Annotated in this window: 111 protein-coding genes, 2 tRNA genes, 1 pseudogene and 1 riboswitch (2 of these 115 cut by a window edge); of the genes and pseudogenes, 67 read left to right on the top strand and 47 right to left on the bottom strand. The window is 38.6% G+C overall.

Annotation, left to right across the window (positions count from 1 at the left end; genetic code table 11):
- Positions 1 to 269 carry the 5' portion of a GIY-YIG nuclease family protein gene (locus IV514_RS09805; protein ID WP_206484994.1) on the bottom strand. It extends 67 nt beyond the left edge of the window, so only the first 269 of its 336 coding nucleotides appear in the window; the start codon lies at positions 267 to 269; its stop codon lies beyond the left edge, outside the window.
- Positions 270 to 475: 206 nt separating this feature from the next.
- Entirely contained in the window at positions 476 to 1,318 is an 843-nt protein-coding gene (locus tag IV514_RS09800; RefSeq protein ID WP_206484992.1) for an HDOD domain-containing protein, read from the bottom strand.
- Between the two features lie 170 nt (positions 1,319 to 1,488).
- Between IV514_RS09800 and IV514_RS09795 the strand changes: the two genes are divergently transcribed.
- Genes IV514_RS09795 through IV514_RS09785 form a run of 3 tightly spaced genes read left to right on the top strand, consistent with a single transcriptional unit; the run spans position 1,489 to position 8,545 of the window.
- Positions 1,489 to 2,544 carry a YCF48-related protein gene (locus IV514_RS09795; protein ID WP_206484990.1) on the top strand — a complete coding sequence of 352 codons (1,056 nt, stop codon included), beginning with the start codon at positions 1,489 to 1,491 and terminating at the stop codon, positions 2,542 to 2,544.
- Between the two features lie 45 nt (positions 2,545 to 2,589).
- A complete protein-coding gene (locus tag IV514_RS17690) occupies positions 2,590 to 3,642 on the top strand; it encodes an HD domain-containing phosphohydrolase (protein WP_346776913.1) in 1,053 nt (350 codons plus the stop codon).
- A 58-nt stretch (positions 3,643 to 3,700) separates the two neighbouring features.
- Positions 3,701 to 8,545 (top strand): transporter substrate-binding domain-containing protein, encoded by a 4,845-nt coding sequence (locus IV514_RS09785; protein ID WP_206484988.1) that lies wholly within the window; start codon positions 3,701 to 3,703, stop codon positions 8,543 to 8,545.
- Positions 8,546 to 8,652: 107 nt separating this feature from the next.
- Here IV514_RS09785 and IV514_RS09780 read toward each other — a convergent pair whose 3' ends face one another.
- Positions 8,653 to 10,173, bottom strand: a complete 1,521-nt coding sequence (locus tag IV514_RS09780) for an aldehyde dehydrogenase family protein (RefSeq protein WP_206484986.1) — start codon at positions 10,171 to 10,173, stop codon at positions 8,653 to 8,655.
- Between the two features lie 182 nt (positions 10,174 to 10,355).
- Here IV514_RS09780 and IV514_RS09775 point away from each other — a divergent pair, with 182 nt between their 5' ends.
- Positions 10,356 to 11,288 carry an AraC family transcriptional regulator gene (locus IV514_RS09775; RefSeq protein WP_206484985.1) on the top strand — a complete coding sequence of 311 codons (933 nt, stop codon included), beginning with the start codon at positions 10,356 to 10,358 and terminating at the stop codon, positions 11,286 to 11,288.
- A gap of 85 nt (positions 11,289 to 11,373) precedes the next feature.
- Here IV514_RS09775 and speA read toward each other — a convergent pair whose 3' ends face one another.
- Together speA and speB are read right to left on the bottom strand one after the other, a co-directional pair.
- Positions 11,374 to 13,296: a biosynthetic arginine decarboxylase gene (gene speA, locus IV514_RS09770; RefSeq protein WP_206485307.1), complete on the bottom strand. Its 1,923-nt coding sequence runs from the start codon at positions 13,294 to 13,296 to the stop codon at positions 11,374 to 11,376.
- Between the two features lie 39 nt (positions 13,297 to 13,335).
- Positions 13,336 to 14,262: an agmatinase gene (speB, locus tag IV514_RS09765; RefSeq protein WP_206484983.1), complete on the bottom strand. Its 927-nt coding sequence runs from the start codon at positions 14,260 to 14,262 to the stop codon at positions 13,336 to 13,338.
- Positions 14,263 to 14,478: 216 nt separating this feature from the next.
- On the opposite strand from speB, the gene IV514_RS09760 reads away from it, so the two are divergent.
- From IV514_RS09760 to IV514_RS09745, 4 genes are all read left to right on the top strand, one after another.
- A complete protein-coding gene (locus IV514_RS09760; protein ID WP_346776912.1) occupies positions 14,479 to 15,465 on the top strand; it encodes an adenosylmethionine decarboxylase in 987 nt (328 codons plus the stop codon).
- Positions 15,455 to 16,312 carry a polyamine aminopropyltransferase gene (speE, locus tag IV514_RS09755; RefSeq protein WP_206484979.1) on the top strand — a complete coding sequence of 286 codons (858 nt, stop codon included), beginning with the start codon at positions 15,455 to 15,457 and terminating at the stop codon, positions 16,310 to 16,312. The genes IV514_RS09760 and speE overlap by 11 nt, the downstream gene beginning before the upstream one ends.
- Positions 16,313 to 16,463: 151 nt before the next feature.
- Complete coding sequence (locus tag IV514_RS09750; protein ID WP_206484977.1) at positions 16,464 to 16,922, top strand: hypothetical protein; 459 nt, start codon at positions 16,464 to 16,466, stop codon at positions 16,920 to 16,922.
- Positions 16,923 to 17,153: 231 nt separating this feature from the next.
- Entirely contained in the window at positions 17,154 to 17,888 is a 735-nt protein-coding gene (locus IV514_RS09745) for an EAL domain-containing protein (RefSeq protein WP_206484975.1), read from the top strand.
- 184 nt (positions 17,889 to 18,072) lie between these two features.
- On the opposite strand, the gene IV514_RS09740 is transcribed toward IV514_RS09745, so the two are convergent.
- Together IV514_RS09740 and IV514_RS09735 are read right to left on the bottom strand one after the other, a co-directional pair.
- Positions 18,073 to 18,411 (bottom strand): zinc ribbon domain-containing protein YjdM, encoded by a 339-nt coding sequence (locus IV514_RS09740; RefSeq protein WP_206484972.1) that lies wholly within the window; start codon positions 18,409 to 18,411, stop codon positions 18,073 to 18,075.
- 458 nt (positions 18,412 to 18,869) lie between these two features.
- Positions 18,870 to 19,754, bottom strand: coding sequence for a LysR family transcriptional regulator (locus IV514_RS09735; RefSeq protein WP_206484970.1), 885 nt, complete (start codon positions 19,752 to 19,754; stop codon positions 18,870 to 18,872).
- A 124-nt stretch (positions 19,755 to 19,878) separates the two neighbouring features.
- Here IV514_RS09735 and IV514_RS09730 point away from each other — a divergent pair, with 124 nt between their 5' ends.
- Positions 19,879 to 20,364, top strand: a complete 486-nt coding sequence (locus IV514_RS09730; RefSeq protein ID WP_206485306.1) for a VOC family protein — start codon at positions 19,879 to 19,881, stop codon at positions 20,362 to 20,364.
- Positions 20,365 to 20,591: 227 nt separating this feature from the next.
- On the opposite strand, the gene IV514_RS09725 is transcribed toward IV514_RS09730, so the two are convergent.
- Positions 20,592 to 20,668, bottom strand: a tRNA-Ile gene (locus IV514_RS09725).
- A gap of 248 nt (positions 20,669 to 20,916) precedes the next feature.
- On the bottom strand, positions 20,917 to 23,664 hold the full coding sequence (locus IV514_RS09720) for a choice-of-anchor B family protein (RefSeq protein ID WP_206484968.1): 2,748 nt from the start codon (positions 23,662 to 23,664) through the stop codon (positions 20,917 to 20,919).
- A 185-nt stretch (positions 23,665 to 23,849) separates the two neighbouring features.
- Between IV514_RS09720 and IV514_RS09715 the strand changes: the two genes are divergently transcribed.
- From IV514_RS09715 to IV514_RS09705, 3 genes are all read left to right on the top strand, one after another.
- Entirely contained in the window at positions 23,850 to 24,590 is a 741-nt protein-coding gene (locus IV514_RS09715; RefSeq protein ID WP_206484966.1) for an MbnP family copper-binding protein, read from the top strand.
- Positions 24,583 to 25,725 (top strand): MbnH family di-heme enzyme, encoded by a 1,143-nt coding sequence (locus tag IV514_RS09710; RefSeq protein WP_206484964.1) that lies wholly within the window; start codon positions 24,583 to 24,585, stop codon positions 25,723 to 25,725. Before IV514_RS09715 ends, IV514_RS09710 begins: the two co-directional genes overlap by 8 nt.
- A 278-nt stretch (positions 25,726 to 26,003) precedes the next feature.
- Positions 26,004 to 26,342 (top strand): DUF3718 domain-containing protein, encoded by a 339-nt coding sequence (locus tag IV514_RS09705; RefSeq protein ID WP_206484962.1) that lies wholly within the window; start codon positions 26,004 to 26,006, stop codon positions 26,340 to 26,342.
- 58 nt (positions 26,343 to 26,400) lie between these two features.
- Here the strand turns inward: IV514_RS09705 and rpoD are convergent.
- The 4 genes and pseudogenes from rpoD to rpsU all read right to left on the bottom strand — a co-directional run.
- Positions 26,401 to 28,260: pseudogene (gene rpoD / locus IV514_RS09700) on the bottom strand (RNA polymerase sigma factor RpoD); the annotation flags it as partial.
- A gap of 128 nt (positions 28,261 to 28,388) precedes the next feature.
- Positions 28,389 to 30,158 (bottom strand): DNA primase, encoded by a 1,770-nt coding sequence (gene dnaG / locus IV514_RS09695; RefSeq protein WP_206484958.1) that lies wholly within the window; start codon positions 30,156 to 30,158, stop codon positions 28,389 to 28,391.
- Positions 30,159 to 30,312: 154 nt separating this feature from the next.
- Complete coding sequence (locus IV514_RS09690; protein ID WP_206484956.1) at positions 30,313 to 30,759, bottom strand: GatB/YqeY domain-containing protein; 447 nt, start codon at positions 30,757 to 30,759, stop codon at positions 30,313 to 30,315.
- A gap of 39 nt (positions 30,760 to 30,798) precedes the next feature.
- Positions 30,799 to 31,014, bottom strand: a complete 216-nt coding sequence (gene rpsU, locus IV514_RS09685; RefSeq protein WP_206484954.1) for a 30S ribosomal protein S21 — start codon at positions 31,012 to 31,014, stop codon at positions 30,799 to 30,801.
- 214 nt (positions 31,015 to 31,228) lie between these two features.
- On the opposite strand from rpsU, the gene tsaD reads away from it, so the two are divergent.
- A complete protein-coding gene (gene tsaD / locus IV514_RS09680; protein WP_206484952.1) occupies positions 31,229 to 32,257 on the top strand; it encodes a tRNA (adenosine(37)-N6)-threonylcarbamoyltransferase complex transferase subunit TsaD in 1,029 nt (342 codons plus the stop codon).
- A gap of 4 nt (positions 32,258 to 32,261) precedes the next feature.
- Here tsaD and plsY read toward each other — a convergent pair whose 3' ends face one another.
- Positions 32,262 to 32,861, bottom strand: a complete 600-nt coding sequence (plsY, locus tag IV514_RS09675) for a glycerol-3-phosphate 1-O-acyltransferase PlsY (protein ID WP_206484944.1) — start codon at positions 32,859 to 32,861, stop codon at positions 32,262 to 32,264.
- A 139-nt stretch (positions 32,862 to 33,000) separates the two neighbouring features.
- On the opposite strand from plsY, the gene folB reads away from it, so the two are divergent.
- The 4 genes from folB (at position 33,001) to IV514_RS09655 (ending at position 36,034) form a co-directional block, all read left to right on the top strand.
- The gene (gene folB, locus IV514_RS09670; RefSeq protein WP_206484942.1) at positions 33,001 to 33,357 is read left to right on the top strand and encodes a dihydroneopterin aldolase; all 357 of its coding nucleotides are present in this window, start codon (positions 33,001 to 33,003) and stop codon (positions 33,355 to 33,357) included.
- Complete coding sequence (gene folK, locus IV514_RS09665) at positions 33,357 to 33,860, top strand: 2-amino-4-hydroxy-6-hydroxymethyldihydropteridine diphosphokinase (RefSeq protein ID WP_206484940.1); 504 nt, start codon at positions 33,357 to 33,359, stop codon at positions 33,858 to 33,860. The genes folB and folK overlap by 1 nt, the downstream gene beginning before the upstream one ends.
- 5 nt (positions 33,861 to 33,865) lie before the next feature.
- Positions 33,866 to 34,696, top strand: coding sequence for an undecaprenyl-diphosphate phosphatase (locus IV514_RS09660; RefSeq protein ID WP_206484938.1), 831 nt, complete (start codon positions 33,866 to 33,868; stop codon positions 34,694 to 34,696).
- Positions 34,697 to 34,852: 156 nt separating this feature from the next.
- A complete protein-coding gene (locus tag IV514_RS09655) occupies positions 34,853 to 36,034 on the top strand; it encodes an acyl-CoA dehydrogenase family protein (RefSeq protein ID WP_241242269.1) in 1,182 nt (393 codons plus the stop codon).
- Positions 36,035 to 36,061: 27 nt separating this feature from the next.
- Here IV514_RS09655 and IV514_RS09650 read toward each other — a convergent pair whose 3' ends face one another.
- Positions 36,062 to 37,474, bottom strand: coding sequence for a diguanylate cyclase (locus IV514_RS09650; protein WP_206484936.1), 1,413 nt, complete (start codon positions 37,472 to 37,474; stop codon positions 36,062 to 36,064).
- A 192-nt stretch (positions 37,475 to 37,666) separates the two neighbouring features.
- Here IV514_RS09650 and IV514_RS09645 point away from each other — a divergent pair, with 192 nt between their 5' ends.
- A complete protein-coding gene (locus tag IV514_RS09645) occupies positions 37,667 to 38,515 on the top strand; it encodes a tetratricopeptide repeat protein (RefSeq protein ID WP_346776911.1) in 849 nt (282 codons plus the stop codon).
- A gap of 99 nt (positions 38,516 to 38,614) precedes the next feature.
- On the opposite strand, the gene msrA is transcribed toward IV514_RS09645, so the two are convergent.
- Positions 38,615 to 39,154 carry a peptide-methionine (S)-S-oxide reductase MsrA gene (gene msrA, locus IV514_RS09640; RefSeq protein WP_206484931.1) on the bottom strand — a complete coding sequence of 180 codons (540 nt, stop codon included), beginning with the start codon at positions 39,152 to 39,154 and terminating at the stop codon, positions 38,615 to 38,617.
- 86 nt (positions 39,155 to 39,240) lie between these two features.
- Positions 39,241 to 40,353, bottom strand: coding sequence for a DUF3083 family protein (locus IV514_RS09635; protein WP_206484924.1), 1,113 nt, complete (start codon positions 40,351 to 40,353; stop codon positions 39,241 to 39,243).
- Between the two features lie 127 nt (positions 40,354 to 40,480).
- Here IV514_RS09635 and IV514_RS09630 point away from each other — a divergent pair, with 127 nt between their 5' ends.
- Complete coding sequence (locus IV514_RS09630; RefSeq protein WP_206484922.1) at positions 40,481 to 40,696, top strand: DUF3820 family protein; 216 nt, start codon at positions 40,481 to 40,483, stop codon at positions 40,694 to 40,696.
- Between the two features lie 329 nt (positions 40,697 to 41,025).
- The gene (gene rmf / locus IV514_RS09625; protein ID WP_206484920.1) at positions 41,026 to 41,199 is read left to right on the top strand and encodes a ribosome modulation factor; all 174 of its coding nucleotides are present in this window, start codon (positions 41,026 to 41,028) and stop codon (positions 41,197 to 41,199) included.
- Between the two features lie 79 nt (positions 41,200 to 41,278).
- On the opposite strand, the gene IV514_RS09620 is transcribed toward rmf, so the two are convergent.
- The 10 genes from IV514_RS09620 to moaA all read right to left on the bottom strand — a co-directional run bounded on the left by IV514_RS09620 (position 41,279) and on the right by moaA (position 47,933).
- Positions 41,279 to 42,025: a HesA/MoeB/ThiF family protein gene (locus IV514_RS09620; RefSeq protein ID WP_206484918.1), complete on the bottom strand. Its 747-nt coding sequence runs from the start codon at positions 42,023 to 42,025 to the stop codon at positions 41,279 to 41,281.
- Between the two features lie 11 nt (positions 42,026 to 42,036).
- The gene (gene modC, locus IV514_RS09615) at positions 42,037 to 43,101 is read right to left on the bottom strand and encodes a molybdenum ABC transporter ATP-binding protein (RefSeq protein WP_206484917.1); all 1,065 of its coding nucleotides are present in this window, start codon (positions 43,099 to 43,101) and stop codon (positions 42,037 to 42,039) included.
- Positions 43,101 to 43,802 carry a molybdate ABC transporter permease subunit gene (gene modB / locus IV514_RS09610; RefSeq protein WP_206484911.1) on the bottom strand — a complete coding sequence of 234 codons (702 nt, stop codon included), beginning with the start codon at positions 43,800 to 43,802 and terminating at the stop codon, positions 43,101 to 43,103. Before modB ends, modC begins: the two co-directional genes overlap by 1 nt.
- 4 nt (positions 43,803 to 43,806) lie before the next feature.
- Positions 43,807 to 44,607, bottom strand: coding sequence for a molybdate ABC transporter substrate-binding protein (gene modA, locus IV514_RS09605; RefSeq protein ID WP_206484899.1), 801 nt, complete (start codon positions 44,605 to 44,607; stop codon positions 43,807 to 43,809).
- Positions 44,608 to 44,610: 3 nt separating this feature from the next.
- Entirely contained in the window at positions 44,611 to 45,072 is a 462-nt protein-coding gene (gene moaE, locus IV514_RS09600) for a molybdopterin synthase catalytic subunit MoaE (RefSeq protein ID WP_206484898.1), read from the bottom strand.
- Position 45,073: 1 nt separating this feature from the next.
- Positions 45,074 to 45,322, bottom strand: coding sequence for a molybdopterin converting factor subunit 1 (gene moaD, locus IV514_RS09595; protein ID WP_206484896.1), 249 nt, complete (start codon positions 45,320 to 45,322; stop codon positions 45,074 to 45,076).
- Positions 45,323 to 45,332: 10 nt separating this feature from the next.
- Positions 45,333 to 45,830, bottom strand: a complete 498-nt coding sequence (moaC, locus tag IV514_RS09590) for a cyclic pyranopterin monophosphate synthase MoaC (RefSeq protein WP_206484894.1) — start codon at positions 45,828 to 45,830, stop codon at positions 45,333 to 45,335.
- Positions 45,830 to 46,375, bottom strand: coding sequence for a molybdenum cofactor biosynthesis protein B (gene moaB, locus IV514_RS09585; RefSeq protein ID WP_206484892.1), 546 nt, complete (start codon positions 46,373 to 46,375; stop codon positions 45,830 to 45,832). The genes moaC and moaB overlap by 1 nt, the downstream gene beginning before the upstream one ends.
- The gene (locus IV514_RS09580) at positions 46,368 to 46,958 is read right to left on the bottom strand and encodes a molybdenum cofactor guanylyltransferase (RefSeq protein ID WP_241242268.1); all 591 of its coding nucleotides are present in this window, start codon (positions 46,956 to 46,958) and stop codon (positions 46,368 to 46,370) included. The genes moaB and IV514_RS09580 overlap by 8 nt, the downstream gene beginning before the upstream one ends.
- A 6-nt stretch (positions 46,959 to 46,964) precedes the next feature.
- Positions 46,965 to 47,933: a GTP 3',8-cyclase MoaA gene (gene moaA / locus IV514_RS09575; RefSeq protein ID WP_206484888.1), complete on the bottom strand. Its 969-nt coding sequence runs from the start codon at positions 47,931 to 47,933 to the stop codon at positions 46,965 to 46,967.
- A riboswitch (molybdenum cofactor riboswitch) is annotated at positions 47,920 to 48,074 on the bottom strand. (Overlaps the previous gene by 14 nt.)
- A gap of 399 nt (positions 48,075 to 48,473) precedes the next feature.
- On the opposite strand from moaA, the gene moeA reads away from it, so the two are divergent.
- From moeA to IV514_RS09560, 3 genes are read left to right on the top strand one after another with little or no spacing between them, the layout of a single operon-like run.
- Positions 48,474 to 49,709, top strand: a complete 1,236-nt coding sequence (moeA, locus tag IV514_RS09570) for a molybdopterin molybdotransferase MoeA (protein WP_206484886.1) — start codon at positions 48,474 to 48,476, stop codon at positions 49,707 to 49,709.
- Positions 49,710 to 49,713: 4 nt separating this feature from the next.
- Entirely contained in the window at positions 49,714 to 50,442 is a 729-nt protein-coding gene (locus IV514_RS09565) for an alpha/beta hydrolase (protein ID WP_206484884.1), read from the top strand.
- 44 nt (positions 50,443 to 50,486) lie between these two features.
- Positions 50,487 to 50,759 (top strand): hypothetical protein, encoded by a 273-nt coding sequence (locus IV514_RS09560; RefSeq protein ID WP_206484883.1) that lies wholly within the window; start codon positions 50,487 to 50,489, stop codon positions 50,757 to 50,759.
- Between the two features lie 154 nt (positions 50,760 to 50,913).
- On the opposite strand, the gene IV514_RS09555 is transcribed toward IV514_RS09560, so the two are convergent.
- From IV514_RS09555 to tkt, 6 genes are all read right to left on the bottom strand, one after another.
- The gene (locus IV514_RS09555) at positions 50,914 to 51,687 is read right to left on the bottom strand and encodes a DUF481 domain-containing protein (RefSeq protein ID WP_206484881.1); all 774 of its coding nucleotides are present in this window, start codon (positions 51,685 to 51,687) and stop codon (positions 50,914 to 50,916) included.
- A complete protein-coding gene (locus tag IV514_RS09550) occupies positions 51,677 to 52,507 on the bottom strand; it encodes a mechanosensitive ion channel domain-containing protein (RefSeq protein WP_206484879.1) in 831 nt (276 codons plus the stop codon). The genes IV514_RS09555 and IV514_RS09550 overlap by 11 nt, the downstream gene beginning before the upstream one ends.
- A gap of 185 nt (positions 52,508 to 52,692) precedes the next feature.
- The gene (gene fba / locus IV514_RS09545; RefSeq protein WP_206484873.1) at positions 52,693 to 53,757 is read right to left on the bottom strand and encodes a class II fructose-bisphosphate aldolase; all 1,065 of its coding nucleotides are present in this window, start codon (positions 53,755 to 53,757) and stop codon (positions 52,693 to 52,695) included.
- A gap of 386 nt (positions 53,758 to 54,143) precedes the next feature.
- Positions 54,144 to 55,325, bottom strand: a complete 1,182-nt coding sequence (locus tag IV514_RS09540; protein WP_206484870.1) for a phosphoglycerate kinase — start codon at positions 55,323 to 55,325, stop codon at positions 54,144 to 54,146.
- A gap of 58 nt (positions 55,326 to 55,383) precedes the next feature.
- Complete coding sequence (epd, locus tag IV514_RS09535; RefSeq protein WP_206484868.1) at positions 55,384 to 56,397, bottom strand: erythrose-4-phosphate dehydrogenase; 1,014 nt, start codon at positions 56,395 to 56,397, stop codon at positions 55,384 to 55,386.
- Positions 56,398 to 56,459: 62 nt separating this feature from the next.
- On the bottom strand, positions 56,460 to 58,445 hold the full coding sequence (gene tkt, locus IV514_RS09530) for a transketolase (RefSeq protein WP_206484866.1): 1,986 nt from the start codon (positions 58,443 to 58,445) through the stop codon (positions 56,460 to 56,462).
- Positions 58,446 to 58,673: 228 nt separating this feature from the next.
- On the opposite strand from tkt, the gene IV514_RS17620 reads away from it, so the two are divergent.
- Both IV514_RS17620 and IV514_RS09525 read left to right on the top strand, forming a co-directional pair.
- On the top strand, positions 58,674 to 58,808 hold the full coding sequence (locus IV514_RS17620; RefSeq protein WP_277601498.1) for a hypothetical protein: 135 nt from the start codon (positions 58,674 to 58,676) through the stop codon (positions 58,806 to 58,808).
- Positions 58,809 to 59,017: 209 nt separating this feature from the next.
- On the top strand, positions 59,018 to 59,773 hold the full coding sequence (locus IV514_RS09525) for a hypothetical protein (RefSeq protein ID WP_206484864.1): 756 nt from the start codon (positions 59,018 to 59,020) through the stop codon (positions 59,771 to 59,773).
- 109 nt (positions 59,774 to 59,882) lie between these two features.
- Here IV514_RS09525 and IV514_RS09520 read toward each other — a convergent pair.
- Together IV514_RS09520 and IV514_RS09515 are read right to left on the bottom strand one after the other, a co-directional pair.
- Positions 59,883 to 59,958: transfer RNA gene (locus IV514_RS09520), tRNA-Arg, on the bottom strand.
- A gap of 56 nt (positions 59,959 to 60,014) precedes the next feature.
- A complete protein-coding gene (locus IV514_RS09515) occupies positions 60,015 to 61,178 on the bottom strand; it encodes a flagella assembly protein FlgT (protein ID WP_206484862.1) in 1,164 nt (387 codons plus the stop codon).
- 222 nt (positions 61,179 to 61,400) lie between these two features.
- Here IV514_RS09515 and IV514_RS09510 point away from each other — a divergent pair, with 222 nt between their 5' ends.
- Together IV514_RS09510 and IV514_RS09505 are read left to right on the top strand one after the other, a co-directional pair.
- Positions 61,401 to 62,045 (top strand): FlgO family outer membrane protein, encoded by a 645-nt coding sequence (locus IV514_RS09510; protein WP_206484860.1) that lies wholly within the window; start codon positions 61,401 to 61,403, stop codon positions 62,043 to 62,045.
- Between the two features lie 9 nt (positions 62,046 to 62,054).
- Positions 62,055 to 62,522, top strand: a complete 468-nt coding sequence (locus IV514_RS09505; RefSeq protein WP_241242267.1) for an LPP20 family lipoprotein — start codon at positions 62,055 to 62,057, stop codon at positions 62,520 to 62,522.
- 308 nt (positions 62,523 to 62,830) lie between these two features.
- Here IV514_RS09505 and flgN read toward each other — a convergent pair whose 3' ends face one another.
- The 3 genes from flgN to flgA all read right to left on the bottom strand — a co-directional run bounded on the left by flgN (position 62,831) and on the right by flgA (position 64,373).
- Positions 62,831 to 63,262 carry a flagellar export chaperone FlgN gene (gene flgN, locus IV514_RS09500; protein ID WP_206484858.1) on the bottom strand — a complete coding sequence of 144 codons (432 nt, stop codon included), beginning with the start codon at positions 63,260 to 63,262 and terminating at the stop codon, positions 62,831 to 62,833.
- Positions 63,263 to 63,290: 28 nt separating this feature from the next.
- Entirely contained in the window at positions 63,291 to 63,605 is a 315-nt protein-coding gene (gene flgM / locus IV514_RS09495) for a flagellar biosynthesis anti-sigma factor FlgM (RefSeq protein ID WP_241242266.1), read from the bottom strand.
- A 75-nt stretch (positions 63,606 to 63,680) separates the two neighbouring features.
- Positions 63,681 to 64,373, bottom strand: coding sequence for a flagellar basal body P-ring formation chaperone FlgA (gene flgA, locus IV514_RS09490; RefSeq protein ID WP_206484856.1), 693 nt, complete (start codon positions 64,371 to 64,373; stop codon positions 63,681 to 63,683).
- A 175-nt stretch (positions 64,374 to 64,548) separates the two neighbouring features.
- On the opposite strand from flgA, the gene IV514_RS09485 reads away from it, so the two are divergent.
- The 19 genes from IV514_RS09485 (at position 64,549) to IV514_RS09395 (ending at position 82,199) form a co-directional block, all read left to right on the top strand.
- A complete protein-coding gene (locus IV514_RS09485; RefSeq protein ID WP_206484854.1) occupies positions 64,549 to 65,481 on the top strand; it encodes a chemotaxis protein in 933 nt (310 codons plus the stop codon).
- A 34-nt stretch (positions 65,482 to 65,515) separates the two neighbouring features.
- On the top strand, positions 65,516 to 66,349 hold the full coding sequence (locus IV514_RS09480) for a protein-glutamate O-methyltransferase CheR (RefSeq protein WP_206484852.1): 834 nt from the start codon (positions 65,516 to 65,518) through the stop codon (positions 66,347 to 66,349).
- 63 nt (positions 66,350 to 66,412) lie between these two features.
- A complete protein-coding gene (flgB, locus tag IV514_RS09475; RefSeq protein ID WP_206484851.1) occupies positions 66,413 to 66,814 on the top strand; it encodes a flagellar basal body rod protein FlgB in 402 nt (133 codons plus the stop codon).
- Complete coding sequence (gene flgC, locus IV514_RS09470; RefSeq protein ID WP_206484849.1) at positions 66,814 to 67,233, top strand: flagellar basal body rod protein FlgC; 420 nt, start codon at positions 66,814 to 66,816, stop codon at positions 67,231 to 67,233. The genes flgB and flgC overlap by 1 nt, the downstream gene beginning before the upstream one ends.
- A gap of 15 nt (positions 67,234 to 67,248) precedes the next feature.
- Positions 67,249 to 67,938, top strand: a complete 690-nt coding sequence (locus tag IV514_RS09465; RefSeq protein WP_206484847.1) for a flagellar hook assembly protein FlgD — start codon at positions 67,249 to 67,251, stop codon at positions 67,936 to 67,938.
- A gap of 51 nt (positions 67,939 to 67,989) precedes the next feature.
- Positions 67,990 to 69,363: a flagellar hook protein FlgE gene (gene flgE, locus IV514_RS09460; protein WP_206484845.1), complete on the top strand. Its 1,374-nt coding sequence runs from the start codon at positions 67,990 to 67,992 to the stop codon at positions 69,361 to 69,363.
- Positions 69,364 to 69,790: 427 nt separating this feature from the next.
- Complete coding sequence (gene flgF, locus IV514_RS09455) at positions 69,791 to 70,531, top strand: flagellar basal-body rod protein FlgF (RefSeq protein WP_206484843.1); 741 nt, start codon at positions 69,791 to 69,793, stop codon at positions 70,529 to 70,531.
- A 20-nt stretch (positions 70,532 to 70,551) separates the two neighbouring features.
- The gene (flgG, locus tag IV514_RS09450) at positions 70,552 to 71,340 is read left to right on the top strand and encodes a flagellar basal-body rod protein FlgG (protein WP_206484842.1); all 789 of its coding nucleotides are present in this window, start codon (positions 70,552 to 70,554) and stop codon (positions 71,338 to 71,340) included.
- A 17-nt stretch (positions 71,341 to 71,357) separates the two neighbouring features.
- Complete coding sequence (gene flgH, locus IV514_RS09445; RefSeq protein ID WP_206484840.1) at positions 71,358 to 72,041, top strand: flagellar basal body L-ring protein FlgH; 684 nt, start codon at positions 71,358 to 71,360, stop codon at positions 72,039 to 72,041.
- A 25-nt stretch (positions 72,042 to 72,066) separates the two neighbouring features.
- Positions 72,067 to 73,182 carry a flagellar basal body P-ring protein FlgI gene (locus IV514_RS09440; protein WP_206484838.1) on the top strand — a complete coding sequence of 372 codons (1,116 nt, stop codon included), beginning with the start codon at positions 72,067 to 72,069 and terminating at the stop codon, positions 73,180 to 73,182.
- 8 nt (positions 73,183 to 73,190) lie between these two features.
- Positions 73,191 to 74,159: a flagellar assembly peptidoglycan hydrolase FlgJ gene (gene flgJ / locus IV514_RS09435; RefSeq protein WP_241242265.1), complete on the top strand. Its 969-nt coding sequence runs from the start codon at positions 73,191 to 73,193 to the stop codon at positions 74,157 to 74,159.
- 72 nt (positions 74,160 to 74,231) lie between these two features.
- The gene (flgK, locus tag IV514_RS09430; RefSeq protein WP_206484834.1) at positions 74,232 to 76,244 is read left to right on the top strand and encodes a flagellar hook-associated protein FlgK; all 2,013 of its coding nucleotides are present in this window, start codon (positions 74,232 to 74,234) and stop codon (positions 76,242 to 76,244) included.
- Positions 76,245 to 76,256: 12 nt separating this feature from the next.
- Positions 76,257 to 77,468: a flagellar hook-associated protein FlgL gene (flgL, locus tag IV514_RS09425; RefSeq protein WP_206484832.1), complete on the top strand. Its 1,212-nt coding sequence runs from the start codon at positions 76,257 to 76,259 to the stop codon at positions 77,466 to 77,468.
- Between the two features lie 116 nt (positions 77,469 to 77,584).
- Positions 77,585 to 78,400 (top strand): flagellin, encoded by an 816-nt coding sequence (locus IV514_RS09420; RefSeq protein WP_206484830.1) that lies wholly within the window; start codon positions 77,585 to 77,587, stop codon positions 78,398 to 78,400.
- Positions 78,401 to 78,652: 252 nt separating this feature from the next.
- Positions 78,653 to 79,465, top strand: a complete 813-nt coding sequence (locus IV514_RS09415) for a flagellin (protein ID WP_206484826.1) — start codon at positions 78,653 to 78,655, stop codon at positions 79,463 to 79,465.
- A gap of 87 nt (positions 79,466 to 79,552) precedes the next feature.
- A complete protein-coding gene (locus IV514_RS09410) occupies positions 79,553 to 80,008 on the top strand; it encodes a flagellar protein FlaG (protein WP_206484824.1) in 456 nt (151 codons plus the stop codon).
- Positions 80,009 to 80,032: 24 nt separating this feature from the next.
- A complete protein-coding gene (gene fliD, locus IV514_RS09405) occupies positions 80,033 to 81,391 on the top strand; it encodes a flagellar filament capping protein FliD (protein ID WP_206484823.1) in 1,359 nt (452 codons plus the stop codon).
- 36 nt (positions 81,392 to 81,427) lie between these two features.
- Positions 81,428 to 81,871, top strand: coding sequence for a flagellar export chaperone FliS (gene fliS, locus IV514_RS09400; protein ID WP_206484816.1), 444 nt, complete (start codon positions 81,428 to 81,430; stop codon positions 81,869 to 81,871).
- Positions 81,855 to 82,199 carry a hypothetical protein gene (locus IV514_RS09395; RefSeq protein WP_206484814.1) on the top strand — a complete coding sequence of 115 codons (345 nt, stop codon included), beginning with the start codon at positions 81,855 to 81,857 and terminating at the stop codon, positions 82,197 to 82,199. Before fliS ends, IV514_RS09395 begins: the two co-directional genes overlap by 17 nt.
- Before the next feature lie 44 nt (positions 82,200 to 82,243).
- On the opposite strand, the gene IV514_RS09390 is transcribed toward IV514_RS09395, so the two are convergent.
- From IV514_RS09390 to pseB, 5 genes are read right to left on the bottom strand one after another with little or no spacing between them, the layout of a single operon-like run.
- Positions 82,244 to 84,739, bottom strand: coding sequence for a 6-hydroxymethylpterin diphosphokinase MptE-like protein (locus IV514_RS09390; protein WP_206484813.1), 2,496 nt, complete (start codon positions 84,737 to 84,739; stop codon positions 82,244 to 82,246).
- A 45-nt stretch (positions 84,740 to 84,784) separates the two neighbouring features.
- Positions 84,785 to 85,054 carry a hypothetical protein gene (locus IV514_RS09385; RefSeq protein ID WP_206484811.1) on the bottom strand — a complete coding sequence of 90 codons (270 nt, stop codon included), beginning with the start codon at positions 85,052 to 85,054 and terminating at the stop codon, positions 84,785 to 84,787.
- Positions 85,042 to 86,304, bottom strand: a complete 1,263-nt coding sequence (locus IV514_RS09380; protein WP_206484809.1) for a 6-hydroxymethylpterin diphosphokinase MptE-like protein — start codon at positions 86,302 to 86,304, stop codon at positions 85,042 to 85,044. The genes IV514_RS09385 and IV514_RS09380 overlap by 13 nt, the downstream gene beginning before the upstream one ends.
- Positions 86,301 to 87,503 carry a UDP-4-amino-4,6-dideoxy-N-acetyl-beta-L-altrosamine transaminase gene (gene pseC / locus IV514_RS09375; RefSeq protein ID WP_206484807.1) on the bottom strand — a complete coding sequence of 401 codons (1,203 nt, stop codon included), beginning with the start codon at positions 87,501 to 87,503 and terminating at the stop codon, positions 86,301 to 86,303. The genes IV514_RS09380 and pseC overlap by 4 nt, the downstream gene beginning before the upstream one ends.
- Positions 87,503 to 88,501, bottom strand: coding sequence for a UDP-N-acetylglucosamine 4,6-dehydratase (inverting) (gene pseB, locus IV514_RS09370; protein ID WP_206484801.1), 999 nt, complete (start codon positions 88,499 to 88,501; stop codon positions 87,503 to 87,505). Before pseB ends, pseC begins: the two co-directional genes overlap by 1 nt.
- A gap of 285 nt (positions 88,502 to 88,786) precedes the next feature.
- On the opposite strand from pseB, the gene pseF reads away from it, so the two are divergent.
- Genes pseF through IV514_RS09290 form a run of 16 tightly spaced genes read left to right on the top strand, consistent with a single transcriptional unit; the run spans position 88,787 to position 103,855 of the window.
- Entirely contained in the window at positions 88,787 to 89,497 is a 711-nt protein-coding gene (gene pseF / locus IV514_RS09365) for a pseudaminic acid cytidylyltransferase (RefSeq protein ID WP_206484795.1), read from the top strand.
- Between the two features lie 33 nt (positions 89,498 to 89,530).
- Entirely contained in the window at positions 89,531 to 90,205 is a 675-nt protein-coding gene (locus IV514_RS09360) for a formyltransferase family protein (RefSeq protein WP_206484793.1), read from the top strand.
- Positions 90,205 to 91,275: a pseudaminic acid synthase gene (gene pseI / locus IV514_RS09355; RefSeq protein ID WP_206484791.1), complete on the top strand. Its 1,071-nt coding sequence runs from the start codon at positions 90,205 to 90,207 to the stop codon at positions 91,273 to 91,275. Before IV514_RS09360 ends, pseI begins: the two co-directional genes overlap by 1 nt.
- Positions 91,272 to 91,949 carry a PIG-L deacetylase family protein gene (locus tag IV514_RS09350; protein ID WP_206484786.1) on the top strand — a complete coding sequence of 226 codons (678 nt, stop codon included), beginning with the start codon at positions 91,272 to 91,274 and terminating at the stop codon, positions 91,947 to 91,949. The genes pseI and IV514_RS09350 overlap by 4 nt, the downstream gene beginning before the upstream one ends.
- A 3-nt stretch (positions 91,950 to 91,952) precedes the next feature.
- The gene (gene pseG, locus IV514_RS09345) at positions 91,953 to 92,978 is read left to right on the top strand and encodes a UDP-2,4-diacetamido-2,4,6-trideoxy-beta-L-altropyranose hydrolase (RefSeq protein ID WP_206484784.1); all 1,026 of its coding nucleotides are present in this window, start codon (positions 91,953 to 91,955) and stop codon (positions 92,976 to 92,978) included.
- 1 nt (position 92,979) lies between these two features.
- Positions 92,980 to 93,543 (top strand): GNAT family N-acetyltransferase, encoded by a 564-nt coding sequence (locus IV514_RS09340; RefSeq protein ID WP_206484778.1) that lies wholly within the window; start codon positions 92,980 to 92,982, stop codon positions 93,541 to 93,543.
- A 40-nt stretch (positions 93,544 to 93,583) separates the two neighbouring features.
- Positions 93,584 to 93,832 (top strand): acyl carrier protein, encoded by a 249-nt coding sequence (locus IV514_RS09335; RefSeq protein WP_206484776.1) that lies wholly within the window; start codon positions 93,584 to 93,586, stop codon positions 93,830 to 93,832.
- 20 nt (positions 93,833 to 93,852) lie between these two features.
- On the top strand, positions 93,853 to 94,581 hold the full coding sequence (locus IV514_RS09330; protein WP_206484770.1) for an SDR family oxidoreductase: 729 nt from the start codon (positions 93,853 to 93,855) through the stop codon (positions 94,579 to 94,581).
- Positions 94,582 to 96,027, top strand: coding sequence for an AMP-binding protein (locus IV514_RS09325; protein WP_206484768.1), 1,446 nt, complete (start codon positions 94,582 to 94,584; stop codon positions 96,025 to 96,027).
- Positions 96,027 to 97,097 (top strand): acyl-protein synthetase, encoded by a 1,071-nt coding sequence (locus tag IV514_RS09320; protein ID WP_206484766.1) that lies wholly within the window; start codon positions 96,027 to 96,029, stop codon positions 97,095 to 97,097. The genes IV514_RS09325 and IV514_RS09320 overlap by 1 nt, the downstream gene beginning before the upstream one ends.
- Positions 97,081 to 98,274, top strand: a complete 1,194-nt coding sequence (locus IV514_RS09315) for an acyl-CoA reductase (RefSeq protein WP_206484760.1) — start codon at positions 97,081 to 97,083, stop codon at positions 98,272 to 98,274. The genes IV514_RS09320 and IV514_RS09315 overlap by 17 nt, the downstream gene beginning before the upstream one ends.
- 27 nt (positions 98,275 to 98,301) lie before the next feature.
- Positions 98,302 to 99,465, top strand: a complete 1,164-nt coding sequence (locus IV514_RS09310) for a DegT/DnrJ/EryC1/StrS family aminotransferase (RefSeq protein ID WP_206484759.1) — start codon at positions 98,302 to 98,304, stop codon at positions 99,463 to 99,465.
- Positions 99,465 to 100,418: an NAD(P)-dependent oxidoreductase gene (locus IV514_RS09305; RefSeq protein WP_206484757.1), complete on the top strand. Its 954-nt coding sequence runs from the start codon at positions 99,465 to 99,467 to the stop codon at positions 100,416 to 100,418. Before IV514_RS09310 ends, IV514_RS09305 begins: the two co-directional genes overlap by 1 nt.
- 8 nt (positions 100,419 to 100,426) lie before the next feature.
- The gene (locus IV514_RS09300) at positions 100,427 to 101,377 is read left to right on the top strand and encodes a GDP-L-fucose synthase (protein ID WP_206484755.1); all 951 of its coding nucleotides are present in this window, start codon (positions 100,427 to 100,429) and stop codon (positions 101,375 to 101,377) included.
- Positions 101,370 to 102,503, top strand: a complete 1,134-nt coding sequence (locus tag IV514_RS09295; protein WP_206484753.1) for a radical SAM protein — start codon at positions 101,370 to 101,372, stop codon at positions 102,501 to 102,503. The genes IV514_RS09300 and IV514_RS09295 overlap by 8 nt, the downstream gene beginning before the upstream one ends.
- Positions 102,504 to 102,529: 26 nt before the next feature.
- Complete coding sequence (locus IV514_RS09290; RefSeq protein ID WP_206484751.1) at positions 102,530 to 103,855, top strand: glycosyltransferase; 1,326 nt, start codon at positions 102,530 to 102,532, stop codon at positions 103,853 to 103,855.
- On the opposite strand, the gene IV514_RS09285 is transcribed toward IV514_RS09290, so the two are convergent.
- From IV514_RS09285 to IV514_RS09275, 3 genes are read right to left on the bottom strand one after another with little or no spacing between them, the layout of a single operon-like run.
- Positions 103,850 to 104,767, bottom strand: coding sequence for a hypothetical protein (locus IV514_RS09285; RefSeq protein ID WP_206484749.1), 918 nt, complete (start codon positions 104,765 to 104,767; stop codon positions 103,850 to 103,852). The genes IV514_RS09290 and IV514_RS09285 overlap by 6 nt on opposite strands.
- Positions 104,768 to 104,788: 21 nt before the next feature.
- Positions 104,789 to 105,682 carry a hypothetical protein gene (locus IV514_RS09280; RefSeq protein ID WP_206484747.1) on the bottom strand — a complete coding sequence of 298 codons (894 nt, stop codon included), beginning with the start codon at positions 105,680 to 105,682 and terminating at the stop codon, positions 104,789 to 104,791.
- On the bottom strand, positions 105,669 to 107,327 hold the full coding sequence (locus tag IV514_RS09275; protein ID WP_206484745.1) for a sulfotransferase domain-containing protein: 1,659 nt from the start codon (positions 107,325 to 107,327) through the stop codon (positions 105,669 to 105,671). The genes IV514_RS09280 and IV514_RS09275 overlap by 14 nt, the downstream gene beginning before the upstream one ends.
- A gap of 541 nt (positions 107,328 to 107,868) precedes the next feature.
- Here IV514_RS09275 and IV514_RS09270 point away from each other — a divergent pair.
- The 5 genes from IV514_RS09270 (at position 107,869) to IV514_RS09250 (ending at position 114,705) form a co-directional block, all read left to right on the top strand.
- Positions 107,869 to 109,896, top strand: a complete 2,028-nt coding sequence (locus IV514_RS09270) for an alpha-ketoacid dehydrogenase subunit alpha/beta (protein ID WP_206484744.1) — start codon at positions 107,869 to 107,871, stop codon at positions 109,894 to 109,896.
- On the top strand, positions 109,896 to 111,383 hold the full coding sequence (locus IV514_RS09265) for a radical SAM protein (protein WP_206484742.1): 1,488 nt from the start codon (positions 109,896 to 109,898) through the stop codon (positions 111,381 to 111,383). Before IV514_RS09270 ends, IV514_RS09265 begins: the two co-directional genes overlap by 1 nt.
- Positions 111,383 to 112,111, top strand: a complete 729-nt coding sequence (locus tag IV514_RS09260; protein ID WP_206484739.1) for a sugar phosphate nucleotidyltransferase — start codon at positions 111,383 to 111,385, stop codon at positions 112,109 to 112,111. The genes IV514_RS09265 and IV514_RS09260 overlap by 1 nt, the downstream gene beginning before the upstream one ends.
- Positions 112,108 to 113,106, top strand: coding sequence for a hypothetical protein (locus tag IV514_RS09255; RefSeq protein ID WP_206484738.1), 999 nt, complete (start codon positions 112,108 to 112,110; stop codon positions 113,104 to 113,106). Before IV514_RS09260 ends, IV514_RS09255 begins: the two co-directional genes overlap by 4 nt.
- A 126-nt stretch (positions 113,107 to 113,232) precedes the next feature.
- Positions 113,233 to 114,705, top strand: a complete 1,473-nt coding sequence (locus IV514_RS09250; protein WP_206484737.1) for a sigma-54 dependent transcriptional regulator — start codon at positions 113,233 to 113,235, stop codon at positions 114,703 to 114,705.
- Positions 114,706 to 114,712: 7 nt separating this feature from the next.
- On the opposite strand, the gene IV514_RS09245 is transcribed toward IV514_RS09250, so the two are convergent.
- Positions 114,713 to 115,343: the 3' portion of a phosphoadenylyl-sulfate reductase gene (locus IV514_RS09245; RefSeq protein WP_241242264.1), read on the bottom strand. The gene runs 74 nt beyond the window's last position; 631 of the gene's 705 nt are visible here — the last part of the coding sequence; its start codon lies beyond the right edge, outside the window — the gene reads right to left on this strand; the stop codon is at positions 114,713 to 114,715.

The following is a 115,343-nucleotide window of genomic DNA, read 5'->3' as shown; positions in this document are numbered from 1 at the left end:
GCACTTTGTGGAGATAACTGGTAGAAGCCAGTGGTTTCTCGATAAGGAGCGACTGATTTCATCACTCGTTGTTCTATTTGATTGGCTTCAAGACATTTTATAGCTGAAAATACTAGGTATCTACCGGGTAAATTCAATTGCTGCGATAGCTCATCGGCAATTAACTCTGGCGATCGTTCACTACTACCAATTTTTATCGCTTCCTGAATAAAACTATGTTGCAAAATATAAATAAACTTTTCGTTGCTTGTTGATTTTGAGATATCCATTTCGCTCTTTATATCATTCCAAGTGTACCTATAAGGTAGTACATTTGTGCTATTTTGTTGGTGAATATTATGCTTTACTTAACGAAATGTCACCGAACTTCTTCATTAAGTGCTATGGCTGTTAGTATTAATCAAAATTGAAATTTTGCAATACGACTTTAGCGTAATATATAGGATATCTAATTGAAAAATTAGATGTTATCTTTCTATATTTGCTGTTCAGCGCAGTCTTCGAGCAAGTCCTGATATTTATCATCACTCAAATCCAATACTGCTAACACAGAATCACAAATGTAAGCCCAGTCTGGAGCATCACGAAAATGTTGATGGTTGTGGACAATGTTTTCCGCCATTTTAAGGATGGCGAAATAAAAGCGTTGTGCTTGATCGCGAGATGTTGTTAGGAGTTCTCTATCATGGTGACAAAGAATTAATTGACAAATGTCTCTGGGTAAACGCCATGACGAAGCGACATAATAACCTAAAGTGGCATGGTTAACTTGGTAAACGCTATCTTCAATTGAGGTTAAGGTTTCTGATGGGGTATTTAACGCATGTTCATAGGTGTCGGCATAATCTTGATACTTTGATGCCATCACTGGAATGCCACAATCGTGGAATAGCCCTAAGGTGAATAATCGATCTTTAGAAACAGATTGGGTTAAAGACTTTCCAATAATAACACTGGTATTAGCAATATTATTGGCGTTATTCCAAAAGTCTTCAAGGGTAATGCTGCAACTATTTTGATCAAAGCTTTTTCTGAGTAAGCAATTGGTGACCAACAATGTTATGCCTTCAATGCCGATATAACGAGCTGCTCTGTGGATGTCAGAAATCGAGCGAGCAAGACCATAAACTGGGGAATTAACGGTTTTTAGGATGGTTGCTGAGATCGCCACATCTTGCGAAATTGTTGTGGCAATAAGGTTAATATCAGGCTCAGGTGCTTGCATCAATTGTTGAAGCTCTATTAATAAACTTGGCTGTGGAGGTACAGAAAAACCACGGCCTATGTCTGCAATTATCTTTTCATCAACTTCTAACATTCGCTATTTAATAGGTTTATCAGCTCAACTTTAAGCAAATTACTATCGCTCAAAAGCAACAGGTTTACAATAATTTTAATACATTTTGGTATTTCTGCTTTAGGTTTTATTGTATGTTTAAAAAATTAAATGTTTCATTAGGTGGTTAAACTGTGTTGAAAGTGTCGTTGTTGCGAAAATCAAAAATCCTTGTTTTTAGTCTACTTAGCTTATGTATTTCGTTTATTGCTGTTGCGAAACAAACGGTATCCATCCCTCAATGGCAACACACATCAATAACTGGGGAGCCTTCGTTACGAGGCTCTGCAATGATAGCAGATTCGCTTTGGGTGACAGGAATAGATAATAGCGTATTTGTCAGTCAAGATGGAGGTCTTACTTGGTCTAATAAATCTGTTGTTCACAGTTTGATAACGGATTTTCGAGATATCGCATTATTTGACAGTCAAACGGCAATAGTGATGGGCGTGGGCAGTGGTCAACAATCGGTATTATTTAAAACACAAGATGGGGGCAACACTTGGCAATTGATTTATCAAAATACAGATAAGCAGGGCTTTTTTGATTCAATTGCCTTTTGGGATGAGGCGAAAGGTTTATTGTTAGGTGATCCGGTTGACGGTTACTACGTGGTAAAAAAAACACTCGATGGTGGTAAAACGTGGCGTCGTATTTCTCAAGACAATTTACCCGTAATTCTTGATAAAGAGGCAGCCTTTGCTGCCAGCGGCAATACTCTGATAGTAGGAAAAAATGGTAACGCTTGGATAACCACAGGAGGCTTTGCTGCCTCTGTATATGAAAGTGATGATTTTGGCGAAACGTGGCAGCGGATGTCAGTACCACTCTATCAACAGACACAAACTGCAGGAGGCTATGGTTTGGCACTCAATCATCATAGTCAGTTATTCGTTTTAGGGGGGGATTATCAACAGCGCCGCGCTAAATACCCTAACATGGCAACAAAAATTGCTGGCAAGTGGCAGAAAGTCAATAGTGGTGAACATGGCTTAAGAACCGCGATGGCATGCCAAGGGGCTATATGTATCGCAACAGGTAAAACTGGCAATGATATCTCGTTTGATCATGGCCTAACATGGCAAAAATTAAGCAACAATACTAAAGTAGAAGATAAAGGTTTTTATACTTTAGCTGCGGATGATGATAAATTTTTGTTTGCAGGGGCAAAAGGGCAAGTGGCAGTGTTAAATTTTAGTACTAAATGAGTCTTAAATGGGCAGGTTCGTTGTATAGTTTGTTAGGGAGTAGTAGTGAAAAGCGGAAGTGATATACATATTCTTATTGTTGATGATGTGTCAGAGAACATTCAAGTGGCAATGAATATATTAAAAGAAGAAAGTTATACCCTTTCATTTGCTTCTGATGGTGAAGAAGCGCTTAACCTTATTCAAAATAGCCACTATGATCTGGTGCTTCTCGATATCATGATGCCAAAAATGAACGGCTTTGATGTGTGCTGTGAATTAAAAAAAAATGCTGATACTAAAGATATTCCGGTCATTTTCCTCACCGCTAAAGCCGATGCCGATGCGATTGCTAAAGGCTTTGAAATAGGCGGAGTTGACTATATTGTTAAGCCATTTCATGCCAATGAGTTACTGTCACGAGTTAAAACGCATATTGAATTGTCTTTAACACGAATTGATCTCAAAAAATATGCCAGTGAAGTTGAAAATAAAGCACGATTACAGGCAGAGCGTTTAGCCCTAGAGATAGAAGAAAATCAGTGTGAAATGATTTATGTGTTAATGGAGGTAATGGAATCAACCTCTGATGAAACGGGGCAGCATATTAAACGGGTTGCAGAAACATGTAAATTACTTGCTCAACACGTACCTTCGCTGAGTGATGAAGAAGTCAATAGTGTCTTTTTAGCATCGCCCATGCATGATATAGGTAAAATTTACATCCCCAAAGAAATTTTACATAAACCTGGTCGCTTAACGGATGAAGAAATGACCATCATGAAAACCCATGCTCAAAAAGGTTATGAACTGTTCAAAAACTCCAAACGCCGTTTAACCACTGCCGCTTCAATTATTGCCCGTGAACACCATGAAAAATGGGATGGTTCAGGTTATCCAAGAGGGCTCAAAGGTGAAGAAATACATATTTTCGGTCGTATTGTTGCATTAGCTGATGTGTTTGATGCGTTGACCCATAAACGCCAATATAAAACTGCTTGGACGGTAGATGATGCGGTCAATTACATTAGAGAAAATAGCGGTACGCATTTTGATCCTAGTCTGGTAAAAATATTGGTTGATAATTTGCCGCAATTTTTGGCGATTATGAAGCAGTAATATGCTTATTTGCCGTGTTGTTTGTTGCTGGATAATAGTGTTTTGTGTTTGTAGTTGTTTGCAAGCGCAAGAATTCTCACAAGTTGAACTAACGGCTGCTGAGCAACAATGGTTGAAAGATACCCCTGATATTATTGTTGGCGGGAGCCCCGATTGGACCCCCTTTAATTTTACTGATGCACAAGGTGTGAATCAGGGTATCGCCATTGATTATTTACGTTTAGTCTCTCGTTACACTGGGCTAAATTATCGAGTGGTTATTGATACTTGGCAACATCACTTAACCAACATCAAACAGAAAAAAATAGATATTCTTGGTTCTGTATATAAAAACCCAGAACGAGAGCAATACCTCCATTTTTCGAAACCATATTTTGAAGCCCTTGATTACTTTTTTGTGCGTAAGGATCTTGATGTCCAAACATTTGATGATCTAAATGGTAAGCGACTGGCTCTCCCTAAAGGGTATGCCCATAGAAAAATTATTCGCGAGCATTTTCCTGAGATTGAAATTGTCGATGTAGCCACCTTTGGCGCGGCAATTGATGCTGTTCTGGAGCATCGAGCTGATTTGTTATTTGATACTTATGGAGCACTTATTTATACCCTTGAAATGGAGGGGATCACGACCATAGTACCATTTAAGTCGACACGTCATTTAGGTAAGAATCCTATTCATATCGTAACTCACAAAGATAATCTTATTTTAGCCAGTATTATTCAAAAAGGGCTTGATGCGATAACGCCAGAACAGCATCGTGCGATATACAGTCGTTGGTTTACCACACCAGATAATGAAGAAAACCTGCAAATTCAGTTAACGTCAAAAGAACAAGCGTGGTTAAACCAACATCCGAAGATTAATGTCGCGGGGAATATTAACTTACCTCCAATAGATTTTATTAATCAACAGGGCGATCACCAAGGGTTTGCGCATGATTTTTTAGTATTAATCGCGAAAAAAACAGGGTTGAAGTTACATTATAATGTGAGCAATTGGCATCTGGCATTAGAAAGTACCAAATTAGGTCAGAACCAGTTATTACCTGCGATATATCAAAATGAAGCACGTGATAAATACTTTATTTTTTCGAAAGAATATTTACGCTCTCTTGATTATTTTTTCTCTCGACAATCATTAGATATCTCACAAAACCCTCAGCTTGATGGATTAACCGTAGCAATTGTCGCCGATAATGCAGCGGAGGAGTTATTAAGAGCGCAATACCCCAAACTTCAGATTGTCATGGCGGATAGTTTGGATGATGTGATACAGATGCTGTTAGATAATCAAGTTGATTTGATTTTTGATTCATATACGGCGATTCAATATCAGGTTGATGTCGATGGTTTAGTTAATATTAAAGCGGTTAAGCCGATTGAAGGCAGCCACTCCTTTGCTTTTAAAATGGCAACCACTAAAGATAACCCAGAACTGATCTCTATTATCAACAAAGGTATTGATGCGATCACGCCAACACAAAAACGTACACTGTTAGAAAAATGGTCAATATCACCACAGATAATTGCAGAAAAAGAACAGCCAATAGCACCTCTTGTCTTAACTGAAGCACAAAAGCAGTGGATAGCGGCACACCCAGTTATTCGAGTTGCAGGTGATAATGCGTGGGCGCCCATTGAATTTAAAAATGAGCAGGGTGAGCATGATGGCGCCGGGCATGATTTACTCACGGCTATTAGCCAATTAACTGGCTTAACTTTCGAATATTCCACCAACGTATGGGAAAAGTCGTTGGCGCAAGTTGAACGTAAAGAACGAGATTTATTAATTGCTACGTTCAAAACACCTGCTCGCACGAAGCATTTATTGTTTTCGAAACCTTACCTTAATCTGTTGAATTATTTTTTTATTCGCAATGATATCAAAATTAACAATATAGGTGAGTTAAATGGTCTTCGTTTAGCAATAGTTCGAGATAGTGCAATGGCAGAAGAAATACGACAGTTGTTGCCTGGTTTGCGTTTGGTTTTTGTCGAATCTCCAGGGCAGGCAATAGATTTTATCGTAGAGAACAAAGCAGATGCGATGTATGACTCACATGCAGTAGTGAACTATTTACTTCGTCAGAAAGCCGTGACCAATATCACACCGTTTAAAACTCTACCTAATGCACCGACAAACTATCTACATATTGCTATGCGCGATGATTACCAACCTCTTAGGGAGATAATCAATCAAGTATTATTACATATTGAAGGGGAGCAGCTTAATAATATCCTTGATAAGTGGCTAATAAATCGCAGTTTGTCGAGCGATGTCAAAGTGAATTTGACAAAATCTGAACGTTCATGGTTGCTTAACCATGATTATTTTACCTTTGCTTCGGATCCAAATTGGATGCCGTACGAATCAATCGATGAGCAACAGCAGCACCGAGGGATGATAGCCGAGTACTTATCAATTATCGCTGCAACACTCAATATTGAGTTTAAGCGCATACCCACTAAAAACTGGCAAGAAAGTGCTGAGCTCATTACGCAAAATAACGTTAATATAGGGGCTGCTTCTTCGAATTATAGCGCTTTTGAGCAGTTATCATTTACCGACAGCTTTATCGAAAGTCCTTTTGTGTTGGTGATGCAAAATCAGCATAAATATATTGATGATATCAGTAAAGAATTAGACAAGCGTATTACCCTGATTGATGATTACTCCAGTACTTCAGCGTTAATTGAGCGCTTTCCTGATAAAAAGTTTCAGCTTGTGAACTCTGCCGAACAAGGTTTACAAGACTTAACATTAGGTAAGACTGATATTTTTGTTTGTTCATTAGCTCAGGTAAATTACCTGATTGCAGAACATGGTTATACTGGGCTCAGAATTGTCGGTAAAACCGATTATCAACTGGATATCAGCTTTGCTATTCAACCTGAATTTCAAGAATTAGTGCCGATATTTAATAAGGTACTTGCCAGTATCAGTACCATAGAAAAGCAACAGATCCTTGATAAATGGGGCAATCAAGAACCTGTGATCAAAACCGACTACCAACTGATTGCCTTCACCGTTGCAATAGCCATCTTGATTATTAGTATTATTGTGATCTGGAATCGTAAATTACAAACGGAAATTGAACTTAGGATAAAAACAGAGTTAGAGCTCAAGCAAAGTGAACGAAACTTATCTGTGGTCATAGATAATACGCCAGTGATTATTTATGTTGTTGATGCTCAGACAAATTTGCTGATCATGGCCAATGTTCATGCCATTGACGAATTAGCTATGCAAGAAGAACAAGTTGGCATGATCTCGGCTGAGCGCTTTTATCAAGGGGAAGTTGATAATGTTCATGATAAACAAGTCAAAATTAATACCCTTGACCAGCAAGTGATTGAGGGGCTGCTCTCGATTATTCCAATCAAGTATCATGGTAAAGCTGCTTTATTGCACCTTATTGTGAACTTAAATGATCGGGTTTCAATGGAAAGAGCGCTGGAGCAAGCCAAAAATAGTGCGGAAGCAGCTAATCGTGCTAAATCAGAATTTCTAGCGAATATGAGTCATGAAATTCGAACGCCAATGAATGCCATTATTGGCTTTACTGAATTGCTTTATGAACAAATAAAGGATGAAAAACTTAAATCTTTTGTTAAAACAATTAAATCTGCGGGCAATTCGTTACTGTTGTTAATAAACGACATTCTTGATTTATCTAAAATAGAAGCGGGTAAACTGACCATCTCCAAAGAAGTGTGTAACCCCCATATTATTTTTGAAGATATTAGTAACATATTTACCATGAACGTACGTAAGAAGGGGTTAGATTTTCTACTTGAGGTTGATGAAAAAATTCCTCAATCGTTACTACTTGATTCCACTCGTATCCGACAAATTTTATTTAATTTGGTCGGTAATGCAGTGAAATTCACCGATGAAGGCAGTATTACTTTACGCGCCACTGCAATCAACGAAAACATAATACATAGTACGGTTGATTTGCGAATTGATGTTGAAGATACCGGTATTGGTATTCCCGCCAATAAGGTGGAACATATTTTTGAAAGTTTCCAGCAACAAGAAGGTCAAAGTGTTCGAAAATATGGTGGCACAGGCCTTGGTTTAACAATAAGTCGGCGACTCACTGAACTGATGAATGGTCAATTGTCAGTGACTAGCACACAAGGAAAGGGTTCTTGTTTCTCTGTTTATCTTAGCTCAATCGATGTCACGTCAATTCAAAAGAATAGTGAAACACAAGTTGCAGAGCAATCAACGGCTAGTGCGGTGCGCTTTCATGATATTAAGGTGCTTGTTGTTGATGATATTGCTGATAACCGTCGGCTGTTAATAGAAATTTTTAACACGTTAAATATTCGCTCTGAAGAGGCGAGTAATGGTGAGCAAGCCGTGCAACTATCCAACGAGCAAGACTTTGATTTAATCGTAATGGATATAAGAATGCCAGTGATGGATGGCTATCAAGCGGCAACGATGATTAAACAATCACAGCCTAATTTACCGATTGTTGCACTGACAGCTTCTGTTATGCGTGATGACTATGAACGACAACGGCGTGAAAATTTTGCTGGTTATTTAAGAAAGCCAGTACTGAAAGAAGAATTAATTACTGAGCTCAAGAAGCATTTACCTTATGAGGAATATGAGGTTAGACAACCCATGTCTGAGGGAGCAAAGGTGTCGTTGGATGATGAGCTACAGAATATCCTTAGGCAAGAGTATCTCGAAACATGCAAAAAACTTAAACAAAGTAATAACTTAACAGAGATTGCACAGTTTGCCGATGAACTACAGGCTTTAGCTAACGTTAAGCAGTCTGATAGTTTATTAATGCTGGCGAAACAACTTAAACAAGCCACCGATGTGTTTGATATTGTCGAAATCAAAAACGCCTTAACGCAATTTATCCAACTGTGCGAATAAATTGAAAGTGTTTATTTTTTTTGAGCTAATTGTGTGTATTCAACAAAGAAAGGCAAATCCGTATGGATTTGCCTTTTATTACGGAGAGTTTAGACAATACTGCGAGTTTAGAAGAACCCGAGAGGGTTGATGTCATAACTCACTAACACGTTTTTCGTTTGTTGGTAGTGCTCTAGTGCCATTTTATGAGTTTCTCTGCCAACGCCAGATTTTTTATAACCACCAAAGGCGGCATGAGCAGGGTACATATGATAACAATTTGTCCATACGCGACCAGCTTCTATTTTTCGACCCATTCGATAAGCTAGGTTCATATCACGTGTCCATACGCCAGCTCCCAGACCGAACTCAGAACTATTGGCTAATGCCAGTGCTTCTTCTTCATCTTTGAACGTTGAAACAGAAATAACTGGGCCAAAGATTTCTTCCTGAAAGACCCGCATATCATTATTGCCTTTTAATAAGGTAGGTTGGATATAATAGCCATCTTTGTATTCATTATTTAGCGACTCAACTTCACCGCCTAATAATAGTTCAGCGCCTTCTTGTTGACCAATAGCGATATAGCTCATGATTTTATCAAATTGCTCTTGTGAGGCTTGTGCGCCTACCATGGTTTCAGTATCTAGAGGGTTTCCTCGTTTAATCGCTTTCGAGCGCTCGATCACTTTAGCGATAAATTCAGGGTATATTTTTTCATGCACGAATAACCTTGAAGGACAGGTGCATACTTCCCCTTGGTTGAAAAATGCTAATACTGTTCCTTCAATACATTTACTTAAGTACTCATCTTCTAAATCCATTACATCTTTAAAATAGATGTTGGGGGATTTACCGCCAAGCTCGACGGTAGAAGGAATGATATTTTCAGCCGCGCATTTCAAAATATGTGAACCAACAGGGGTAGAACCTGTGAAAGCAATTTTAGCGATACGCTTACTGGTAGCTAATGCTTGTCCTGCTTCTGCGCCATAACCATTAACAACGTTGAGTGTTCCTGGTGGCAATAAATCGCCGATAAGTTCGAGTAATAATAAAATAGAAGCTGGCGTTTGTTCTGCTGGCTTTAATACCACGCAATTACCTGCAGCAAGGGCAGGTGCTAACTTCCAAGCCGCCATAAGGATAGGAAAATTCCAAGGAATGATTTGACCAACGACGCCTAACGGTTCATGAAAATGATATGAAACGGTGTTTGCATCTATTTCGCCAACAGAGCCTTCTTGTGCTCGAAGACAACCAGCGAAATACCTAAAATGATCAACGGCTAATGGAATATCAGCTGCAAGGGTTTCGCGAATCGCTTTACCGTTATCCCAAGTTTCTGCAACGGCTAAATACTCTAAATTTTCTTCTATTTTGTCAGCAATTTTTAATAAAATATTAGAACGTTCTGTCACGGAGGTTGAACCCCATGCCGCTTTGGCTTTATGGGCTGCATCTAATGCTAAGTTAATATCTTGTCCATCAGAACGAGGTATTTGACAAAAAGGCTTGCCATTGACTGGGCTGATATTATCGAAATACTCACCATTGACTGGCGCGACCCATTGACCATCAATATAGTTTTGATATCGCTCTTTAAAAGTAACAATTGAACCAGTTTCCCCAGGTGTTGCATAAATCATAAGACTTTCCTCTAGTTGTATTTATTGTGTAGTCAACTAACCTTAATCAGGTATTGGGAAATGAGTTATTCTGATAGTCCAAAAAAGTTGACTCTCAGTTCTAAAAATTGATACTGATAATCAACTGGTTTTATTTTGAACAGAATAGAAGGGCAACAAACCCTAACCTTGGTAGACCTATTATGATCCACGGAAGTCTGAGAAAGAGCAGAGAAAACCCGAAAGTTTTGGTTGAAAACAAAATAAGTTTTGCTGGGCCTGATACTGAGTTAAGTATTTATGATACTTATGAACAGGCTGATCGTGTGGCGTTGATGTCTGATCAGTTACTGTTCTGTGGCATGGTAACCGGAAAAAAAGTGATGCATTGCGCATCTGATAAATATCAGGCGGCATTTTTCCCCCATGAATCTTTTATTATGGCGCCTAATCAGCCCGTAGAGATTGATTTTCCAGAAGCGAAATTTAATGAGCCAACCACTTGTTTAGCCATAGAGATCTCGAAAGAACGTATTCAGCAAATCGCCAATGGCTTAAATACCAGTTCACCACTTAGTGAGGTATATGGTGAATGGGATTATCAACATACACTTGTGCATACGCATCACAATAGTAATACACAAGCTTTGTTGTATCGGATAGTACAAATATTTGCTGAAAAACACCAAGACCGTAGCGTGATGATAGATCTTGCCGTTTCCGAGTTAATTGTTCGTTTACTACGTCACCAAACACGACATTTTTTACTTCATCACAGTCAAAGAGACCCTGAATACAATGGTTTAAACTCGGCGCTTTTTTATATTAATAATCACTTAAATGAGGCGTTAGATATAGAACAGTTATGTAAGTTGTCTTGCATGAGCAGAACGAAATTTTTTCACCAGTTTAAGAATCACTTAGGTTGTACCCCTATGGTATACCAGCAGCAGGCGCGATTAAAAAAAGCCGCTCAGTTAATTAAACAAGGCCAGCAAATAACGCAGGTTTGCTTCTCCTTAGGCTATAGTAATTCAAGTCATTTTAGTCGTATTTTTAAACAATATTTTGGCGTATGCCCGAGTGCTTATAAAAGTCGACATTGCACCCATCAAAACCAATCCCTACTTTCATAGCACGAATGTTTAATGGCATGTTGAGCTTGAACGATCGTGGCCTAATGAATTTAGCCACCTCATTAGCGGCTAATATCATTTCTATTTATTTTAAATAGGTGTATCCGTCTAAGCAATCTTCGTAAAAGTCTATCCATTGCACACCTTCTCTAGGCTTAATTTTTCCACGTTGGATCTGTTTATCTATTTCCTTTTTTACCATCTGAGCTAAGATTTCAGGTGTATATTGCATTGTCGATAACACTTTATCGACAGATGAACCTTTGACAACTTCTTCAATATAAAAATCTTTAGGATCATCGTCATAACTAACAATATGTACTTCGTTCAATCGTCCAAATAGGTTATGCATGTCGCCCATGACATCCTGATAAGCTCCTGTTAAAAACAGACCAATAAAGTAATCTTCACCTTCTTTTAACTGGTGCATAGGAATATGCTTAGCAATAGTGTCTTCACCAATAAATTTATCTATTTTGCCATCACTATCACAGGTAATATCAACCAAACTACATAACTTTGTTGGTTGTTCATTCAATCGAGAAATAGGCACTATCGGAAGTACTTGATCTATTGCCCATGAATCTGCCGCAGATTGAAACACAGAAAAATTAGCTAAGTATTGGGACGACATCATCTCAGGAATTTCTTTTAGCTCTTCTGGCACAAATTCTTGTCGTTGTGCCAATGCATCTACTTGAGACAAAATACGCCAATACAGGGTCTCAATTTTTGCCATTTCTTCTAATGACATAATACCTAGCTTAAATGCCTGTAATGCCTGCTCTTTTAACTGAGCGATATCATTATAGGTTTCTTGAAAATTACTTTGGTTTAAATCTGTTTCAATGGTGCGCATATTAGTCACAATAATATGCTCACCTGTTGTTTTTCGAGTATTATACTTAGCACCACTTGGATGAATTTCGCCAATTACTTTAGTCACTACACATGAATGATGGGCCGTCATTGCTCGACCACTCTCACTGACTAAATTGGGATGTGGAACTTCTTCTAGATCACAGCTTTGTTTAAAGCCATAGACAATGTCATTAATATATTCTTCTATTGAATAATTACAGGAAGAGTCATTGGTAGATTGTGAGCCATCATAATCTATTGCTAAGCCGCCACCCACATCAACATACTCTAATGGTACGCCTTGTTTAACAAGTCGAGCATAAATTAATGATGCTTCTTGAACGGCTTCTTTTATTGCTCGAATATCCGTTAATTGACTACCAATATGAAAATGTAAAAGCTTGATGGTATGGCGTAAACCTTCTTTTTCAAGCAGGGATACGGCATTGAGTATTTCGGTGATACTTAAGCCAAACTTTGCGCGCTCACCGCTTGAACTTTCCCATTTGCCTCGTCCTTTGGCCATCATTTTTACGCGCAGACCAATAATAGGCTCAATATTAAGCATTTTTGATAGTGTAATAAGTTTAGTTAGTTCACTAAACTTCTCGATTACGATCACCATTTTGCGCTTAATTTTTGTGCCTAACAATGCTAAGCGTAAATATTCTTCGTCTTTGTAACCATTTAAAATGGTTAAAGAGTTTTCATTAGTATTATAAGCCAATGCGGCGATTAACTCGGGTTTAGAGCCAGCCTCTAAGCCATAGTTAAAGCGAGCGCCCGCATCAATAATTTCCTCAATAACTTCTCGCATTTGGTTTACTTTAACCGGAAATACCCCTAAATAATGCCCTTCGTAATGCGCCTGTTCAATGGTATTTCTAAAGGTGCGATTTAGCTGCTCTACTTGCGAACGCAAAATATCGTGAAAGCGAATGACAGCAGGAAATTCAATGCCTTCACTTGCCATTTCATCAATGATTTCACGTAAATTAATCTTTAACTTTGGCTGATCATAACGAGGAGTTACCTCAATATTGCCATGTTCACCAACAGCAAAGTAACCATTTCCCCATCGTTTCACACGATATGTTTTTTCTGCTTCTTCAACAGACCAAACTACACTGTTACTGGCTTGTTCCATATCTTTAGAAAGGTTTTGATGTTCCAACGTTATTCCCCGTTAAGCTAAACACAATAATAATTCACGCACGACCTTAGTCGCAAACACATCGCTATTACCTGTACTGTCTATTTCTGGTGACAGTTCGACTACATCACATCCGACAAAGTTTTTATTTCGTAAACGTTTACATAAGCTCACAAACGAATGAAAATCTTCACCACCTGGTTCAGGTGTGCCAGTACCTGGGAAGTAGCTCGGATCAAAATAATCGAGATCTAACGTAAGATAAACAGGTCTATCTGCTGGAATGGCGTCAACGGCTGCCAAAAACTCATCACGACTCTGCTTAATTGTCTTATGGTCTTTCATCCAGTGGTATTCTTCTTTGGTTCCTGAGCGAATACCATACTGGATCAAGGTATTACTCTCGGTAAAATGATCATGAATACGGCGAATAATAGAAGCATGAGAATAGTGATAGCCTAAATAGCCATCACGTAAATCAGCATGGGCATCTAAATGGAGTACGACTAAATCAGGATATTCTTGTAAATAACGGACAATAGGCGCATATGAAATAGAATGTTCGCCGCCAAGTGTCAGTATTTTTACCTTGTTTTCAGCCAATGACACACCTTGTAAGAGCTGGTTAAACGTCTCACAAGCAAGGTTAAATTGCTGCTTTATGTATGCAGGCTCGCTATCCTTGTTAATACTTTTATCTATGGGGATGTTACCTAAGTCAACAAACGGATGATCTGCTAAATCCGCGTTTAAGTATGGCGAATACGACTCTATGTCTCCTGATACTGCACGTATTGCATTAGGGCCTGCTTTAGCACCTTTACGAAAACAGGCGGTACCATCAAATTCAAAACCAATAATATGGCTGCTATTTTTGTAAATAGCTGGAGTGGTTCGCGACCATTCATAAGCAGTAGGCGCAGGTGTTAAGTTGACATCAATATGTTTAAGTTTTGGCACACTCAATGACCTAAGATATTTTTCGCGCAATTATGCAAAATATTTAGCCAAAGTATAGTGTTTTTTTAACAATTTAACTGACAGATATGATTACTTCATTCACTCATTGCATTTTACATGAACAGGGCTTAACTTTAGCTAATCACTAAATGTGTTTAAGTGACAAAAATTCTATTGAAAAAGCAATTTTTATTTGTAAAATAGCGCACCTTTTTTGTGTCGCACTTTGAGGACAGGCGTTTGTTTTTTGAAGGTTCAGAAAAAAAAGCAGAAATACATATCGATGCTAGCCAACTAAACTTACTCACAGATATTAACTATGATTTCTGGTGTGAGCTAGTCAGCTGTTGTAATGCTCAAATTCTTTCATTTATTGAAAACCCATATTGCAAGGCGTTCTTGTTGTCTGAATCTAGCCTTTTTGTTTGGCAAGACAGGTTTTTAATCTTAACCTGTGGCCAAACACATTTGGTTAACTCGGTAAGCTTTTTTTTAAATAACTTTGATAATGCGCTAATTAAACAAGTGATTTATCAACGGAAAAACGAATATTTTTCTCAGGCACAACCAAGTTGTTTCGGCGATGATATAAAAATGCTCTCAAATATATTTTCAGGAAGAGCTTATCGCTTTGGTGAGTTAGATTCTCACCATAATTATATTTTCCATCAAGACAATGAGTATCAAGCCGACATTAATGACAAAACTTATGAGTTACTTGCCTATCAAATTAGCAAGCATGCCTCCGAGCACTTAACACAAGCTAATTTAACTAAAGAGCAAATACGAACATTTTTGTGCATTGATGAGTTATTACCAAACTTTATTATCGATGACTATGTATTTGATCCATATGGTTATTCGCTAAATGCCATTAAAGATGACCAATACTTGACCATTCATGTGACGCCGCAAGATAGTAGTAGTTATATTTCTTTTGAGTCAAACCTTAACCTGCTTGAGCTTGCGCCCAAAATTTTACAAATATTAAAACCAGTGTCTTTTGATTTACTTGCCTTTAACGAAGCGGCATTTGAAGATCAAATTAACACGGTTATCCCTGACCAATATGTTAGCAGTTCATTAGTTTGTAATACATTATCGAATGGTTACCTTGTTCATTTTGCTAACTTTATTCAACCTCAAACCTCATTTACCAAGCCTGTAATGCTTGATATTTCTGGAGAACACCATGCACTCTAATTTATGGATTGAAGAAAAATTTCAAGATTTTTTAGGCTTAAAGTTTAAAGTTGAAAAGGTACTTTTCTCTGGGAAAAGCGAGTTTCAAACAGTGGATGTTGTTGAGACTAAAGGCCATGGAAAAATGTTGCTCAATGATGGACTCGTCATGGTTACCGAGCGTGATGAATTTGCCTACCATGACATGATTTCTCATGTGCCATTATTTGTTCATCCTGCTCCCAAAAATGTACTGGTTATTGGCGGTGGAGATGGTGGCACAGCACGAGAAGTCATTCGCCATCAATCTGTTGAAAAATGTACTATGGTGGAAATTGACGGTATGGTCGTTGATGCCTGTAAAGCGCACATCCCACAAACCTCTTGTGCATTAAATGATTCGAGAATCAATTTAATCATTGGTGATGGAGTTAAGTTTGTTAAAGATACCAATGAAAAATTTGATGTCATTATTGTTGATAGTACCGATCCTATTGGACCAGCACAGCCTTTATTTGGTGAAGAGTTTTACCAAGATGTGTATAACTGCCTAGCTGATGATGGCATTGTTGTCTCTCAAGGCGAGTCTTCATGGTATGCCATGGATATCCAACAATCGCTATTAACGGTACTTAATGCCGTATTTCCACAGTGTTATCTGTATAGCTTTAGCAATCTTACCTATCCAGGAGGGTTGTGGAGCTTTACCTTTGCTTCTAAAAAATATCACCCGGTAAATGACTTTGAGCCTAAGCGTGTTGATCAAAGTGGCCTTAATTTCGATTATTATAATGCGCCACTGCATAGCGCGGCATTTGCTTTGCCTAGTTTTGTCCAGAAGGGGTTAAACGGCTTGATCAGCAACTAACAGGCGCCATTAAATGTCGAGCAAATCAATAAATCGCAATAAACTTGTCGGCAAGCAAATAAAATTAAAGACAAACCTCATGGTGTTATGTTCAACTTAACTTTTATAACTCGACAATGATTTTTTTGAAATTGACAAGCTAACAAGCATTATGAGTAAAAATACAAACATATTCTTATTATCGGTTGCTGCGTTATTTGCGATATTTGGTGTGATGAGCGCTTATCATGCGACGCCTTATGCCGAATTAACCAATATAGAAACAATTAACGGTACCATTCATAAGCTTCATTGCCCAAATAAAGGTGCAGCGGCTTTAAGCCTAAAAGAGTCTGATTTTACCTACAATTTAACCGTAAAATTTAAACGTGAATATTGTGAAGATGATCGCTCGCAAATTCTGTTAGGAAAAACGGTAGAAATTAACGCCTTAAAAATGAATGACGAATATTATCAAACCTACCAATTAACCGGTAATGGCCAGAATATTGTTAGCCCCGCTGATGTAGAAGCTGACCAAAGCAGTTCAACGTTTGGCTTATTTTTATTAGCATTCCTGCTAGTTGCTTTGGTCATTTATAAAAACAAAACAGCAAAGCCAAAACAGTAAACTGATTCATTTCTTCCAATGTATTACTACAACCAATAACTTTTTATTGGTTGTAGAAAAACTACTATTATTCATTGTAATAACCTTAACTATTGCTCATCTAAACAACGATTTGGTCAACTTGTAGGCAGTCGAATGCCTTCTTATTTACATGAGAATAATTCTCATTTACACTCTGGTTCCTCTATAAGCTGTTGGAACCAATAAATACACTTTGTATTTAATTTCTTCATGAAAAACAAACATCATTTATCTGCCTCTTGCCTTATTGATATTATTGAAAATCAACGGTTTGGTGTTGAGTATCAACCTATTATTTGTATTAACAACCAGGAAATATTTGCCTATGAAAGTTTAGCGAGATTTTATGACGTAGATAATCAAAAAATTCCACCGGATATCGTTTATTCCTCACTGCACGATAGCCCATTAAGTCTGTTTCAAGTGGAATACTTACAAAAAAAACTGCAACTGGCTTACGCATCAAAGCAAGCAGATCTATTTGTTAATTTGGATCAGGACTCTTACTTTTCTTCGGGAGAGCTTAAGGAAAAAAATCCTTTCTTAAAATTATTTAAAGACTTTAATCGCTCAAATATCATCGTTGAATTGATTGAGAACTCTGAGATTAACGATGCGATCATGAGCCTCTCCATGATCAATAATCTGGCAAAAAATAATATTCAAACCGCTATTGATGATGTTTGTAACCCTCAGTCGATGCTTTCTACCGCAGTTATTCAGCTGGTGAGCTATGTAAAATTAGACAAGCATGTATTAGCCAATCAGCACAATCGAAACTTCATGTTATTAGTAAAATCACTCGTAGATTATGCGCATACTGCGGGTAAAAAAATTATTTTAGAAGGGGTCGAAACCGAAGACGATCTCAGCTTTGCACAGCACATTAAAGTTGATTTTGTCCAAGGCTTTCATTACAAAAAATTGTTCAAACAAGTGAAGTAACTTTCAGGGTAGCCTCTGTTAAACTGAGCTACCCTGTAATTTATATTTGTAGAGCACTGACTATTGACTCGAGAGTGTGTTCAAGTGTATCAATCACAATTAATTGTCGCTTAAATAAATTTCAAGGCAAACCGATTTAACTGCTACCTACCGCTAAACCAAATCACGATGAGCTCAAGCGCACTTAAGCTTTTTTAACAAACTTAGCGGTAACCATCATCTCGCCTACACCATCAACTTTGCAGTCTAGCTGGTGATCTTTTTTATCTAGTACTCGCTTTATCGTGGCTTTAGTACCAATTTTGATCACCTGTGAGCTCGCTTTAATTTTTAAATCTTTAATAACGGTCACTTTGTCACCATCAGTGAGTACTGCACCATTAGCATCTTTTACTATAATGGCATCTTCATCTGGCTCGTTTGGATCCCACTCGTAACTACATTCAGGACACACCAACAATGCTTGATCTTGATAAACGTACTCTGATTCACATTGAGGACAAGGAGGGATTGATTCACTCATAATCATCTTCTTAACACATTAAAAATTGTCTGCACTTTATCAGGCAATAGTTAGGAATAAAATGGAGAATTTAAGCAGTTCGCTCATTTGAACAAGGGTGTGCTGATTTTTGCTAAGGGAGCGAATAAATAATGTGGTCTTGACCTGTTTTAGTGGGCAGCTCCTTATCACATTGAGGAGGCTACAGTGCCTAGATATACTCAACTTTAAGTATCTGATCGATTTCAAAATCAAAGGGGGCGAACTAAGCTTAAATAGCGATGTAATGTCAAAGGAAGTTGCTGAAGTATTCGATATTTATCCGCTAATGCTTTGCCGGTGGTGAAAAGAATACCGGGAAGAAAAATTTAACCACAATCCTCGCTATCAAAGCAAGAAGCAATTATCGAAAAAACTCTCTATTAATAAAGAGCTAAACTACCAGAGCAAACTTTTAACTCAGGGTAAAAGCATAGAGACTACCAAACATTTTCAATGACAGAATTAAACGTTTTGAAGCGTGCAGGCAATGAGCGATTTTTCTTTTTGACCAAATATAATGTTTCAACGACAGAGTGTTTTGGCGCAATTATCTTTAAATATTTTTTATTATGGAAACTGTCCACAGCACTTTTAGGTAGTACGGTGAAGCCAATGCCTTCGGCTATGGGTTGCAAAATCTGACTGATTTGATTGATAAAGCCTCTCACAGGAATGCTGTTGATATCAAGTTGTTGTAATTCTTGTTCATTGCTTTGTGAACAGTACAATGATAAATAATGCTCTACATCTGGGTGAGAAATTACCCCTAACTCCATTAACATCTCCTTTATTGATGCTTTGTTATCAATACTCAGAGGAGTGACTAAACACAATGGTTCTTGGCCAAGTTGCTTTACATCAAAAAAGCTTTCATTTGGGATGTCTGTGACTATGCCTTGATCAATACTTCCTTCTTTAACCTCAGCTAATATTTGGTAGTTTGGAGCAGCTTTAAGGCTGATAACGAGTTCAGGATGTATGGCTTGAAGTTTTAGTAGCTTAGGGTATAGCAATAAAGCAACAGAGCCAGAACAGGCAAATGTGCACTCTCCAGAGTAAGGATTATCAAAATTCATTTGCTCAATGAGCGCTTGTTCATCTAATACTAACTTTTTCACGTATTCATATACTAACTTGCCCTGTTCAGTGATCACGAAAGATTTCTTTTCTCGTTTTAGCAATGAGTGCCCACAAGCTTGTTCTAACTTATTAATATGCTGACTAACACCAGGTTGAGTCATAAATAGTTTTTCAGCAGTTTGTGTAAAATGGCCGGTATCAACCAAAGTAACGAACGTCTTAAGCCAGATTGGATTTAACACATTTTTACCATAACAAAGAATTATTAATATCATTATTAATGATAATTTAACTTAATGAAAATGTTTTTTTAAAATGTTGCCTTCAGATCAAGTAACGAATTAAGAATCATATTTGGAGAAAATGATGAAAATGAATCATGTAGGTATTATGGTCGGTGATATGAATAGAGCCGTTGAGTTTTATACGAATGTACTTGGCCTTAAAATCGTTATGAACAACACTAAAGTTGTTGAAGAGCGAGAGACAGCAATTGGTAGAATGTGTATAGCAGTTTTTGGTAAAGGTTTTGAAGGTTTTAATATTGCTCATCTGGTAACTACAGATGGTATTGGCGTTGAGCTTTTTGAAATGAAAAATAGAGATGAGCGTCATGATCTTAATTTTTCTCGATTAGGTATATTTCATTTTTGCCTACAAACAGATGATTTTGAAACTGTGATGAAAAATACAGAGAAGTTTGGTGGAAAAGTGAGAATGGATGTAATGCGTTATCATCCAGATGATGACAATAAACCAGCTAAAATGGTTTATCTAGAGGACCCATTTGGTAACCTGTTTGAGCTTTATTCTCATAGTTATGAAGAAACTTATTCTGTTGACTATGAGTAAAGACATAGCAAAGGGTAGAAAAACATACCTCCCCTTTGTTTTTTCATCAAATTGAAGTTTTACCTTTAAGTGTGGGCAATCAACACAAAATAGTCGCTTTATACAAGGCTGTTTATTCTTTACTGGAGATTTTTGGGCTAAGTTCTAGAAAAATGAATCGGCAAACAGGCCTATAAGTAGTTTATTAAATGATTTTTGAAGTCACTGACTAGGAAGATTAGTGAAAATGGTGGGCCCGCCCCGACTTGAACGGGGGACCTGCCGATTATGAGTCGGATGCTCTAACCAACTGAGCTACGGGCCCATTTTCACAAAACTTGTGATAACATTTACATTGACCTTCAAGATGCACATGTACTTGTGCTTTAGAGCAATATATTTGAAATGTTTATCCAAGGTGGATTTGTAAAACGGCGTGCAGTATAAGCATTTTTTATTTTATTGTCACTATACTCTAATTAAAAATTTACCCCTTTGATACTGTTAGCTTATTTGTTGAGCAGTTGAGAGAACTATCAACTGCTCATGGAAAGCATCAGCATATGAACTTTGTTACGGGTTCTTTCTTCTGGTGGCGAAAACAAGCGTTAAGAGTAAGCTTAGCCAAGCTAGGCCACCGCCACCAGAAGACTTACTGGTAGTGCTAGGCGTTGCTGTAGGGGCGACTAAGGTAACGGTTACTTCAGCCGTGCTAGCGGCACCTTTAAAATCTGTAGCGGTAAAGCTAAAAGTTAGGTTTTCTGCGCTATTCGGTGCGGTAAAGGTCGCTGATAAGGTATCGGCTTTGCTCAGCTCAACCGATGTTCCCGCGGTTTGTTGCCATAAATAGCTCATTGCATCATCTTCAGGGTCACTTGCTTGGGCGGTTAAGGTGACGAACTGGCCCGTATTAGCTTGAAAATTTTCGTTAATTGATACTGTGGGCGCAGTGTTTTGGTCATCATCAGCAATGGTAATGGTTAACTCACCATAAGTACCAATACGGGCATTATCAATCGGGGTTAACACTAAAGTGATGTCTTCATTATTCTCTTCTTGTTGGTCATCAATCAGGGTTACGGTGATATGTTTGGTATCATTTTCGCCATCTGCCCATGTTAATTGACCAGATAATGGCTGCACATCTTCGCCTAATGTCGCTTGTTCACTGATTAATTCATAGCTCAGTGATAGTTCGCCTTCTGTATTGCCAATACGGTTAACTTCTGCGATATATTGGCCACTATTTTCAGCGATTGACGTGGCTTGAGTGTTGAAGGTGGCAGCGCCGGAATCTGTTACGCCGTCAATATGAATGGTTGTGTAGCTGTATTGGCCTAGTGTGGCACCGTTTGTTGGGTTAAATAGGCGGACAAAGAATTTTTCTTTGAGCTCTGTGCCCGTAATATCTTCTTTGATTTCTATAGTGATAAGTTTCGCACTATTATCGTTTGCTGGCCAAATCAGGTTTGATGACTGTGCAATATAATCGCTTTCCGACTCGGCACTTCCTTGGATTATTTGATAATCTATTGAAACGCTATCCTCAAGATCAGTACCATTTCTGGTGACAGAAAGGGTAAGAATAGTACCTTGTGCGGTTGTTGTGTCTGCGCTCGAAAAGCTAAATTGCCCTTTGGCAGAAGACTTAGTGTTGTCTTTGAGGATATATAAACCACTGTTGATATCACTGATTAATATATGCCCCGATGGTAAAAATGGATAAACGCCCCAAGCTCCTGAGAATGAGGAGTTGTTACCCGCAGTAAAGGTATCAAAGTAACCTACTTCTACAGGTGAGAGCGGGTTGGTGATATCAAGTACTGTCAAACCTCGTTCATAGTTTGACATGTAATAACGATTACCACGAACAAAACCATTGTGATCGATTGCGTTGTATGCGCCAGTCCATGTTCCAGCCAGTGTAGGTTGTTGTAAGTTCGAGATATCAAATACTCTCAGGGTTGAGTTGATGCCTAGGTTACGCTCATCAAGTTCATCATGTACAAAAATGTATTGATTGTCTTCGCTCGACCAACCAGAGTGAACATATTGTGCATTGCTATATGTTCCTTTGCCCAATGAGCTGACTTGGGTGCGCTCGGTAATATCCCAAAGCAGCATTTCTGTTTCGTTAAAATCAATAAATACCGTACAAAACGATTGTGCATTAACGCAATCACTGTTTTTTCTTTCGTCGGTAATGGTCATTGATGCGCCATCATGACTATATGGGCGTCCACCATTACTATGAGAGCTAGAATAGTTATCTGTTATTAAGGTTAACTTGCTGGGATCGGAAAGATCGTAATTTAAATATTGGCCACTTTTACGGTTTGTACCAATTAAGTGTAATAGTGGTGTAGCTGATGAATTAGCAATGTTCAATGAGTAATCTACATTAGAAATATAAACATTATGGGCTTTATAAACCGAAGTGTTTTTCTCAACTTCACTGATAGAGTGCGGCAAGTTATTTAAATCAATGATAGTGACATTATCTGTGTAGTTAGCAGAAGAACCATCGAGAGTGACATAGGCATAGGCTTGCCATAAATTAAGTGTGCGATCAAAAAATTGATACACTTTAATGTCTCGCCAAGTAACCGATTTACCAGAAATTGCGCCAACTTCTACCGGAGCTGTCGGGTCGGTGACATCTACTACTGCAGTGCCTCGGTTCAAGCCAATAATGGCATATTCTTTACCTGTGTTTAAATCAACATGTCCCCAAACGTCATTACCAGCACTGGCATTAAGGGAAAAGTCGCTTAGCGGCATATGGGCGAGTAAATCAATATTCTGACAGGGATAATCGCCTGCTAAACCATCAACGCAGACAATATCTTGCTGTGCTTGAGACAGATGCTGATAGGCTAAAAGTTTATCTGATAACACTTTATTTTGGTTAAGTGACTTAGTATCTGTGATGACATTAAAGCCATTGTGCTCGAGTTTAGCTGCGTATTTTGGGGGAATACCCACTAATGTGGATACATTAATGTTAGGGCTTTGGTTCTGATAGTGGTCAAAGCGGTTAAACCCCCCTTTAATCGGCACGATATTACTTTGCAGGTAAAATAAATCTTCGATATGCTCAATTTTATATGTGCCGCTGGCAACCAGTACTTTGTCACCTTTATTGGCTTTTAATGCTGCGTAGCGAATGGTTTTACATGGTCTTAATACATTGGCGCAATGACCAATGTCTTGTCCTTGAGGAGCGACAAAACGCGCTTTATCATGTTCTGAGTGCCCAAATGCACAAAAAGCCGTTAGCAACAAGAATGTTGCGCTTAAATAACGGGCTAAACTGACCATAGCTGTTCCTTTTTATCTTGCAGCGGTTAATGATATGAGTCATTTTAATATACGTTAGCAATAACTAACGGCTTTTTGAATTTTCCCACTGTTGTAAATGTTATAGTAATGTAAAATAAACTGTGCAGTTAGCGCAATAAGTTGAATAATTTTAAATGTTTTTTCGCATATTTTTGATGATATTAATGCTGAGTTTATCGGCTTGCCAACCAATGAAAACTGGCGCTAAGCTTAGCGTTAATATGGTGTTTGATCAGCAAGTGTTAGATTGTAGTGCTTCTATTGCACTAAATGGAAAATCTTGGCAATTAGGGCAGGCGCAGTTTTACCTGGCCAATATTGAGATCCAAAATCAACAAGGCCAATGGCAGCAACTGCCATTGAAAGTAAACGCCAATCAAAACTCAACACTTGCGCTAGTTGGACAACACTGTGCTCAGCATAAGCAAGCGTATTGGCAGTTAGTGTTTGAGCAAGGAATTACTTTCAATAATTTCCAAGCAATACGATTTGCTCTCGGCGTGCCATTTTCGCTTAATCACCAAAACCCATTAACGCAAGAGACGCCTTTAAATGTGTCTTCAATGTTTTGGGTATGGCAAACAGGTCACAAGTTTGCTCGCATAGAGTTAGTCAGTGAGCAAGATAATTGGATATTTCATTTAGGGTCAACGGGGTGTCAATCGCCAAGTGTGATGAGAGCGCCAACCAATGGCTGTCGTTATCCTAATTTGTATACCTTTGAATTACCGATAAACAAAGATGATGATACGCTTACCTTTGATCTGGCTAAGCTGATCAACGGCGTTCAAATAACAGAGCAAACCAGTTGTCAGTCAGAACGACAAAACTTGGTCTGTCAGCAATTACTACAACATTTATCGACGGGTCGTGAATCGGGTATTTTTAGGATGAACCATGAGTAAGTTAGCTATCAAGAGCTTGATCATCTTGCTCAGTGCTGCTTGTTTGTCATGTTCGAAGCCGTCTGAACCAGTCAAGGCATATCAATGGCCATTATCGGCGGGTTTTCCTAAACCTCAAGTGCCGCAATATAATCCGATGACTGTAGAGAAAGTACGCTTAGGTCGTGCGCTGTTTTATGATAATAATTTATCGTTTAATCAGCAGCAGTCTTGTGCTACTTGCCATCAGCAGCAGTATGCGTTTGGAGAAAACATAGCGCAATCTGTTGGTAGTACGGGAGAGCAACATCGGCGTAATGCGCCTGCATTGGTCAATATTGCTTACAATAAAACCTTAACGTGGGCGCATGATGGTTTAACTGAACTAGAACGGCAAATATTATTGCCTATGTTTGGCGAATCGCCAGTAGAATTAGGTATTACAGGCCATGAAGAAAAAGTATTATCTCGTTTTACCACCGCAGAATATAGTCAACTTTTTGAACAGGCATTTCCGGGGGAAGCCATCAGTTTTGATCTGATTGTCAGGGCGTTGGCAAGTTTCGTTCGTAGTCTAATTTCATTAAATTCACCTTTTGATCAATATGCCTATGCTGGAGATGATAATGCCTTGTCAGCGTCAGCATTGCGGGGAATGAATTTATTTTTTTCCGAGAAGCTAGAGTGTCATCATTGTCATGGTGGTTTTAATTTTACTCAGTCAACCAGTCATGAAAAGCAGTTGCTCGATCGCCGTCCTTTTCATAATACTGGCTTATATTTTGTCGAGCAGTCAAATGGTTACCCTCTGAAAGACATAGGTTTGGCGGAAGTCTCTACATTAGCGCGAGATAATGGGCGATTTCGGGCACCAACGTTAAGAAATATTGAAAAGTCTGCGCCCTATATGCACGATGGTAGTATTGCCACTTTATCTGAAGTGTTAGACTTTTATTCGGCAGGAGGCCGAAATATTAGCCATGGACCTTATCAAGGGGATGGCCGTAACAATCCACTAAAATCGCCTTTCATGCGTGGCTTTACCATGACCGAGCAAGATAAAGAGGACTTATTGGCCTTTTTAGCTAGTCTAACTGATCAGCAGTTCCTCACCAGTCAAACATTTTCTGAGCCGAAAACTAAGCAATTGCAGTAAGTTACTGCATATGCAGTAACTTATTTGTTACCTATCGTGCGATAAATAACGAATTTGATTTTATTTGGTGAACGAATGTAAAAGTTTATGTGTTTATTAGATTGTGTTGGTGGTTTTTTAACCATGTTTTTATTTGTCTTTTTAATCACTTATATAAAATTCAAGCTAAAATTATTTAGACATTAACGCTTACATTTAGCGATATGAATCGTGCAACTTAATCTGTCTTTTGCGCCACTATTAGAGTGTAGTTTGTCAATTCACTAACGGAGAGTACCATGAAAACTATTAGCAAAATTATCCTAAGTGTTGTTTTAACCTCTGGTGTTGCATTATCGAGTCAAGCGGTAGAATTGAAAGCAGGGGACAATAGCCAATTAACTAAATTATGTATGACAGCTGTTACTGGTAATCGAGCAGCAACATTGAATGCCATTAAAGCCACAGGATATAGTCATAAATTTGTTATTGATAATGTTAAATGTAACGCCAACGATATGATCACTTTTGTAGATCAGTACGGCAAAAACTCTGAAGGCATGATCCGCGCATTAGAACGTCGCGGTACACATGTTTCAATTCGTGATATTGCCATGTTAGCGCGTAAATATCGCTGATCAGTGATCAGTAGCCATAAAAAAAGCTCCGTTAGGAGCTTTTTTTTGTGACTTATGATTATTCGCCGTCTAAGAAACTTTTGAGTTGCTCAGAGCGTGAAGGGTGGCGTAGTTTACGTAATGCTTTTGCTTCAATTTGACGAATTCGCTCACGGGTCACATCAAACTGTTTACCCACTTCTTCTAGCGTATGGTCGGTATTCATATCAATACCAAAGCGCATACGTAAAACCTTAGCTTCACGTGCGGTCAAGCCTGCTAATACTTCATGTGTAGCACCTTTAAGGTTTTCTGAAGTAGCAGAGTCAACTGGTAATTCACCGCTACCATCTTCAATAAAATCACCTAAGTGCGAATCTTCATCATCACCGATAGGAGTTTCCATTGAAATTGGCTCTTTGGCAATTTTGAGTACCTTACGGATTTTATCTTCTGGCATGATCATACGCTCAGCTAATTCTTCTGGCGTAGGTTCACGACCCATCTCTTGTAACATCTGACGAGAGATACGATTTAATTTGTTAATCGTTTCAATCATATGTACAGGAATACGTATGGTTCTTGCTTGGTCGGCAATTGAACGAGTGATCGCTTGTCTGATCCACCAAGTCGCATAAGTAGAGAACTTGTAACCACGACGGTATTCAAACTTATCAACGGCTTTCATCAAACCAATGTTACCTTCTTGGATAAGATCCAAGAATTGTAAGCCACGGTTGGTGTATTTTTTCGCAATTGAAATTACCAAACGTAAGTTTGCTTCAACCATTTCTTTTTTGGCACGGCGCGCTTTAGCTTCACCAATTGACATACGACGGTTGATGTCTTTTATGCCATGCACATTAAGGAAGGTTTCTTCCTCAAGTTGATTTAATTTATAAATACAACGTTCTACATCTGCTTCAATATCAGCCATTTTGGCAGAATGAGGCAAGCCCGCATTTTTTTGTTCATCAAACCATTCTTTTGATGTTTCGTTACCAGGGAAGATCTTGATAAAGGTGGTTTTTGGCATGCCAGCACCAACAACACAGTGCTTCATGATCAAACGTTCTTGGACGCGTAAACGATCCATCACACTACGCATGTTCTTCACTAATCGATCAAACACTTTAGGAACAATACGGAATTCTTTAAATACTTCCGCTAATTCATCAATTGCTGCTTGTGCATCTGCGTGACCACGGCCCTTACTTTCGATGATCTTATTGGCTTTTTCATATGCGTTACGTAGTAAGGTAAACTTTTCACGCGCTAACTCTGGATCAGGACCGGTATCTTCTTCTTCTTCGTTTTCTTCATCGTCAGAATCTGTACCATCATCATCTTCATCATCTAATTCGTCATCAGATAATTCCGAACCTATATGAGTAGCCGCAACGGGGATCTCTTCTTCTTCGGCATCTGGATCTAAAAAGCCAACGATAATGTCGCTTAAACGACCTTCTTCAGCTTCAAAGTTATCCCATTGCTCTAATAAATAGTTGATTGCAGGCGGATATTCGGAAACACTGCGTTGTACTTCTTTGATGCCTTCTTCAATACGTTTGGCGATAACGATCTCGCCCTTACGTGTTAATAGTTCAACTGTGCCCATTTCACGCATATACATACGTACAGGATCGGTTGTTCTACCTATTTCACTTTCTACAGTAGCAAGTGCTTGAGCAGCAGCTTCGGCAGCATCTTCATCGGTATTGGCTTCACTCATCATTAAAGTGTCGCTATCTGGTGCATTTTCAAACACCTGAATACCCATGTCGTTGATCATGCGAATAATGTCTTCAACTTGATCTGAATCGATTATATCCTGAGGAAGATGATCATTAACTTCGGCAAAAGTTAAGTAACCTTGCTCTTTACCTTTGGTTATTAACTCTTTAAGTCTAGATTGTGGGGCTTGATCCATTGACGAGTGTCCACCTTTTTGGCTATCAAATTACGAACAGTAAAGCCGGAAATTTTAGCAAATTGCTTGTAAAATTACCAGCGTTAAAGTTACGTCTGTTTAGTTTATTACTGTAAATTATAGCAAGTTCAGCAAAGTTAACTTTGTTTTTGTGCAGCTATTAATGTTTGCAACTCTTGCCGTTCTTCTTTGGCCATCTGACCAGTTCTTTGTTTGCCAAGCAACACTTCTATTCGTTGCTCAACAAAGTTATCTAATAACTTCTCTATACTGTCTAAAAATACATTCTCAGCAGCTTCTTCCGTTACATGATGTTGCCAGCACATCAGTTTTGTTAATTGCTGCTCTTCTGGCGTTCCTCTAAAGTACTCAATAAGTTGAGCACTGTTGACTTTTTCACTCTGCTTACATAATGCGATCAATTGATTCAGCAAGGTGACACCCGGCATATCAATTGATGTCAGTACGTTGGGATCTGGCAGCGCATGTACTATATGGGGATGCTCAAGCAATAATGCAATAGCTAATCTTACCGGTGTGACTTTCGGTTGTTTTTTTGCCACCTTTTGTACACTCGATTGCCGCACATTTTGACTAAGTTTTGCCAATTGCTTATCACTACCCGCACCAAAATTATGCGCGATTTTTGTCATAATGCCATCTTTGATTGCGCTTTCTGGTAGTTTCGCCAGTAATGGCTGAAAGGATTCTAGCAGTGCTGATTTGCCTTCTAACGAGCTCATATCAACTCGCTGTACGAGCTGCTCGAATAAAAACTCCGTTAACGGGCAGGCATTACTTAATATTTGCTCGAATGCGTGTTGGCCTTGGGTGCGCACAAGTGAGTCAGGATCTTCGCCATCGGGCAAAAAGACAAACTTTAATGAATAGCCATCTTGAATGAGTGGTAGGGCATTTTCCATTGCGCGCCATGCAGCATCTCGACCCGCTCTGTCGCCATCGTAACAGCATATCACTTCTTTAACGGTGCGAAATAAAGTTTGTAATTGTTCAGGTGTGGTGGCTGTGCCTAATGAGGCAACTGCGTAATCAACACCATGTTGAGCAAGTGCAACGACATCCATATAGCCTTCAACAATGACAATACGCTCCAGTTGTTTATTGGCCTGTTTAGCTTCATATAAACCATAGAGCTCTTGGCCTTTATGATAGATACGTGTTTCAGGCGAGTTGAGGTATTTCGGTGTGCCATCACCTAAGACTCGCCCACCAAAACCAATGACTCGCCCTCGTTTATCATGAATGGGGAACATGATTCGACCGCGAAAACGATCATAAGGTTTATTTTTATCCCCTTGAATTGCCATGCCCAAATCAATTAACTGTTGAATGGCTTGTGGGTTTTTTCCGAAGACATTCATCATGCCGTCCCATTGGTCACTGATATAACCTATACCGAACTTTTTGGCAATTTGGCCACTTAAACCTCGTCCTTTAAGGTAATCAACGGCAATAGCTTTATTACTTGCCGTTTTTAATTGTTGCTGGAAAAAACGACTAATGTCAGACATTAAGGCATAATCATCTTGTTTTTGTTGGTATGCCTGTTGTTGTTGCTTAATTTGCGCGGGGGACTGATTATTTTGCTCTCGAGGCACCTCCATATTGTAATGGGAGGCTAATTCTTCTATTGCATCGGGAAATTCTAAGCGATCAAATTCCATTAAAAATGAAATAGCATTTCCGTGTTCACCACAACCAAAGCAATGGTAAAATTGTTTATCTTGGCTGACAGTAAAAGAGGGGGATTTTTCGGTATGAAATGGGCAGCAGGCTTGGTAATTTTTCCCTGCTTTTTTTAATGGTACTCGCAGGTTGATCAATTCTACAATATCAGCTCGTGCTAATAAATCATCGATGAATTGTCGAGGGATCATGCCTGCCATTAATGTACAAAACCTATTCGTGTGATTAACAATTGATGCGCTAGTTTACCTCTGATATTGGTGACTAGACAATGAAAAAAACTGTTTATCTAAAGGTGAAAATTAAAAAGCCGCTTCAAAAAGAAGCGGCTTTTTTAAAAAATCTATTCGCTAATTAGTTATTAAGCGCAGCTCTCACTAGGCCACTGACTTTGCCTAAATCTGCCTTGCCTTGCATGGCCGGTTTTAATATGGCCATTACTTTTCCCATATCAGCCATTGAACTGGCTCCTGAGTCGGTAATTGCATTGTTAATTAATTGTTGAATTTCTTCTTCGCTGAGTGGCTGAGGTAGAAATTCTTCTAATACAGCAACTTCTGCTTGCTCTGTTGCAGCCATATCATCACGACCACCTTCTGAGAACATTTTGATGGACTCTTTACGCTGTTTAACCATTTTAGTTAATACAGCAATAATGTTTTCATCGTTCGCTTCGGTGTTGTGGTCAATTTCGGCTTGCTTGATAGCAGACAATGCCATGCGAATAACGCCAAGACGAGCTTTGTCTTTGGCACGCATGGCATTTTTCATTTCATCTTTGAGTTGGCTATGTAAGCTCATATTACTATTAGAAGTAAACTCAAATAACTAAGGTAATGCTTAGTACATGCGAACGCGGCGAGCGTTCTCACGAGAAAGTTTTTTCGCAGCACGTTTTACAGCCGCTGCTTTTTTACGCTTACGTTCCCATGTTGGCTTTTCATAACATTCGCGACGACGAACTTCTGAAAGGATACCTGCTTTTTCACATGAACGTTTAAAACGACGTAATGCTACGTCAAATGGTTCGTTTTCTCTTACTTTAATTACTGGCATTGTGCCTCTTACCTTAGTTATGTATCTATATAAATCGGCTTCAGACTTAACAAATTGTTTCGCCCTTCACCCGCTCTATCAAAAATGGGTGACGTATTCTAATGCTAAGCATGCCGTATTGTAAAGTTATAATTGAAATGAGCTGGAGAAAACTGTTGTTAATAGGTAGAATCGCCTCATTAAAGTTTATGTTAAGTGGATTTGGTAAAGCGTTATGCGGATTTTAGGTATTGAAACATCATGTGATGAAACAGGCATCGCTATTTACGATGAGTCGCAAGGTATTATGGCGCATCGTATTTATAGTCAAATTGCTGTGCATGCCGACTACGGTGGTGTGGTGCCTGAATTAGCTTCGCGTGATCATGTTCGTAAAACTCTGCCACTGATTAAAGAAGTGTTAAATGACGCTAACATGACTCCAAAAGACTTAGATGGTGTCGCATATACCGCAGGACCAGGCTTAGTAGGCGCATTATTGGTTGGTTGCTCAATTGGGCGAAGTTTAGCGTATGGCTGGAATATTCCAGCCGTGCCTGTTCATCATATGGAAGGGCACTTGCTTGCACCTATGTTAGAAGATGACGTGCCTGAATTTCCATTTGTGGCGCTACTGGTGTCAGGTGGTCACACTATGTTAGTGCGAGTCGATGGCATTGGGCATTATCAGTTATTAGGTGAATCTGTTGATGACGCAGCAGGTGAAGCCTTTGATAAAACAGCAAAGCTTCTAGGTTTAGATTATCCTGGTGGCCCTGTTTTAGCAAAAATGGCTGAGCAAGGGCAAAAAGGAAAGTATAAGTTTCCACGTCCGATGACCGATCGACCGGGGCTTGATTTTAGTTTTAGTGGTTTGAAAACGTTCGCGGCTAATTGCATCCGTAAAGAAACAGAACTTCAGGGAGTAATGAGTGAACAAACGCATGCGGATATTGCTTACGCGTTTCAAGAAGCGGTGGTGGATACCTTAGCGATTAAATGTCGTCGTGCATTACAGCAATGTGAATTAAAGCGTTTAGTGATAGCTGGTGGCGTCAGTGCCAACAGTGAATTACGAGCAAAATTAGCGCAAATCACTGAAAAACTTGGTGGTAAAGTTTACTATCCTCGTCCAGAGTTTTGTACCGATAATGGTGCGATGATCGCCTATGCTGGCATGCAGCGATTAAAAGCGAATGTCGATACTGATTTAACTTTTAAAGCGACACCTCGTTGGCCATTAGATACATTAGCCGCGCTTTAGCACATTAGTGTTTAAATGCTTTATCGTTGATTTTGGGTTCGGTGCCTTTTATTAAGCGAATAATGTTGTCTTTGTGACGAAATATTATCAGGCAAGAAAGCATCATGGCAGGGTAAGTATAAAGCGGCTTTAAAAGTAAAATATACAATGGTGCTAATAATACCGTTACGATTGCCGCTAAACTGGAATAGCGAGTTAATTTAGCTACACTAAGCCAAGTAAGTACTAACAAGCCTCCTAAATCAAGTCCGATAGGTAACAGTACGCCAAAGGCGGTTGCAACGGCTTTCCCACCTTTAAATTGAAAAAAAATGGGGAACATGTGGCCTAAGCAGGCTGCGATGGCAATAACCCCAAGAGCAAAAGGATCGACTTTAAGAAAATATGCCAGCCACACAGGAACGGTGCCTTTTAAGATATCAAAAAATAATACGCTAATTGCTGCCCCTTTTCCGCCAATGCGATAAACATTCGTAGCACCAGGGTTTTGAGAGCCTTGGGTGCGAGGGTCGGGTAATGCCAGCAATTTGCATACTAAGATTGCACTCGATATTGAGCCTATTAAATAGGCCATTGCTGTTAATACCAGTGTTAGTAATAACATTTCGAGCAAATATCCTTAGCAATTGGGTCATTGATTAGTAATTGTACCCTGTCCTAAACTAGTTTTTCTACTGTTAGGCAGGTAAACTCGCCATTTATTATGAATTTGTCATTAAAATCACACTGGCCAGAGAATAAAAATGGATAAAGTCTTTATAAAAGGGTTAAGCATTCAAACTACCATCGGCTTTTACGCGTGGGAAAAAGAAATTAAACAAACCTTAGTGATTGATTTAGCGATGGGATGGCATATCGCAGCTGCGGCTGAGCAGGACGAATTGGCCAAAACGTTAGATTACGCGAAAATTTCTGAAGAAATAGAGCAGTTTGCCAATGATAACCCAGTGGATTTGATTGAAACATTAGCGGAACGATTGGCGCACTACTTAATGCAGTCGTATCATATTCCTTGGCTGAAACTTGCCATTAACAAACCTAATGCTGTGCATAATGCGCAAACCGTAGGGGTAGAAATTGAGCGGGGGCAACAAGCATAATGGCGCAAGTATTTGTCTCAGTGGGTACCAATATAGATCGCCAAGCAAATTTATCTAAAGGGTTAAATGCGCTAGTCAAGCATTTTGGTCAGTTGAGGCTGTCATCGTTATTTGAAAGTGAGGCGGTTGGATTCGACGGTTCTCCTTTTTTTAATATGGTTGTTGGTTTTGACACTCAGTTATCTATTGAAGCGTTAAGTCAATTATTACGTGAGATTGAGTTTGCACACGGTCGTGAAATTGACGCGAAAAAATTTAGTCCTCGTACGCTTGATCTGGATATTCTACTGTTTGATGATTTGATTTGTCAGGCTCCAGTACAATTACCGAGAGAAGAAATTACCTACAACGCTTTTGTGCTTTGGCCGCTTGCAGAAGTAGCGCCTGATGTTATCCATCCCATTTTGAATCAATCATTTCGTCAGTTATGGCAAAGTTACGATAAATCACAACAACAACTCAGTAAAGTACCATTAGATTGGTCGTTTGAATTAGGATCATAGTCTTTATGTCAACATTGGAAATTTTCTTTTTAGCATTAATTCAGGGATTGACTGAGTTCTTACCTATTTCAAGTTCAGCGCATTTATTGCTTCCCTCACAAGTCTTCGGTTGGGTGGAACAAGGCTTAGCGTTTGATGTTGCCGTGCATGTAGGCTCATTATTAGCGGTATGTTTGTATTTTCGCCAAGAAATTGCCGATATGTTGATTGCTTGGTATGCCACCTTAACACCTAATAAAGAAGATGATGCTGCGCTTACCTATGAACAAAAGCTCAATGGCAAGCTGGCATGGTGGATACTATTTGCCACAATTCCTGCGGGTTTGTTTGGTTTATTTGGAAAAGATTTTATTGAAGCCTATTTGCGTACCGCTTTAGTCATGGCAGCCACCACTATATTATTTGGTGTTTTGCTTGGTTATGCCGATATTAAAGCTAAACAAAATGTGAGCTTAGAAAAGCTTGGCTTTAAAGGCGCAATGTATATTGGTTTAGCGCAAGCGGTTGCGTTGATCCCTGGCACTTCTCGTTCGGGTATTACCATGACCATGGGCTTAATGTTAGGACTGAGTAAAGAAAACGCCGCTCGCTTTTCATTCTTATTATCGATACCTGCTATTGCCATGGCGGGGAGTTACTTATGTGCGAAGTTGATCATCGATGCGCAGCCCGTTGATTGGTATGCGATGATTATGGGAATCGTACTTGCATTTGTCAGTGCTTATGCCTGTATCCATTACTTTTTAATTATTGTCGCTCGTATGGGCATGATGCCTTTTGTGATCTATCGATTAATCCTAGGGGCCGGTTTATTATGGTTTGTGTTGGGGTCATAAGATAAAAATTTAACTTATTGATTTTAATTAAAATAAACGCGCTATTAGCGCGTTTATTTGTTTTTTAAACGCATTAAATTTAAACGGTAAGTTGACGTAAACGTCAAATAATTAGTGTGTAACTTTCGATCTTTGTTTACACTATAGCGATTAGAGATGAGTCAATGTGAGGACAGTATGGATCTTTCGTTAACCGAAGAACAAATGATGATTCAAGATATGGCGAGAAAGTTTGCCGAAACAGAGCTTGCTCCCGTGGCAGCAGAGCTTGATGAAACTCAGGATCAAGCAATTTTCTTAGCTAATTTAGCCAAACTCACAGAGTTAGGTTTTATGGGGTTAAATGTGAAAGCTGAATACGGCGGTGTTGAAGCCGGTACTGTTGCGTTTAGCTTAGCGATCACAGAACTAGCTAAAGCATGCGCCTCAACAGCAGTGACGACATCAGTGACTAACATGGTAGCTGAGGTTATCCAAGCGGTAGGTAATGAAGAGCAAAAACAAAGCTACCTACCGAAAATTTGCAGTGGCGAATATAAAGCAGGGGCTTTTTGTTTAACGGAAAATACTGCAGGTTCCGATCCTGCCGGCATGAAAACAACGGCAACCAAAGACGGCGATCATTATATCCTTAATGGTAGCAAGTTATATATCACCAGTGGTACCTTTGCTGGGGTCTTTGTTGTATGGGCAGTTACTGATACGAGTGCCCCAAAAGGTAAAGGTATTTCATGCTTTATCGTCGAAGCGGGTACTTCAGGCATGACAATCGGTAAAACGGAAGACAAGATGGGGCAAAAAGCCTCACCGACCAATGAAATTCATTTTGAGAACTGTCGTATACCTGCTTCAGCGATGTTAGGGCAAGAAAATAGAGGCTTTGCTGTTGCAGTGGGCGAGTTAGCTGGTGGTCGTATTGGTATCGGTTCGTTAGCACTAGGTGTAGGACTTGCTGCGATGGATTATGCTAAAGCATACATGGTTGAACGGAAACAATTTGGTCAGCCGATTGCAGATTTCCAGGGGTTACAATGGAAACTGGCTGAGCGATACACTGAACTTGAAGCGGCACGATTATTATTGATGCAAGCGGCATATACCAAAGAACAAGGGCAACCTTTTGGTAAAGCAGCCTCTATGGCTAAACTATTTGCGGCAGAAAAAGCCAATGTTGCTTGTTATGATGCACTGCAGTTAATGGGGGGTGCGGGGTATATTAAAGAGTATCCATTAGAGCGTATGGCAAGAGATGTGCGAGTGACTTCGATTTATGAAGGCACGAGTGAGATCCAGAAAGTGATCATCGCCCGAGATTTACTTAGAGAAATTAATCACTAATCAATGAGCGTAATGGTTGATTGACTATCAGCCATTACTTTGCATTATAATTTTGTTTTTACCTTGGTTCTTGGCTGAATACATCGCGTTATCGGCAACAATAAACCAATCATCAGCAGAGCAATTTTCGGTCAATTCTGCAATGCCTATACTGCATGTTACGGCTTGAATTTGCTCAGTATTCATTGTCATTAATGAATCTTGAAAACGACGAGCTATTTGCTCTGCTTCTTGTGGTGTTGTGTTAGGACAAAGTAGTGAAAATTCTTCACCACCCCATCTGGCCACGATATCGGAATCACGAGCGCACTTTGTTAAGGTGCTCGCAAATTTTATCAGAATTTCATCTCCCGCTTTGTGGCCGAACTTGTCATTGATTCGTTTAAAATCATCAATGTCTATCATCAATAAACAGGATGAAGTGTCGTAACGTTGTTTAAGTTTGATCTGTTGTTCAATGACTTCTGCTAGGTGAGTGCGGTTGTACAAATTAGTCAGCGGATCTCTGATAGATAATTGGGCTAATTGATGATTCTTATCCGCTAATTCATTGTGTAATGCTTGTAGCTTTTGATGTTTATCTGCCAATTTTTTTGCTTGTTGGCGAAAATAGATAAAGCCGGCAAGTAATGCCAAGGTGACCAACAATAAGACAAAGCTTGTTTTGAGCACTATCGCGTAATTGGAACGTTTGACAAGATCAGCCATTTTCAATGAATTAAATATTTGGTTGTGCTCTGTTGTTGATATTTTATTGATTGCTTGATTAATTAACGGTAATAGATGCTGAGCATCTTTTGCTACTCCAACACGTAATTTGTCGGGAAACTCTGCGATGCCCGCTATTCTTAGCTGTGAAAGCGATAGTTGTTGAATAACTCTATTTGCGCTGTAAAAAGAGCCAACAAAATAATCCACTTCCTGATTAGCGACTTTGACTAATCCCTCTTGTTCATTGGTTACAGTGACTAAGTGCATGTTAGGAAAGGTTCGCGTTAAATAATCATGCATGCGATAACCCGCGACAACCGCTACTTTTTGATCGGTAATACTGGTCAGGTTACCAACCATAGCTTGATCATAATGGCTATATAAGGCATTGGGGGCGCGAAAATAAATATTACTAAATGTTAAAAACTTTTCCCGTTCAGCAGATGTATTTAATAAAGGTAATAACTGACAAGTACTGCTCTTAATACCATGTAAACTCTGTTCCCAAGTATGGGTGGTGATTAAGTTAAAGCGTAAAGGGGAATACTGTTCGATCAAATCGAGGTATAGTTTTGAAATGCCCTGATGTTGTTTGTTTTCGATTGACTCATACGGAGCCCAGTTTGGGTCGATGCAATAATCAACAGTAATAGTTTCGCTATTTTGAGCCCATATTTTTGAGGCAATGATTAAACAACAAAGTAAAACCAAGTATTTGAAGATCAGCATTTGCACCATAGTATTTTATAAATTTTATGTGGTATTTATTATCTAGGGATACTGCTAACTTCCTTTATATACTATATGCCTAAAATGCCTAGTTGAGTAGTGTTTGTTACTAGGAATATTGTTTTTATTGCTTGTTTTTGCCGATAAAGCCCCCAAATTAAAGACAAGAACCAGTGAACAGGAATACGTGTTGTGTCAGTAAATAGTGTCGAAATGACGTTGGAAAATTTTCAACAGCTTGCTTTAGAAGAATCAAAAAATAAATTAGTGTTGGTTTCTTTTTGGGCTGAGCAAATCCCAGAAAGTGTCGAATTAAAAGATAAGTTAACGGCAAAAGTAGCTGCTGCTGGTGAGTATGTCATTCATGCGACGGTTGATTGTCAAAGTCAGGCACAAATTGCTCAACAATTTGGTATTCAAGGTTTGCCTACGGCCATTTTGGTCAAAGATGGGCAACCTATTGATGGCTTGTCTGGACCGCAAACAGAGCAAGATATTGATGCCTTTTTGGCGAAACGCTTACCAAAACCAGAAGACACGTTATTGCAACAAGCTCGTGCATTGGTCAGTGAAAATGAGTTTAATCAGGCGTTTTCACTGATATCAGAAGCATATCAATTAGCCCCGGAACGTGCTGATATTAAATTAGTGTTGGCAGATGTTTATATTCATACAGGAAAGATTGCTGAAGCAGAACAATTATTAGCCACGATTAAAATGGTTGATCAAGACAGTGAATTTGAATCAGTGAAAGCGAAATTGGAGCTAGCAAGTGAAGCCGCTGATTCTCCTGAAATTCAGGCGTTAGAATCTCAGCTGGAGGCATCGCCCGATAACCAACAGTTAAAACAGCAATTGGCCACACAATATAGCCAAGTCAATCGCCATGAGGAAGCATTGAACCTGTTGTTTTCGCTGGTTCAACAGGATGGCAGTGATCAAAAAAGTAAAGAATTGTTGTTAGATATTTTAAAAGCGTTACCTGATGGTGATCCACTGGCGACAAAATTTCGCCGAAAACTCTATACCTTAATGTATTAATTGGCTCGCTTCAGAACCGCTAAAAAAAGCAGCCACTGATAGGCTGCTTTTTAGTTTGTTTTTTACATGAAGTGATGCCAGAGAAACTGGCTTAGAAAACTACTTTAATTTTTCAGCAAATTTCTGTTTGAATTTGGCTAGTTTGGGAGAAACCACGGCTTGGCAATATTGGTTTTCTGGGTTGTTTTTGAAATAGCCTTGATGATATTGCTCACCACTGTATAAGGTTTGCTGTTGGACTACTTCAGTAACGATTGCCTGCGGCCATGTGTTGTTCGCGCTCATTTCGGCAATAATTTGCTCGGCAGCTTCTTTCTGTGCTTGCGTGTGATAAAAAATGGCAGAGCGGTATTGACTGCCAATATCGTTACCTTGTCGGTTTAATTGAGTTGGATCATGTAGAGTAAAAAATATTTCCAAAATATCACGATAACTGATGATATTGCTATCAAACGTGAGTTGTACCACTTCGGCATGACCAGTATCGCCCTGGCACACTTGTTCATAGCTTGGATTGTCAGTCGTTCCTCCCATATAGCCTGACTCGGCTTTGATAATTCCTTGCAAACTATTGAAGGCGGCTTCAATACACCAGAAACAACCGCCTGCTAGGGTGGCTTGCTCAATATTGTCGGTCATTTTTCTACCTTAGAACTAAGAGGATAAAGCGGCATATTAATCAATCATAGGGCAAATAACCATAAATTATTGCATATAGATTCGTACTAAAAGTTATAGGCGATATGCTGGTGAAATCGGACGGTGATTTCTTCTTTTTCTGCTGGAATTTCTAACTCAGTCGACATTAAGCGCATTGCTTGTTCAATTTGGTTGAGAAAACGGCCAAAACCATGTTCATCGCTGTTATCTTTTGAAGCAACAAAGATTAATTGAACATTATCAACTAACTGATCTGCTTGCCATTTACTGACAATACCGCAAGGACTTAACGCTGGGTTATACCCCAGCATTTGTAATTCACCCATACATGAAAACAGCTCATGTAAACTATGACGGACAATGGGAACTAAACCATTAGCAATCAGGGCGCCGTTATTGAGGTTGAAACGCTTTGCAACTAGTGAAAAAGTATCTGTCAGGTAAGTATATAACGGGTTATATGGATCTTTTGAACTGGGATCTATTTCAATCAGTGATAATAAATGATGATCAATGTTTAGGTTGACCACCGCATAGGTGATCGCATGGTGATTTGCAGGCAGTGTTAACTGTTGGCTTTTATATCGTTGTGTAATTGCGCGTAACTTATGTGCGGTGACGCCCATGCAACCTTTATTTTTCGCAAATAAATCATAGGTTAGGTGTTGATGATCACGCACCCTAAAAGCCTCAGGTTGTAAAGCAAGTAACTCTTGGTAATTGCTCAGTAACTGCCGTACCTTCTTGTGAAAATTAGCGGCATTGATGCGCAATTCATCGCCTGTTGCTAAAAATAGTAGGGTAATTTTTTTCACTCTGATGTTGGCATCAAAAAAAGTATTTTGTAACTGATGTTTTTGCGGATCGTAATAGAATAAAATTTGCTGACCCGTTTGCCACTGATGCATTTCTTGGCTGTAGCGCACTCTCACCAGTTTATCATTGGCAACAAAAATACTGCTTTGTATCGAATAATCTTTACAGAGTGTGAATAATAATTGCGATAAACTTTGATAAAACTGGTAATACGCTTGCGGGCTATCGGCTGAAAAGTCAGGTGAAATTTTGTTGAGTAATGCATCAGTGATGGCAAATTCGGCCAGAATGTATTGGTTATCTCTGGCATTTGACGGTATGTAAGCTTTGTGAGCAGCGCTTCGTTTTCTAACAATCGACATATAAATTCTCTAGTTTGTTGATAAATTTTTTGGGAATTATAGGCACCAGTTATGACATTTTTATGTCATCATAGCTGTTGAGTATTTTCCCTATCTTTATTGGAACGCCAGAGGTAATAAATTCATCATGTTCTCTGATCAACAAGCCTTGGTTGCTGCCATCAATCAAACCATGCCGTTTGGTAAGTATGCTGGCCGTAAATTATTACAACTTCCTGAGCCTTATTTAGTGTGGTTTCACAGTAAAGGCTTTCCTGAGGGGAAATTGGGGCAGCAATTAGCGTTAGTGTATGAAATTAAACTTAATGGTTTAGAGCAAGTGATGCAGCCGTTATTGGAATGAGTTTGTTTTGAGCGAAATTTAAACAGTAAAGTTCAACACGCCCTAATGTTTTGAATGTTTTTTAAACAAATTTATTATATAAAGTTTTTGTTTAGTACAAAATGAGCTATTGCCATTCGCTAATAAATTGTTTTTTCGTTAAATATTTTATGTCAATTTTTTGCGACGAAAAAACAGCAATTTTTCACACATTCTTACTCTTTTGTTATGGTTTTTATACTTGATAAAGCACGATATTTGTTCTTAAATTAAGTGTCGATGGTTGTTTTATATCGGCCACCAAACATCTAATAAAACTATATTTATTAATTAGTTATGGAGACTCGTATATGAGAAGACAAAAAAGAGATCGTTTAGGTAGAGCGCATTCAAATGGTTATCAAGCAGGCCTTTCAGGCAGAAATAAAGAAAATTGTCCTTATCAAAATCATGATGCAAGATCTGAGTGGCTTGGCGGTTGGCGAGAAGCCGTAACAGATAGAAACTCCGGACTCTTCAAATAACAAATCATTATTTTCAATGTTGTACTAAGCCCTCCATTGTCAGAGGGCTTTTTAATGCCCGCTAGCCAGTTATTACTGACTATTTACCACAGACTCTGCACTGACTTTGTTTATTGAGTGAAAACTGTTGCCACTGATTATTAAAGCCATCATAGAGATTTAGCTGGTTATATTTTACGTCAATGTCAGTTAATAGTTTGATTGTTTGTAACGCTTGTAATCCTGCAATCATTGCTAAAACTGGGCCTAAAATACCTACGGTTTGGCAATTTTGTGCCGGTGCTTTTTCTGAGGCAGGAAATAAACAGTGGTAGCAAGCACTGTCTGGTTTTCTTGGGTCAACCACAAGTTGCTGACCGTCAAAACCGGTAGCAGCTCCCATAACGAAAGGTTTTTGCTGTTCAACACAAACTCGGTTAACTAAATAGCGGGTCGCGATATTGTCACTGCAATCAATGACCACATCCACTTGTGCAATATAATATTGGCATAACTCTTCATCCATCATCTCGTCGATGACTTCAATCTCAACATCGCTGTTATTTTGCTGAAGTTTTTCCGCTGCACATTCCGCTTTATTCTGTTGAATGTCTTGCTCGGTAAATAACACTTGTCGTTGTAGATTAGTGACATCAATTTGATCGCCATCGGCAATAATTAATTTGCCAACACCTGCGGCAGCCAGATACATACTGACGGGGTTTCCTAGCCCACCCATACCTACGATAAGTACACTGGCATTTCGTAATTTAACTTGTCCTTCCTCGCCGATTTTATCAAGCATGATTTGGCGGCTATAGCGAAGCTGTTCGTTACTGGTTAACACTATGTCCTCGATTAAGTGCGTACTGCACTAGCTTTAAATTGCATAAACACCCATTGTTTTGGAGCCAGTGCCAGTTTCTCTAATGAATAAGATGAAATGCTGGCGAAAAAATTTTGCCCATGACAAGCCAGTTGCACAAGCACTTGGTGCTGATTGGTCGTAATATCAATAATTTGTGCTTTAAGCTGATTCACAATTGAACTGTTGTTTGCCTCGGTTGTGGTTAAACTGATCTCGTTGGCAAAAATATAACAGCGCAGCTGTGTTGTCTGTTGCTTTACTCGCTCACTGAGTAAATAAATGTATTGATCACCTAACTGTAATTTAGTTAACCCGTGGGAGTCATCTTGAACACACACTGCTAATGATAAACTGGTTTGCTGCTGAATTTTACCGGTATGATTGAGCTGATGGATGATCTGATGAACATCTCCTAGGTGCGTGACTTTTCCTTGATTGAGTACTAATAGCTGATTTGCTAGCTGTTGAATTTCATCTAGATTATGACTGACATAGATCATTGGCAATGCCAGCTGTTGGTGAACGGTTTTCAGTAAATGAATAAGAGCTATTTTACTGGTTTGATCTAATGCACTCAGTGGCTCGTCAAGTAGCAATAGTTGTGGCTCAGCCAAAATTGCTCTTGCTAGTGCCACTCGTTGCTTTTCTCCAGCAGAGATTTCTTCCGGAGACTTAGTTAGCAAATGAGAGATTTGTGTTAGCTCAATAATATCGTCAAATTTGAGTTGTGAAGATTGGCATCGTTTTACTGCAAATTTCAAGTTGTCGATGACGTTAAGGTGCGGGAACAAGCGTGCATCCTGAAATACTAGTGAGACGTTACGTTTTTCGGGTTGGATAAAGGTGTTGCTTGTATTGTCCAACCAAGTACTGTTATTAAATAAAACCTGTCCTGCGCTGGTGCTATTTAATCCGGCAATCGTATTTAATAAGGTGGTTTTTCCTGAACCAGAGTGACCAAAAACCCCTAATATTCCTTGCAAATTCAATGACTGATTAATGGCAAAATCAAAACCCAAGTGTGAATTGGTGATATCGATAGTCAGTTGTGGCATCAGTTGACTCCGCTACTTTGACGGCTTTGATTGCGGCGTGGATGATTAATCAAATACACGAGTGATAATAAAATGGTAGACGCTATGATCAATCCAAGTGCGAGCATGTGGGCTTGTTGATAATTAAAGGCTTCAACATGATCAAATAGCGCAATCGACAACACCCTTGTTTCTTGGGGAATATTACCGCCAATCATTAACACTACACCAAATTCCCCTACCGTGTGAGCAAACCCTAAACTGGCTGCGGTAATAAAGCTTGCTTTAGTGATAGGTAACACCACATGAAAAAAACGATCAATGGGTCCTGCACCCAGAACGGCTGCCGCTTCAAGGTAGTTATTGGGTAATTGTTCAAACGCTTTTTGTAAAGGTTGTACGACAAAGGGTAATGAATACAACAGTGAGCCAATCACGATAGCTGAAAAACTAAAAGCCAGCTGGTAACCAAACACTTGTTGCCACCATTGTCCCAATAAGGAATTGGGCGCAAATGCAATCAATAAATAAAAGCCGAGTACGGTTGGCGGTAAGACTAGCGGCAGTGCAACCACGGCTTCAAGCAATACTTTCATCCGACTTTGCATTTTTGCTAAATACCAAGCCAATGGCGTGCCAAGTAATAAGAGTAACAGGGTAGTGATCCCTGCCATTTTTACTGTGGTTGCTAGCGCTTGCCAGTCGGATGAATAATCGATCATAGTGTTAATTTATCATCCGTCTTGTTGCTTGTTGAGTGGAGGAAACTGCTTGGTAGCCCTGCGCTTGCAATTGTGCTTGTGTGTGATCCGATAATAGAAAATCTCTTAACTTTTTTGCCTGAGCTTGCTGGCTTGAATGGGATAAAATGACTAATTGCTGGGTGATGGCTTGATAATGCGTTGTTGGGATCAGCATGCCAGTTAAATTATTTTGCTTTAGCTGACTGTGGGCGACGATGCCAATTGGCACAGCGCCCGTTCTTAGTTGTTGAAATGTCTGGTTAATATTAATGCCGGTCACTAGTTTGTTTGCTGGTATTGGCCAAAGCTTTAACGAGGTTAACGCTTGTTTCGCGGCTTTGCCATAAGGGGCTATTGTCGGGTTAGCAATGGCGAAGCGCTGCTCTTTTAGGGTTAGCTGTTGGATTACCTTCTCAATGCTTGGCGGTGCACTTGCGTCATGCCATTTAGCAGACCAAAAGGCTAATTCGCCAATCGTATAGGTGCTAACCTGTTTTGCATCGGCTAAACCCAGTTCGACTAGTTTATTTGGTCGAATACTATCGGCGGCTAAGAAAATATCAAATGGGGCACCATGGACAATTTGTTGAAATAAATTGCCAGTAGAGCCAGTAATGACTTGCGTATGAATGCCTGTGTTTTGATGAAATGTCGGCAATAAGGCTTTCAGCGGCTCAGCAAAATTTGCCGATACCGCGATACGTAATACCTTGTTATTTGGCGTTGCCAAGCTGGTAAAAGACAGCAGTAGTATTAATATAATAAAGGCGTGTCTTATATACATAAGTTATTGCCACTGTTTGGCTTTATCTTGATCGCTGCTACGGGCATCAAGCCATTTTTCACCATTATCACTCAGCTCTTTTTTCCAAAACGGCGCATTCACTTTTAAAAAGTCCATAATAAATTCATTGGCAGCAAATGCATCGTGGCGATGTGGGCTGGTGACCCCAACAAAGACAATCTGTTCCCCGACCGATAATTGCCCGACACGATGGATGACAGTGACTCGGTTGATCTGCCATTTGCTTTTGGCTTGTTCGATGATCTTGCTTAACGATTTTTCTGTCATTCCTGGGTAATGTTCAAGAAACAAGCCTTGAATATTTTCACCAAGATTACGGTTTCTCACCCGACCACAAAATGTCACTACGGCACCATCGCTATGATTGCTTTGTTCTAGTAGAGCGACTTCTTCTGCCTGCGAAAAGTCTTCAGTTTGTACCGAAATTTTAATGTCTGTCTGCATATTATCCACCCGTCACTGGTGGGAAAAATGCTACTTCATCACCTGACTTTACTGGGTGATTAGCGGGTACCATCTCATTATTAACTGCCGATAATAATGCGTTATTGTGTATGTGTGCTTGCCAATCGGGCTGTTGCATTATCAGGTGTTGTTTGACTTGCTCAACCGTTGATATGTTATCACTTTCAATTGATAGTTCACTGCAAGCTAACTTTTCTCGTAATGCGGCAAAGAAAACTACTTTAATCATCACATACTCCCTAGGCTTTTGCTTGCCATGAGCCAGATTTACCACCTTCTTTGGTTAATACTTTGATACCAAAGATTTCCATCGCTGGATCGGCTGCCTTACACATATCAAATAGCGTTAAACAAGCGACCGATACCGCTGTTAATGCTTCCATTTCAACGCCAGTTTGTCCTGTCAGCCGACATAAACTTGTCACTTTCACTTGGCTTAACTTTTCATCTATTACAAAGTTTACTTGTACTTTACTTAGCATCAACGGGTGGCAGAGTGGGATCAAATCGCTACATTTTTTTGCTGCTTGAATACCGGCAATTCTGGCAACGGCAAAAACATCCCCCTTTTTATTTTCGCCTTGGTTGATAAGAGCCAAGGTTTGTGGCGTCATTTTTATAAAACCTTGTGCCGTTGCGGTACGTGAAGTGAGGGATTTTTCTGTGACATCCACCATATTCGCTTCACCTTGCTGATTAACATGGCTTAACGCGACTTGTGTTTCATTGTTATTCATTAGCCGCGACTCTCACATGCTTGACTATTTGCCGTGCTTAAATGGGGTACAAAGTTACAAGGGCGATGGCTAGCATCTAATTGTTCTTTGATCAGCTTATCCCAAGCCGTGCGACATGCGTTAGTTGAACCGGGTACACATAGAATTACTGTTTGGTTAGCAATGCCGCCAAAGGCGCGAGATTGTATGGTTGAAGTGCCGATCTCATCTAATGATATGGCGCGAAAAATTTCGCCAAAGCCTTCAACATTTTTATCGAACAACGGCAATAACGCCTCTGGTGTATTATCACGTAAGGTAAATCCTGTTCCACCAGTACTGATAACTGCTTGAATATTTTCGTCGGCAATCCATTTTGAAACAATGGCCCTTAATTGATAAATATCATCTTTTACGATGGCTTTTTCCGCTAGCTGGTGACCCGCGCTAACCACACGTTCAGCTAGCAGTTGACCTGAAGTATCATTACTTTCATCGCGAGTATCTGAAACGGTAAGGACGGCAATATTTAACGGAATAAATGTGCTGGAACCATGACTAGACATGAGTACTCCTATGATTTGAAAATTGTTGTTGTGCTTGTTGCCACTGTTCGGGCGTATTGGTATTAAACAAGCATTGATTATTTTTGGGCGTTAATGCTTTACTAGGAAGTTGTTGCAGTAAGGTACGAATTGAAGGTCCTTTGGTTTGCTCTGCCGATTGTATTTTGGTAAATGTCCGTTCAAAGAACTGCTTCACAAAAGCGTTAACTGGTAAATAAAGTGGCAAATAGTGATTGTTAAAATAGCTTGGTTGCTGCGAAAGCTCACCAGCAAGCTTTAACTGTGTTAACGATTCAACATTCATCAGTGGTAAGTCAACTGGCAGTATTAATAATGCTTTCGGCTGATATTGTTGAATAATGGTATAAATGCCGCCCATCGGACCAAGCTGGTCAAAGGTATCGGCAATACCATGGGTTTTGCCACTGACGACAACCTGATCAACTTTGGTTTGTGCTAACAGATTTTGGCTAAATGCCAGCATGTTGGCTTGGTTATGTGGTAGTAGTGCTTTATCTTGCCCCATACGAGAAGAACGGCCACCCGCAAGCACAACCCCTAAACATTGTAATGGTTTTGTCATCAAATATTACCCACCTAGCATGGCTAAATTTTTTGTTGCACCCGTTAAATTTTCTTGCAGGAAATGAGTGGCTTTTTTATCTTGCATCATGGCAGCAATACGAGCTTTTAATGGCTCTACATCGTCATGTTGTAAATAGCTTTTTAAATCTAGCCCTTGCTCAGTAAACAAGCATAAATGTAATTTACCAAGAGCACTGATACGTAAGCGATTACAAGTGGAACAAAAGTCTTTGCTGTATGGCATGATCAGGCCAATTTTTCCCTGATAGTCAGGGTGATAAAATTCTTGAGCTGGGCCAGAAGCTCTTTCTTTGATGACAGGCAGCCAACCATCTAACATCAGGTTTTGTTTAATACGTGAGCCTTGTATATGTTGAGCATCAAAAAACTCTTGGTTATCGCCCGTTTGCATCAACTCAATAAAGCGCAACGTCACAGGTGTATCTTTAAGCCAATCTAAATAGCTTTGAATGTCATAGCCATTATATTCGCGCATTAACACAGTGTTCACTTTCACTTGAATACCGCTGGCTAATGCCATATCAACCCCTTTGAGAATATGTGTTAATTTATCGTGTCCGGTAATGGCGTGAAATTGACGCGGATCTAAGCTGTCAATACTGACATTGATAGCGTCAATCCCAGCATCGAGCCAATTATCAATATGCTCAGGTAATTTATAGCCGTTGGTGGTAATAGCGACTTTTTTAATATTAGGGGTTTGCTTACACCTTGCTATTATTTCAGGCAAGTCTTTACGCAAGGAAGGTTCACCGCCGGTGATGCGTATCTTTTCTGTGCCCATTTGCGCAAAGGCTTTCGTAATGCGAGTGATCTCTGGCAACGAAAGAAAGTTGCGATCATTGTCACATTGATAACCATCGGGCAGGCAATAGTTGCAACGAAAGTTGCACACATCAGTAATTGAAAGGCGTAAGTAATAAAACTTACGACCAAAGTTGTCTGTTAACATTCCACCTTTCCAAATGTCGGGAGGCAAATTTGTTTCCAAATTAACCCTGGCGATTAACGAATTTAATCACGGCTAATAACACATACTGATTTAACTTGGTTAAATTAGGTTAGCGCGAGAAGCTCGGCGAATTTATACCAAATTGACTAATGATTTAGTCAACTCAGAGCTATGTTTGCAGTGTGAGAACAAATAAAATTTGCACAGATGTAGTTATTCTACATCAAGTAAATTTTCTGCAGTTATCGCGCTGCTAACAAGCTCCCAAAGGGCGAGTTTAAAAGGCTTATATGCTGCGTTACTGATCTTACTAAGGGAATAACCATTAGCTGCAATCAAAACCTTTTAATTTTCGCTGAGTGAGCAAATCATTAATCAAATTGGTATTCGCTATTACTATAGCAAATATTGATAATAAAATAATAATATTATTACGAGTTTCTAAATTTGATATATATCAATTTATTACAAGACAGAGGATAGTTATCTGTATAGAGATCACAGATAATGGTGGTATTGAAAATTTGTTGGATATTAAAAATGGTTGATTGTTGTTCGGCTCCTGGATTATTACCTTTTGATCAGGCAATGGAAAAAATGTTATCGGCGATAAAGCCGATCAGTGAAACAGAAACCGTGCCATTAACACAGGCATTGGGTCGAGTGCTGTCGCAGGCGATCACTAGCCCAGTGAATGTGCCGCCTAATGATAATTCAGCGATGGACGGCTATGCCTTTAGCTACCAAAGTTTACAGCACAATCAGTCATTAACTATGGTGGGCCGTTCAATGGCTGGCCAGCCATTTCAAGGGCAATGTGAGCTAGGGCAATGTGTCAGGATCATGACAGGGGCTAAAATGCCTGAAGATTGTGACACCGTGGAAATGCAGGAAAATTGTCAAGTTGATGGTGATATCGTGCAATTTTTAGCACAACGAAAGCAAGCAGATAATGTGCGCAGCATGGGGGAAGACATTGCTAAAGGGCAAACCGTCTTTTCTGCCGGTAGAGTATTAACAAGTATTGATGTTGGTGTCTTAGCATCGCTTGGTATTGATACAGTCAAAGTGTATCGTCAATTAAAAGTGGCATTATTATCGACAGGGGACGAATTGAAACAGCCTGGTCAGCCATTGTCAGAGGGTGATATTTATGAAAGTAACAGTCATTTTTTGCAGGCAATGCTTGATAAACTGGGTGTTGAAGTGATTGATTTTGGCATTATTGAAGATGATGAACAGGCGATACAAAATGCTTTTATGCTTGCTGATAAACAAGCGGATGTGGTGATTTCCTCTGGTGGCGTGTCAGTCGGTGATGCGGATTATACTAAGAAAGTCTTGTGTGAATTAGGCGATATTAATTTTTGGAAAATAGCGATGAAACCAGGCAAACCGTTCGCTTTTGGTTCATTACCTAATTCATACTTTTTTGGTTTGCCAGGCAATCCGGTATCAGCGTTAGTGACTGCACATCAATTAGCGCTTCCAGCATTATTGAACATGCAACAAGTCGCTTATCAACAGCCAGTGTTGATCAAAGCTAAAACTGAATCCGCATTAAAAAAATCACCGGGCAGGATGGATTTTCAACGTGGTATTGCATATAACAATGCTCAAGGGGAATTGGTGGTGAAATCAACAGGGAGTCAGGGCTCAGGTATTTTAACTAGTATGGCCGCTGCGAATTGCTACATAGTGTTAGCACAAGAACAAGGACGTGTTGAGCAGGGAGAGTACGTTGATATTCAGTTTTTTGATAAGTACTTACAGTAGTTAGATGAAGCAACACCTTTACTTTCTTCCTGGCACCATGTGTGATCAACGGCTTTGGTCACCTTTGGTGTCTGAACTACAAAAACAGGATGATTTGCCATTCGATTATCACTTTCTAACTATAGCTGAGTTATCGACAATTGATAAGATAGTCAATGACATTAACCGTCAAATTCATCATCACAATATCATCTTAGTAGGGTTTTCCTTAGGTGGGTATTTAGCGAGTGCTGTTGCGGTAAAGTATCCACAGTTAGTTAAAAAGCTCATTGTGTTATCAAATCTTCCGTGCTCGTTACCAACAAAAGAGCAAGAAGAGCGAGCACGAACACTCGCTTGGGTTAAGCAAAGAGGTTACCGAGGGGTCCCTCGTCAACGTATTTTGCATCTATTGGATACAAGTGCTTATCAGCGTAAAGATATTATTGAGTTGATCACCGCAATGGATAAATCACTTGGTGAAAAGGTGTTAGTGCAACAGCTATCAGCTACTACTAAGCGAGAAAGCTTAATGTCACAATTACAAGCAGTCGCTTGCCCTAAATATTTTGCCGTGGGTGAGAATGATAACTTAGTCGATGTCACTAAATTGCAAGTGGCAATGAATGCTGATGAGCAGATGCATTTACAAGTCTTTACTCAAACTGGCCATATGTTGCCGCTAGAGCAAACAGAGGATTTGGCTGCTTGGTTAGTTACAGTTTGCCGTGATGATCATCTTGGCATGGCTTGAACACATGCAAATGATGTGTTTATTGAGTTGTTGAGAAGTTAAGCATGACGAGAAAACCTGATTGTAAAAGTGCAATGGGCGATTTAATTGCTCAAGTAAGAAATGATTTCCCCTTTAATGAACCGGATGCCAATATTTGCGGAATTTCGTGTGTCGGTTGCCCGAAAAAATTACTTGAGCTAGTCGATACTGAGCTCTGTGATTGGGAAGCTAAACTTGCCGCTAATGTGACGCCAAAACTGGGAGAAATTTCTCGCTTGGCAAAGCTGTGTAAAAATGTCAGGCGTGGTTTAGTGCGAAATGGGTTAGTGCAATAATATCGACAATAGCGGTGACTTGTTTAGCTTGAACCTTAGCATAAGATTTTGTTCAAGTTTTCATGTCATCATTTTTATCGAATGTAAATAAATAAAAAATGCCAGTCAGCTTTTCACTGACTGGCATTTTTCGTTAGCATATAAATGTATCTAATTAGAAGCTATAGACTAGGGTTAACGCTGTTTGTGTATCGGTGCGTTCAGTACCAGGCTCTACTTCGGTGTTATGATCGATGATAAAGGCGAATTTTAATGCCAAGGTTTCGATCAACTTCGTTGTGATAGAAGATTCAGCTTTATATTTGCTGTTTTCACCACTTTTAGGGGCGTATTTAGCCGTTAATGTTTGCTTGAAATGAACGTGTTCATTAATTTTTCTAAGGTATAACGCTTGTGCTTGAATAATAAACGAACTTTTCGTTTCACTTGGCACTGTCTCGGTGGCCTTAGTTACATCACGCTTATAACCCGGACCGATATCGGCAAATAAGGATGCTTTCTCATTTTTAAACCATTCACGACCCCAACCTGCCGAAATTGAACTTTGGTTTTCAAAACCACTAAAGCGGTTATCTTCATAAGATAGTGCGCCATAGACATAGTTCTTACCTTTTTCGCCTAAGGTGTAGTTAGTTTTTGATTCAAATGTCCACTTTTGATCGCTAGTGTCAAAGTGCTCTTTGCCATTTTCATCGATTTTTTCGGTTTTCTTTACCAATAAATCTAACGCGATACTACTGCGCCAAGCTTCTTGTTCATATTTAAAATCGAAGCCTGTTTTGATATCCGCACTTTTGGTATTACCTGTTTTATATAACATACCTAATTCTGCCGATGCAGTAATAGGGGATTGTTCAGCTTTGCTGTCTTCAGCTGCGCTGATAAACGGTAAACAACATAGGCTAGCGAGGAGTAGTTTATGATTCATTTGTATTCTCTTGATTAACATGTACAGATAATTGTGGATAAGGTATTTCAATACCCGCCTTGTCTAATTCGACTTTAATGGTTTCAAGTAAGTCGAAATGTACAGGCCAGTAGTTTTCGGTTTTCACCCAAGGACGAACAACTAAATTAACGGAATTGTCAGCTAACTCACTAACACCGATAGTGATGTCTTGATCTTTTAACACTAATTCATGGTTATTAACAACGCTTGTTAATACCTCTTTTGTTTTGGCTAAATCGGCGTCATAACTGACACCAATAATGAGATCAATGCGACGGGTTGGCTTTCTCGAATAGTTCGTAATAGTGCCGCTTGTGATTGCCCCGTTTGGAATGATGACTGTTTTATTATCACCCGTGCGTAATTGGGTCGAGAAAATATGGACTTCTTCAACAATACCGGCATTACCAGCAACTTCGACAAAATCACCTGATTTAAATGGCTTGAATGAAATTAATAGTATGCCTGAAGCAAAATTAGACAATGAGCCTTGCAAAGCGAGGCCAATGGCTAAACCTGCAGCACCAACAATAGCGACTAGCGATGAAGTGTTAAAACCTAAATGAGAGATTGCTACGATAAATACAACGAGCAATAACAAGCCATAAGCTAGGCTGCCCACGAAAGAAATGACGGTTTGATCAACGCCTTTATGCGAGAGTATTTTTTGGATACCTTTACTGAGCATTTTGGCGAGTAATTTACCGACAAATAGAATGACGATTGCGACAATAAATTTGATCAAAAACTCTTGAATTAATGCTTGGTTATCTTGAAACCATTGCGTTATTGCTTCCATGGTATTCTCCTTTTGTTATTTTGCACAGAATTATAAACAATTGATCTAGGCTAACCAATAATAAATTGAAATATGGTAAGAATTATTTGCAGAATAAGGTATATATTAAGTTTTTTCATGCCTTAATAGATAAAATGCCATCAATTGTTAGTTGATGGCATTGGTAATTAAAGGGAGAGAGCAGATTATTTAACTACAGCGTTTAACTCACCTTGGCTGTATTTTTCAAACATTTTTTCTAATGAAATAGGTTTGATTTTTTCTGCGTTACCTGCCGTGCCAAACGCTTCATAACGGGCAATGCAAATATCTGTCATTGCTTTAGTGGTTTCACTGAGGAATTTTCGTGGATCAAATTCACTCGGGTTATGGGCTAAAAAACGACGAGTTGCGCCAGTTGAGGCTAAACGTAAATCGGTGTCAATATTGACTTTTCTGACACCGTTTTTGATACCTTCTTGGATTTGCTCAACCGGTACCCCGTAAGTTTCAGGAATTTCACCACCGTATTCATTAATGATGGCTAACCACTCTTGCGGTACTGAAGATGAGCCGTGCATGACAAGGTGGGTATTGGGGATACGTTGATGAATTGCTTTGATACGGTCAATTGCTAGAATATCGCCTGTTGGTGGACGAGTAAATTTATATGCACCATGAGATGTACCACAGGCAATTGCTAAAGCATCGACTTGAGTTTTATTGACAAAGTCAGCCGCTTCTTCTGGATCAGTTAACATTTGCTCTAGGGTTAATTTTCCTTCAGCACCTATACCGTCTTCTTCACCGGCTTCACCTGTTTCTAAAGAGCCTAAACAGCCTAATTCGCCTTCTACTGAAACACCACAAGCATGAGCCATTTCAACAGTGCGACGAGTGACATCGACATTGTATTCATAACTTGAAGGGGTCTTACCATCTTCCATGAGTGAACCGTCCATCATCACAGAAGAAAAACCTAACTGTATTGAACGCTGGCATACACTTGGAGAGGTACCGTGATCTTGGTGCATAACCACAGGAATATGAGGAAACTCTTCAATTGCGGCAAGAATTAGGTGGCGTAAAAATGGTGCACCAGCATACTTTCTCGCACCTGCAGAGCCTTGTAAAATAACCGGGCTGTTAGTTTTGTCTGCGGCAATCATGATTGCTCTAACTTGCTCTAAGTTGTTCACGTTAAATGCTGGAATGCCGTATCCATTTTCTGCTGCATGATCTAACATTTGGCGCATTGAAACTAAAGCCATGAAATAACTCCTAAAAAATATCGCTTAAATGGGTTGTGCTAACAATTGATTTTTAACAGATAAGTTTCATAGTGAAAGTTAACTGCTTTCATTTCGTAATTGTATCAGAAAAAAATACTGCTGTGCACTGGTTAAAAAATGCCTGTTGACAGGTATTAGCTCTAAGGGAAGGTGAAATTTCGTTTTTGATTAACAATTACTAAAATATTAGTAGGAAATCGAAAGTTTCTGATGAAATTAAGACAATATTTATGTAATTTTACTACGAAAATATCAGTAAAGAATATGAAGAAATTTTTTGATATTGCGAGAGGCGATTTATTTTTGACGAGTTATTCAGCCTGCAACTTATTATTTGCAGGCTGAATGATCATAACGATTGTATCTTATCCTTGTTGCGCACGCTGTTCTAAGATTTCAACGGCTGGCAATTTTTTGCCTTCTAAAAACTCTAAGAAAGCACCACCGCCGGTAGAGATATAAGAGACTTTATCGGCAATATCGTATTTGTCGACAGCGGCTAATGTATCACCACCACCGGCAATGGAGAATGCGCTGCTATTAGCAATCGCGTGAGCAATAGTTTCTGTACCTTTGCCAAATTGGTCAAATTCAAAAACCCCCACAGGGCCATTCCAAACAATGGTGCCCGCTTTAGCAATAATATCAGCTAATACTTGTGCTGAATCTGGACCGATATCAAAAATCATATCTTGCGCGTCAACTTCACTGACTGCTTTTAAATTTGCAGGCGTTGATGCTGAAAATTCTGTGCCAGTCACTACGTCAGTTGGGACAGGAATTGAGCCATTATTAGCTATTGCTTGTGCAGTCAATCGCTTGGCTTCATCGATTAAATCCGCTTCATATAATGACTTACCCACATTGTGCCCTTGTGCGGCAATAAAGGTATTAGCGATACCGCCACCAACAACAAGCTGGTCAACGATACCAGCAAGTGATTCTAATACGGTCAGTTTTGTTGATACTTTTGAACCACCGACAATTGCCACCATTGGGCGAGCAGGATTATCTAATGCTTTACCAAGTGCTTCTAATTCACCGGCTAATAGAGGCCCTGCACAGGCGGTAGGAGCAAATTTGGCAACGCCATGGGTACTGGCCTGTGCGCGATGTGCCGTGCCAAATGCATCCATAACAAAGACATCGCATAGTGCTGCTAGTTTTTTTGCTAATGTATCATCGTTTTTCTTTTCACCGACATTAAAACGTACATTTTCAAAAATAACTAACTCGCCCGCATTTACCTCGATACCTTCTAAGTAATCTGAAGCTAATGTTACAGGAGCTGATAAAGCGTCTGAGAGGTAATCAACAACCGGTTGTAATGAAAACTCTGGGTTAAATTCACCTTCGGTTGGGCGACCTAAATGTGACATTACCATTACTTTTGCACCAGCATCTAACGCATGTTTTATGGTAGGTAACGCGGCTTTAAGTCGTGCGTCAGAAGTGACTTTTCCTTCACTGACGGGTACGTTTAAATCTTCACGGATAAGTACTCGCTGTCCGTTAAGGTCTAAGTCGGTCATTTTGATCACTGACATGGGTAATTCCTGTTATTTAATATTAAATGGTTAAAGTAAAAATCATCTGTCATTCGTTTTAAAGGTATTTTGCTATTACTTTGGAGGTATCAAGCATACGATTGGCAAAGCCCCATTCGTTATCACACCAAACAAGCATTTTAATCAAGCGTTTGTGACTCACCCGCGTTTGATTGCCGTCGACAATCGCTGAGTGCGGGTCATGGTTAAAATCAATCGAGACTAACGGTTCTTCGGTATACCCTAAAATGCCTTGTAGGCCGTTGTTTTGTGCGGCTTTGATTGCTTGATTAATTTCCGCAATACAAACATCACTTGATACGGTTAAGCTTAAATCCATCGCGGTGACATTCACTGTGGGTACACGAACTGCAATGGCTTCAAAACGCCCAGCAAATTTCGGCAGAATACGTTCAATACCTGCGGCTAATTTAGTATCAACAGGGATAATTGATTGGCTTGCTGCTCGGGTACGACGTAAATCAGGATGGTAGGCATCAATCACTTGCTGATCATGCATTGATGAATGAATAGTGGTGATTGTGCCGCTTTCCACTCCGAAAGCATCGTCAATGACTTTGATCACTGGAACAATACAATTGGTGGTACATGAGCCGTTACTGATCACGCGATCATCTGAGGTTAAGCTATCATCATTAATCCCAAAAATAATGGTGGTATCAACGTTTGGATCGGCAGGGTGTGAAAATAATACTTTTTTGGCCCCTTGGCTAATATATTGTTCACCTTCTTGCTTAGTGGCAAACTTACCTGTGCAATCCAGAACGATATCGACCTGTTCGTCATGCCAGTCAATCTGCTCAATATGTTGATGATGAGACAGCTTGATATCATCACCAGCAACATTGAGAATGTTATCGGTTAAATTTACCGCGAAGGCAAAGCGGCCATGATTACTGTCATATTTGAGTAAATGTGCGATACCAGCAGGTTCTGCAATTTCATTGATGGCAACAAGTTTGAAATCTTGACGATGGTTGTTTTCATAGAGCGCACGGGCAACATTTCGACCAATACGGCCAAACCCATTGATAGCGATATTTACAGACATAATGACTTATATTTCATGAATGGAAACGCCACGACAAGCTTGATGTTGTCGTGGCGATTTGATTAAGCTAAGTTGTTAACTGTGCTAACCACGTTATCAACGGTAAAGCCAAAGTGTTCCATTAGTACGCCACCTGGTGCTGATTCACCAAATGTTGTCATGCCGACAACGGCACCGTTGAAACCGACATATTTATACCAGAAATCGGTATGTGCAGCTTCAATAGCGACGCGCTTAGTTACGCTACTTGGTAGTACTGATTCCTTGTATTGTGCATCTTGCGCATCAAAAATATTGGTTGAAGGCATAGAGACAACACGCACGTGTGTACCAAGTGTATCGGCTGCAGCAAGTGCTAGTGCGACTTCTGAACCTGTAGCGATAAGGATCACTTCTGGTGTACCTTCACTGTCACGTAAAATATAACCACCTTTAGCGATATCAGTTACTTGCTGTTCCGTACGTGCTTGTGCTGGTAATCCTTGACGAGAAAATACCAAGGATGTTGGCGCATTTTGACGCTGTACAGCATTTTTCCATGCTACCGCAGATTCTGTGGCATCAGCCGGGCGCCAAGTAACCATGTTCGGGGTAGTACGTAAGTTTGTTAATTGTTCGATTGGTTGGTGTGTTGGACCATCTTCACCTTGGCCAATTGAATCATGGGTGTAAACAAAAATATTTTGAATGCCCATCAAGGCCGACATACGTACCGCATTACGGGCATATTCCATAAACATCATAAAGGTGGCACCGTAGTTAATAAAACCACCGTGTAATGAAATACCATTCATAATGCCTGACATACCAAACTCACGGACACCGTAGAAAATGTAGTTACCAGCAGCATCTGTTTCAATACCTTTCGAGCCTGACCATAATGTTAAGTTTGAGCCGGCTAAATCGGCAGAGCCACCTAATAATTCAGGTAAAATGTTACCAAAGGCTTCAATGGTATTTTGTGAAGCTTTACGTGAAGCGATATTTTCTGCTTTTGCTTGGCACTCTTGAATATATGCGTTGGCTTTTGCTTCAAAGTCTGCTGGTAAGTCACCTTTGATCACACGGCGTTCATATTCTGCTGCTAGTTCTGGGTGGGCGGCTTGATACGCAGCAAACTTCTCATGCCAAGAAGATTGTGACGTTTGCCCTTTTTCTTTTTGATCCCACTGAGCATAAATTTCATTAGGGATTTCAAAAGGTGCATGCGACCAATTTAAAAATTCACGTGCCGCGTTAATTTCATCGTCTCCTAACGGGGCACCGTGGCAATTATGGGTACCTTGTTTGTTAGGTGAGCCAAAACCTATTACTGTTTTACAGCAAATCATGGTTGGTTTATCAGTGACTGCTTGCGCTTCTTTGATAGCTTTTGCAACAGCATCGGCATCATGACCATCAACATCGGCAATAACATGCCACCCATATGAGGCAAAGCGTTTTGGTGTATCGTCAGTGAACCATCCCTCAACTTCACCATCGATAGAAATGCCATTGTCATCCCAAAAGGCGATTAATTTGCCTAAGCCTAAAGTGCCTGCTAATGAGCATGCTTCATGGGAAATACCTTCCATCAAACAACCATCACCTAAGAAACAATAGGTAAAATGGTTAACAATATCGTGACCTGGGCGGTTAAATTGTGCAGCTAAGGTTTTTTCAGCAATCGCCATACCCACAGCATTTGAGACACCTGCGCCTAGTGGGCCGGTTGTTGTTTCCACACCAGGGGTGTAACCATATTCTGGGTGACCTGGCGTTTTTGAGTGTAATTGTCGAAAGTTCTGTAGTTCCGACATCGGTAAATCATAACCAGTTAAATGCAATAACGAATAAATGAGCATTGAACCATGGCCGTTTGACAAAATGAAACGGTCGCGATCAACCCAGTTAGGATCACTTGGGTTATGTTTTAGAAAATCACGCCATAGGACTTCGGCGATATCTGCCATCCCCATGGGGGCACCTGGGTGACCTGATTTTGCTTTTTGAACAGCATCCATGCTTAATACACGGATTGCATTGGCGAGTTCTTGACGCGACGGCATAATTGCTCCAACTGTTTTAAAAATTGAGGGTGTAAAAAGTGACGCTATTTTCGCCTAGACAGGGGTATCTCTGCAAATGATATTATGCGATTTGTTATATTTTTTAAAAAAATAACAGTGCTGTAAGTAATTTTTCAGATAAATCATTGAAATATTGATGTTTATCGTATAAGTTTTGTAGCGTAGTAAAGTTTGACCATAATAATAATACCTAAGTAGGACATTAGAATGAATAAATCGTCTTCAAAAGGGATCAAACTGACAACCGTAATATTTGCCGTATTTGTATTAGCATTGTCAGCGATATTGAGTAACACCTCAGTAGCTGAGAACATGGAAGTAAAGACAGAACAAGCCAATTAATTTTAGTTGGCTATAAAAATTAACCTCGCATAAGCGAGGTTTTTTTATGGGAAAAAAGCTGATTGCTTGCTTCATGAGTATTGATTTACTAGCGTTAAATGGTAATAACGTTTTTCTCTACTATACTGGCTCTGTTGATAATCAATATTATTGAAGTCTTCTTTAGCCACTTGGCTTAAAGCTGTAATAGTATAATGGAAGGTACTATTATGAAAAAAATATCTATTTTAGTAGCAACGCTACTGTTCACTTTTTCAGTATTAGCAGAACAAACTAAATCATATACTCAATGGGATACATTTAGATTCACGATAAATAATACAGATGCTAAAAAACTCACCAACAATATGCGAGAGCATATTAAAAAATATCATGTCAAAGCTCCATTAAAAACCAAAATCTTTAATATTACTTATGGTCCCAGTGCTAACGAACTCCTGTGGGTGATGGGGCCTGTGACATTCTCAGAGTTAGATGCACGACCTGATAATAAAAAGCACGATCAAGATTGGGCTGATAACATTAACCCTTATATTAGCTCTTATCAGCAAAGTGAAATATGGCGTAATATTGAAGGCTTAGAGATCAATAATTTAGGTGAAAAAGCGCCTTCTCCAGAAAAATTTGTTTCTCGGTATTTAACGGTGAATAAAGATCAAGATCAGGAAGTTGTGAAGTACTTGCTAACTCAGGTTAAAGAGACACTTGATAAAATAGGCAAAGTCAAATATTGGGCGGTAATGGAAAACAAATTTATCCAAGGTAACACTAATGGACGCCATCTGATGGCGCTGTCTTCTTTTGAGTCTTGGACTGAGTTTGATGATGATTGGGAATTTAGTAAACATTTTGAAAAAATATACGGTAAAGGTAGTTTTAAAGCATTTCGTGCCAATTACGCTCGAGTATTTAAAAACCAGTGGCATGAAATTATTGCCGTGAATAAAGAAATGAGTGGCTTGTAATTAGCCATGTTTGTAGCCCAAAGGGCAGTAAAATTGGGCTACTGTTCAAGATGTTGACTATAGGTATGCTTGATTAGTTTTTAGGAGCAATAGAAACACAATGATAGTATGGCGTCCCCACCAGGACTCGAACCTGGAGCAGCGGCTTAGGAGGCCGCAGTTTTATCCAGTTAAACTATGAGGACAGCAGTTAAGGCGATAGATTTTATCAAATTTTTTAATGCTGTAAAGTTTCGTATTGTTAATACCTAACTGCGACATCATCTAACTGAATATTTCCTAAGGCATTGTTTTCAGTGGTCACTGCCAGAGCGTTGTAAGCAGAAACATCCGTGACTTTAACTGTGTAAGGGCTGACATTAAATCCTGCGTATAATTTACCGTCACTGCTAGTAAAGTTTTTCAAGTGTAATAATGAGAATTCATCACCAACTTTAACACCATGATTACTGCCAATGTTAATCCGTACCTGATTACTTGCCACTTGGATGATTTTGGCGCGAGTTGGTTGACACATCATGTTGTCGTCAATGTCGGTGACAATATCGGTTAACGTGTGCTTGATAGTTTGACCATATTCACTTTGCCAAAAGGCTTTGGAATATACGTCAACTTGGGCACGTTTGGTGAATGTCCAGGGCGCTTCGTTATAGTAGTTTTTGCTAAACACTAATTCTCCATTAGCGCCATTATAAATATATACCGCAAAATTAAAGTAACGGTTAAATTCATCTTCTTGCCAAAAAGACCAGCTATTGTTTTCGGTATCGGCAAATGAAATATCTTCTATTTCTGAAAACATCACATATTGACTATCGGTTAAATCAGCTAATGTCATTGCAATTCGTTTGATTTCTTCAACTTGTATGCTGTTGTTATAACGAGAAAAAGCGGAGTTGTTTTTTAATGCAAGCTTGGTCTCTAAATACATTCCTTGCTGGCGAATAGCATGAGATAGTTTTTTGACAAGGGTATTATCGAGTTGATATATCCCGCCGATGTTGGCTTGCTCTCTATTTTTGATATGACTTTTTGTGATCAACAGGGACTTTCGGTAATCGGCAGAAAAACATTGACGTTCTTGCGGCAAAATATTGGCACGAATGGTAACCGTAATACTATTGTCTTGATGTAATTCATCAATAAGCTCAAATGAACGGACTGTACCACTTGCACGAATGTTAATTTCATCCTGTGTTAATAAACCATTGATGACTTGTTGAACACTGGAGACAGATGCCCCCGCGACCAATAATGCTTTTTTTAAGGCATTTTCCACCGCTTTAGATTTAGCTGCTTTAGCATTATCTTTACTGATGTATGCCTGACCTTGTGCCTGATACCACTGCGCATGAGCAGATGACCAATACAGTAATGTTAATAAAGTTAAAGCGATAATACGCATAGTTAATCCTATAAAAAAACTTGGCATGTTCTAAGCTATAAGCATGAAGCATCTGATGCCGAGTTGTTTGATTGGTTCAGATACGCCAAGAGTATACAAATATTATTGATTGTTACTGTTTAATGTTAAGCATTTTTTATGCCTAAATCGAATGTTTGTAGAGTTGGCTTAAAATATGCTTGGTTTTTGCTATTAAATTTGGATGTAATTGAGGAGCACTCAATGAAAAAGTGGTTGCTATTAACATTACCCTTGTTGGTTTCATGTAGCATGATGTCTGATGGGGATGATTTCTACCGTGTTGTTCAACAAGAGCAAGGTGAAATAGATGCGTTTGAACTACCTAAACACGCAATCAATGATGTGGTAAAAGGGCTTGCATATCAAATGCTTGAAAGTAGTACTTTTGTCACCCCAAAAACACCGATAGCGGTTGCTTCGTTTGTTGACTTAAAAGATTTAGAGTCAACTAATTGGTTGGGTAATCAATTATCGGAAAGCTTTATCCATGAATTACAACGTCATGGTTTGATTATTGTCGATTTTAAAACCACAGGACATATTCGCGTTACCAAAGACGGTGATTATGTGTTCACTCGTGACTGGAAAGAATTACCAGAACGCCAGATTATTGACTATGTGGTAACTGGTACCATGATGAAACAAGACGGTGGTATTTTGGTCAACGCGCGTATGATAGGTATGCAATCACGTGTTGTAGTTGCTACGGCCCAATCATTTATTCCTAATTGGATCGTGGGTGAAGAGCTAAATCGTATGGAAAATGTCAGAATGAAAGACGGCATGATCATCAGAGAAGCTGAAATGCTTAGCGATGAAGCAAGGGCGGTTGAGATTCATCAATAGGGGGATGTTATGAAAAAAATGTTATTAGTAGCCTCTATGCTTGGAGTTTCATCACTTTTACTTGGCGGTTGTAGCACTATTTATGATAAACATGTGCAATGGCAACGCGTGAAACCAGATTCGTTTCCGGTGATCAAGGCGGTGGGTCAAGCACCCATTAGTTTACAAAAGTCTGACAATGAAACACAGCGTATGCTAATGGCGATTAAAGCTTCTAAATTGGCGGCTTATGCCGAATTAGCAGAGCAAGTGTATGGGCAGCAGATTAACGACTCAACTACGATGTCAAATCTATTGATAAATGATCAAGAGCTAACGACATCAGTCAATGGACTTATCCGTGGGGCTAAAGTGTTGAAAAGCTACCCTGTTGGTGACACTTATACAACCGAGTTACTGTTGGACTTTAAACAAGTGTATGACCTTTATCTCGCCTCTTCCAATCAGAGAGAAATTAAAAACGTTCAGTATTTTTAATTTTTTCAATCACAAAGTAGTTAAAAAACCGGCTTTATAGCCGGTTTTATGTATAGGAAATACGGTACAACGAAATTGCAGGAGCATAATTTCGTGTGTGTATAGGAAATACGGTATATCGAAATTGCAGGAGTATTTTCTCATCTTTATATGTTAGTAATAACATGCATTTCAGCTAAGCCGATTGCTTATATTAATTAACGCATTGCAATGAAGTTAAATGCTTTATTGATAAGTTGAGCTTTATTGATAAGTTGAGCTTGATTAGAAAATGTGAGCAATGGTTGAAGGTTTTCTAGTTTAACAGGTTAGGCCTTTATGCCTAAGCTACTTAACCCACCACTGGTTTTTCCTTTACTGTCATAGGTCATTGATGACTTATTATGATTTTGTAAAAGGGTTGTTTTCATGCGTTCAACGGCTAATTCAGAATGTTGGATAATTTGACCATTGACGAGATTTTTTTCTTTGCAACTAAGCAGCACTTTTTCAATTTCTGCCAGAATATCAGCATAGACCCCTTGTGCTTTATCTTGTTTAAATTGCACACTTTGTTCAAACTGTTGATCCAATGATTGAATATCAATCAAAAGTTGATTTTTCAGCTCTGAGATTTCAGTAAGCTTAGCTGGATCTTGCTGTTGGAGGATCGCCTTTTCACTATCAATAATAGATTCAAGCTGTTGTAATTGCTCAAGCTGTTTTTGAAGTTGTGGCAAATGGCCGGAATCTGTTGACACTAATTATTATCCTTAAACTTATTAATGCTTAGCCAAGTTTAAACTCAAAGTTAGCTATGCTTGCTGCTAATTTTTCAGGGTTTACTTTATATTCGCCAGACATAATAGCACTTTTCAGTTGTTCAACTTTCTTCTGGTTAACTGCCGAACCTTCATTGGCCTTTTTCTGAAGTTCACCAAGTTGCTTCGCTTGTGGTGTAATTGAAACCGAATCTTTACTTGCAACTTTTGATTGTTCAGCCGAGACAGAGTTTTGCGTCGCTTGTTGCTTCACCTGAGTTTGTTGTTCGACTTTTTGCTTAACTTGAGTGTTATTACTCAAGTTATTGATATTCATAGCCATAATGTGATCCTATTGGCAATTAGTACGACTTTTATGTCTTTGTATCGGCAAAAGTTTTCAATACTTTAACATTATTTATAAATTAATTGCTACCTGATTGATAGATTGCACTTGGGCGGTGATTGTTTTTCCAGAACGGGTATTTCTAACTTTTACTTGTTCACCAAATGTCGCATTTTTTAAAGCAACTCCAGATGTTTTTATGTGAAAATTATCAGATTGAGCAACAATGGTGACAACTTCACCTTTACATACAACGCAAATTACTTTTTTAGTAACGGCTCGACCAGGCATCAATGTTCGTTTACTTCGAGCACCTTTAATTTGGTCAATATCATTGAGGATTTCTCCACGAATACGGTAGAGGTTACGCCATTCAATAGCGAGATTTTGTTCGTTTAGAGTGCTGCCTTTAGCAATTTTTGTCTTCGCAACTAAAACGGGTATGGTTGTTTCAACTTGTACCGGTATAAACAATTGCCAGGGTGTTGAACTTTCACAGGAAATTTTCACATTTAGATTTCTACTGGAGTAGTTTTGGGGTATATTTGCACTTAAAGGAACTGAACATGGTTTAATATTGATTCTAGGGTCTATGGCTGCAGGAGTGACAACAATTTTACCATGACGTGGTTGTTCGGTATGTTCTTCCACATAAGTTTTCGCTAGCTTTGTAATGTATTCGGCATCATATGTCGTAGCTACACAGTCCAAAGTCGCTAACATGGTCAAAAGTGAAAAACTTATAAATATCTTTAATTTGCTCATAAATTTTGTAATCTAGTACTAGGGAAATTGAAATACTCGTCTATGCTTAATTTACAGAGCGAGAAAATAGATTAAATCCGTCAAAATACAGGCGAATCTAATCATATCAATGTACAATCAAGAATTGTGCCTAATAGTGCGGTATCCTGTTAGGGCATTCTACAACGAGGTTAATATGGCTGGAGTTTTAGATTCGGTAAATCAACGTACGCAGTTGGTGGGTCAAAATAGACTAGAGCTTTTAATGTTCAAGTTAGTTGGGTCACAAAGATTCGGCATTAACGTGTTTAAAGTACGAGAAGTAATGCCTTGTCCTCGTTTAACATTATTACCTAAACAAGATAAGTTTATTAAAGGGGTTGCTCATATTCGAGGGCAGACCATTTCAGTTATAGATCTAAGTAAAGCGACCGGTGGGCCAGAAATTAAGCCGGATGAGAATTCTTTTGTTATTATTGCTGAATATAATCGCAGTGTGCAAGGTTTCTTGGTCTCTGGGGTTGAGCGTATTGTGACCTTAAGCTGGCAAGATATTTTACCCCCACCAGAAGGCGCTGGGAAATCAAGTTATTTGACGGCAGTAACCGAAATAGATAACGAAATGGTATCTATCTTGGATGTTGAAAAAATTCTTAACGAAATTAGCCCGATATCTACAGAGCTGAGTGATGAGGTTAAAGATGAAACTGTCGGTCAAAGTCTTGGTGAGCGGGTGATCATGATTGCCGATGATTCAACTGTGGCGCGCAACCAAGTGAAACGAGCCCTTGAGCCACTCGGCCTGAAAATGGTGTTAGCGAAAAATGGCCAAGATGCGCTTAACCAGTTGAATGAAATGGTTCAAGGCTGTGATTCTATTGATGAAAAGGTCGCACTGTTGATATCAGATATTGAAATGCCAGAAATGGATGGTTATACCTTAACGGCAGAGATCAAAAGTAATGAGCAATTACGTAAAATGCCGGTCATTTTACACACGTCTTTAAGTGGTGTCTTTAATAATGCCATGGTTGAAAAAGTAGGCGCGGAAGATTTTATTCCAAAATTTCATCCTGATGAATTAGCGACTGCAGTGAAAAAATGGTTAAAAGTTGAAGAACTGTCTTGATTTGGTTAGTCAGTATTAAAGTGGAAAATATATAGTGCCAGCGCGTCAACTTGATGACAAAAGTTATCATTTATTCAGAGAGTTTCTAGAGCAGCAATGTGGAATAGTGCTAGGTGAAAGTAAACAATACCTAGTAAAAAGCCGCTTAGCGCCACTGATGGCAAAATTTAATGTAGAAACCCTAGGTGAGTTAGTAACTCGTACATTAAGCCCGATGGAAAGGCAGTTACGCTCGGCGGTTATTGATGCGATGACAACTAATGAAACATTATGGTTTCGTGATGAATATCCGTTCGAATTATTAAAAAAACGTTTGTTGCCTGAGTTCAAAGGTCAGCGTACACCAGTAAAGATATGGTCTGCCGCAAGCTCTTCTGGTCAGGAACCTTATTCTATTGGGATGTCCGCGATGGAATATCAGCAGTCGAATCCGGGCAGCTTACCTGGTAATGTTCAAATTATTGGCACTGATATTTCTCATACTATGTTAGAGCACTGTAAATATGCTCATTATGATACATTATCTTTATCTCGAGGCTTATCAGCTGAGCGAAAACGTTTGTTTTTTGAGCCAGGTGAAAATGGCATGTCAAAGATCAAAGAACCGGTCAAAAAGTTAGTGAGTTTTCGTCACTTAAACCTGTTAGGTAGCTATAGTTTAATGGGGCGTTTTGATATTGTATTTTGTCGTAACGTCTTGATTTACTTCTCTCCTGAGATAAAAAAACAAATATTGTCACAAATCTATGGGGTATTAAATCCCGGCGGTTACCTATTTCTAGGTGCCTCAGAGTCATTATCTGGACTCAACCAAAAATTCGAAATGATCCGTTGTAATCCCGGTATCGTTTATCAAAAAAACGTTTAGCACATCTTTTTATTATTGGCATAAAAATTGAATGGTTACTTCCATAGAATTGGAGGTAGCCTCATGGCCATTAGTTTCGATAAAGCATTCGGTATTCTCCCGCAAAGTTTACAGATACGCGCACAGAACGCAGAAGTGATCTCTGCAAATATCGCAAATGCAGACACGCCTGGGTATAAAGCGAAGGGCATGGATTTTAAGGCAGCGCTTGCCCAAGCGGCAAGTAAACAGCAAGCCGGCATGACCCGAACGCATGAAAAACACTTGGATGTGCGTACCGAAATGAACAATAGTGTTGATTTTCGCATTCCAAATCAACCAGATACAGGTGATGGTAATACAGTTGATGTACAAATGGAACGAAACTTGTATCTAGAAAACTCACTACACTATCAAGCAAGTATTCGGTTTCTTGACAGTAAAATTAAAGGGCTGAGAAAAGCTATCACTGGAGGTAAAGGATAATGAGCTTATTTAACGTTTTTGATATATCGGCGACGGGCATGAGTGCTCAGTCAGTACGATTAAATACAACGGCGAGTAACATTGCAAATGCTGACAGTGTAAGTAGCAGTGTTGATCAAACATATCGTGCTCGGCATCCAGTTTTTGCCGCAGAGATGCAAAAAGCTGCCGCTGGGCAAGAAGAGTCTGTTGGTGTCAAAGTGTTAGGTGTTGTGGAAAGCGAGGCACCATTGAATGTGGAATATGCGCCTCAGCATCCTATGGCAGATAGCAATGGCTATATTTATAAACCGAATGTCAATGTGATTGAAGAGATGACCAATATGATTTCGGCATCACGATCGTATCAAACTAACATTCAATTAGCCGAGTCAGCAAAAAACATGCTGAATAAAACCTTAATGTTAGGTCGTAGTTAGTAGCTAGGAGTGATTATGGAATCGGTAACTGGCGGAAGCCCATTAGAAAACATGCGTTGGCAGAAAGAAGATTACAAAAAAGCGGATGAAAATGACCGTGGTATGTTAACGCAAGAAGATTTTTTTGCGCTGCTAACAAAGGAATTATCACACCAAGACCCAACAAAACCTGTTGAGAATAATGAGATGATTTCTCAGATGACAGCTTTCTCTACTACAGATGGTGTCTCTGAACTTAATGAACAATTTAGTAGTTTTGCTGCGTCTATGTCGTCAAGCCAAGCGTTACAAGCATCTTCGTTAGTGGGGCGTAGTGTTCTCGTTGATGATAATGTTTTTGGTATGGCTAGCGGAGAAGAAGTCAAAGGTAAATTGATCACAGATGAAGCAGCATCAAACGTCAATATTTATGTAGAAAATACCGCAGGTGAGATTATTCAAACCGTGCCCGTTGGTAATGTGAAAGCCGGAGAATTTACCTTTACTTGGGATGGTCAAATGTCTGACGGTGAACCGGCACCAGAGGGGGCATATCGATTTAGAATTGCTGGCTTAGTTGGAGGACAAGCCTCTGAACTCCAGGCAATGACCTACCGGAAGGTGGATAGTGTCACGCTGGCAGGTGCTGGTGGCAATATTTTATTAAACCTAAATGGTGGCAGTTCAATGGCATTATCTGATGTGGTTGAAGTCTCAGAAGGGTGAGTTTGTTTTTAGGTTTAAAGTTATTACAGAATTTTTATATGAGGTGAAGTTATGTCATTTAATATCGCATTAAGCGGATTAAACGCCGCACAAAAAGACTTAGATGTTACATCTAATAATATTGCCAACGTGAATACTACTGGGTTTAAAGAGTCACGTGCAGAATTTGTTGATGTATATGCTGCATCATTACTCGCATCAGGCAAAACCAAAGTGGGTGATGGGGTATTAACGGCTGATGTTGCACAGCAATTTCAACAAGGCAGTATCCAATTTACTAATAATGCGCTTGATTTGGCGATTACAGGTAATGGTTTTTATGCGGTTGTTCCTGAAATTGACAGTTTAGAAACATCCTATACCCGAGCAGGTCAATTTAAGCTTAATGATAGCAACTTTGTGGTTAACTCGGCCGGAGAGCATTTATTAGGCTTCCCGGTCAATGCTGACGGTACTTCAGCGTCTGTCAGTTTATCAACAGCTGAACCTATTCGTATTCCAACTGCTTCCGGTGCACCACAAAAAACATCAGAAGTGGATATTCGTATGAACTTACCTGCCGGTGATTCGTATATTTCCAATGCACCGGGTAATTTTGATCCTGATGATCCGTTAACGTTTAACCACTCTACCTCTGTCACTATTTTTGATTCATTAGGTGATAGTCATGTGATGACCTATTACTTTGTCAAAGATAACCCAAGTACAAATCCAAATGAGTGGCTAGTTTTTGCTGGTGTCGATGGCAAACCGATTGATTTGGTCGATCCGGCTGGCGGTACTACGAACCCTGTTGGTGGTACTGTTTCTGGACCCTTATCTCCGACGGGGGTTATTGGAGGTCGGTTAATTTTTGATACATCTGGTGATTTTGTTTCGCAAGAGCCTACATTAGCCGAAGGAGGTCTAGTAACCCGTGACTTTACTAACCATTTACCTAATGGTGCCGATCCTGCACAAACGATACAAATCGATTTCAACTTAGATCCATTAGCACCTAATCCAAATGAACCTACTCAGTTTGCTTCAAACTTTGAAGTGACGTCACTGGAACAAGATGGATTAGCCGTTGGTCGATTAACAGGTATTGATATTGGTACTGATGGTTTGATTCGTGCAACCTATAGTAACGGTACGTCAGAGCCGCTTTCACGTATTGCTTTAGTTAACTTTGCGAATGAGCAAGGCTTAACGCAAATAGGTAATACTTCATGGAAGGAAAGCATTAGTTCAGGTGAGGCATTAGCGGGTGAAGCAGGTTCAGGAACCTATGGTACTATTAACTCTTCGGCGTTAGAGCAGTCGAACGTAAACCTAACTACTGAGCTGATTGATTTAATTTCTGCACAGCGAAATTTCCAGGCAAACTCTCGAGCATTAGAAGTTGATAATCAATTGAATCAAACAATATTACAAATTCGTTAATTGAGTTTCTTACTCCTCTCAAAGCCCTTCTAAGAAGGGCTTTTTTATGTACAGGATGTACGGTATATCGAAATTGCAGGAGCACAATTTCGTGTATGTACAGGATGTACGGTATGTCGAAATTGCAGGAGCATAATTTCGTGTATGTACAGGATGTACGGTATATCGAAATTGCAGGAGCATAATTTCGTGTATGTACAGGATGTACGGTATGTCGAAATTGCAGGAGCATAATTTCGTGTATGTACAGGATGTATGGTCAGTTTTTATGTTCCAGACAAAAATTAAGTACCTACATCCTTGTAGGTAATGTCGCGATCACATGGATGTGAGGAGCAACGATGTACAATCAACTTTCTCCTTATTTTACCTCTGGCACTGTAATTGCATTTATATTCGATAACATTCGATTAATTTTGGATTGATAATGGATAAGATGCTCTACATCGCCATGAGTGGCGCTAAACAGAACATGAAAGCGTTGTCGGTTAATGCGCATAATTTAGCGAACGCGAAAACCACGGGCTTTAAAGCTGATCTCGCACAAGCTCGTGCTATGCAAGCATTTGGTGAAGGGTTACCAACACGTGTTTTTGCTATGACTGAAAAGTCTAGCCAAAACTTTGACAGTGGGGCGTTATTGACCACTGGCCGTGATTTAGATATTGCCATTCAAGGTGAAGGTATGATGGCGGTACAAGCACGTGATGGCAGTGAAGGCTATACACGAGATGGTCATTTATCGCTCACTGAGGAAGGTTACTTGCAAACGACTAGTGGTGATTTAGTCATGGGTGATAACGGTCCAATAACGTTGCCATTACCAGTAAATAATATCCAGATCTCAGCTGATGGTACCATTATGGTTCAGCCAGCTGGCGCGCCAAGTACTGTTCAAGATGAAATCGCGCGGATCAAATTTGTTAACCCAGATACTCGAACATTGGAGCGAGGTAATGACGGTTTGTTTCGGGGAAAAATTGAACAACCTGAAGTGGATGTGAATGTCAGAATACGAAGCGGCATGCTTGAATCAAGCAATGTCAATCCTGTGGGGGAAATGACTGAAATGATCACACTACAACGTCAATTTGAAATGCAATTGAAACTTATGAAAACCGCTGAAGAAATTGATTCAGCCAGTGCATCGCTATTGCGTGCATTCTAAATGAATTATTGAGGTGATATATGAACCCAGCATTATGGATCAGTAAAACAGGCTTAGATGCGCAAACTAAAGATATTGCGGTTATTTCAAATAACTTAGCAAATGCGAGTACGGTGGGCTTTAAAAAGAGCCGAGCGGTGTTTGAAGACCTGTTATACCAGACGATCAATCAACCAGGAGGCCGTTCTGCCCAAGATACAGAAATGCCATCAGGCTTAACCTTAGGGGCAGGCACTAAAGTGGTTGCTACGCAAAAAATTCATTCGCAAGGCGATATGATAACAACGGATAATTCTCTTGATCTGATGATCCAAGGGGAAGGCTTTTTTCAAGTACAGATGCCGGATGGATCGCTATCTTATACCCGTAACGGTCAATTTACCATGGATGAAGAGGGGAATATGGTAACGCCAGGTGCAGGGTATTTAATGCAGCCTCAAATTACCATTCCACAAGATGCACTGAGCATCACTGTCTCACAAGATGGTGAAGTCTCTGTGACCTTACAAGGGCAACCTGAGCCTGCCGTTGTCGGTCAAATTAATACGGTAAACTTTGTCAATCCGACCGGTTTAGAGCCCGTTGGCCAGAACTTATTTGTTGAAACCGCAGTTAGTGGTGCGCCGCAAGAGGGTGTTCCCGGACTTGAAGGCTTTGGCATGCTAGTACAAGGGGCATTAGAAACGTCTAATGTTAATACGACTGAAGAATTAGTGAATCTAATCGAAAGTCAGCGTGTTTATGAAATGAACTCAAAAGTTATTTCAGCCGTTGATCAGATGCTTAGTTACATTAATCAACAGTTATAGTGGTTGAGGTACGTCATATGAAAACGCTGATCATTTTGTTATGTGCATGGATGACGTTAACAGGTTGTGCAAGTATTGAGCAGGCCAAAACATTGCCTGATGATCCTGAATTTGCACCAATTTTACCAGCTATGGAAGAAGAGCCGATAGTACCAACAGGTTCATTATTTAAGCCTAATTACGTTAATAATATCTACTCTGATTCGAAAGCACATCGGGTGGGAGATATCATTTCAGTGATTTTAAGTGAAAGTACCCAAGCCCAGAAAAATGCCAAAACGGAATTGAAAAAAGCAAATAGTGCCTTACTCGATCCTATTACTGGTTTAGCTGGCGCCCCAGTGACGTTTAAAAATGACGCTTTGCAATTTGGCTTGAATCAAGAATCTGATTTTAAAGGGGATTCAAAAACTAATCAGGGTAACAGCCTTAGCGGTAATATTTCTGTACATGTTTTGCGAGTATTACCTAATGGCAATTTGATGATCCGAGGTGAAAAATGGATGACGCTTAACAATGGGGATGAATACATTCGCTTAACTGGCATCATTCGTTCACAGGATATTAGTTCTAGTAATACCATTGTTTCATCAAAAGTTGCGAACGCACGTATTCAATATTCAGGCACAGGTGCTTTTGCTGAAGTACAAGAGCAAGGCTGGTTATCGAAATTCTTTAGTAGTACTTGGTGGCCATTATAACCTTGGCATGTTGTAGGAGATGACGATGAAATCATCAATTGTGAAAATTATCATATTAGCTTTGGTACTAATCAACCTACCAAGTTACGCCCAGCGAATTAAAGATTTGACTGATGTAGCTGGTGTGAGAGCAAACCAGTTAGTTGGATATGGCTTAGTGGTAGGTTTGCCTGGCACAGGTGAGCAAAGTCCGTTTACCGAGCAAAGTTTTAAGACCATGCTTAGCAATTTTGGTATCACCATGCCGACTAATTTGAAGCCGAAAATTAAAAATGTTGCCGCCGTTGCCGTGCATGCCGAATTACCCGCATTTGCTAAACCGGGGCAAACCATCGATATAACCGTTTCATCAATGGGAAGTGCGCAAAGTTTACGGGGTGGCACATTATTACAAACAATCTTAATGGGCATTGACGGTAATGCATATGCCGTTGCACAGGGCAGTGTGGTAGTGAGTGGTTTAGGAGCCGAGGGGCTTGATGGCTCTAAAATAATCGTTAATACGCCAACTGTCGGCCGTATTGCAAATGGTGCAATTGTTGAGCGAGAAGTAGATTCGCCTTTTAGCTCAGGCGATCATATTACCTTTAATTTGCGCAATGCTGATTTTAGCACTGCTAAAGCGTTAGAAAAAGCAATCAACAGTGAATTTGCTAACCCTAACGATCCAGCAACTTTTATTGCTCATGCGATTGATAATACGTCAGTACAAGTGACAGCACCTAGAGATCCCAGCCAGCGGGTGAGCTTTCTAGCGGTATTAGAGAACTTAGAGTTTGAACCTGATTCTCCAGCAGCCAAAGTGATTGTAAATTCTCGCACCGGCACCATAGTGATTGGCTCAGATGTGCGTTTATTACCAGCGGCTATTACTCATGGTGGTATTACGGTCACCATTAATGAAACACAAGAAGTTACGCAGCCTGATGCTTTTGCTGATGGAGAAACTGCGGTAACCACGCAATCTATTGTGAATGTTAATCAAGGTGATAACCGAATGTTTGTTTTCAACCCTGGTATCACGTTAGACACGTTAGTGCGGGCTATCAATAATGTCGGAGCTGGTCCTGGTGATGTGATGGCGATTCTAGAAGCATTAGAACAAGCTGGCGCTTTAAGAGGGGAACTGATCATCATTTAATGATCGGTATGAAGACGATGAACCGGATGAATGAAGCACAAAATTACCTTGATCTAAATGGCCTCAATAGTATTCGCCAACAGTCCAATGCCAGCGATAAAGGTGAGAAAAAAGCCGCATTAGAAACAGCAGCGAAGCAATTTGAAGCGATTTTTATGCAAATGCTGTTAAAAAGTATGCGTAGTGCGCAAGATGTGTTGGAGTCAGATAGTCCATTCAATTCGCAATCCACTAAATTTTATCGTGATATGCATGATCAGCAATTGGCGCTAGAACTATCGAATAACGGCTCGCTAGGTTTATCGGAACTGATTGTTCGTCAATTGGGTGGAGATAGTGAAAATTTTACCCCGAGTAGCCTTTTTAATCCTGATACTCATCTTAATACTGCTGTTAAAAGCTCTAACCAAAGTGCTGACTTAACCTTACCTGTGCGTCGTCAATTTCCTGACTATGTGAGTCAAAAAGATGAAGTTAAAGTTAATACTTCTTCACTTTCTGATACAGAGTTTAAACAGCCAAAAGACTTTGTTACGGCATTAACTGAACCGGCAAAGCTGGTGGAAAGCAAGTTAAATGTACCTTTTCAAGTAGTGATTGCACAAGCTGCATTAGAAACAGGCTGGGGGCAAAAAATCATTAAAACAGCCAATGGACAGAGTTCAAATAACTTGTTCAATATTAAGGCTGATAGTCGTTGGTCTGGTGATAAAACCCATAAAGAAACGTTAGAGTTTCAGCAAGGCGCTATGGTGAAGAAGAAAGAACCGTTTAGGGTCTATCAAAACTTAAGTGACAGCGTGAAGGATTACATTGAATTTCTTTCTTCAAGTGAGCGTTATCAAGGCGCATTATCAAAATCTCGTAATGTGGAACATTTCCTGCATGGTTTACAAAGTGCTGGATATGCGACAGATCCAAATTATGCCAAGAAGATCATGGCAACTCTGCAAAAAGTATCCAGTTTAGTGAAATAAATGGGCTAAACGGCCATGAAATAACACAACTCAGTGTTTTTCAATGTGACTTAATTTGTAGGAGTGTCAGTTATGTCGGTTAATTTATATCAAACTGGGGTGAGTGGTTTATTAGCCGCCCAGCAGCAGTTAGCGACGACTGGTCACAATATCGCTAATGTCAATACCGAAGGATATAACCGCCAGCGAGCTGAACAGAATGCAGCCATAGGTATTTACAGCGGTGGTGGTAATTTTATTGGCTCAGGGACTTATATTCAAGATATTACCCGTATCTATGATCAATTTTCTTATAAAGAGCAGCTGCTTAATCAAGGCAACTTAGGTTTTGCTGACAGTTTACATATCGATTTAAACCAATTGAATGAAGTGATGAGTTTTTCGGGGACATCGATAAATAATTCCATTGATAAATTTTATCAGACCATGAACAGTATTGCCGATAACCCAAGTGACTTAGGGCTACGCAGTATTGCATTATCTCAAGCAGAAATCTTAAGTAGTGATTTTCGTTCCTTAAACGAAAATATTGATCAAATGGAAAAATCTGCCAACGGTGAAATTCAGTTAATGGCTGATAAAATTACTAAGATTTCTTATGAGTTGGCCAAAATTAATGATCAGATACTACAAAATAATGATTTAACCATTCATGGACAACCGAATGACTTACTTGATCGTCGCGATCAATTAGTCTCTGAACTAGGTGAATACACCACAGTGAATACCATTGAAGATGCTAATGGGGTTATGACAGTCATGATTGGTAGTGGTTCAACGCTAGTAGCAGGTATTACCCCGCTATCCCTAACCATTGAAGCAGGCGATCCAGACCCGTTAAAAACTAAGCTTCAATTAAACAGCCCAAATGGCAAGGTGGCACTGAACTCGGCAACCATGGGAGGTGCGTTAGGTGCTAAGTTTGAGTTTAGAGATGAGCATTTACCCAAATTACGTAGCGAAATGAATCGTTTAGCTATGGCTATTTCACATACCTTAAATGAAGGCCAAGCGGATGGGTTAGATCTGAATAAACAACAAGGGTTGAATTTATTTACTGACATTAATACTCCCGCTTTAATGAAGGGAAGGATCGCTGAGTTTTCTAGTAATACAGGTACGCTTGAAGCAAGCATTAATGTTACCGACGTTGCTTTATTACCGACGGATGAGTTTCAAGTTGAGTGGGATGGTACGAATTATCTGATGACCAACTTAACCGATCAAACTAGCCAAACTTTAGTGCTCACACCACCTAATAGCTATGACACTGGGCTAGGTTTTTCTTTAGTGATAGATTCAGGCGCACCTGCTATTAGTGATAAGTTTATTGTTCGCCCGACTGAAAATAGTGCTGCTTTAATGCAGGTTACATTGAAACAAGGTGATGGTATTGCCGCCAGTACCTCGATAGAGTCAACCGCATCACAAAACAATGTCAGCTCAGGTGAATTAAATATCATTACTATGGATGACCCTGTTGCAGCGCGAAACTTTGTTAACGTGACCAATAGCGGTTTGATTATTGATGTTTATCAAAATGGTGCGAATTATGATTACCGAATTTATGATGCGGGAGTGACACCGCCTAATCCGCCTTCCACTGCTGGTGCGATCACCTCAGGTAGTTTTCCTCTTGGTAGCACGGCAGTTGTTGACTTACCTCCAGCGCCAGCAACCATGGCTTTTCAAATTGAATTAAGTGGTGATCCCGTTGGTCAAGGGCCTCTGGCGCCAGAAGTATTTGAAATTAATGATGCCTTTGGTATTGGTAACGGAGGTAATGCCGTCATGATGGCATTAACTCAAGAACAAGGTGTGTTGAATAACGGCAAAGAAACTTTTGGTCAAAATATTGGCAAGTCAACTGCACGTGTAGGCTCAAACGCAAAATCGGCCGAGTTAGTTGCAGATACCGCTCAAGCTTTATTTACGCAAGCATATAATCGCAACCAAGCAACTTCAGGCGTTAACTTAGATGAAGAAGCCGCTAATATGATGAAATTTCAGCAAGCTTACCAAGCATCTTCTCGTATAATTTCTGTTGCTAATACCATTTTTGACACTTTATTGGCAGCAGTGTAGTAGGAGTATGTGATGAGAGTTTCTACCGCACAGTTTTATTTTCAAAATAGCCAGCGATTGAGTGATAAACAATCGGGTGTCAATGATCAGATGAAATATATTTCAAGTGGTAAGCGAGTACTTACTGCTAAAGATGACGCTGTTTCCTATGGTACGCTGACGGGCTACAAAAATGAATTAACTAATTTAGAAAAGTATCAACGTAATATTGTTCAGGCTAAAAATCGGAATAATTTACAAGATACCTCTTTTGCTAATGCCGAAAGCTTAATGCAGGAGTTAAAGCAGTTATTTATTCAAGCAAACAATGGTTCATTAAGTGACGAAGATTTGAAATCTTTAGCGCAATTGGCAGGTAATAGCCAATCACAAATGCTCGATATTGCGAATACGAAAGATGAAACCGGTGGATACATCTTTGCTGGCTATCAAATAGAAAAACGTCCATTTAACCTTCAGCCTGATAATAGTGTCGTTTATGTTGGTGATAGTGGAAAAAGAGAAGTTCAAGTAGCTAAAAATGTTATGGTTGAAACTAATCAGCCAGGGGATGAAGCATTTGAAAAAGTTGAAAATGCTATTGGTGATTTTACGCCTAATTATGTCAACAATAACTCTGGAGTTACGGTACAACGTGCCGTAATTGCCGATCCAAGTAGTTATGACCCGATAACAAGTCCGGGTGATTATAAGTTTGTTTTTACCTCACCTACTGATTTAACCGTAGTCGATAACAATGGTGCTGGTGCTACTGTGTTTTCCACCACTAGTTACGTGCCAGGGCAGACAATTGCCTTTAATGGTATCGAAGTTCAACTAAGTGGCAATCCTTTGCCGGGGGATGAATTTGACATTACTCCAACGGAAGAAATTAGCCTTTTTGACACTATCAAAGCAGCTATTGATTGGATGAATGTTGGCGACAATCCAGCTGATCCTGTTCAGCATGGTGTTGATTACGGCGAAATTTTAACGCAACTCAATGAAGGACTTAACCATATAACCAGCAGACGTACCGATGCAGGTATAAGGCTTAAACTGATTGAAACACAAGAGAATAATCACGCAGATGCAGAACTTATTATGTCTGCTAACCGCTCTAATATTGAAGATCTCGACTTTGCTAAAGCCATTGCTACTTTTGAGCAATCCCAAGTAGCGCTTCAGGCAGCACAGCAAACATTTGTACAAATCAAGGGACTGTCTTTATTTAATTATATTTAAAAATAACTTTTGGCATAGGGTGTGCATTAGTTTAACTGACAAAATTTTGATAGTGGTTCTTAATTAGTGTTGTTATCAGCAAACGAACCACACCTAAAACTTAGGAGATGATAGCAATGGCTTTAGTCGTAAATAGTAATATCGCATCATTGAATGCGCAAAGAAACTTGAGTAAATCAACAAACGAATTACAAACTAACTACCAGCGTTTATCTTCAGGTAAACGTATTAACAGTGCAAAAGATGATGCAGCTGGTTTGCAAATATCGAGTCGTCTAACAGCACAAATCAATGGTTTGAACCAAGCGGCCCGTAATGCCAATGATGGTATTTCACTAGCACAAACTGCTGAAGGGGCATTAGATGAGTTTACCAATGCTCTACAGCGCATGCGTACACTTGCGGTACAAGCATCAAACGGTTCAAATACAACAGCAGATAGAGCTGCATTGGATGCAGAGTTTACTGAATTAGAAACAGAACTTACACGTATTTCAGCGGATACCGAGTTCGGTGGTAAGAAGCTACTTGATGGTAACTATACCGAAAGCTTCCAGATAGGGGCTAATGCTGGACAAACAATTAATATCACTATTAGTAAAGATTTAACTGCCGGTGGATTAAGTGTTAATGGTACATTAACAACATTCTCTGGTGCACAAACCATGATCACTAATATTGATTCGGCGTTAGGAGTTGTTAACGGAACACGAGCTGATTTAGGTGCGAAACAAAACCGTTTTGCTTCTATCATCCGTAGTAATGAGAATACCGCTGAGAATGTTTCAGCATCACGCTCTCGTATTGCCGATACTGATTTTGCAGCTGAATCTGCTGCATTAGCGAGAACAACGGTACTGCAACAAGCATCGAGCTCGATGTTGGCACAAGCTAATCAGCAACCTCAAATAGCATTGTCCTTGTTACAATAAGTCTTATTTTAAAGAGATTAAGCAAAAAACCTTCTTTTTAGAAGGTTTTTGTGTTTTTATTTTAATATTTAAACTTGTTATTATTCAGATGGTTAGCGTGGTAGTGGGTAAAAATCCAAATTTATTTGTTAAAATGTTTAAAGTTTTTTTTTCGGTGTCCGATAAAGGTTTCAAGAGGCGTTAATAAAGAATTGTTATTTAGCCTCGAAAACTAAATAACTAACAGGGCGAATTGGCCCGGAGGCTTTTATCATGGCATTAATCGTAAACAGTAACATCGCATCGTTAAATTCACAACGTCAATTGAATCGTTCAACAGAAGCTTTAGGTACTAGTTATCAAAGATTATCTTCAGGTAAACGTATCAATAGTGCAAAAGATGACGCAGCAGGTTTACAAATCTCTAGTCGTTTAACGGCACAAATTAACGGCTTAAACCAAGCATCTCGTAACGCCAATGACGCAATCTCTCTTGCACAAACAGCTGAAGGTGCATTAGATGAATACACAAACAGCTTACAACGTATGCGTACTCTAGCTGTACAAGCGTCGAATGGTTCAAACACCACTGCTGACAGAACTGCACTAGATGCTGAATATTCAGAGTTGGAATTAGAATTAACGCGTATTCAAACTGATACAGAATTTGGTGGTAAAAAATTGCTTGATGGTACTTACACAGAAGATTTCCAAATCGGTGCTAATGCGGGTCAAACAATCAATATTACTATCAGTAAAGACCTATCTGCTGGTGGTGTAAGTGTAGCTGGTGATTTAACTACTTTCTCTAACGCACAAACTGCGATTACTGCTGTTGATGCGGCACTAGCAACAATTAATGGTGTACGTGCCGACTTAGGTGCGAAGCAAAACCGTTTCGCTTCAATTATTCGTAGTAATGATAATACCGCGGAAAATGTATCGGCATCACGTTCACGTATTCAAGATACTGACTTTGCTGCTGAAACTGCTATGCTAGCAAGAACTTCCGTGTTACAACAAGCATCAAGTTCGATGTTAGCTCAAGCTAACCAACAACCGCAAATAGCGTTGTCATTATTATAATACTAAACTAAGGTTATAATAAGTTAAGGTAGATAATGGCACTCACTAAGGGTGCCATTTTGCATTTTTATTAAGTAGGAGTTCATTATGGTTAAGCCTATTGCAATAGATAGTCAATCACCTAACCATCTCTCTGAATTTGCACAACCCAAAACTCAAGTTGTAGTAGATGAAGAAAAGCGTGTATCGACTAATACCGCACCTATTTTTCCTTCTACTAATGAAGAGACAAAAGCTAAGCGTGAAAATGAAAATAGTTTAAATAAGGTTATTGATAAAAAAGCGGAAGAAAAAGTTGAAGAGCAAGAGTTAGAGGAAGCTTTTAATACTGTTTCTGAGTTTATGAGTTTATATAAGCGTAATGTAAACTTTTCATTAGATGAACACTCAGATAAGACAATTATTAAAGTGTTTGATTCTGACAGTAAGGAATTAATAAAGCAGTTTCCTTCTGAGGACTTGCTTGAAATGGCTAGAAAAATTCATGCAGTACGTCAAGATATTGACCAGAAAACTGGTATATTTCTTGACGAGAAAGTATAGTTAAATATTAAGTAGGAGGTTGTGATGAATATTACATCCGCAGGTATTGGTTCTGGATTAGATTTAGAAGGAATAATTGAAGCATATATTAATGCTGAAGCTATTCCGACAGAAATTCGTTTACAGGAAAAAGAAGATCGTCTTAGAACTGAAATTTCAGGTGTGGGTGCATTCAAATCAGCCCTTTCTACGTTTGAATCGGTATTAAAAAAGCTATCAGAAACCACTGATTTTAATAAACAAACTATAGATACCAGTACAGAAGATATCTCTGTTACCACGAATGGTTTTGCCAGTAATGGTTCATTTTCTATTGAAGTTGAACAACTAGCGCAAGGTTCTCGGGTTGAATCTGCGAAAACATTCACGGCTGCTTCTGATACCGTGGGGTCTGGCACTTTAACATTTGGTGTCGGAGCTGACAGCTTTGATATCACTGTTGATGCAGCAGATACTTTATCTGTTATTCGCGATAAAATTAATGAACATGCTGATAACTTTGGTGTGGTTGCCAATGTAATCTCAACAGACAGTGGAACGTTTTTAAGCTATAGCTCTGAAATTACTGGTGATACGAATGATCTATCTGTTACTTCAACCGGAACCTTAGACTCTATTTCCAATGCTGGTGCTACACAAGTTCAAGCGGCATCAAGTGCAATTATTTGGGTTGATGGCAATAAAATTACTAAAGATAGCAATGAATTTAAAAATGTCATCGAAGATGTCACCATTACTGCTAACAAAGTTAATATGGGAAGTCCTTCAACATTAACGATTGCTCAGGATGAAGAGAATGGTAAGAACTTAATCACGGAATTTGTTGATGGTTATAATGCGTTAGTCAATACTATGACAAGTTTGTCAAACCCTGAGAGTGGTGCACTAGCATTTGATCCAAATATTCGCCAGATGAAGCAGCAACTCAATAGTATTATTTCAGATACAGTCTCTGGCTTATCGGGGTCAATTGATTCATTGGATGACATTGGTATTACCGTTACGAAATCTGGCTTATTGGAAGTTTCTTCTTTTGGAATTGGTACGTTACCGAGCGGAGTTGAGAAACGAGATAGTGCCTTGGAAACTAAGTTGAATGAAATTGGCGAGCTTTTTGCATCTTCTGACGGTGTATCCATCCAGATGCGTGATCTTATTGCAAGTTACAATGATTCTGATGGTTCTTTGACGAAACGACAAACATTATTAAATCAAAACCTATCTGGTATAGATGATGAATATCAAGCATTAGAAGACAAATTGAGAAATTATGAAGATACGTTACGAAGAAAATTCACGTTTCTTGATTCTACCGTCGCACAATATAATGCAACCAGTGATTGGCTGACTTCGGCATTGGTATTACCGAAAAAGAAAGATTAATGATGTTTGAGATCTAATTCATTAGGAGATAGTCTCATGAGAAAGAATTTAAAAGCTTATAAAAGTGTCGATATTGAGAGTAACTTAGCTACAGCCGATCCTCATCAAGTTATATCTATGATGTACAATGGTTTGTTAGAAAGTATTGCGCAAGCAAAAGGTGCGATAGAACGTAAAGAGCTTGCTAACAAGTCTACCTTGCTCAGCAAAGCAATTAATATTTTACAAGCATTACAAAACTCTTTAGATTTTGATAGCCAGCCTGAAATCTCATCTAACTTTGATGGTTTGTATGGTTATTGTATTGATCGTATTAATGATGCAAGTGTGTCGTTAGATGTGAGTGCATTAAATGAAGTGGTTGAATTACTAGCACCGTTGAGGGATGCGTGGGTCCAAATTCCAGAAAATGAAAAACAACAAGGGTTAGATTTACTAAAGCAAAAAGAGCAGGCTCAGACTAATGCCGTCGGCGCCTGATTGTTTTATAGATGATTATTTTCAGCAGATATCGTCGTTATCTGCTGAGGCAATCCTTACTGCGAGTAGCGAGGACTATGAAAGTTCAGAACAGATACTTATCAAACGACTTTCCTTACTTAAAGAGTTGGCTAGTGTAGTCGCTAAACATAGTGATGATGACGCACTGTATCAACAATATCAGACATTTTTATCTCATTTACAAAAAGACGACGAAAAACAACTTGCTGTATTGCTAAAAGAACGTATCAGCGTCGCCGCTGAAAATGCTAATCAACAGAAAATATCTAAAGCATTAAATATGTACAGCCAAGTGAAAAGAGGTTAACTATTTCTTTGACCTAATACCTTTCCTGTTTTTTATTACATCTTTTATAGAGAAGAAATTTTATCTATATATTCTTGTGCTATTTTATTGTCAGGTTCAATAGCTAATACTTGCTTAAAGACCATGTCAGCAGACTCTTGCGCATTTAGGAGCATAAATAGTTGACCTAGCTTTACCCAGTTATAGACGTCATTTCTATAATGGGATAAATACTGAGTATATGCTTCTATTGCAGCTTCTGTTTTACCAATGATTTTTAAAAAGTTGCCATAAAGAGGCAGATAAATTTCATTAAAGTTAATTAAAGCGGACAAAGCAGACTCCGCCAATTCTGGTAGCTTAAGTTTTAGAGCCAAATTAGCAATATGCTTAAATTCATCTTCATTTAAAAATGTATCACTGACTTCCTCAAACGAATGTAAAGCATCTTCGTATTTTTTTTCTAAGCTGAGTAAATATCCTTGAGCTAAATAAAATAATGGGGCAGCCTTATCATGTTTGTTAGCTAAAACGAATAAGTTTTCAGTTAGAATTTCTAGATTTTCCTTATCTTTCTGGTTAAAAAGTAATTTTATTTTTTTGTAGACTCCTTTAGTTGGGTTGTCTTTGGGTCTACTTTTTTCTAAATATTTCTTAAACGAGGTTTCGCCGGTGATAATTTCCTGAAACTTATTTTTTGATTTAAGTAATAGATCTTTTGAAGTTTTATCCCAGTCAACGGGTTTTATCTGATTTGATGACTCTAAAATACGGTATCTACCTGGTTGATTATCAAGATCCCACTGTTTGAATATTTCTACTAAATTTGGGCGTGATGCTAGCTCTGAAATGCGGCTGGTTATCCTGTTCTGTGCTTCGCGTAAGTGCTTTATAGCCAATTCACTTCCTTTAAAGTAAGCTTGGTAGTATAAATCACCAGTTTTTTTAGTTGTTTGATCGTCCCAATCATCCATATCTGATGTAGGAATACAATTGATAAATAGTTGAAGGTTGAACTTTTTTACAAAAGTTGCGGCTACTTTAAACTTACTATTTAATTGTTTCTCTATACGATCAATTTTAGTTTTATGAAAGTATTTCTCTTCATCATTCGTATTTCTAGCAAAAAGTAAATTATTGTGTTTTAGTGCTTTATTACTTAACTTATTGATTTGATGACAATCTAAAATTAAAGATTGGACTTCTGTTAATAATTGAGTGTTATGTTTCTTTCTAAATTTTTTTTCTGGTATTGACACTAACTTATCTAAAATACCTTGAACGTCACCTTTTGTCTCTGTAAATGTTAAATTACATGTAGGATGGTATTGGATATTTTCACACCTTGCTGAATTCTCTGATAGGTTTATTAAATTTATACCGTATTTTAAGTACTCTTTTGCTTGGATGTTTAACATTTCTGCTGCTAATGCCATTTGAGCTGTTGTTTGAGCAACTTCTCCAGTGTAAGTTGTTACATTCTTTCCAATAAAAGAAAGGTTTGTCCCTATTGTTTCTTGCTCAATACTACCAGAAGCATGGCTTTGTCCTTCCCTTGAATAGCATAAATCAACACCCGCTAGTAAAATATTCTTAATCCCCATTAAGTAAGCTAGGCTTATTGCAGTATTTGTAACTGTAGGCCCTTCACCATTAAAGTTTTCGATATTTAACTTACTTTTCCAAGGTAATAACTCCCCAATGTATACAGATTTCCCATGCCATTGTGAAATCAGTCCAGGGTAGACATTCATTGTATGAGCAAATAGTACTGATGGAGGCAATAAAAGGAGCTCTCTACTAACTTCAAAGGAGTTATGTTTAGGATCAACTGATACGACAATATCAGGAATGAGGTTAGCTTTAATCAATTGTTTAGAAATACGAGAAGCGGCAATGATAACTAAGTTATCTTGATTTTTGGTGATCCAACTTATATTTTTATCTAGAGATGGCCCTCCAGCTAAAACTATTGCAACTTTATCGAGGAGTGAGTTTTTTAAAACTGTTGCAGGAATTATGTTTTCAGAAACATTAATTAGTTGGTTTTTAATAAACTCAAAACCTCCAATTATAGATAATAGTTGAAACGAATACTCTTGAAATTTAGATTCAATATCTTGATATAAATGAAAATAATGACTCTCAAAAAGATCCGTTGCACATAGGGATTTTATCAGGCGTGTTTTTTGTTTAAAAATATATGCATCAATATTCATCGAACGGGCTGTTTCAAGCCAGTTGGCATAGTCGGTTATTTGAACTTTGTTATTACTTTTAGGAATATGAGAAGATATAGTGCTGAAAACTTTATCTAATTCAATAAATAAAAACTTAACCTCTGCTGGTAAATTATTTTCTAATAAATAATTTACCAGCAGACCTGAGTCACTACCAACGAAGATGTAAAAGGTGGACTCTTCCTTTAGTAGCTTTGGAAAATACTTATTAAATACTTCAGAAGCCTTACTTTTTGTAAAAGTGTTTCTATTTACGCTGTAAAGGTACCTATCTTCATAAGCATTTTTTAAAAAAGGTTCTATCGAAGATGGTTTTGTCATAATTATTCTCAATAATTAGGTGATATATGGAGGTTAATAATAAAATTATAAATTATGTAATAACGGTAGTAATTCGTACTGCAATATATCTGCCAAAAATAACATATCATTGCGTGTTTGAGCCTGAAACATAACTTCAGTTAAAGTTAAGATTGAATTTTTAACTTCTCCAGTTTGCGCTGATAGAAGAAGCTCTAACCTATCCAAAAAAATTATCAATTCTTTATTTGCTTGACCTTCATAGCCTAATCGAAAGTAGTTGGCTACCTGAATTCCAGCTGCAGATATTTCTGTTATTTGCGTTATTTTATCCATAAAGGTACACCTTCAATTTTAGCACTTTGCTCGCTGCCATTAAGGAATGATATTTCAGGGTGTTCAGCTATATATTTTTCTAAATCTCTTGCGTAACCCTTAAAGTTTGCTTGGGTAGGTTGTTTCTCTCCTAAGTAATTAAAAATCCAGTGATTAACAATACTGACATCAATAAATGATTTAGGTGGTGAATATGTCCCTGCATGAGATTTATTATTTGGATATGAAAAGTCAGCGCCAAGTAAAATTATTGATTTAGCGCCTAATTTCACAGCAAAATCTATGGCAGGGTGAATTACGCTACCTGCACAAAATAAAGGTGTTAATTTTTTCAATTTCTTGATTTTAGAAAACATTGGCGTTTGACTATAAGAGCAAATCCTGGGGCCTTTCCAATACTCTAAAAGACGTCGATCTACAGATGGAAAATACAGTAAGGGGATATGACAAATTTTTTTATATGGAATATCATCAAAGAAATGAAAAACATGTTTATCAATCGAGATCACTATATTTGGTGTGATACCAGCATTTAATATCGTTTTTAAAGCGGCGTCTACACAAATAATGTACCTAGGGTTCTTACGAAGCCAGTCAAGATGATATTCTAGAGTTGGACCAGCAGCGGCAATAAAGATCTCATCTATACTTTCTATATTATATTTAGTGATGTCGGGGTCTTTTTCTATATAGTCTATGTTAGCTAAGATTTTTTCCTGAATTTCATCTTTGGTAAACTGGAGTTTTATATTTTCATTATTTAATTCTAATTCAATTCGATCTCTTAATTGAGCATTTTCATCACTAGCTAGTACCAACTCAGAAGGGTTAGCTAAAAAAGGGGAGTGCAACTCATTAAATAGGGGCGCGCAATGAAGGTGAGTTTTTTTATTATTAAGCCAACGTGTGTTATCAATAGAATTCAATACATGCAAAAATATGACAGGGTTTAAAGTGATGACATGCAAATTTTTGAGGTGTTTTCGTTCTAACAATAAATTGCATGTATCACCTAAACCAGGACCATAGATGAAAGCTTTGGTACTATCTTGAGGAATTCTTTGAGCTTGTAGCTGGGCTTCTTTTTCTCTTTCATAATTGCTTGTTAATTGAATATCATTGATAATTAACGTGTTATTATCAGTTTCGACAGAGTAGTTCGATAAGTCTGCGGTTGTTAATTGTTGATAGATACTTGGCCAACGTCGCAGAATAATTGCCAAATTGGCTTCTAGAATAGAAGAAGTCATTTTTTTGTCACTTTATTTGTCTTGTGTACTGTTTTGTTATTACCCGGCTCACTTAGTTCTAATAAAGTTTTTACTATAAAGTTTTGTTGATGCTCTGATAGTGCGGGGTGTAATGGTAGAGTCATCGATTCTTGATAATAGCGCTCTGCATTAGGGAAATCTCCTTGCTTAAAGCCTAAGTTTTGATAGTAAGGCTGAAGGTGAATAGGAATATAGTGTACATGCACTTGTATTCCAGCTTCTCGCATTTGTGTAAAAATACGTAATTTATCGTTTTTGCACCAATATGAATTTTGTACAATGTAAAGATGATACGCAGATAAGCAATCATTATATGGGGTTAATGGGTGAAACATACTACCTCTTAAAAGAGAGTGGTAGCGGTTTGCAAGCTTATTTCTTTGTGAAACAAATTCATCCAATTTTTCTAGTTGTGAAGCGCCAAGGGCGGCTTGAATGTCTGTCATTCGGTAATTATAGCCAAGTAGAATCTGTTGGTAATACCAAGGACCTTCACTTTTGGTTGTCAGCAAATTTGGATCTTGAGTTACTCCGTGGCTTCTTATCAGTGAAAGTTTTGTTGCTAATGACTTTGAATTAGTCAGTGCTGCTCCACCTTCACCTGAAGTAATTATTTTTACAGGATGGAAGCTAAAAATTGTAATATCTGAATATTGACAACTACCAATGAGTTTGCCTTTATATGTACCTCCAATAGCATGGCTTGCATCTTCTACAATACTGAACCCATAAGCTTTACTCAATTTATATATTGCTTCCATGTCACAACAATGTCCTGCTAGATGGACAACAATAAGTACTTTTGGCAATTTGTTGATTTTTTTAGCTGCAATCAGTTTTTCTGTTAAAGCAGTAGCACATATGTTGCCAGTTAAATGATCGACATCGACAAAATCTATTTTTGCACCACAATATAGGGCGCAATTGGCAGAAGCTACGAAAGAGATTGGAGATGTCCATACGCTATCATTTTTTTGAATGTCTAGAGCCAGACAAGCACAATGTAAGGCGGATGTAGCATTGGAAAAAACTCTTGCATATTGACTTTGGCAAGTCTTAGTAAGATCTTGTTCAAATTTTTCTATAGCTTGACCTTGAGTTAAGTGTGAAGACTTAAGCACATCAATAACAGCCTGAATATCATTCTCAGAAATATTCTGCTTGCCATATTGAATCATCAGTTAATCAACTTATTTAATTCTAATAGTTGTTCTATTGTTAAAAATATTGGATTGTTTTGTGAGTTATATTCGAAACCTTCGGCAACTTTTTTACCTTTTTCTCCCAGCACGTTGACGCTAAAGTCGTTAGTGCGACTAGTAAAATTAATCGTTGGAGTAATGACAAAGTGATCTTCAAATTCTAAGGTGTGGTAAAAATCATCTGCGGGACACATGATTTCATGTAATTTTTCTCCGGGACGGATTCCGATAATTTTAATGGGTAAATTTGGTGCCATAGCTTGTGCTAAATCTTTGATTCGCATTGATGGAATTTTAGGAACAAATATTTCGCCTCCAACCATGCGATAAAAGTTTTTTAAAACGAAATCTACGCCTTGTTGTAAGGTTATCCAAAATCGTGTCATTTTCTCATGTGTAATAGGTAATTCAGAGGCGTTACTGTCTATAAGTTGTTGAAAAAAAGGAACAACAGAGCCTCTGGAACCTACAACATTTCCGTATCGTACCACTGAAAAATGGGTGTTATGGCCACCTGTCATATTGTTTGCTGCAACGAATAATTTGTCTGAAGCGAGTTTTGTTGCACCATAAAGATTTATAGGATTAGCCGCTTTGTCAGTTGATAATGCGATAACTTTTTCAACATTATTGTTAATTGCTGCAGATATTACATTTTCTGCACCAGTGATATTGGTTTTAATACATTCGGTTGGATTATATTCGGCAGCGGGTACTTGTTTGAGGGCTGCGGCATGAATGACGTAATCTACACCATTCATCGCTTGGTTTAGTCTTTCTTTATCTCTAACATCACCAATGAAATAACGCATCGCACTATCATTAAACGTTTGTTGCATCTCATATTGTTTTAATTCATCTCTGGAGTAGACAATTATTCTGCGAGGTTGATATCGTTCTAATAGTGTCTTAACGTATAATTTACCAAAAGAACCGGTACCACCTGTAATCAGAATATTTTTATTATTAAACATTAGTACAACCCTTGGATGGTGTGATTGGATAACATAATTGCCTTATCAATATTTTAATATAATGAATTTACTCATGATGAAGAGTAATAGCAAAAAGTGAGCCATTCAATTAAGCTCATAGTAAACATCTTTTTAAAGCATGTTAAGTATTATTTAAGTATTGGTAGTTGTTTTTACTCGTATTATTCTAATGATAGTAGTAAAAATAAAATTAATTTAGGCAGAGATTTTGCTTGTTCTATCAGAGATAATAAAAAAGTTTTGTTAGAGTAAATTAGGGAACAAATGAAGAATATTGCAATTATTCCTGCTCGCGGGGGCAGTAAAAGAATTCCTCGAAAGAATATTCGGGAATTTTGTGGAAAACCCATTATTGCGTACAGCATTGAAGCGGCACTACGGTCTCAGTTGTTTGAGCATGTTATTGTTTCAACGGATGATGAGGAAATTGCAGCTATTTCTAGAAAATATGGTGCAGAAGTGCCATTTGTTAGACCTGCTAATTTATCTGATGATTATACGGGGACCAACGAAGTTGTTGTGCACGCGATACAATATCTACAAAAACAGGGCGTAGATTTCAATTATGTCTGCTGCTTATATGCGACAGCACCTTTTGTTCAACAACAACACCTTCAAGAGGCATTGGAGCAATTGATGAATTGTAAAGGGAAGTATTATGCGTTTAGTGTGGGGAAATTTGACTATCCTGTGCAGCGCTCATTTACAATTAACGTTGAAAACAAAAATATATCTCTATTAAACCCAGAGTCTATTGGTGCTCGTTCTCAAGATTTGCCTGATGTTTATCATGATGCAGGGCAGTTTTATTGGGCGTTGGCACAAGATTTTGTGGAAATAAAAGGCGGAACATTTTCTGAGTTTTCCATTCCTTATATTTTGCCAAACTATTTAGTTCAAGATATTGATACAGAGGATGATTGGCGTAGAGCTGAGTATATGTATCAGGCGTATCTTGCCGAACTAGGTCAATAAAGTGGATATTGCTGGTAAGGAAATGCACACCTAATGAGTAACTATTTAGTTGTTTCACAACATACCCGTCATGCAGAGTTTGTTCAACAGTTGCAAGCAACCCTACAAGGAAATTGGCACCTAATCACTAGGCCAAGTGATTTTACATATGACAAATTATTGGCGCTAAAGCCTAAGTATATATTTTTACCACATTGGTCTCATATTATTCCTAAGCAGATCGTTGAAAGTTTTAATTGTGTAGTTTTTCATATGACTGACCTGCCGTTTGGTAGAGGCGGTAGTCCTTTACAGAACTTGATAGTTCGAAAAGTAAAAGAAACTAAATTGACTGCTTTTAAATGTACCAAGGAACTCGATGCGGGGCCTATTTATGCACAATTACTAATGTCATTATCAGGAAGTGCTAGAGAAATTTTCCAACGTGCCGATGAATTAGTTGCTCAGCTGATTTTTCAAATTATTCAAAATGATATGGAACCGACTCCTCAGGTGGGGGAAGTGGTAACTTTTAAACGTCGGACGCCAGCACAAAGTAATCTTGTTAGTTTAGAGCAACTTGATGATATTTACGATTATATTCGAATGCTTGATGCTGATGGTTATCCTCATGCATACATTGAAACTGAATATTTTAATTTCACTTTTACTCAGGCAAGTTTTCATGGTGATGAAGTACGCGCTATTGTTAGTATTAAGGAAAAATAATGAATAAAGCTTTGCCTTTTGAAGTAGAAATTGCTGGTCGTAGAATAGGTCGGCAGCATAAACCTTTTGTCATTGCGGAACTATCTGGTAATCATAGTCAGTCGCTTGAACTTGCTTTTGAAATGGTAGAGGCTGCGGCAAAGGCTGGTGTTGATGCTATTAAGCTGCAAACCTATACTGCAGATACTATGACTTTGGATTGTGATAGCGAAGATTTTCAAATATTAGAAAATGATAATTTATGGCAGGGGAATTCTCTTCATAACTTATACCAAAAGGCTTACACCCCTTGGGAGTGGCACAGAACTTTATTTAATAAAGCAAAAGAGTTAGGGCTGATCGCCTTTAGTTCGCCATTTGATATTAGTGCGGTTGATTTTCTCGAAAGTTTAGATGTGCCTTGCTATAAAATTGCTTCGTTTGAAAATAATGATATCCCACTTATTAAGCGGATCGCTCAAACGGGAAAACCTGTGATTATGTCAACAGGGATGGCTTCGTTAACTGAAATTTCGGAAGCTGTTGATACATTACGAGTGCATGGCTGCTCGCAAATAGTGCTATTAAAATGTACCAGTGCATATCCCGCTTCTCCAGCGGAAGCTAATTTAAAAACTATTGAGCATTTACGACAGACATTTAATTGTCAGGTGGGAATTTCGGATCATACTTTAAGCGTCGGGGTTGCGCTTACTGGTGTCGCGTTAGGAGCTACGGTTATTGAAAAGCATTTTGTACTTTCGCGAGCTGCAGGTGGGGTGGATGCTGAATTTTCTTTAGAGCCTTATGAATTCAAGTTCTTGGTTCAAGAAAGTGAAAAGGCAGCTCAAGCCGTTGGAAAGGTGCTTTATGGCGGTGCTAGATCAGAGCAAGCATCAAAAAAATATCGTCGCTCAATTTATATTGCAAAAGACGTTGTTGAAGGTGAAGTGTTAACTGCTGAAAACATCCGAGTTGTGAGACCTGGCTTAGGACTGGCACCGAAACATTATACTGATGTGATTGGTCAGCAAGTGCAGTATGATTTGAAAAAAGGAACGGCATTGTCTTGGGAGCATTTTAAAAAATGACTAAGGTGTTAGTAGTTGTAGCTCATGCTGATGATGAAGCATTAGGTTGTGGAGGCTCATTAGCTAAACATGCCGCAAAAGGTGATGATATTAGTTTAATAGTGCTAACCAATGGGGTGTCTGCACGTATTGAACAGAAAGATGCTTTAGCGATTGACCAGCGGCGAAAAGCGCTAAAAAAAGCTGCTGAACTATTGGGAATACAAGAGGTTGTTCAATGTGATTTTCCTGATAATCAGCTTGATAGCGTTAGTTTATTGGAAATTGCACAAACCATAGAGCGGCACTGCTTAAAGTTACAACCAGAGGTTATTTATACGCATAGTCAACACGACTTAAATATTGATCACAGGTTAACTGCTCAAGCAGTAGTTACCGCATTTCGGCCGTTACCTGATAGCAGTGTTAAGCGAATATTAGCTTTTGAAGTATTATCAAGTACCGAATGGTACATAGAACCGAACGGCTTTCAAGCGAATTGGTTCTCTGATATCTCTGAGTTTTTGCCAAGAAAACTTGAAGCATTGGCTTGTTATCAGGAAGAAATGAGAGCTTTTCCTCACCCAAGATCATTTCAAGGAATCGATATTTTAGCTAAATTTCGTGGAATGAGTGTTGGCCTTGAAGCCGCCGAGGCATTTCAAGTAATTAGAAATATTGATAAAAATAGTTAAGTGATGAATTGTCATCTTCTTTTTCGCTTTGACGCAAACGCTGATATCGGTTTTGGTCATGCAATGCGTTGTCTGGCAGTAATCGAAGCTTTATTGTCTTCCAATGTCGGTATTTCTGTCTTGGCAAAAGCGTTACCTCAATTTTTACAAGCCTCTCTTAAACAAAAGCAAGTTCAGTTAATTCACTTGCCTGCTGAGTCAACGAAGACCGATGAGTTGGCATATTGTGCAAAATTAATCAAACAGTTAGGGGGAAAGCTTATTTTTTTAGATGGATATCAATTTGATCAGGATTATCGTCAGCAATTAGCACAACTACCAGTAAAAATAGCGACCTTTGATGATTTAAATGAGCTCGAAGATCTTCACGCCGATTTCATTATTAATGCTATGCCGGCGGCTGACCAACTTGGCTATCAATTATCAGCTCAGGGAGAGGGACTATTCGGCTTAACTTATAGCGTTTTGCGCAAGGAATTTCTGACAATTGATACTAAATCACTAGCTGATAAAACACATTTGTTAATTAATTTTGGTGGCAGTGATATTGGCAGTTTAACCTTGCTTGTATTACAAAAACTTGTGATATCTGCACCACGAGAATTGTTGGCTTCAGTTGTGGTGGTTACAGGGGCTGGTTGTAAAAATACTAACGAAATTGACGAACTTACGAAGCAATATGGCATGAAACATATTCATCAATGTCAACATATGGCGCAACTGCTTAATAATACTCGTTTAGCATTAACAGCGCCGGGAGCTATTGTTTACGAACTTGCGTATTGCCGTGTGCCTAGTGTGTTTTTAATTGTTGCCGAAAATCAGGTGCTTTCAGCTAAATGCCATCAAAATTATGGTTGGTGTGATGTCTTTGATGGACGAGAAATTAAGCAAGTTAATGTGGCAGTAGATAGGGTGTTAACTTTGTGGCAGTCTTTTGATGAACTGGAAGGAATGTATAATAAAACTGAGTCGTTGGTTGATGGTAAGGGAGCTGAGCGTATAGCTCAGAGCATTATGGGAGTATAGAATGACTAATGTACATTCAGCAAAAATGTTCACAGGTTTTGGAATTGAATTAACGCCATTAACGTTAAATGACATTGAACAGGTTAGACAATGGCGTAATCATCCAGATATTACAAAGTATATGGTTGATCAAAGCTATATTAATACGGAACAGCAGCAACAATGGTTTCATCTACTTAGCAATCGTGATGATCAACAGTACTTAATGATCAGCTATAAACAGCAACATATCGGTGTTATTTATGGTAAAAGTTTAACATCAGAACCACTATTGATTGCAGAGACTATTGAGCTAGGTTTGTACCTTGATCCTGAGTCAAAGTATCGTAATAGTATTTTGGCGTTTTCACCATCTTTGGTTTTTATTCATTACTTATTTCATTGTTGTCAATGTAGAAAATTACTGGCACATGTATTGCCTCATAATCAAAGCGCGATACGATATAATACGCAACTGGGTTACGAGATAACTGGAACTGACGAAAGTGGTATGGTTATCATGGAGTTAAATCAAGCTAATTTTGATCAAGCTAAGATGAAATTAGCGAAAATTTTGCGATTTTAGCGTATGATATTCAGCAAATAATAAGTTTAAGGTAGTTTTAATGACTGCAATAGAAAAGTTAAAAAGCGCTTTTGTTACCGCTTTAGAAATTAGCGAGCAAGAGGTAAATGACTCTCTTTCTTATAGTGAACATCCCGCATGGGACTCTACCGCGCATATGATTTTGATCGCTCAGCTCGAAGCGGATTTTGATGTGATGATCGATATTGATGATATTATTGATATGAGCTCGTTTAATCAGGCTAAGGCCACTTTATTGAAATACGATGAAAACTTGTCATTTGAATAGTAAAAGGTAACGAGGTTTTTATGATTGTATTGGTCACAGGTGCATACGGTGGAATAGGTACGGCCGTTTGCCATCAATACTTACAACAAGGAGTGACGTTAGTTATTAGTGGGCGAAACTCGCAAAAGCTTAATGCGCTTCATGAAACCTTAGCCAAACAATATAAAAACCCAATTGTTTCATTGATTAGTGATAACAATGAACCTGAGCAAATTACTGCGTTATTTAAAGATATACACCAGACATTTAAACGGTTAGATGTATTTGTGCATTGCGCTGGTAGTTTATATGAGGCGCCAGTGATGATGAGTAAGTATCAGGACATTGTTGAGACGATTCAATCTAATCTAACTAGTAGTATTTTATTGGCGCAACAGGCCAGTAAATTAATGATGAGAACAAAATTTGGAGTGATCACTTTTTTTAGCTCTGTGGTTGCACAACAGGGGGCCCAGGGACAAAGTGTTTATGCCGCAGCAAAGTCTGGTTTGGAAGGACTAACTAAATCACTAGCAAGAGAGCTTGGTGGAATGGGTATCAGAGTCAATGCCATTGCGCCAGGGGTGATTGATACGCCTATGGTTGCACATTTTTCTGTTGAACAAAAAAAGCAACTGGCGGAAAAAACGGTTCTGGGAAGGCTCGGTAGTGCTGAAGAGATTGCTAATGTCGCCTGTTTTCTCTCAAGCCCACAAGCAAGTTACATAACGGGGCAAATTATTGCTGTAGACGGTGGTTTGGTTGTTTAAATGAACAGCATTTGTTTCTGGCATACTGATATTTTAGCAGAGCATTACGGCTCTAAAACTGCGATTGTTGAGCCTAAGTCAAATTATACAATTAGCTATCAAGAGCTTGATGATAAAGTGCAGCAAGCTAAGACGTTGTTAACGGCGAAAGATAAATTGCTGCTAGTGATCGTGGCAGAGCCTAATTTATCAACGCTTGTTTTTTATTTAGCCGCGCTACAAGCCCGTCATACTGTGTGGTTTGTTGAACGAACAATATCAGACAATGAACTCAATGACATGTTTGAGCTATATCAGGTGGATGCGATTATTCGTGATGAACAGATTGACTGGTGCTGCTTTGAATCGTCTAATGAAATTAAGCAGATTCATGCTGATATAGCATTACTTATTAGTACCTCTGGTTCTACTGCTAGTCAAAAGTTAGTAAAGCTCAGCTATGATAATCTGGCAGTAAATTGTCAATCTATTTGTCAATTTTTACCAATTACTTCTGCATCGACCACAATGACAACTTTGCCTTGGCATTATAGTTTTGGTTTGTCTGTTTTACATAGTCATTTAGCACAAGGGGCAATGCTTGTTTTAACTGATGGAAACTTAATGAGTCGAGAGTTTTGGCAATTATTCAAAGAGTATCAGGTGCGTTGTTTTTATGGAGTGCCCTATCATTATCAGATGTTATTGAAACTAGGGCTTAAGCGTTTGCCATTTGCGGATGTCGATTTTTTTGCTGTTGCTGGAGGCAAATTGACGGCTGAACAGGTTGAGCAATTAGCTGAGTGGTGCCAGAGCCATGATAAGCAGTTTTATCTGATGTATGGGCAAACGGAAGCGACGGCACGGATCAGTTTTTTAGCGCCGGAACTAGTGATACAAAAGCCGACATCAATAGGTCAAGTGATCCCCTACGGAAAACTATGGTTGATTGATGAACAAGGAAATAAAGTTAACTCTCAATATACCAATGGCGAGCTTTGTTATTCAGGACCGAATGTTATGCAGGGTTATGCAGAATCGCGAGATGATTTATCTTTTGTACAAGCCCCTGCTTTTTTAGCGACTGGCGATTTAGCTTATTATGATCGAGAAGGTGATTTTTATATCGCAGGCCGATTAAAACGATTTATTAAAATTCAAGGACATCGCATTAGCTTAGATGAGGTTGAACGCTTTATTTGCCAGTTATTGAAATTAGATAGCAATAGTGACTTTGTTTGTACAGGAGTAGATGATGCCCTTATTGTTGTGTTAGTAAATGAGATAATTCGGGGCGAACAAGGTGATGTTCTTCAACATATCAAGCAAATTAAAACGCAGTTAAGTCAGTATTTATCTGTACATAGCCAGTTTATTAAGGTTGCACAGGTTAACACTATCCCTCGGTTATCGTCAGGAAAAGTGGACTACCAAAGCGTTATTAATTCACAGTTAGGGGATGTTTAATGGCAAATTGGACTGAGTTGCTTGAATTACCGGTATATCAACTGAACAAAGCCGATAAAAAAGCGTTGTTTAGTACAGAGCTTTTTAAACTCAGTCAGCATCATTACCAGTCTTGCCTAGCATATCGTCGTATTATTGACGCAGTAGAACCTAGATTTTTTTTTAAAGAAAATCAACCGCCTATTGCATTAGCAGCAAATATTTTTAAACATCATTTTTTATCTAGTGTAGAGCAGCAAAATATTGCAAAAATTACTACCTCATCTGGTACCACTTCTGCACAAGTATCGAAAATAGCGCTGGATAAAGAAAATATTGCCCGTCAGCAACGAGTGTTAACCAAAATTATTAAGCAATGGCTCGGAAAAAAACGCTTGCCGATGTTGATCATTGATCATCCTAATGTGATAAAAGATAAACGTTCATATTCGGCTAGAGGTGTCGGTATACAAGGGTTATCGTTATTTGGTTATCATCATACTTATGCATTAAATGAAGATATGTCGATTAATGAAGACGCGATAACAGAGTTTTTTAGCCGCTATCAAAATGAGAAGGTTTTCATTTTTGGTTTTACTTTTATGGTATGGCAATATTTTGTTAAAGCATTGCAAAACTTAGCTCGTAGCTATCCGTTTAAACAAGGGATCTTGTTGCATAGCGGAGGATGGAAAAAGCTTCAACAGCAAGCAGTGTCTAATGATATTTTTAAGCAACAAACAAAACAGGTGTTAGGCAATATTCATATCCATAATTTCTATGGCATGGTTGAACAAACAGGAACTGTATATGTTGAATGTGAACAGGGGCATTTACATTGTCCAGTGTGGAGTGATATCCAAATAATCAATGTTGCCAATATGCAAGAGTTGCCTAAGGGGGAACGAGGTGTTATTCAGGTGAATTCTTTATTGCCGACTAGTTATCCTGGCCATGCGATTATAACTGAAGATATTGGTATTTTACTTGGTGAAGATGATTGTCAATGTGGACGTAAAGGAAAGTATTTTAGTGTGTTAGGACGTATTGAACAGGCTCAGGTGCGAGGTTGTAGTGACACACAAAATTAATTTGACTGAGCTTAACTGGCGGTTTCCTTTAATATCAGAAAAACAGCATATCGCTGATATTGATAGTGAAACATTATTAGCACCGTTTGCTCAGCAGTTACTAGATACTTTGAGTGAGCTTGGGCGTTATTTGATCCGTAACTCAGAAAAAGATGCCAATATTGTGGCATTAGGTTTTTGGCTAAGAAAGTCAAACTTAGCACGAATAGCTAAGCAGTATGCAGGGCAAGAAAGAACAGCAAAAGGTATTGTTTTTCATATTGCACCAGGTAATGTTGATACCTTATTTTTCTATTCTTTGGTGGTTGCTTTATTTGCTGGTAATATCAGTATTTTGCGCTTAAGTAGTCAAACCAGTGTCATTGCTGATAAATTGATCTATTTACTGAATCAGTTTGTTGGTAGTAATAATGCGTTTTATTTTCTCCAAGATTACATCAAGATAGTTCAGTATCAAAAAAATGATCAAGTTACACAACAGTTATCAAAATTAGCTGATGCCAGAGTGATTTGGGGTAGTAATAACACCATATCATCGATATCGGCAATTCCCGCAAAAGCAGATGCTGTTGATGTCTGTTTTCCTGATCGGTATTCCGTTGCTGTTATTCAGCTAGAAACAACACAGCAAGTGATTGAAGCAGTGAATGGCTTATTAAGTGATACTAAAGCATTTTATCAACAAGCGTGTTCTTCACCAAAAGTGATCTATTGGCTTAATACGGCGCAAAATTTGCAGCAGCAATTTTGGGAGATGTTATCTGCCAAGTTATTGGCTATCAGCGACGAAATGCCGCTAAATGAGTCAGAATATATTGCAAAAACACTGTATTGGCAGCAGGTTGGCATTTTAAGTGAAAGACCAGTAGCCGCTGAAGTAAAAAATCAAATGCTAACTCTCATCGCTGTTGAGGAAATATCGAGAGAAATTGTGGATGCTCACTGCGGGATATGGTGTTTTCTGGATATGCAACTAATGAGCATTGCGCAGTTAGACGTGTTGGAGCATTGTCAAACCATTGCCTGTTTTGGTGTTGATGAGAATGTGCTCAATAGCAAAGTGGCTAATACAGAGATAACTGCGAAAAGGGTCGTCAGTTTAGGGCAGTCATTAGTATTTTCTCATATTTGGGATGGTATTGATTTAATTGACATGCTTACTATCCGAGAAAAATAAAAATCACAGCTTTAGTGTGGAGAACTTATGTTTTATGAATTGGCGACGCCAACGTTTGGCGAAGAAGAACATGTAGCATTGAAAAAAGTCATTGATAGTGGCTTTTTCACCATGGGGCAATATGTCGAAAAATTTGAGCAGCAATTTGCAGCGTATCATGACAAAAAATATGCAGTGATGGTGAATTCTGGTTCATCAGCAAACCTGATTGCCACTGCCGCTTTATGTTTTAAGAAAGATTCGCCGTTGAAGCCGGGTGATGAGGTTATCGTCCCTGCGATATCATGGGCTACAACCTATCATCCGTTGCAGCAATATGGCTTGAAATTAAAATTTGTTGATGTCGAACTTGATAGCTTGAATATTGATGTTAGTGCGTTAGAAGATGCGCTTACAGCTGAGACAAAAATGATTGTTGGTGTCAGTATTTTGGGCAATCCTGCGGCATTAGATGTCATTGAGAGTTTCGCTAAACATCACGGGCTGTATTTTCTTGAAGATAATTGTGAATCGTTAGATGCTGAACTAAATGGCCGAAAAGCGGGGACTTTTGGTGATATCGGTACTTTTAGTTTCTTCTTTTCACATCATATTTCAACGATGGAAGGGGGAATGCTGGTCACTGATAATGAGGAGCTTTATCAACTCGCATTATCATTGAGAAACCATGGCTGGACCAGAGGTCAACCGGATAATTCATTATTATTTGAAAAACAGCATGATGATTTTAACGAAGCGTATCGCTTTATCTTGCCTGGGTATAATGTACGCCCTGGTGAACTGCATGCGGTGGTTGGTATTGAACAGTTAGCCAAGCTACCTGAGTTCACTAAGATTCGCCGGAAAAACTTAGGACTTTTTCAGCAGTTGTTCGGTCAAGATCCTCGTTTTATCACTCAACAAGAACATGGTAAAAGCTCTGCTTTTTGTTTTCCTATGATAGTAAAAAAAGCAGCTGGTATTAGCAGAGAGCAAGTATTTGAAGCATTAAAAAAGGCAGATATAGGCTATAGAATGATCACAGGTGGTAACTTTTTGCGCCACGACGCCATTAAGTATTTTAACTGGTCTTCAGTTGGTGAGATGACTAATGCGGATTATGCGCATGATTATGGCTTTTTTATTGGTAACCATCCGGTTGACTTGGCTGAACAACTTAATACATTACATCAAATTTTAGGTGAGCTTTAATGACGTACTCAACAGATAAGAAAAATATATTAATCACTGGTGGTGCCGGGTATTTAGGTTCAGTGCTGGTACCTGAATTACTTGCTTTAGGTCATCAAGTCACCGTACTAGATAACTTTATGTTTAATCAGGATCCATTAAACACTTTATGCTTAAATCCAAACTTTGATGTTTATCGAGGGGATTGCCGGGATAAAAAGCAAATAGCGCCATTGCTTGCGAAAGCAGATGTTGTTATTCCTTTAGCGGCTTTAGTTGGTGCTCCGCTTTGTGGTCGTGATGAAATTGGAACCGTCAGCACTAATAGGGATGCAGTTGTGATGTTGACCGAATTAATGAGTCAAGAGCAACAGCTATTGATGCCGATTACCAACAGCGGTTATGGTATCGGTGAAGCGGGTAAATATTGTAATGAAGAATCACCACTGCGACCAATTAGCCTATATGGCACCAGTAAAGTAGAAGCGGAACAAGCTGTATTAGCTAAAGGTAATGCTGTTAGCTTTAGGTTAGCTACTGTTTTTGGTATGTCACCAAGAATGCGCCTTGATTTATTGGTGAATGATTTTGTCTATAGAGCCGTTAAAGATAGTGCGATAGTGTTATTTGAATCGCATTTTAAACGTAATTTTATTCATATCAGAGATGTCGCCAATGCATTTATTCATGGTTTGAATAACTTTGATAGTATGAAAGGACAGGCTTATAACGTAGGTTTGTCTGATGCTAATTTATCCAAAAAAGAATTATGTGAAAAAATTCAGCAGCATTTGCCAAAATTTGTCTTTTTAGAGGCGCCGATAGGAGAAGATCCTGACAAGCGAGATTACATAGTCTCGAATGCGAAAATAGAAGCAACGGGTTACAGACCTCAAGTTTCGCTTGATGATGGTATTAAGGAGCTTATTAAGGGCTACCGTATGATTTCTAATACCAAATACAGTAATGTTTAGGCGATTTTGTGACAACTTTTACTTTAGAAAATAAGCGAGTTTGGGTGACAGGCCATACGGGTATGGTTGGCTCTGCCATATGTCGACAGCTAGCAAATGTCGCGGGAGTGACATTATTAACGGTTGAACGCAAAGCGCTAGATTTAACTCGACAACAAGCAACAGAACAATGGTTAGCAGAGCAGCAACCTGAGGTTGTTTTTCACTGCGCAGCTAAAGTGGGTGGCATAGAAGCAAATAAAACTCAGCCGGTTGAGTTTATTAGCGAAAATTTAACCATAGGGCTTAACGTGATCAACGGTGCGGCAAAATATGGCGTACAAAAGCTGATAAATTTAGGTTCTTCTTGCTTTTATCCTAAACTGTCTGAGCAGCCGATTGTTGAATCTTCTTTGCTGAGTGGAGCGCTAGAGCCGACTAACGAAGCCTATGCCTTAGCGAAAATTTCACTGGCTAAGTTATGCCAGTTTTATCATCAACAATATCAAAAAGACTTTATTACCGTTGTGCCAACCAATTTATATGGGCCTGGCGATAATTTTGATCCTAATGCAGGGCATGTGATTGCGGCGTTAATTGATAAATTTGTGATGGCGAAAAAGCAGCAATTATCAAGTGTCACCTTATGGGGAACGGGGAAGCCGCTCAGGGAATTTATGCACGTTGATGATGCGGCTTCAGGATTAGTTTTTCTGGCTCAACATTACAGCAATGATAAGTTGATAAATTTATCGGGAGGAAAAACCGTTTCTATTTATCAATTGGCTCAAACTATAGCACAGATTGTTGACTATCAAGGGGGGATTCTTTTGGATGAAAGCAAACCCGATGGCATGATGAAAAAGTCGTTGGATGACTCCTTAGTTTCTCAGTTGGGCTGGAAACCTAAAATAACATTAATTCAAGGACTTAAAAGTACTGTTGAATTTTACTTAAGTAGGGTGGCACCATATGAATAACATTGAATTACCAGAATTTCCTTTGCCCAAAATTATAGAAATAGAACCCATACAGGGGTGTAATTTTAAATGTACTATGTGTCATGTTAGTGTGATGAAGCCTGATAATGTTTATCTAGATAAACGCTTTCTTGATAACATTGGGCATTTTCCAAAGGGAACTCATGTCGCTTTAGGGACATCTTTTGAGCCAACTATGCATCCAGACTTTGCTGAAATTGTTCAGAAATTATCAGATAAAGGGCTTCAAATTAGTATGACAACTAATGGCTCTAAATTTAGTAATAAATTAATCAATGATATAAAAGATGTAAATTTTTATCGGGTAACATTTTCATTTGATAGTGCTAATAAAACTTCTTTTGAAAAAATAAGAATTAATGCGAATTTTGATAAAGTTACAGAAAGGTTTTTAAAGTTTAAAAATAGTGTAACTAAAGATGATGTTTATTTTACGATTAACAGCACTATTATTAACGAAAATGCTCCTGATATATTAGAAACTGTAAAATTTGCAGAGAGGGAAAAGTTTAATGCGATTGGCTTGATTGCTGCTGTTTATCGGGTTAATGATACCGTACTTAATGAGTCTGATTTTGTTTATTCAAATATTGATTATTATAAAAATCAAGTTATTAGTACTATTGATTATGCTATAAAACATGAGTTTAATGTCATCATAAGTTCTGCTTTGGTTGTATCTGAAAACTTAAAAGAGATCTATCCAGATAAAGTTAAAAATAATCTAATTATTAAAGATGCTACGGTGAGAGAACATTTATCAATTAATGAGCTTCAATTAGGGAAAATGAAGGGAATGCCTGTTGATTGTCTCTCTCCATTTGTTCATGTAAGAATTAAGAATGATGGCAAAGTTATGCTATGTAATAGGCATGCTATAGGTGATATATATACAGAAACTTTAGAAAGTATATGGTATGGGGATAAAGCTAATTATGTACGTAAAAAATTAATGGCTGAACCTAGTATTTGTTATAGCTGCTCTTATTTTAAATTTTGCTTAAATCAGAAAAATTTGAAATATGAGCAAGATACCCAAAGCAATAGAACATTGAACACTATTATTGATACTTCTAATATCATTGATATTTCAAATATTACTTAAATGTTTTCGACATCACGGAGTGTGATATGACGTATAAGTGGCTTTTTATTGTACAAAATTTTGAAATCAAAGGATATCAAGATAGTGCAGCGAGAGCAGAAGTTGTGGCGCCTATTACTAAGTCCAGTTTTGTAAATAGTTACAGTGTTTTATGTTTTGATAGAACATATGATAATTTCTATAAAGAAATTATTTCAGAAAATATAGTTAACCTTAATATTAGGTTGAAGGGTAAGCCTGTTGTGATTTATGGGGCGGGTATTCATACTCAACAACATTTAGCGCAATTTAAGCAATTTAATATTAAAGCAATAGCTGATAGGGATAGTTCTTTATGGGGGGGGGAGCTTGAAGGAGTTCTAATTATTTCACCTGATGACATTCTTCAGTACAGTGAGCATGTTGTTATTTCAAGTAAAGCTTATGAACAAGCTATTTATGAAGAACTTAGCGAACGTTTGCCTGCTCTCTCATTACACAGACTTTATTACTTAAATGATAATAACGCTGAATTTAATCAACAAATGCAAGCTAGAATACTTAAGGAAGTTGAATGTTTTGAGCCTGATATTATTTTTTATTGCCCAACTCATCCTTCGGATTGCTTACCGGTCGAGCACTGGTTAGAAATTAAGAAAAAAGCAAAGGGAACAAAATTCATTACTGTATGGTGGGATTATGATGAAGAAAGTGAAAATAGTCCTTATCTTGCATTTGAGCGAGATTGCTTACAATGGAATGATCTTTGTATTGAAAATAGCAATATTACCCGCATTGAAAATATGAAAAAAGGATTACCGCCTTATCAGTTTCACCATAACACTGAGAAAGTTGTTTTTCACCCTACAATTTTTGACCCTGATCTTTTTTATTTTGATTCATCAATTAAAAAAAAGTATGACATCGCTCTATTTGGTAGTGCTGCTGGACATAGAAAAAAGTGGATTGATTTTTTGCAAAGGACTTATAAGGAGCGTTTTCATCACATTGGTGGGGTGATGCATGGTGAAAAAACGTTAAATATTTCTGATTATGCTAAAGCTTTGCAAGCGACAAAAGTCTGTATAAATACGCAAACGTATCCTTTTAGAGAACAATGTAAGGGTAAAGTCCGTGAAGCATTAGCTTGTGGTGTTGCTTTATTAGAAGAGGATAACGCTCAAACTAGGAAATTATTAGATTCAGGCAATGGAATTCTTTATTTCTATAACCAAGAAAGCTTACTTCAACAAATAGAACGTTTATTAGATGATGATGATATGCTCAATGAATTAGTCAATCAGGGACAAGCTCAATGGCAGCTCATAGGTCGTCCTGATTCATGGGTACAAAGGTTACTTGACTATTTATAGGCTTAAGTTGATAAGCAATTCTTGAGCAATGAGGCTGAGGCGTTGTTCTTCTTTAAATGCTTGTAGTGAATTATATGATTTTTCTAGCCAACTATTTGTTTCTAAAGTATTTAATGCTTCTTGAATGATGTCTATCTGTGCAATTTCAACATAATTTATAATGGGGCAAGCGTCAGAGCATTCTTCCGTCAATAAGAAAGATTGGTTTGAAATATGATAATGGCCTCTTGAATTTGAAAAAACATTCCAATCGGCATCCTGTTTTATATTTAAGCAGACCTTTGCTCGGGCAACCAAGTCGTCTCGATGAAAACTTGCTGTTAATACATCTGCTATATACACATTACATTTAGTAGGGGATAGTTGATTTATTATCGATTCTCTATACGGAGTTAGTGAGCCAGTAAAAAGTATATCAATATCTTTATCTGTGCTATTTCTGTGCCGTACCGATGAAAAACCATCCACATACCCGTGCGGGATAAATGTTACTTTTCTTTTTAGTAGTTTACTAAATAATAGGGCTTGGCTGGGGTTAAGGTGAAATACTGATTTTGCTAACCTTTCAACTTTCAAAAAGTTGTCGAATCGTTCTAACCAATAGTCGTTTTTACCATATTGAGTGTTATCATTGGTATTATTTGAGGTATTGTTAAAGCTATCTTCATTTAATAGCTCAGTTGCAATGATTGAGAACTCACCTCCTTCTTGTGAGAAAGCTTCAAGTTTTTTTCGATAATCATGGTTAAAGTTTTCAAGTAAAATATTATGCGCATTAGGGGATAATTCTTTTTCGATAGAAGAATTGAGGCCAAGTTCAAGGCACGCGCTATGAAACATACGTAGCGTGTCAGCTACCACTATGCCAAAATTCCAGTGATTTCCATATACCCAGCAAATTTTTTTTTTCATATAATTTAACCTTAACATCTTTTAGAAAGTAGTAACATCTGCTTTCCATTTATATCCCATTTTATGGAAGCACTGAGCATAATTTTTCTGCTCTATAATAAAGTCAAAGGCTTGATGTTGCCAAGCTTTCCAATTTGCAAATATTTTATGACTGTTGATACTATTATTCTTGTTTCTATGGTTGTTCACAGCCCCCCCATCTACATAGGTTTGTAAAGTATTTATATCATATTCATGTAGTGTGATGGCTTCACATGTATCTCTAAGGTATTGAATATTACTTATTGCTTTCTCCATGTGTATTGTTTGCATTTGAGGTCCATATCTAATTTCATCTTGGGCAATATTGTGCAAAGTATAAACGCTTAGTAAGAATGCTTTTTGTTCAAGACTATTTCTATCAAACCAGTTACAAGCCACTATTTCTGGGAACCTTTCAATAAATAAGGTAAAGAATTTTTGATAAGCCTCTTTAAGTTCAGTTGTCTTTTCTGCTGAAATAACACCTGAACTATGACTTTCTATAAAGCATATGGGGTCTCTCATTAAGTGAAAGGTGCTGGGTTTAACTACCTCATAATCTTTTTTATAAAATAGCTCTCTGCATACATAGCTATGTACATTGCCATAACTTTTATAATCAGGGTAAAGTTCATGATAGTGACTATATAAGTCGGTCAATGAGCTTGATTTTATTTGTGCGATCAGTTCCCTCCCCTTCGTTAAAGCATCTAAGTTCTCTACTTTATTTTTTGCTAGTTCTTTCTCCTTAAAATAATCTCCAGTAACAATAGAGTCAAAAGCATAAGTGCCATGGGCTACGTACACATCATGGTTTGAAGCCAATACATAACTAAGCCAACGAGAGGCAGAGTAACCGTAAGAAGTAACAGCCCAGTTATTAATTGTTCTCATAGATATCAACCACTTTTTCAATAAAACCTTGTTGTTTAGCTATACTTTTCATACTGTTTCTCACAGAAATAGCGGAAGGTGTTAATATTATTTTGCCATTGAATTGTGCTAACGCTGTGGATGACTTAACCTTTGCTCCCCAAATAATATTCTGAGCTTCGAGCAGGTCAAATAGTTGAATATGTCCATTTTTTATTAAGTTGGTCATTTGTTTAATATTAGCGTTAACCAAGTTATCAAAATCTTTTGATATTCCCCATATTGCAATAGGTTGATGAGCTAAAGCAAGTTGGATTAAGCGGAGGGCATTTTGCTGATAAAAGTCTTGGGTTAAATGTTCTGCCGTTATATATGTTGATTCTTTTCCTATTTCTATTGCGAGTGCTTTAAGCGATTCTTTGCATTGCGTAAACGCATCATCTGCTTTTGATGTATTATCAATTGTAGTTAATATTTTATTTACCTTTTCAGTTGCAAATTCAGACGTTTCAAGCAAATCTTTTGCTAAGGTATTATATTGATCAGGGCAAGCAAAACGAGTGATCGAGGCATGATTACCTAAGTATTTTTTAAAACCGAAATTACTATCATCAATGTTAGATTTATTAAAGGAAAAGGTTCTTAAGTTTTCATCTATTATTGGTGGTATATAGTTTGATTTTAAATTATCCGATACCTGTTTTTGAAATGTGGAATACTGACTTTCATCAAAATACTGATATTCAGGATAGCCCAATTTCATGGCTATTTGATCGAATCCTTTGCTTTTTAATAATTCAATATGTTCATTTGTGAGACAGTTGTTCCAATCTCCGACAATTCCTTTGTTTTCTCTAAAATTATGTTTATGACTAATAAAAGTATTTCTGTGATCCATTGAGGCCCAAATGTTCTTAGCTACCTGGTTTGGTATATTGATCGTTAATAAATTGGCTATTTCTAATATCGATTGTATCGGCTGTTCAATAATATTTTCCCAATACACTGTGTGATAAGCACCTTGCACAGAGAGTAAATTGTTAAAATAATTTAATTGAAAGTCGATTAATCCCTCAATTACCCCTAAGTCAGATAGTTTATTAATTGCGACTTGTTCTCGTAAGACTGTCTCATTTTCTCTAGGTAGGTATTTTTGAATGTACTCGCTAGTTAGCGCATTTAATGAATGAACAGATGAATTGAGAATGCCTGCGGGGTTTCTTAACGTGGTTATTTTCAGGTAGTGATTGAATTTTGAATTTTCAATCCAAATCTTAGGGTTTTCATGGGAATGAACATGAGAGTAATAGTTAAATAAAGCGGGATGAAAATTATGAGTGAGTAAAATATCACCTATATCTTTCAAACCAAAATACTTTCTGACACCAAAGCAATTTTTTCCGTCAGCAAGCCACTGAGGCCCCCCCATAATTCGTTTAAACTCACCATTAACGAGTAAGTTAGTGGCCACATTGTGTTTTTTAAAAACTGTAGAATATTGATGGTATAAATATTCACTTAAGATAGGCTCGATTCTGTGGATAAATGAAAATTTTTCAGAGTTTGTAGCCCCTTTTTGAGCATAATTGAGTATCTTTTTTATTATAGTATTTGTTAATGCATATCCACTTCTTGGTATGCCTACGACCAGTGTATTTTCGTACATAACAATTCACGCCTTATATTTATTGTAAATACTTGAAATTTACCTCTTCAGCATGCTTTTAAATGAAGAGGAAGTGAATTCTCTCAAATCACAAGCAGGTAGCATGCCAAAGTACTGGTTGCTATATAGACTATGGAGATGTGGAATGTTAATTGCTTATATTTAAAATGTTTTTACCGTTTTAATTTTTTAGTGTCAATAAATTGTTTCTACGCATTAAAAAACAGTTGGAGCTAAAGTAGCAATTGAATACTTCCTCATTATTTGATTCAGTGGGGAATTGGCCTCAATTTGTGTTGGATTGGTTAACAGGCATATATTGTAATGCTTAATAATAATGGGTAAACATAATATTTATACATTGAGGTATTACTTTAAAAGTAGGTATCCTTATCTTATTATTTGTCTGTTAAGTATAATAAAAATAACTGACACTTGAGATAGCTATATCGAGAGTAACTCAAATGTGGTTAAGGTCAGAAATTGATGGTTGATAATGTCTTTCTAAAAAATATAAGCCACTTGCTGGATAGAGGTATGGATGAAGAAAATTGAAGAGTTGTATGAATCGTTATATTTTATTCGTCAATTAGAGCTAAAAGTTGCAGAAGTTTATCCTTCAGACAAAATAAAGAGCCCTGTGCACTTATCAATAGGTCAAGAATTCGTCAGTGTAGCACTATGCCAAGCACTTCGAGCGACAGACTACGTCGCTGCGACTTATCGAGGGCATGCTGCATACTTAGCAAAAGGAGGCTGCCCTAAAAAACTGATTGCTGAAATGTATGGTAAATCATCTGGTTGTGCAAAGGGGCGTGGTGGCTCCATGCACCTTGTTGGTAGTGAAGTTAACGTTATTGGTACATCTGCCGTTGTTGGCACAGGCGTACCTGTTGCAACTGGTTACGCATTAAGTCAAAAATTACAGCAAACGGATAATGTTGTGGTGTGTTTCTTAGGTGATGGTGCAACAGAAGAAGGTTGCTTTTATGAAAGCTTAAATTTTTCAGGACTGCACCAACTACCGATTGTTTTTGTGGTTGAAAATAACCATTTTGCCATACATGAACCAGTAGAAAAGCGTTGGGCGGATAGTAATTTACAAAACCGAGTACAGGGTTTTGGTGTTGATATATTTAAACATAAAGATGGTGATGTATTGTCACTTTTCGATCTTGCTAATACTGTTGTTAATCAGGTACGACAACAGCAAAAACCTGCGTTAATTGAAGTTGATTGCTATCGTTGGTATCAGCATGTTGGTCCTAATACCGATTTTGATCAAGGTTATCGTTCAGAGCAGGATGCAAAATGGTGGCTGGAAAATGATCCTTTAAATATTTTATCTCAAAAAATATCTGCAGAAGTAATAGCACAAATTCATCAACAGGCAAATGAAAGAGTGGAACAAGCATTTAAATTTGCTGAACAAAGCGCTTTTCCTGATGTAAGTGAATTACATGATTTTGTCTTTGCAACAGGTGGAGAAAGTGAATTGGTTGAAAGTCCTTCTTCTGCTACGAGTGATTTGCTTACCTATGCACAGGCACTTAATCAAGGGCAAGACACCGCGTTAGCTATAGATGATAAAACCTTTTTAATGGGACTGGATATTGATGATCACCTTGGTATTCAAGGAACTACCAAGGGGTTAGTGGATAAATATGGCGCGCACCGCGTATTTACCACTCCATTATCAGAAGATGCTATGACTGGAGTTGCAATTGGCGCAGCTATGTCAGGCATGAAGCCTATCCATATTCATATCCGCATGGATTTTTTACTGCTGTGTATGAACCAATTAATCAACATTGCTGCTAAAGCTCATTATATGTATGGTGCTGAGGTTAAAGTGCCATTAGTGGTGCGCTGTATTATTGGGAAGTCATGGGGACAAGGTGCGCAGCATTCGCAAGCCTTACATAGTTTGTTTATGCATATCCCTGGGCTGAAAGTAGTTGCACCATCGAATGCTTATGATGCGAAAGGTTTATTACTTGCGGCGGTCAACGATGCTAATCCTGTTCTTTTTATGGAGCATCGACTGTTATTTAATACCGAGTCTGATGTGCCTCAAATCCCCTATCAAGTTAAAATTGGTAAATCTAAAGTTGTTAAACAAGGCAAGCATTTAACGATTGTTGCAATTTCTAATATGGTGATCGAATCATTACGAGCTGCAGAGTTACTGAGTAAAGAAGGGTATGAGGTTACCGTTATTGATCCAATAACCTTAGCTCCTTTAGATATGCAGCCGGTTATTCAATCTGTTCAGCAGACTGAAAAGTTACTGGTGGTGGATAATGGTTGGTTAAATTGTGGTGCATCGTCAGAAATTGTGGCTGATGTCTGCGAACAAATCGATAAGCCGATAAAAGTTAAGCGATTAGGCTTTGCTGCAACAACCTGCCCAACAACACCAAGTCTAGAAGCTGGGTTTTATCCAAACCCTGTGAGTATAGCTCAAGCAGCTCTGTCGTTAATTGATAAAAGCAAAGCTTTGTCTTGGCAGCCTAACCCTAAGGATGCTGAACTTGCCTATCAAAAACAATTTAAAGGACCATTTTAATGTCAGATGCGTTAGATGTATTGGTGATCAATCCCGGTGGTAGAAAACGTATTTACCAATCATTAGGTGATGAACTGACTGCGATTGAACCACCTATGTGGGCGAGGTTAATTACTGGCTATCTTATCGATAAAGGATTCAGCACGGATATTTTAGATACTGAAGCGTTAGGATTAGATGAACAAGAAGTTGTAGAAAGGGTTAAAGGTGCTTCTCCTCGCTTAATCGTGCTTGTTGTTTATGGTCACCAACCTTCAGCGTCAACGCAATCTATGGTAGCAGCAAGAGTTTTGGCACAGGAATTTAAGCAACAAAAGCTTGATAGTCAAATTGTTATTGTTGGTGGCCATGTTGCGGCGTTACCTGAGCGCACGTTAAAAGAAGAGCCTATTGATTTCGCTTGTTCAGGTGAAGGTCCTGAAACTTGTGCACAGTTAATTCAGGCACTTAAAAACAATAGTTCGCTACGTGAAGTTCAAGGACTTGTTTGGCAGGATGAATTTGGTCAAATCATTAACAATCCCAATCCGCCGTTAATTACGGATTTGGATAATGAGCTACATGGTAACGTTTGGCATATGCTGCCAATGAAAAGTTACCGTGCTCACAATTGGCAATGCTTTGGTGAAATGGATAAACGCATGCCATATGCTTCGATTTACACAACGCTTGGTTGCCCATATAAATGTGTGTTTTGTTGTATTAACGCGCCATTTCATGAAAGTAACTATCGTTGTCGAAGCCCACAAGTAGTAGTTGATGAAATAGATGTGTTAGTCAGAAATTATAACGTAAAAACGTTCAAAATAGTTGATGAAATGTTTGTGCTGAAAAAAAATCACTATTTAAAAATTTGTCAATTATTAGCTGAGAAACCTTATGCGTCAGAGCTAAATATCTGGGCGTATGCACGCGTAGATACTGTAAGGAAAGATACCCTAGCATTAATGCGTAAAGCTGGTATTCGTTGGCTAGCGTTAGGTATTGAATCTGCAGATGAAACCGTGCGCGATGGTGCAAAAAAATCACTTAATAGCGAGGATATCGTCAATATTGTTCATGATATTCAAGCTGCTGATATTAACGTGATTGGTAATTATATATTTGGTTTACCTAATGATTCACTAACCACGATGAGAGCAACATTAGATTTGGCAAAAAATCTTAATTGTGATTTTGCCAATTTTTATTCCGCAATGGCCTATCCGGGGTCAAAACTGTATCGCGATGCAATTCAAAACAATATTGAATTACCCAAAGAATGGAGTGGCTATTCTCAGCATAGTAAAGACTGTTTGCCATTGGCGACAGAGTTTGAGTCTGCTGCTACTGTACTTAAATTTAGAGATGATGCTTTTCATGAATACTTTGAAAATGAAAATTATCTAAACTTCATAGAGCAAAAATTTGGCAAGGACACTCGAACGCATATTGAAAAAATGAGTGGGGCTCGCTTGTGTCGTGATATTGTCGATGTTGAGCCTTAATGATGACTAATAATAATCCTTTACCCGTGGTTGTATTAGCGGGGGGGCTAGGTACAAGATTGCGCTCTGTTGTTGCTGATAAACCTAAAATTATGGCACCGATTAATGATATTCCTTTTGTTGAGATATTGCTTAAATGGCTCAAGCAGCAAGGTATGAATCGAGTGATTTTTTCTTTGGGTTACAAGGCTGAATTAGTTTTACCAACGATTAAGCGGTTAGCTAGAGAATTATGTCTTGATATTGACACTGTTATTGAGCCTTCACCAAAGGGGACGCTTGGCGGTTTAAACTACACGCTATCACAAACTTCTACAGGAGAATGCATTGTTATTAATGGCGATACATTTATTGATGTTGATTTAACTCGATTTGTTACCACCATGCAGAAACGACAAAGTGATATGGGAATAGGTGTCGTTGAAGTACCAAATGTTGCGAGATTTGGTCAGGTTAAATTTAAAAATGATGAGTTTGTGGCGCAGTTTATTGAGAAAGATGAAGGAAATAGTTCCAAAGGTTGGATAAATGCTGGTGTTTATTATTTTTCTGCCGATACAGTGAGTGAGTTTCATCAGTATAACTGCGGAAGTATTGAGCAAGATTTTTTGATCCCTCAGTTAAATCGATTGCATTATTTTAAGGTGGAATTGGGACTATTTATCGATATAGGTACGCCAGAGAGTTTTAAGCAAGCTGCAGAAGTGCTAAGAGAGTATTGTATATGATTATTTCGAGAACCCCTTTTAGGGTGTCATTTTTTGGAGGAGGGAGTGATTACCCTACTTGGTATCAAGAACATGGTGGGGCTGTTATTGGTACGGCAATTAATAAATATTGTTATTTAACTGTACGAAATTTGCCGCCATTTTTTGAGCATAAGCATCGTATTGTTTATTCCAAAGTTGAATTACCTAGTACGATCAATGAAATAGAGCATCCTGCAGTAAAGGCTGTGCTAAAAGTGTTTGAACAACACACGGGCATCGAAATACAACATCAAGCAGATTTACCTGCTCGCTCTGGGTTAGGTTCAAGCTCATCATTTACAGTAGGGTTAATTAATGCGATTAAGGCGATGCGTGGTGAAATAACTTCTCCAAATTATTTAACTGAAAAAGCCATTGATATTGAGCAAAATATTATTAAAGAGCATGTGGGTTCTCAAGACCAATGTTGGGCTGCTCACGGAGGAACAAATTTTATTGAGTTTACAACTTCCGGAAAAATTAATGTGACTCCCTTGATTATGCAGAATGCTACTGAGGAGATGTTGAACTCCCATATTATGCTTTTTTTTACTGGCTTAAGCCGTATTGCTAGTAACATTGCTTGTAAGAAAATCGAAAACCTTAATCAACGAGAAGAGCAAGTTATAAAAATGACTCATATGGCGTATCAGGCTCGAGATTTATTACAATCTTCTCACTGTGATATTCGAGATTTAGGCGGTATGTTGCGTGAATCTTGGGATTTGAAAAAGCAACTTGCTGATGAAATAACTAATGGTGAAATTAACGAGTTATATCAGCTGGCGATTGCTGCTGGTGCATATGGTGGTAAGTTATTAGGTGCTGGCGGCGGGGGTTTTATGATGTTTTTAGCTCCACCAGAAAAACATCAGGCGATTAAAGAACGTTTAAATAAACTCATCTATGTTGATGTGAAAACTGGTGCATGTGGTTCTAAAATTGTCATGTATGAACCTAATGGCTTTTATTAAAGTATAATTGTATTTTTGTCAAAATACTGACTTTTCCCTGATAAGTGTCAAAATTTTGTTGATAAATTCCTGTTCCCCGATACAATCTTATTTATATGAGAAAAACTAGCAGGTTATCAAAGAATTATGAGCGGTCAAAAACATATTCTTGTCGTTGATAATGACGCATCTCGACGTCATCAGTTGGAAACAGTATTGGCCTTTATCGGTGAACACTTTAGTACAGGAACACAAGATAAGATCACTGATTTATTCAGTGAAGAGGGACAGCCATTGACTGTGATTGTTTGTGGCGAAATAACCGCTGAAATTTCTCAGTTGATAAAAGATAATCCTGCCTGCCCGTTTGTGTTACATGATGTGATAGATAAAAATGCTATTGAAACATGCGTTAATGTTATTGATGAGCTTTCCACTCCGTTAAATTATGCACAGTTAACGGAAGTCGTACATCACTGCCACCAATATCATAATAAGTTACCCCATAAACATGCTAGTCACCCTGGCAATAAAGTGTTATGTCGCTCATTAATCGGCGCAAGTGCACCAATGCAACATGTGCGTTTTTTAATTGAACAAGTCGCATCTACCCATGCCAATGTCTTGATTTTAGGTGAATCAGGTACGGGTAAAGAAGTGGTGGCTCGCAATATTCATAATTTATCAAATCGCAGCAAAGCACCATTTGTACCAGTTAATTGCGGTGCTATTCCACCTGATTTACTTGAAAGTGAATTATTTGGCCATGAAAAAGGGGCATTCACTGGCGCTATTTCAGCCCGAAAAGGACGCTTTGAATTAGCCGAAGGAGGCACTCTTTTTCTTGATGAAATAGGTGATATGCCGCAGCCGATGCAGGTAAAACTATTGCGGGTATTGCAAGAGCGTACCTTTGAGCGTGTTGGTGGAACTAAAAGTATTAAAGCGGATGTGCGAGTGATTGCTGCAACGCATCAGAATCTTGAAAGTATGATCAAAGATGGCGGCTTTCGAGAAGATTTATATTACCGTTTAAATGTTTTTCCGATTGAAACGCCTGCGCTTCGAGAACGTAAAGAAGATATCCCATCTTTACTACAAGAGTTGGTTGCACGATTTGAACAGGAACAAGGTCAAAGCGTTCGTTTTACCGAACAAGCTATTGCTTCATTGCAAGAACATCCTTGGTCAGGCAATGTGCGTGAGTTATCGAATTTGATTGAACGTATGATCATTATGTATGGTGAGCAAGTGGTGAATGTCAGTGAGCTACCGCAAAAATATCGCCATATCGATGTTGAGGAATACACGCCTGAATACCCTGAAGAATTGCAAGAGCGGGAGGCGATTAATGAGATGTTCTCTGGTTTTGATTATGACGACGAAGATGATACTGGTTTCGATAGTTTTAATGACGACAGCTCTGAAAATAAAGTGGATGTTTTACTCGAAAGCGGTTTAAATCTGAAAGAGTATTTAGCTGATTTGGAAGTGTCATTAATTAATCAAGCATTAGCAAAAAATGATTGGGTTGTCGCTCGTTCTGCTGAGTTGTTGGGGATGCGCAGAACCACCTTAGTCGAAAAAATGCGTAAATATAATATTCAAAAAGCGGAGTAGTACTTGTTTACTTATTTACACAGTGCAAGCCGCACTCTCTTTGTGTGCCGTTAAATCGGATTTCATCTTCTGTAGTTACATGATGAATCGGCTTGGTGCTATGGGTATCACCTATCGAAGTATAACCTTTTGTAAAGAGTGGGTGATAAGGTAGGTGGTGCTTCTTAAGGTATTCGTGTACATCCCTAGCCATCCAATCTAATATAGGATGGACTTTTATATGGCCTCTAATGGAATCGACAAAAGGTACGCTATTTCTGAAACTTGATTGTTCACGGCGAATTCCCGAAAACCACGTATTCGCGTTAAGCTCCTTCATTGCTCGATCGAATGGTTCAACTTTATTGATGTAGTGATATTTTTTTAAACCTTCCGTTCCTTGAGTCCATAACTTACCATATTTTTTGAGTTGCCAGGTTGCACTTTCTTTTGCTTTATAGACATGAAGGTTTAATTGTAATTGCTCAGTTAATTGCTCTAAAAACTCATAGGTCTCAGGAAATAAGTAACCTGTGTCAGTGAGTATCACAGGTATATTGGGGTATATCTGTGTGGTCATATGGAGCATAACTGCTGATTGAATGCCAAAACTCGAGGAAAGAATAAATTCTTGTGGTAAGTTATCCAGAGACCATTCA

The organism is Thalassotalea sp. G2M2-11 (assembly GCF_017168195.1).
In the GTDB taxonomy this organism is placed as follows: domain Bacteria; phylum Pseudomonadota; class Gammaproteobacteria; order Enterobacterales; family Alteromonadaceae; genus Thalassotalea_E.
The sequence above is the reverse complement of the archived record's forward strand: the minus strand, read 5'-3'. Positions and strand labels throughout refer to the sequence as shown.

Bases quoted from the DNA above. Each gene is read 5' to 3' on its own strand.
- IV514_RS09255 (WP_206484738.1), top strand. From the start codon at position 112,108: ATGATTATTTCGAGAACCCCTTTTAGGGTGTCATTTTTTGGAGGAGGG.
- IV514_RS09340 (WP_206484778.1), top strand. From the start codon at position 92,980: ATGACTAATGTACATTCAGCAAAAATGTTCACAGGTTTTGGAATTGAA.
- IV514_RS09280 (WP_206484747.1), bottom strand. From the start codon at position 105,682: ATGAGAACAATTAATAACTGGGCTGTTACTTCTTACGGTTACTCTGCC.
- IV514_RS09485 (WP_206484854.1), top strand. From the start codon at position 64,549: ATGGCTGGAGTTTTAGATTCGGTAAATCAACGTACGCAGTTGGTGGGT.
- flgF (WP_206484843.1), top strand. From the start codon at position 69,791: ATGGATAAGATGCTCTACATCGCCATGAGTGGCGCTAAACAGAACATG.
- pseF (WP_206484795.1), top strand. From the start codon at position 88,787: ATGAAGAATATTGCAATTATTCCTGCTCGCGGGGGCAGTAAAAGAATT.
- flgH (WP_206484840.1), top strand. From the start codon at position 71,358: ATGAAAACGCTGATCATTTTGTTATGTGCATGGATGACGTTAACAGGT.
- IV514_RS09775 (WP_206484985.1), top strand. From the start codon at position 10,356: ATGATCCACGGAAGTCTGAGAAAGAGCAGAGAAAACCCGAAAGTTTTG.
- flgK (WP_206484834.1), top strand. From the start codon at position 74,232: ATGTCGGTTAATTTATATCAAACTGGGGTGAGTGGTTTATTAGCCGCC.
- IV514_RS09310 (WP_206484759.1), top strand. From the start codon at position 98,302: ATGTTTTATGAATTGGCGACGCCAACGTTTGGCGAAGAAGAACATGTA.
- IV514_RS09780 (WP_206484986.1), bottom strand. From the start codon at position 10,173: ATGATTTATGCAACACCTGGGGAAACTGGTTCAATTGTTACTTTTAAA.
- moaE (WP_206484898.1), bottom strand. From the start codon at position 45,072: ATGCAGACAGACATTAAAATTTCGGTACAAACTGAAGACTTTTCGCAG.
- rpsU (WP_206484954.1), bottom strand. From the start codon at position 31,014: ATGCCAGTAATTAAAGTAAGAGAAAACGAACCATTTGACGTAGCATTA.
- IV514_RS09525 (WP_206484864.1), top strand. From the start codon at position 59,018: ATGAAAAAAATATCTATTTTAGTAGCAACGCTACTGTTCACTTTTTCA.
- IV514_RS09655 (WP_241242269.1), top strand. From the start codon at position 34,853: ATGAGTCAATGTGAGGACAGTATGGATCTTTCGTTAACCGAAGAACAA.
- IV514_RS09270 (WP_206484744.1), top strand. From the start codon at position 107,869: ATGAAGAAAATTGAAGAGTTGTATGAATCGTTATATTTTATTCGTCAA.
- flgA (WP_206484856.1), bottom strand. From the start codon at position 64,373: ATGAGCAAATTAAAGATATTTATAAGTTTTTCACTTTTGACCATGTTA.
- pseG (WP_206484784.1), top strand. From the start codon at position 91,953: ATGAATTGTCATCTTCTTTTTCGCTTTGACGCAAACGCTGATATCGGT.
- moeA (WP_206484886.1), top strand. From the start codon at position 48,474: ATGGTTGATTGTTGTTCGGCTCCTGGATTATTACCTTTTGATCAGGCA.
- speE (WP_206484979.1), top strand. From the start codon at position 15,455: ATGCACTCTAATTTATGGATTGAAGAAAAATTTCAAGATTTTTTAGGC.
- moaA (WP_206484888.1), bottom strand. From the start codon at position 47,933: ATGTTAACAGACAACTTTGGTCGTAAGTTTTATTACTTACGCCTTTCA.
- modC (WP_206484917.1), bottom strand. From the start codon at position 43,101: ATGCCACAACTGACTATCGATATCACCAATTCACACTTGGGTTTTGAT.
- moaC (WP_206484894.1), bottom strand. From the start codon at position 45,830: ATGAATAACAATGAAACACAAGTCGCGTTAAGCCATGTTAATCAGCAA.
- folB (WP_206484942.1), top strand. From the start codon at position 33,001: ATGGATAAAGTCTTTATAAAAGGGTTAAGCATTCAAACTACCATCGGC.
- IV514_RS09630 (WP_206484922.1), top strand. From the start codon at position 40,481: ATGTTCTCTGATCAACAAGCCTTGGTTGCTGCCATCAATCAAACCATG.
- IV514_RS09705 (WP_206484962.1), top strand. From the start codon at position 26,004: ATGAAAACTATTAGCAAAATTATCCTAAGTGTTGTTTTAACCTCTGGT.
- IV514_RS09515 (WP_206484862.1), bottom strand. From the start codon at position 61,178: ATGCGTATTATCGCTTTAACTTTATTAACATTACTGTATTGGTCATCT.
- IV514_RS09540 (WP_206484870.1), bottom strand. From the start codon at position 55,325: ATGTCAGTGATCAAAATGACCGACTTAGACCTTAACGGACAGCGAGTA.
- IV514_RS09715 (WP_206484966.1), top strand. From the start codon at position 23,850: ATGCTGAGTTTATCGGCTTGCCAACCAATGAAAACTGGCGCTAAGCTT.
- IV514_RS09740 (WP_206484972.1), bottom strand. From the start codon at position 18,411: ATGAGTGAATCAATCCCTCCTTGTCCTCAATGTGAATCAGAGTACGTT.
- IV514_RS09390 (WP_206484813.1), bottom strand. From the start codon at position 84,739: ATGACAAAACCATCTTCGATAGAACCTTTTTTAAAAAATGCTTATGAA.
- flgE (WP_206484845.1), top strand. From the start codon at position 67,990: ATGTCATTTAATATCGCATTAAGCGGATTAAACGCCGCACAAAAAGAC.
- pseI (WP_206484791.1), top strand. From the start codon at position 90,205: ATGAATAAAGCTTTGCCTTTTGAAGTAGAAATTGCTGGTCGTAGAATA.
- tkt (WP_206484866.1), bottom strand. From the start codon at position 58,445: ATGCCGTCGCGTCAAGAACTCGCCAATGCAATCCGTGTATTAAGCATG.
- flgL (WP_206484832.1), top strand. From the start codon at position 76,257: ATGAGAGTTTCTACCGCACAGTTTTATTTTCAAAATAGCCAGCGATTG.
- dnaG (WP_206484958.1), bottom strand. From the start codon at position 30,158: ATGGCAGGCATGATCCCTCGACAATTCATCGATGATTTATTAGCACGA.
- IV514_RS17620 (WP_277601498.1), top strand. From the start codon at position 58,674: ATGAATAAATCGTCTTCAAAAGGGATCAAACTGACAACCGTAATATTT.
- IV514_RS09290 (WP_206484751.1), top strand. From the start codon at position 102,530: ATGACGTATAAGTGGCTTTTTATTGTACAAAATTTTGAAATCAAAGGA.
- IV514_RS09385 (WP_206484811.1), bottom strand. From the start codon at position 85,054: ATGGATAAAATAACGCAAATAACAGAAATATCTGCAGCTGGAATTCAG.
- IV514_RS09260 (WP_206484739.1), top strand. From the start codon at position 111,383: ATGATGACTAATAATAATCCTTTACCCGTGGTTGTATTAGCGGGGGGG.
- IV514_RS09505 (WP_241242267.1), top strand. From the start codon at position 62,055: ATGAAAAAAATGTTATTAGTAGCCTCTATGCTTGGAGTTTCATCACTT.
- IV514_RS09730 (WP_206485306.1), top strand. From the start codon at position 19,879: ATGAAAATGAATCATGTAGGTATTATGGTCGGTGATATGAATAGAGCC.
- IV514_RS09650 (WP_206484936.1), bottom strand. From the start codon at position 37,474: ATGCTGATCTTCAAATACTTGGTTTTACTTTGTTGTTTAATCATTGCC.
- IV514_RS09635 (WP_206484924.1), bottom strand. From the start codon at position 40,353: ATGTCGATTGTTAGAAAACGAAGCGCTGCTCACAAAGCTTACATACCG.
- modA (WP_206484899.1), bottom strand. From the start codon at position 44,607: ATGTATATAAGACACGCCTTTATTATATTAATACTACTGCTGTCTTTT.
- flgB (WP_206484851.1), top strand. From the start codon at position 66,413: ATGGCCATTAGTTTCGATAAAGCATTCGGTATTCTCCCGCAAAGTTTA.
- speA (WP_206485307.1), bottom strand. From the start codon at position 13,296: ATGGAACAAGCCAGTAACAGTGTAGTTTGGTCTGTTGAAGAAGCAGAA.
- IV514_RS09320 (WP_206484766.1), top strand. From the start codon at position 96,027: ATGGCAAATTGGACTGAGTTGCTTGAATTACCGGTATATCAACTGAAC.
- IV514_RS09565 (WP_206484884.1), top strand. From the start codon at position 49,714: ATGAAGCAACACCTTTACTTTCTTCCTGGCACCATGTGTGATCAACGG.
- epd (WP_206484868.1), bottom strand. From the start codon at position 56,397: ATGTCTGTAAATATCGCTATCAATGGGTTTGGCCGTATTGGTCGAAAT.
- IV514_RS09465 (WP_206484847.1), top strand. From the start codon at position 67,249: ATGGAATCGGTAACTGGCGGAAGCCCATTAGAAAACATGCGTTGGCAG.
- IV514_RS09285 (WP_206484749.1), bottom strand. From the start codon at position 104,767: ATGAAAAAAAAAATTTGCTGGGTATATGGAAATCACTGGAATTTTGGC.
- IV514_RS09560 (WP_206484883.1), top strand. From the start codon at position 50,487: ATGACGAGAAAACCTGATTGTAAAAGTGCAATGGGCGATTTAATTGCT.
- IV514_RS09690 (WP_206484956.1), bottom strand. From the start codon at position 30,759: ATGAGCTTACATAGCCAACTCAAAGATGAAATGAAAAATGCCATGCGT.
- moaD (WP_206484896.1), bottom strand. From the start codon at position 45,322: ATGATTAAAGTAGTTTTCTTTGCCGCATTACGAGAAAAGTTAGCTTGC.
- IV514_RS09710 (WP_206484964.1), top strand. From the start codon at position 24,583: ATGAGTAAGTTAGCTATCAAGAGCTTGATCATCTTGCTCAGTGCTGCT.
- fliS (WP_206484816.1), top strand. From the start codon at position 81,428: ATGAGAAAGAATTTAAAAGCTTATAAAAGTGTCGATATTGAGAGTAAC.
- IV514_RS09750 (WP_206484977.1), top strand. From the start codon at position 16,464: ATGAGTAAAAATACAAACATATTCTTATTATCGGTTGCTGCGTTATTT.
- IV514_RS09420 (WP_206484830.1), top strand. From the start codon at position 77,585: ATGGCTTTAGTCGTAAATAGTAATATCGCATCATTGAATGCGCAAAGA.
- IV514_RS09550 (WP_206484879.1), bottom strand. From the start codon at position 52,507: ATGGAAGCAATAACGCAATGGTTTCAAGATAACCAAGCATTAATTCAA.
- modB (WP_206484911.1), bottom strand. From the start codon at position 43,802: ATGATCGATTATTCATCCGACTGGCAAGCGCTAGCAACCACAGTAAAA.
- IV514_RS09335 (WP_206484776.1), top strand. From the start codon at position 93,584: ATGACTGCAATAGAAAAGTTAAAAAGCGCTTTTGTTACCGCTTTAGAA.
- plsY (WP_206484944.1), bottom strand. From the start codon at position 32,861: ATGTTATTACTAACACTGGTATTAACAGCAATGGCCTATTTAATAGGC.
- IV514_RS09510 (WP_206484860.1), top strand. From the start codon at position 61,401: ATGAAAAAGTGGTTGCTATTAACATTACCCTTGTTGGTTTCATGTAGC.
- IV514_RS09745 (WP_206484975.1), top strand. From the start codon at position 17,154: ATGAAAAACAAACATCATTTATCTGCCTCTTGCCTTATTGATATTATT.
- IV514_RS09330 (WP_206484770.1), top strand. From the start codon at position 93,853: ATGATTGTATTGGTCACAGGTGCATACGGTGGAATAGGTACGGCCGTT.
- folK (WP_206484940.1), top strand. From the start codon at position 33,357: ATGGCGCAAGTATTTGTCTCAGTGGGTACCAATATAGATCGCCAAGCA.
- IV514_RS09380 (WP_206484809.1), bottom strand. From the start codon at position 86,304: ATGACTTCTTCTATTCTAGAAGCCAATTTGGCAATTATTCTGCGACGT.
- IV514_RS09305 (WP_206484757.1), top strand. From the start codon at position 99,465: ATGACGTACTCAACAGATAAGAAAAATATATTAATCACTGGTGGTGCC.
- IV514_RS09440 (WP_206484838.1), top strand. From the start codon at position 72,067: ATGAAATCATCAATTGTGAAAATTATCATATTAGCTTTGGTACTAATC.
- IV514_RS09555 (WP_206484881.1), bottom strand. From the start codon at position 51,687: ATGAATCATAAACTACTCCTCGCTAGCCTATGTTGTTTACCGTTTATC.
- pseB (WP_206484801.1), bottom strand. From the start codon at position 88,501: ATGTTTAATAATAAAAATATTCTGATTACAGGTGGTACCGGTTCTTTT.
- flgG (WP_206484842.1), top strand. From the start codon at position 70,552: ATGAACCCAGCATTATGGATCAGTAAAACAGGCTTAGATGCGCAAACT.
- flgC (WP_206484849.1), top strand. From the start codon at position 66,814: ATGAGCTTATTTAACGTTTTTGATATATCGGCGACGGGCATGAGTGCT.
- IV514_RS09250 (WP_206484737.1), top strand. From the start codon at position 113,233: ATGAGCGGTCAAAAACATATTCTTGTCGTTGATAATGACGCATCTCGA.
- moaB (WP_206484892.1), bottom strand. From the start codon at position 46,375: ATGTCTAGTCATGGTTCCAGCACATTTATTCCGTTAAATATTGCCGTC.
- flgJ (WP_241242265.1), top strand. From the start codon at position 73,191: ATGAAGACGATGAACCGGATGAATGAAGCACAAAATTACCTTGATCTA.
- IV514_RS09395 (WP_206484814.1), top strand. From the start codon at position 81,855: ATGCCGTCGGCGCCTGATTGTTTTATAGATGATTATTTTCAGCAGATA.
- IV514_RS09275 (WP_206484745.1), bottom strand. From the start codon at position 107,327: ATGTACGAAAATACACTGGTCGTAGGCATACCAAGAAGTGGATATGCA.
- IV514_RS09720 (WP_206484968.1), bottom strand. From the start codon at position 23,664: ATGGTCAGTTTAGCCCGTTATTTAAGCGCAACATTCTTGTTGCTAACG.
- fliD (WP_206484823.1), top strand. From the start codon at position 80,033: ATGAATATTACATCCGCAGGTATTGGTTCTGGATTAGATTTAGAAGGA.
- fba (WP_206484873.1), bottom strand. From the start codon at position 53,757: ATGGCTTTAGTTTCAATGCGCCAAATGTTAGATCATGCAGCAGAAAAT.
- IV514_RS09265 (WP_206484742.1), top strand. From the start codon at position 109,896: ATGTCAGATGCGTTAGATGTATTGGTGATCAATCCCGGTGGTAGAAAA.
- IV514_RS09325 (WP_206484768.1), top strand. From the start codon at position 94,582: ATGAACAGCATTTGTTTCTGGCATACTGATATTTTAGCAGAGCATTAC.
- IV514_RS09295 (WP_206484753.1), top strand. From the start codon at position 101,370: ATGAATAACATTGAATTACCAGAATTTCCTTTGCCCAAAATTATAGAA.
- flgM (WP_241242266.1), bottom strand. From the start codon at position 63,605: ATGGCTATGAATATCAATAACTTGAGTAATAACACTCAAGTTAAGCAA.
- rmf (WP_206484920.1), top strand. From the start codon at position 41,026: ATGAGAAGACAAAAAAGAGATCGTTTAGGTAGAGCGCATTCAAATGGT.
- IV514_RS09660 (WP_206484938.1), top strand. From the start codon at position 33,866: ATGTCAACATTGGAAATTTTCTTTTTAGCATTAATTCAGGGATTGACT.
- IV514_RS09410 (WP_206484824.1), top strand. From the start codon at position 79,553: ATGGTTAAGCCTATTGCAATAGATAGTCAATCACCTAACCATCTCTCT.
- IV514_RS09580 (WP_241242268.1), bottom strand. From the start codon at position 46,958: ATGACAAAACCATTACAATGTTTAGGGGTTGTGCTTGCGGGTGGCCGT.
- IV514_RS09350 (WP_206484786.1), top strand. From the start codon at position 91,272: ATGACTAAGGTGTTAGTAGTTGTAGCTCATGCTGATGATGAAGCATTA.
- pseC (WP_206484807.1), bottom strand. From the start codon at position 87,503: ATGATTCAATATGGCAAGCAGAATATTTCTGAGAATGATATTCAGGCT.
- IV514_RS09800 (WP_206484992.1), bottom strand. From the start codon at position 1,318: ATGTTAGAAGTTGATGAAAAGATAATTGCAGACATAGGCCGTGGTTTT.
- msrA (WP_206484931.1), bottom strand. From the start codon at position 39,154: ATGACCGACAATATTGAGCAAGCCACCCTAGCAGGCGGTTGTTTCTGG.
- IV514_RS09415 (WP_206484826.1), top strand. From the start codon at position 78,653: ATGGCATTAATCGTAAACAGTAACATCGCATCGTTAAATTCACAACGT.
- IV514_RS09360 (WP_206484793.1), top strand. From the start codon at position 89,531: ATGAGTAACTATTTAGTTGTTTCACAACATACCCGTCATGCAGAGTTT.
- tsaD (WP_206484952.1), top strand. From the start codon at position 31,229: ATGCGGATTTTAGGTATTGAAACATCATGTGATGAAACAGGCATCGCT.